The 99315-nt window shown below is 40.4% G+C and carries 89 protein-coding genes, 3 tRNA genes and 2 pseudogenes (1 of these 94 cut by a window edge); 38 read left to right on the top strand and 56 right to left on the bottom strand.

All coding sequences use genetic code 11. The features are described from left to right. The first annotated feature begins 329 nt into the window (after positions 1-329). Together FTT76_RS10995 and FTT76_RS10990 are read left to right on the top strand one after the other, a co-directional pair. Positions 330-1505, top strand: coding sequence for an SIR2 family protein (locus FTT76_RS10995; RefSeq protein ID WP_257224754.1), 1176 nt, complete (start codon positions 330-332; stop codon positions 1503-1505). Beyond that, positions 1498-3162 carry an ATP-binding protein gene (locus FTT76_RS10990; protein WP_180009580.1) on the top strand — a complete coding sequence of 555 codons (1665 nt, stop codon included), beginning with the start codon at positions 1498-1500 and terminating at the stop codon, positions 3160-3162. Before FTT76_RS10995 ends, FTT76_RS10990 begins: the two co-directional genes overlap by 8 nt. 44 nt (positions 3163-3206) lie before the next feature. On the opposite strand, the gene FTT76_RS10985 is transcribed toward FTT76_RS10990, so the two are convergent. From FTT76_RS10985 to FTT76_RS10940, 10 genes are all read right to left on the bottom strand, one after another. After that, complete coding sequence (locus FTT76_RS10985; protein WP_078191472.1) at positions 3207-3626, bottom strand: F0F1 ATP synthase subunit epsilon; 420 nt, start codon at positions 3624-3626, stop codon at positions 3207-3209. 26 nt (positions 3627-3652) lie between these two features. Then, the gene (gene atpD / locus FTT76_RS10980; protein ID WP_180009579.1) at positions 3653-5047 is read right to left on the bottom strand and encodes a F0F1 ATP synthase subunit beta; all 1395 of its coding nucleotides are present in this window, start codon (positions 5045-5047) and stop codon (positions 3653-3655) included. 29 nt (positions 5048-5076) lie between these two features. Then, positions 5077-5946: a F0F1 ATP synthase subunit gamma gene (atpG, locus tag FTT76_RS10975; protein ID WP_078191474.1), complete on the bottom strand. Its 870-nt coding sequence runs from the start codon at positions 5944-5946 to the stop codon at positions 5077-5079. An 88-nt stretch (positions 5947-6034) separates the two neighbouring features. Next, entirely contained in the window at positions 6035-7579 is a 1545-nt protein-coding gene (gene atpA / locus FTT76_RS10970) for a F0F1 ATP synthase subunit alpha (RefSeq protein ID WP_078191475.1), read from the bottom strand. A 42-nt stretch (positions 7580-7621) separates the two neighbouring features. Beyond that, positions 7622-8158 carry a F0F1 ATP synthase subunit delta gene (locus FTT76_RS10965; RefSeq protein ID WP_078191476.1) on the bottom strand — a complete coding sequence of 179 codons (537 nt, stop codon included), beginning with the start codon at positions 8156-8158 and terminating at the stop codon, positions 7622-7624. A 12-nt stretch (positions 8159-8170) separates the two neighbouring features. Further along, the gene (locus FTT76_RS10960) at positions 8171-8641 is read right to left on the bottom strand and encodes a F0F1 ATP synthase subunit B (RefSeq protein WP_078191477.1); all 471 of its coding nucleotides are present in this window, start codon (positions 8639-8641) and stop codon (positions 8171-8173) included. A 38-nt stretch (positions 8642-8679) separates the two neighbouring features. Next, the gene (atpE, locus tag FTT76_RS10955) at positions 8680-8925 is read right to left on the bottom strand and encodes a F0F1 ATP synthase subunit C (protein WP_000424060.1); all 246 of its coding nucleotides are present in this window, start codon (positions 8923-8925) and stop codon (positions 8680-8682) included. Between the two features lie 84 nt (positions 8926-9009). Beyond that, the gene (gene atpB / locus FTT76_RS10950) at positions 9010-9885 is read right to left on the bottom strand and encodes a F0F1 ATP synthase subunit A (RefSeq protein WP_078191478.1); all 876 of its coding nucleotides are present in this window, start codon (positions 9883-9885) and stop codon (positions 9010-9012) included. Between the two features lie 102 nt (positions 9886-9987). After that, a complete protein-coding gene (locus tag FTT76_RS10945) occupies positions 9988-10386 on the bottom strand; it encodes an ATP synthase subunit I (protein ID WP_078194025.1) in 399 nt (132 codons plus the stop codon). Positions 10387-10556: 170 nt separating this feature from the next. Next, positions 10557-11396: a metal ABC transporter solute-binding protein, Zn/Mn family gene (locus FTT76_RS10940; RefSeq protein WP_180009578.1), complete on the bottom strand. Its 840-nt coding sequence runs from the start codon at positions 11394-11396 to the stop codon at positions 10557-10559. A 139-nt stretch (positions 11397-11535) separates the two neighbouring features. Here FTT76_RS10940 and FTT76_RS10935 point away from each other — a divergent pair, with 139 nt between their 5' ends. From FTT76_RS10935 to znuB, 3 genes are read left to right on the top strand one after another with little or no spacing between them, the layout of a single operon-like run. Next, entirely contained in the window at positions 11536-12033 is a 498-nt protein-coding gene (locus FTT76_RS10935; RefSeq protein ID WP_078191481.1) for a transcriptional repressor, read from the top strand. Positions 12034-12035: 2 nt separating this feature from the next. Further along, on the top strand, positions 12036-12797 hold the full coding sequence (gene znuC / locus FTT76_RS10930; protein ID WP_078194027.1) for a zinc ABC transporter ATP-binding protein ZnuC: 762 nt from the start codon (positions 12036-12038) through the stop codon (positions 12795-12797). 3 nt (positions 12798-12800) lie between these two features. Beyond that, the gene (gene znuB / locus FTT76_RS10925; RefSeq protein WP_180009577.1) at positions 12801-13601 is read left to right on the top strand and encodes a zinc ABC transporter permease subunit ZnuB; all 801 of its coding nucleotides are present in this window, start codon (positions 12801-12803) and stop codon (positions 13599-13601) included. Between the two features lie 107 nt (positions 13602-13708). Here znuB and FTT76_RS10920 read toward each other — a convergent pair whose 3' ends face one another. Beyond that, positions 13709-14329 carry a LysE family transporter gene (locus tag FTT76_RS10920; RefSeq protein WP_180009576.1) on the bottom strand — a complete coding sequence of 207 codons (621 nt, stop codon included), beginning with the start codon at positions 14327-14329 and terminating at the stop codon, positions 13709-13711. A gap of 159 nt (positions 14330-14488) precedes the next feature. Here FTT76_RS10920 and FTT76_RS10915 point away from each other — a divergent pair, with 159 nt between their 5' ends. Then, on the top strand, positions 14489-15409 hold the full coding sequence (locus FTT76_RS10915) for a Dyp-type peroxidase (RefSeq protein WP_180009575.1): 921 nt from the start codon (positions 14489-14491) through the stop codon (positions 15407-15409). A 43-nt stretch (positions 15410-15452) separates the two neighbouring features. On the opposite strand, the gene FTT76_RS10910 is transcribed toward FTT76_RS10915, so the two are convergent. The 4 genes from FTT76_RS10910 to FTT76_RS10895 are packed head-to-tail and all read right to left on the bottom strand — an operon-like array spanning position 15453 to position 22306. Continuing rightward, complete coding sequence (locus FTT76_RS10910; protein ID WP_180009574.1) at positions 15453-15986, bottom strand: hypothetical protein; 534 nt, start codon at positions 15984-15986, stop codon at positions 15453-15455. Continuing rightward, positions 15986-18415 carry a hypothetical protein gene (locus FTT76_RS10905; protein WP_180163230.1) on the bottom strand — a complete coding sequence of 810 codons (2430 nt, stop codon included), beginning with the start codon at positions 18413-18415 and terminating at the stop codon, positions 15986-15988. Before FTT76_RS10905 ends, FTT76_RS10910 begins: the two co-directional genes overlap by 1 nt. Positions 18416-18420: 5 nt before the next feature. Further along, complete coding sequence (locus FTT76_RS10900; RefSeq protein ID WP_171262675.1) at positions 18421-18933, bottom strand: hypothetical protein; 513 nt, start codon at positions 18931-18933, stop codon at positions 18421-18423. A gap of 10 nt (positions 18934-18943) precedes the next feature. Further along, complete coding sequence (locus FTT76_RS10895) at positions 18944-22306, bottom strand: type VI secretion system Vgr family protein (protein ID WP_180007960.1); 3363 nt, start codon at positions 22304-22306, stop codon at positions 18944-18946. A gap of 231 nt (positions 22307-22537) precedes the next feature. Here FTT76_RS10895 and FTT76_RS10890 point away from each other — a divergent pair, with 231 nt between their 5' ends. From FTT76_RS10890 to FTT76_RS10875, 4 genes are all read left to right on the top strand, one after another. Then, positions 22538-23692 carry a methionine aminotransferase gene (locus FTT76_RS10890; RefSeq protein WP_180007961.1) on the top strand — a complete coding sequence of 385 codons (1155 nt, stop codon included), beginning with the start codon at positions 22538-22540 and terminating at the stop codon, positions 23690-23692. A 147-nt stretch (positions 23693-23839) separates the two neighbouring features. Further along, complete coding sequence (locus FTT76_RS10885) at positions 23840-25207, top strand: MATE family efflux transporter (protein WP_180007962.1); 1368 nt, start codon at positions 23840-23842, stop codon at positions 25205-25207. A gap of 253 nt (positions 25208-25460) precedes the next feature. Continuing rightward, the gene (locus FTT76_RS10880; RefSeq protein WP_180007963.1) at positions 25461-26822 is read left to right on the top strand and encodes an LLM class flavin-dependent oxidoreductase; all 1362 of its coding nucleotides are present in this window, start codon (positions 25461-25463) and stop codon (positions 26820-26822) included. Positions 26823-27120: 298 nt separating this feature from the next. Further along, the gene (locus FTT76_RS10875) at positions 27121-28488 is read left to right on the top strand and encodes an LLM class flavin-dependent oxidoreductase (protein WP_180007964.1); all 1368 of its coding nucleotides are present in this window, start codon (positions 27121-27123) and stop codon (positions 28486-28488) included. Between the two features lie 163 nt (positions 28489-28651). On the opposite strand, the gene FTT76_RS10870 is transcribed toward FTT76_RS10875, so the two are convergent. Both FTT76_RS10870 and FTT76_RS10865 read right to left on the bottom strand, forming a co-directional pair. Then, a complete protein-coding gene (locus tag FTT76_RS10870; RefSeq protein ID WP_078191493.1) occupies positions 28652-29476 on the bottom strand; it encodes an ABC transporter ATP-binding protein in 825 nt (274 codons plus the stop codon). 45 nt (positions 29477-29521) lie between these two features. Next, a complete protein-coding gene (locus FTT76_RS10865) occupies positions 29522-29737 on the bottom strand; it encodes a molybdopterin-binding protein (protein ID WP_067765474.1) in 216 nt (71 codons plus the stop codon). A gap of 230 nt (positions 29738-29967) precedes the next feature. Here FTT76_RS10865 and FTT76_RS10860 point away from each other — a divergent pair, with 230 nt between their 5' ends. Next, a complete protein-coding gene (locus FTT76_RS10860) occupies positions 29968-31062 on the top strand; it encodes a sigma-54-dependent Fis family transcriptional regulator (RefSeq protein WP_180007965.1) in 1095 nt (364 codons plus the stop codon). Between the two features lie 171 nt (positions 31063-31233). Here the strand turns inward: FTT76_RS10860 and FTT76_RS10855 are convergent, their stop codons facing one another. The 9 genes from FTT76_RS10855 to FTT76_RS10815 form a co-directional block, all read right to left on the bottom strand. Continuing rightward, a complete protein-coding gene (locus tag FTT76_RS10855; RefSeq protein WP_078194039.1) occupies positions 31234-32064 on the bottom strand; it encodes an ABC transporter permease in 831 nt (276 codons plus the stop codon). 20 nt (positions 32065-32084) lie between these two features. Next, on the bottom strand, positions 32085-32918 hold the full coding sequence (locus tag FTT76_RS10850; RefSeq protein ID WP_180007966.1) for an ABC transporter ATP-binding protein: 834 nt from the start codon (positions 32916-32918) through the stop codon (positions 32085-32087). A gap of 2 nt (positions 32919-32920) precedes the next feature. Continuing rightward, a complete protein-coding gene (locus tag FTT76_RS10845) occupies positions 32921-33976 on the bottom strand; it encodes an ABC transporter substrate-binding protein (RefSeq protein ID WP_252725830.1) in 1056 nt (351 codons plus the stop codon). A gap of 12 nt (positions 33977-33988) precedes the next feature. After that, positions 33989-34783 (bottom strand): ABC transporter permease, encoded by a 795-nt coding sequence (locus tag FTT76_RS10840; protein WP_168378820.1) that lies wholly within the window; start codon positions 34781-34783, stop codon positions 33989-33991. Beyond that, positions 34780-35628 (bottom strand): ABC transporter permease, encoded by an 849-nt coding sequence (locus FTT76_RS10835; protein ID WP_180007967.1) that lies wholly within the window; start codon positions 35626-35628, stop codon positions 34780-34782. Before FTT76_RS10835 ends, FTT76_RS10840 begins: the two co-directional genes overlap by 4 nt. Next, positions 35625-36878 (bottom strand): MFS transporter, encoded by a 1254-nt coding sequence (locus FTT76_RS10830; RefSeq protein WP_180007968.1) that lies wholly within the window; start codon positions 36876-36878, stop codon positions 35625-35627. The genes FTT76_RS10835 and FTT76_RS10830 overlap by 4 nt, the downstream gene beginning before the upstream one ends. Before the next feature lie 9 nt (positions 36879-36887). Continuing rightward, complete coding sequence (locus FTT76_RS10825; protein ID WP_180007969.1) at positions 36888-37943, bottom strand: ABC transporter substrate-binding protein; 1056 nt, start codon at positions 37941-37943, stop codon at positions 36888-36890. Positions 37944-37976: 33 nt separating this feature from the next. Beyond that, complete coding sequence (locus tag FTT76_RS10820; RefSeq protein WP_180007970.1) at positions 37977-39458, bottom strand: carbohydrate porin; 1482 nt, start codon at positions 39456-39458, stop codon at positions 37977-37979. Between the two features lie 881 nt (positions 39459-40339). After that, on the bottom strand, positions 40340-41170 hold the full coding sequence (locus tag FTT76_RS10815) for an SDR family oxidoreductase (protein WP_180007971.1): 831 nt from the start codon (positions 41168-41170) through the stop codon (positions 40340-40342). Between the two features lie 224 nt (positions 41171-41394). Here FTT76_RS10815 and FTT76_RS10810 point away from each other — a divergent pair, with 224 nt between their 5' ends. From FTT76_RS10810 to phoR, 3 genes are all read left to right on the top strand, one after another. After that, positions 41395-42078 (top strand): TetR/AcrR family transcriptional regulator, encoded by a 684-nt coding sequence (locus FTT76_RS10810; RefSeq protein WP_180007972.1) that lies wholly within the window; start codon positions 41395-41397, stop codon positions 42076-42078. Positions 42079-42306: 228 nt separating this feature from the next. Further along, the gene (phoB, locus tag FTT76_RS10805; RefSeq protein WP_078191504.1) at positions 42307-43017 is read left to right on the top strand and encodes a phosphate regulon transcriptional regulator PhoB; all 711 of its coding nucleotides are present in this window, start codon (positions 42307-42309) and stop codon (positions 43015-43017) included. Between the two features lie 23 nt (positions 43018-43040). Then, positions 43041-44399, top strand: coding sequence for a phosphate regulon sensor histidine kinase PhoR (gene phoR / locus FTT76_RS10800; RefSeq protein WP_078191505.1), 1359 nt, complete (start codon positions 43041-43043; stop codon positions 44397-44399). On the opposite strand, the gene FTT76_RS10795 is transcribed toward phoR, so the two are convergent. The 3 genes and pseudogenes from FTT76_RS10795 to FTT76_RS10785 form a co-directional block, all read right to left on the bottom strand. After that, on the bottom strand, positions 44396-45073 hold the full coding sequence (locus FTT76_RS10795) for a glutathione S-transferase family protein (RefSeq protein ID WP_180007973.1): 678 nt from the start codon (positions 45071-45073) through the stop codon (positions 44396-44398). The two genes, phoR and FTT76_RS10795, sit on opposite strands and share 4 nt — an antisense overlap. Positions 45074-45224: 151 nt before the next feature. After that, positions 45225-45624 (bottom strand): annotated as a pseudogene (locus FTT76_RS10790) (OsmC family protein). 68 nt (positions 45625-45692) lie between these two features. Continuing rightward, positions 45693-46640, bottom strand: coding sequence for a pirin family protein (locus tag FTT76_RS10785; RefSeq protein ID WP_078194052.1), 948 nt, complete (start codon positions 46638-46640; stop codon positions 45693-45695). A 392-nt stretch (positions 46641-47032) separates the two neighbouring features. Here FTT76_RS10785 and FTT76_RS10780 point away from each other — a divergent pair, with 392 nt between their 5' ends. Next, entirely contained in the window at positions 47033-48208 is a 1176-nt protein-coding gene (locus FTT76_RS10780) for a GGDEF domain-containing protein (protein WP_180190512.1), read from the top strand. Between the two features lie 145 nt (positions 48209-48353). Then, positions 48354-49688 carry a GGDEF domain-containing protein gene (locus FTT76_RS10775; protein ID WP_180008035.1) on the top strand — a complete coding sequence of 445 codons (1335 nt, stop codon included), beginning with the start codon at positions 48354-48356 and terminating at the stop codon, positions 49686-49688. 47 nt (positions 49689-49735) lie between these two features. On the opposite strand, the gene FTT76_RS10770 is transcribed toward FTT76_RS10775, so the two are convergent. The 3 genes and pseudogenes from FTT76_RS10770 to FTT76_RS10760 all read right to left on the bottom strand — a co-directional run bounded on the left by FTT76_RS10770 (position 49736) and on the right by FTT76_RS10760 (position 53131). Beyond that, positions 49736-50671: a restriction endonuclease gene (locus FTT76_RS10770; protein ID WP_180007975.1), complete on the bottom strand. Its 936-nt coding sequence runs from the start codon at positions 50669-50671 to the stop codon at positions 49736-49738. A 256-nt stretch (positions 50672-50927) separates the two neighbouring features. Further along, on the bottom strand, positions 50928-52496 hold the full coding sequence (guaA, locus tag FTT76_RS10765; protein WP_078194056.1) for a glutamine-hydrolyzing GMP synthase: 1569 nt from the start codon (positions 52494-52496) through the stop codon (positions 50928-50930). A gap of 213 nt (positions 52497-52709) precedes the next feature. Further along, positions 52710-53131, bottom strand: a pseudogene (locus FTT76_RS10760) (DoxX family protein). A gap of 194 nt (positions 53132-53325) precedes the next feature. Between FTT76_RS10760 and FTT76_RS10755 the strand changes: the two are divergent. Next, on the top strand, positions 53326-53952 hold the full coding sequence (locus FTT76_RS10755) for a DedA family protein (RefSeq protein WP_078191514.1): 627 nt from the start codon (positions 53326-53328) through the stop codon (positions 53950-53952). Positions 53953-53971: 19 nt separating this feature from the next. Here FTT76_RS10755 and FTT76_RS10750 read toward each other — a convergent pair whose 3' ends face one another. From FTT76_RS10750 to FTT76_RS10730, 5 genes are all read right to left on the bottom strand, one after another. After that, entirely contained in the window at positions 53972-54565 is a 594-nt protein-coding gene (locus tag FTT76_RS10750; protein WP_168378830.1) for a LysE family translocator, read from the bottom strand. Positions 54566-54872: 307 nt separating this feature from the next. Continuing rightward, entirely contained in the window at positions 54873-55277 is a 405-nt protein-coding gene (locus FTT76_RS10745) for a hypothetical protein (protein WP_078191516.1), read from the bottom strand. 13 nt (positions 55278-55290) lie between these two features. Next, positions 55291-56127, bottom strand: a complete 837-nt coding sequence (locus FTT76_RS10740; protein WP_180003554.1) for a ParA family protein — start codon at positions 56125-56127, stop codon at positions 55291-55293. A 63-nt stretch (positions 56128-56190) separates the two neighbouring features. After that, positions 56191-56583 (bottom strand): SirB2 family protein, encoded by a 393-nt coding sequence (locus FTT76_RS10735; protein WP_180007976.1) that lies wholly within the window; start codon positions 56581-56583, stop codon positions 56191-56193. 8 nt (positions 56584-56591) lie between these two features. After that, on the bottom strand, positions 56592-56903 hold the full coding sequence (locus tag FTT76_RS10730; protein ID WP_078191519.1) for a BolA family transcriptional regulator: 312 nt from the start codon (positions 56901-56903) through the stop codon (positions 56592-56594). 242 nt (positions 56904-57145) lie between these two features. Here FTT76_RS10730 and FTT76_RS10725 point away from each other — a divergent pair. From FTT76_RS10725 to FTT76_RS10685, 9 genes are all read left to right on the top strand, one after another. Next, positions 57146-57218, top strand: a tRNA-Gly gene (locus FTT76_RS10725). A gap of 47 nt (positions 57219-57265) precedes the next feature. Next, positions 57266-57341, top strand: a tRNA-Gly gene (locus FTT76_RS10720). A gap of 46 nt (positions 57342-57387) precedes the next feature. After that, a tRNA-Gly gene (locus FTT76_RS10715) sits at positions 57388-57463 on the top strand. A gap of 398 nt (positions 57464-57861) precedes the next feature. Beyond that, complete coding sequence (locus FTT76_RS10710) at positions 57862-59088, top strand: SfnB family sulfur acquisition oxidoreductase (protein WP_216076653.1); 1227 nt, start codon at positions 57862-57864, stop codon at positions 59086-59088. An 11-nt stretch (positions 59089-59099) separates the two neighbouring features. Then, positions 59100-60323: an SfnB family sulfur acquisition oxidoreductase gene (locus tag FTT76_RS10705; protein ID WP_180190511.1), complete on the top strand. Its 1224-nt coding sequence runs from the start codon at positions 59100-59102 to the stop codon at positions 60321-60323. Further along, a complete protein-coding gene (locus FTT76_RS10700; RefSeq protein ID WP_180190510.1) occupies positions 60323-61759 on the top strand; it encodes an LLM class flavin-dependent oxidoreductase in 1437 nt (478 codons plus the stop codon). Before FTT76_RS10705 ends, FTT76_RS10700 begins: the two co-directional genes overlap by 1 nt. Before the next feature lie 64 nt (positions 61760-61823). After that, positions 61824-62654 (top strand): MetQ/NlpA family ABC transporter substrate-binding protein, encoded by an 831-nt coding sequence (locus tag FTT76_RS10695; protein ID WP_078194065.1) that lies wholly within the window; start codon positions 61824-61826, stop codon positions 62652-62654. Between the two features lie 10 nt (positions 62655-62664). Next, positions 62665-63735, top strand: a complete 1071-nt coding sequence (locus FTT76_RS10690; protein WP_180190509.1) for a methionine ABC transporter ATP-binding protein — start codon at positions 62665-62667, stop codon at positions 63733-63735. After that, on the top strand, positions 63716-64375 hold the full coding sequence (locus tag FTT76_RS10685) for a methionine ABC transporter permease (protein ID WP_078191524.1): 660 nt from the start codon (positions 63716-63718) through the stop codon (positions 64373-64375). The genes FTT76_RS10690 and FTT76_RS10685 overlap by 20 nt, the downstream gene beginning before the upstream one ends. A gap of 139 nt (positions 64376-64514) precedes the next feature. On the opposite strand, the gene FTT76_RS10680 is transcribed toward FTT76_RS10685, so the two are convergent. After that, on the bottom strand, positions 64515-66215 hold the full coding sequence (locus FTT76_RS10680; protein ID WP_180190508.1) for an NAD-dependent malic enzyme: 1701 nt from the start codon (positions 66213-66215) through the stop codon (positions 64515-64517). A 400-nt stretch (positions 66216-66615) separates the two neighbouring features. Between FTT76_RS10680 and FTT76_RS10675 the strand changes: the two genes are divergently transcribed. Together FTT76_RS10675 and FTT76_RS10670 are read left to right on the top strand one after the other, a co-directional pair. Then, positions 66616-67827: an iron-containing alcohol dehydrogenase gene (locus FTT76_RS10675; RefSeq protein ID WP_180007983.1), complete on the top strand. Its 1212-nt coding sequence runs from the start codon at positions 66616-66618 to the stop codon at positions 67825-67827. A gap of 245 nt (positions 67828-68072) precedes the next feature. Further along, the gene (locus FTT76_RS10670; RefSeq protein ID WP_180007984.1) at positions 68073-69035 is read left to right on the top strand and encodes an alpha/beta hydrolase; all 963 of its coding nucleotides are present in this window, start codon (positions 68073-68075) and stop codon (positions 69033-69035) included. Between the two features lie 21 nt (positions 69036-69056). Here FTT76_RS10670 and FTT76_RS10665 read toward each other — a convergent pair whose 3' ends face one another. Further along, complete coding sequence (locus tag FTT76_RS10665) at positions 69057-70238, bottom strand: transcriptional regulator (protein ID WP_180007985.1); 1182 nt, start codon at positions 70236-70238, stop codon at positions 69057-69059. Positions 70239-70459: 221 nt separating this feature from the next. Between FTT76_RS10665 and FTT76_RS10660 the strand changes: the two genes are divergently transcribed. Further along, entirely contained in the window at positions 70460-71971 is a 1512-nt protein-coding gene (locus FTT76_RS10660) for an aldehyde dehydrogenase family protein (protein WP_180007986.1), read from the top strand. A 90-nt stretch (positions 71972-72061) separates the two neighbouring features. Here the strand turns inward: FTT76_RS10660 and FTT76_RS10655 are convergent, their stop codons facing one another. Next, positions 72062-72655: a 2-hydroxychromene-2-carboxylate isomerase gene (locus tag FTT76_RS10655; protein ID WP_180007987.1), complete on the bottom strand. Its 594-nt coding sequence runs from the start codon at positions 72653-72655 to the stop codon at positions 72062-72064. A 48-nt stretch (positions 72656-72703) separates the two neighbouring features. Further along, positions 72704-73453 carry an SDR family oxidoreductase gene (locus FTT76_RS10650; protein WP_180007988.1) on the bottom strand — a complete coding sequence of 250 codons (750 nt, stop codon included), beginning with the start codon at positions 73451-73453 and terminating at the stop codon, positions 72704-72706. A 131-nt stretch (positions 73454-73584) separates the two neighbouring features. Here FTT76_RS10650 and FTT76_RS10645 point away from each other — a divergent pair, with 131 nt between their 5' ends. From FTT76_RS10645 to FTT76_RS10605, 9 genes are all read left to right on the top strand, one after another. Then, complete coding sequence (locus FTT76_RS10645; protein ID WP_180007989.1) at positions 73585-74157, top strand: TetR/AcrR family transcriptional regulator; 573 nt, start codon at positions 73585-73587, stop codon at positions 74155-74157. Positions 74158-74471: 314 nt separating this feature from the next. After that, positions 74472-75593 carry a bifunctional 3,4-dihydroxy-2-butanone-4-phosphate synthase/GTP cyclohydrolase II gene (ribBA, locus tag FTT76_RS10640; RefSeq protein ID WP_078191533.1) on the top strand — a complete coding sequence of 374 codons (1122 nt, stop codon included), beginning with the start codon at positions 74472-74474 and terminating at the stop codon, positions 75591-75593. Between the two features lie 11 nt (positions 75594-75604). Next, positions 75605-76075 (top strand): 6,7-dimethyl-8-ribityllumazine synthase, encoded by a 471-nt coding sequence (gene ribE / locus FTT76_RS10635; RefSeq protein WP_180007990.1) that lies wholly within the window; start codon positions 75605-75607, stop codon positions 76073-76075. A gap of 4 nt (positions 76076-76079) precedes the next feature. Next, positions 76080-76529: a transcription antitermination factor NusB gene (gene nusB, locus FTT76_RS10630; RefSeq protein WP_078191534.1), complete on the top strand. Its 450-nt coding sequence runs from the start codon at positions 76080-76082 to the stop codon at positions 76527-76529. 20 nt (positions 76530-76549) lie between these two features. After that, positions 76550-77467 (top strand): thiamine-phosphate kinase, encoded by a 918-nt coding sequence (gene thiL, locus FTT76_RS10625; protein ID WP_180007991.1) that lies wholly within the window; start codon positions 76550-76552, stop codon positions 77465-77467. A gap of 22 nt (positions 77468-77489) precedes the next feature. Continuing rightward, positions 77490-77966, top strand: a complete 477-nt coding sequence (locus tag FTT76_RS10620) for a phosphatidylglycerophosphatase A (protein ID WP_078194116.1) — start codon at positions 77490-77492, stop codon at positions 77964-77966. Positions 77967-77987: 21 nt separating this feature from the next. Then, positions 77988-79352, top strand: coding sequence for a bifunctional UDP-N-acetylglucosamine diphosphorylase/glucosamine-1-phosphate N-acetyltransferase GlmU (glmU, locus tag FTT76_RS10615; RefSeq protein ID WP_180007992.1), 1365 nt, complete (start codon positions 77988-77990; stop codon positions 79350-79352). A 12-nt stretch (positions 79353-79364) separates the two neighbouring features. Continuing rightward, complete coding sequence (gene glmS, locus FTT76_RS10610; RefSeq protein WP_180007993.1) at positions 79365-81203, top strand: glutamine--fructose-6-phosphate transaminase (isomerizing); 1839 nt, start codon at positions 79365-79367, stop codon at positions 81201-81203. A 57-nt stretch (positions 81204-81260) separates the two neighbouring features. Further along, entirely contained in the window at positions 81261-82631 is a 1371-nt protein-coding gene (locus FTT76_RS10605) for a phosphomannomutase CpsG (RefSeq protein ID WP_180190507.1), read from the top strand. A gap of 103 nt (positions 82632-82734) precedes the next feature. Here the strand turns inward: FTT76_RS10605 and FTT76_RS10600 are convergent, their stop codons facing one another. From FTT76_RS10600 to FTT76_RS10530, 15 genes are all read right to left on the bottom strand, one after another. Beyond that, complete coding sequence (locus FTT76_RS10600; protein ID WP_180190506.1) at positions 82735-84192, bottom strand: capsule assembly Wzi family protein; 1458 nt, start codon at positions 84190-84192, stop codon at positions 82735-82737. A 183-nt stretch (positions 84193-84375) separates the two neighbouring features. Continuing rightward, positions 84376-85392, bottom strand: a complete 1017-nt coding sequence (galE, locus tag FTT76_RS10595) for a UDP-glucose 4-epimerase GalE (RefSeq protein ID WP_180190505.1) — start codon at positions 85390-85392, stop codon at positions 84376-84378. Position 85393: 1 nt separating this feature from the next. Further along, entirely contained in the window at positions 85394-87058 is a 1665-nt protein-coding gene (gene pgi, locus FTT76_RS10590) for a glucose-6-phosphate isomerase (RefSeq protein WP_180190504.1), read from the bottom strand. After that, the gene (locus FTT76_RS10585; RefSeq protein ID WP_180190503.1) at positions 87058-88311 is read right to left on the bottom strand and encodes a nucleotide sugar dehydrogenase; all 1254 of its coding nucleotides are present in this window, start codon (positions 88309-88311) and stop codon (positions 87058-87060) included. Before FTT76_RS10585 ends, pgi begins: the two co-directional genes overlap by 1 nt. 13 nt (positions 88312-88324) lie before the next feature. Then, a complete protein-coding gene (gene galU / locus FTT76_RS10580) occupies positions 88325-89200 on the bottom strand; it encodes a UTP--glucose-1-phosphate uridylyltransferase GalU (RefSeq protein ID WP_180190502.1) in 876 nt (291 codons plus the stop codon). A gap of 24 nt (positions 89201-89224) precedes the next feature. Beyond that, positions 89225-89845, bottom strand: a complete 621-nt coding sequence (locus tag FTT76_RS10575; protein ID WP_180190501.1) for a sugar transferase — start codon at positions 89843-89845, stop codon at positions 89225-89227. Positions 89846-89934: 89 nt separating this feature from the next. Further along, a complete protein-coding gene (locus FTT76_RS10570; RefSeq protein WP_180190500.1) occupies positions 89935-90711 on the bottom strand; it encodes a glycosyltransferase family 2 protein in 777 nt (258 codons plus the stop codon). Between the two features lie 16 nt (positions 90712-90727). Continuing rightward, positions 90728-91906: an O-antigen polymerase gene (locus FTT76_RS10565; protein ID WP_180190499.1), complete on the bottom strand. Its 1179-nt coding sequence runs from the start codon at positions 91904-91906 to the stop codon at positions 90728-90730. 13 nt (positions 91907-91919) lie between these two features. Next, positions 91920-93017, bottom strand: a complete 1098-nt coding sequence (locus FTT76_RS10560; RefSeq protein ID WP_180190498.1) for a glycosyltransferase — start codon at positions 93015-93017, stop codon at positions 91920-91922. Then, complete coding sequence (locus tag FTT76_RS10555) at positions 93014-93871, bottom strand: glycosyltransferase (protein ID WP_180190497.1); 858 nt, start codon at positions 93869-93871, stop codon at positions 93014-93016. Before FTT76_RS10555 ends, FTT76_RS10560 begins: the two co-directional genes overlap by 4 nt. Positions 93872-93873: 2 nt before the next feature. Further along, positions 93874-95043, bottom strand: a complete 1170-nt coding sequence (locus tag FTT76_RS10550; protein ID WP_180190496.1) for a nucleotide sugar dehydrogenase — start codon at positions 95041-95043, stop codon at positions 93874-93876. Next, positions 95040-95915, bottom strand: a complete 876-nt coding sequence (locus tag FTT76_RS10545) for an ATP-grasp fold amidoligase family protein (protein ID WP_180190495.1) — start codon at positions 95913-95915, stop codon at positions 95040-95042. Before FTT76_RS10545 ends, FTT76_RS10550 begins: the two co-directional genes overlap by 4 nt. Next, positions 95912-97180 carry an oligosaccharide flippase family protein gene (locus FTT76_RS10540; RefSeq protein ID WP_180190494.1) on the bottom strand — a complete coding sequence of 423 codons (1269 nt, stop codon included), beginning with the start codon at positions 97178-97180 and terminating at the stop codon, positions 95912-95914. The genes FTT76_RS10545 and FTT76_RS10540 overlap by 4 nt, the downstream gene beginning before the upstream one ends. Positions 97181-97332: 152 nt before the next feature. After that, on the bottom strand, positions 97333-99186 hold the full coding sequence (locus FTT76_RS10535; protein WP_257235089.1) for a nucleoside-diphosphate sugar epimerase/dehydratase: 1854 nt from the start codon (positions 99184-99186) through the stop codon (positions 97333-97335). A 61-nt stretch (positions 99187-99247) separates the two neighbouring features. Further along, on the bottom strand, positions 99248-99315 hold the final stretch of the coding sequence (locus FTT76_RS10530; protein ID WP_180190493.1) for a DegT/DnrJ/EryC1/StrS aminotransferase family protein. It continues 1102 nt past the right edge of the window; the window shows 68 of its 1170 coding nt (coding positions 1103-1170); the start codon falls outside the window, past its right edge; its stop codon occupies positions 99248-99250.

Below are 99315 nucleotides of genomic sequence, written 5' to 3'. Positions count from 1 at the left end.
ACTGAGGATCAGAAAGCTTGTTTGAATCGATGTATTTCATCCGCAGATTATGCACGAATGCTAAGAAATCCGGAGTGCAAATATTAACCAAAAAGAAGATCGTTTTTTGATTTATGAAAGAGATCTAGTATGTCGTAAAATTAGTCATGTTTAAACTTGTCGATAAGTATTCAAACAAATAAGATAGTTTAATTATTATTCAATTACTTAATTAAATGAAAAAAAATATTTTTGAGCTTTATGATCCATCAAGAAAGACTTGGGATAAATTTAGTAATGATGAAATTTTTATAGCAGAAGGTGAACTTTCACCACCCCCTCCTCCACCAATGACTGTTGCAGAAATAGAAACTGAAGCGAAAAGAGTTGACCTTCAAAAACAAACTTTAGAAAATATTTCTCAAAAGCTGAAAGCAGCGATTCAAATGCCTAACATTATGGTATTGGCAGGAAGTGGTACTTCTTTAGGTCCTATAGTTGGAGGCCCTTCAATGTGGAATTTATGGGAACGATGTACTACTAATGAAATGAAAGCACTTGCTAGTGAAACTTTTCTAGAAAATGGATACGATCTACGTTTATCCGACAAAGAATATGAAAATATAGAATTATGCCTTTCTCATTGTGAAGCCCATCTTCAAATCTCCCCTGAACATAAGTGTATTAAAACAAATGAGTTCGTTATCAAATCTAAAGATATTATCTTAAATGCCTGTAATTTTATAAAAAATGATCAAGTACAATTGGCTAACCATAAGGAATTTATTAGAAAATTATCCAAAAGAAAATCTAAAGATCCACGCATCAAACTATTCACTACAAACTATGATACCTGTTTTGAAGATGCTGCTAGCAAATTAGGTATTACTATTATTGATGGCTTTTCTTTTTCGTTCCCAAGAATTTATGATCCTAAGTTTTTTGATTTAGATATCGTTAAACGTAACCAAAATATAAACTCCAATAATATCCAATATCTTGAAGGCGTATTTCAGCTTTATAAATTGCATGGTTCTGTAAATTGGAAAAGAGATAATACATTTTCTATTCAACAAGGAAATGATGTAACTGCTCAAAATAGTTGCATGATTTTTCCTGCTAAAGGTAAATATCAACAATCTTATGTCCAGCCACACTTAGAACTCATTTCTAGATTTACACAAGGATTAAGAGAACCTAATACCTGTCTTATAATTACTGGTTTTGGTTTCAATGATGATCATCTATCAGAACCAATTTTGTCTGCAATTTATTCTAATCCACATTTAAAAGTAATTATTTCTACCCCAAGTCTAAAAGCTGATTTTGAGAAAACATCATTAAATCCATCTCCTTATTGGGATAAGTTTAAACATGTAGCAGACACCAGAAAAAATGATGAAATAATATTTATAAATTGTGACTTTGGAAAATTATCAGAGTTAATTCCAGACCTAACTGCCTTATCACCAGCAGAAAACCTTTATGAAAGCTTACGTTCAGCATTTGGAGCCACTCATGACTAAGAGCACCATTAACCCTGAACTTTTATTTGGTAAAGTTAATTCTATCAATGCAAATAGTGTGCATTTTGAATATATAAATAATCAACATGAACCGACCTATTTCAGAGGGAATCGCTATGGAAAAGGTGAAGTTGGTGAATTTATCATCATTGAAAGTCAGGTGAATTTGGTATTAGGGCGAATTATTGAAATAAAAAAAGATGATTTATCAAAATCAAATCTAGAAATTGTAGGTAAGATTCAGCTTTTAGGCTCTATCCAAATGGATAACTTAAGAGTATCTGCAGGTGTAGATTACTATCCAAGTATTAATGACCTAATTTACTCAGCACCACATGAATTTATTGCCTCAATTCCTGAAAAAATGCAAAAAGATGAAGCTAATATTGTTTTAGAAATTGGTGCGATTGATCTTGATCAAAGCTGTGGTATTTCCATTACCCCCGAAAAATTATTTGGCAGACATTTAGGAATTCTTGGAGCAACCGGTGGTGGAAAAAGTTATACAACGGCTCGCGTTTTAGAAGAGTGTTTAAAACATAATTCCAAAATTGTCCTTCTTGATCCAACAGGTGAATATAGGGACTTCACAGACTCATCAGTTACAAATGTGCATTTAGCCTCACCTATTAATACAGCTTTTGGCTCGAAGGCAATTTCCATACCTCCAGATTGTTTTGAAGAAACAGATTTTATCGCTTTATTTGAACCTGCTGGAAAATCGCAAGGTCCCAAATTTAGGGAGGCGATTAGAAGCCTGAGACTAGTAAATTTACTTCAAAAAGAATCTTTATGTCCTGAAATGATTCACAATGGTGTATTTATAAAAATTGGGCAACCCGAAGAAAATTATAAAACTGCTGTTAGAACCATTAAAGACCGCTACCTTCTCGAGCTGCCCAACTCTCCGTTCAACCCCAATAAATTATGCCAACAAATTAAAGAAGAATACGTAGTTTTAAGAGGAACTCTTTATCAAGCTGATGATTTTAATTTTAATCACTGCCTTTCTTTACTCACTCGTATTAATGGAATTATAAATTCTCATACTTTTAAATTTGTTTTCCAAGAAAGTTCTTTAACTTCTTTGGCAGATGAATTAGAAAATTTTTATAGTGATCGTTCTAAAAAATTATTCCGTATTGATATGAGTGCAATTGGTTTCGAATTCAAAGCACGAGAAGTTATTTCTAATGTCATAGGTAGATTTTTATTAAATAAGGCTCGTCAGTTAGCATTCCTTAACAAGCCAATTGTTGTCTTTTTAGATGAAGCACACAATTTTATTGGCAAAACTATAGGCAATGAAGAAACTATAGCAAAACTTGATGCTTTTGAACTTATAGCAAAAGAAGGACGTAAATTTGGTCTTAATATTTGTTTAGCTACTCAAAGACCAAGAGATATAACTGAAGGTGTGCTTAGCCAACTTGGAACTTTAATTGTTCATAGGCTTACTAATGATCGAGATCGTGAAATTGTAGAACGTGCTTGTGGTGAAATTGACAAAGCAGCTTCTGACTTCCTACCAAGCCTACAACCAGGCGAGGCTGTGATTATTGGAAATGACTTCCCTATACCACTAACTATAAATATTAAAAAACCGACAATAAAACCAAATTCGGAAGGTGCCAATTTCCAAGAAAATTGGGCATAAAAAAACCACCCTTTCGGGTGGCTCTTTCAATCTCGAACAGCGTCTTATTGAGCGCGGTTTTTGATTTTGCGGATGGTTTCCAACTGAGCAGCAGTTTCTGCAAGAGCAGCCAAAGCAGCAGCTGAGTCCAAGTCGCTCTTTTGATTTGCTAACAATTGTTCAGCTTGTTTACGAGCTTCAATAATTGCTGCTTCATCAAGGTTGTCAGCACGTACTGCAGTATCTGCAAGTACAGTAACAACGTGCGGTTGAACTTCTAGTACACCACCTGATACATAGATTAATTCTTCTGTACCATTTTCAAGCAGAACGCGGATTGCGCCCGGCTTGAGCAAAGTTACTAGTGGCGCATGGCCAGGCATAATACCCAACTCACCACCAGCACCTTTAGCAATTAGCATAGTTACAGTGCCAGAGTACAAAGACTCTTTAACACTTACAACGTCACATTGCATAGTTGACATGAGAATCTCCTAAATTAGGTAACTAATTAAAGTTTCTCAGCTTTAGCAATAACTTCGTCAATACCACCAACCATGTAGAACGCTTGTTCTGGAATGTGGTCGTATTCACCAGCTAGAAGACCTTTAAAGCCACGAATTGTTTCTTTAAGCGGTACAAGTTTACCAGGAGCACCAGTAAACACTTCAGCTACGTGGAACGGTTGAGAGAAGAAACGTTGGATCTTACGTGCACGGTATACAGTAAGTTTGTCTTCTTCTGCCAATTCGTCCATACCAAGAATTGCGATAATGTCTTTCAATTCTTTGTAACGTTGAAGAACGTTTTGAACTGAACGAGCGATTTCGTAATGCTCAGCACCCACTACAAGTGGATCTAACTGACGTGAAGTAGAGTCAAGTGGATCGATCGCTGGGTAAATACCAGAAGATGCGATGTCACGGCTCAATACAACAGTCGCGTCCAAGTGAGCGAAGGTAGTAGCAGGCGATGGATCTGTTAAGTCATCGGCAGGTACATATACCGCTTGGATTGACGTAATAGAACCAGACTTAGTAGACGTAATACGTTCTTGAAGAACACCCATCTCTTCTGCAAGAGTCGGTTGGTAACCTACTGCAGATGGCATACGACCTAGAAGTGCTGATACTTCAGTACCCGCTAGTGTATAACGATAGATGTTGTCGACGAACAATAGAACGTCACGGCCTTTACCGTTTTCGTCTTTTTCGTCACGGAAGTACTCAGCCATAGTCAAACCAGTCAACGCTACGCGTAAACGGTTACCTGGTGGCTCATTCATCTGACCGTAGACCATTGCTACTTTGTCTAGAACGTTAGAGTCTTTCATTTCGTGATAGAAGTCGTTACCTTCACGAGTACGTTCACCAACACCAGCAAACACAGATAAACCTGAGTGAGCTTTCGCGATGTTGTTGATCAACTCCATCATGTTTACAGTTTTACCAACACCGGCACCACCGAACAGACCAACTTTACCACCTTTAGCGAACGGGCAAAGTAAGTCAATGACTTTAATACCAGTTTCTAAAAGGTCAGTAGAAGCCGCTTGTTCTGCATAAGAAGGCGCTTGACGGTGAATTGGTAAACGAGCTTCAGTACCAACAGGACCAGCTTCGTCGATAGGGCGACCAAGAACGTCCATGATACGACCTAAACATGCAGTACCTACAGGTACAGAGATAGGCGCGCCAGTGTTAGTTACAGTAAGACCACGCTTAAGGCCTTCAGTAGAACCCATTGCAATAGTACGAACTACGCCATCACCAAGTTGCTGCTGAACTTCTAATGTAGTTTCAGTACCATCAACATGGAGAGCGTCATAGATCTTAGGAACGCTGTTACGTTCAAACTCGACGTCGATAACCGCGCCGATGATCTGAATGATACGACCGCTACTCATTGCTGTCTCCTCAATTCAAACTAATAATGTTAAACGGCAGCGGCACCACCAACGATCTCAGAGATTTCCTGAGTAATCGCGGCTTGACGCAGCTTGTTATAAATAAGTTGTAGGCTCTTGATCAATTCACCCGCGTTATCAGTTGCAGCTTTCATTGCAACCATACGAGCAGACTGTTCACATGCGATGTTTTCAATCACACCTTGATAAACCATAGACTCAATGTAACGAACCAATAAACCATTTAAAAGCTCTTCAGCTTCTGGTTCATAGATATAGTCCCAACCGTATTGACGGTTTAGACCTTCGCTTTCCTCAGCAGCTGCTAAAGGAACAAGCTGTTCGATTTTTTGGTTTTGAGTCATGGCGTTGACAAAGCCGTTTGACACTAGATAAATACGATCTAACTCGCCTTTATCAAACGCGTCTAACATCACCTGTACAGAACCAGTTAACTGTTCAAGACTCGGAGCATCACCTACGTTTGTAGTTGCACCAAGAACTTTACCGCCGTAGTTTTTAAAAAACGAAACCGCTTTTTGACCAATTAAAGCAAATTGAACTTCAATTGACTGCTCTTGTTGCTGTTGTACGTGTTTTACCACTTTTTTGAACAAGTTAATGTTCAAACCACCAGCAAGGCCACGATCTGAAGAAACAATGATATAGCCAACGCGCTTTACAGGACGTTCAACCATATAACGGTGTTTGTATTCAGGGTTCGCTTGTACCAAATGAGCAATTACACGGTGCATATTTTCGGCATACGGACGGCCTTGAGCCATGCGCTCTTGCGCACGACGCATCTTAGAAGCTGCTACCATCTGCATCGCGCGAGTAATTTTCTGCGTGCTTTTGATACTAGCTACTTTGGCGCGAATTTCTTTTAAATTTGCCATACGCTTAACCTAGTATTCGAAAGCCCTTTCGAGCTTCCGAAGGTTGATCCGTGAACCAAACCAAAACCAGATTCAACACAGTTGAATCTTAGTAAGTTTGAGTCGCTTTAAAGCTTTCAATACCTGCTTTGATTGCTGCTTCGATTTCTTTATCGTAAGCACCAGTCTCGTCAATTTTTTGCATTAACGCAGCATTTTCTGAACGGAAGTAAGAGATCAACGCAGCATCAAATGCAACGATTTTCTTCACTTCTACGTCAGCCATGTAGCCTTCGTTAGATGCATAAATTGAAACAGCTTGGTCAGCAATTGAGTATGGAGCATATTGTTTTTGCTTCATAAGCTCAGTTACACGTTGACCATGTTCAAGCTGTTTACGAGTTGCTTCGTCAAGGTCAGAAGCGAACTGAGCAAACGCAGCTAATTCACGGTATTGCGCAAGAGCGGTACGGATACCACCTGACAATTTTTTGATGATCTTAGTTTGAGCAGAACCACCAACACGTGATACAGAGATACCCGCGTTCACAGCAGGACGAATACCTGCGTTGAATAATGATGTTTCTAAGAAGATCTGACCGTCAGTAATCGAAATTACGTTTGTAGGTACGAATGCAGATACGTCACCGGCTTGAGTTTCAATAATCGGTAATGCAGTTAATGAACCAGTTTGGCCTTTAACTTCACCGTTAGTGAATTTCTCAACGTAGTCAGCAGATACACGTGAAGCACGTTCAAGTAAACGTGAGTGTAGATAGAATACGTCACCAGGATATGCTTCACGACCTGGTGGACGACGTAGAAGCAATGAAATTTGACGGTAAGCAACAGCTTGTTTAGACAAGTCATCATAAATGATAAGCGCGTCTTCACCGCGGTCACGGAAGTACTCACCCATTGTACAACCAGCATACGGAGCAAGATACTGCATCGCTGCAGGATCAGCTGCAGCAGCTGCTACAACAGTTGTGTACGCCATAGCGCCAGTTTCTTCTAGCTTGCGCACAACGTTAGCGATAGTCGATTGTTTTTGACCAATTGCTACGTATACACATTTAATGCCAGAATTTTTCTGAGCGATGATCGCATCGATCGCCATAGCTGTTTTACCAGTTTGACGGTCACCGATGATCAACTCACGTTGACCACGACCAACAGGGATCATTGTATCTACTGATTTATAACCAGTTTGTACAGGTTGATCCACTGATTGACGCCAAATTACGCCTGGTGCTACTTTTTCAACAGCATCAGTAAGTTTTGCGTCAATAGGGCCTTTACCATCAATTGGGTTACCCAAAGCATCTACTACACGGCCTAAAAGTTCTGGACCAACCGGAACTTCTAATACACGACCTGTGCAACGAGCTTTTTGACCTTCTTGAAGGCTTAAGTAGTTACCTAAGACAACGGCACCCACTGAATCCTGTTCTAGGTTCAGTGCCATACCAAATAAGCCGCCGTCGAATTCGATCATTTCACCGTACATTGCATCAGCAAGGCCGTGAATGCGCACAATACCGTCGGAAACCATAACAATGGTCCCTTCGTTCTTAGCGGTCGCGCTGGTGTCCAGATCGCCGATACGCTGTTTAATGAGCGCACTGATCTCGGATGGATTCAGTTGTTGCATTGCGCTATACCTCAATCTTTTTAAAGTTCAGTCTTCGAGCTGTTAAGCAAGAAGACGAGTCCGCATTTTTTCAAGCTTGTTAAGCGCAGAATCATCTATCACTTGGTCGCCTGCACGAATAACTACACCCGCGATCAACGCTGGGTTAACTTCTACAGAAACATTTACGGCAGCTTCGAATTTTTTCTCTAATGCATGCGCAAGTAATTGTTCTTGTACAGAAGTCAATGGGAATGCAGATTCAATCACTACATCCACAGTATTGTTATTCTGTGATTTGAGCTGTTCGTATTCTTCTGAAATTTCAGGAAGAAGTGCCAGACGGTCATTATCGGCAAGCAATGTCAAAAAGTTTGACACTGCTGCAGTCTGGTCTTCACCTAAAACTTTTGCGAAAACACTTACCTGCTCAGCAGGAGTAAGCTCAGGGCGATTTAGATAAGCTGAAAATGCTTCGTCTTGCACCGCAGCACTGAGCAAATTCAATGCATTTGACCAAGCGTCAGTTGCATTTTGCTCAGAAGCGTAAGCAAATGCTGCTTTAGCGTATGGGCGTGCCAACGTCAAGAGTTCAGCCATAATCCGCCTCTCTTAAAGTTTAGCAGCCAGCTGAGTCAGCATGGCATTGTGAGCTTCTGCGTCAACTTGCTGGTTCAGAATTTTTTCTGCGCCAGTAACTGCAAGAGCAGCAACTTGTTGACGTAATTCTTCGCGAGCAGCATTGATTTCAGTATCAACAGCTTCTTTCGCTTGTTGACGAATACGCTCACCTTCAGCCGCAGCTTGAGTACGCGCTTCTTCTACCAATTGCGCACCACGACGGTTCGCTTGTTCGATCAATTGAGCCGCTTGTGCTTTAGCCGCGTCTAATTCAGCTTTCACTTGTGCTTGCGCATCCGCAAGGTCAGCTTTTGCTTTTTCAGCAGCGTTTAAGCCATCAGCGATTTTACGCTGACGCTCACTAATCGCATTGATTAGTGGTGGCCATACAAACTTCATGCAGAATGCGACAAAAATCGCAAATGCAATCGCTTGGCCAATCAATGTGAGGTTGATATTCATTGCTATTCCTCAATAGTTTAATTTAGGAATTAAGCTGATTAACCTACAAATGGATTAGCGAAGATGAAGAACAAGCCAATACCAACACCGATCATAGGCACAGCATCAAGAAGACCTGCGATTAAGAACATACGAGTTTGAAGTTGTGGAGCCAATTCTGGTTGACGAGCAACAGCTTCTAAGAAACGGCCGCCTAGAAGACCAAAACCAATCGCAGTACCTAAAGCACCAAAAGCGATCAAGATAGCAGATGCAATTGCAACTAGACCTAAAGTGAGTTCCATGATAATTCCTCAGAGGTTAGGTTTATACCAAATTAAGTTAAAAAATTGTGTGCCCAACCACCCTTTGACAGTTGAGCAATACCATTAATGCTTTTCGCTAGCCATACTCATATATACGATAGTCAACATCATGAAAATGAATGCTTGTAACGTAATAACAAGAATATGGAAGATCGCCCAAGGCACAGACAACGCCCACTGGATCCAGAACGGTAGTAATGCGATCAAGATGAAGATCAACTCACCCGCATACATGTTACCGAACAGTCGAAGAGCCAATGAGATTGGACGTGCAATAAAAGTTACTAATTCAAGAATAATGTTTACTGGAATAAGTAATGCTTTTAAAACTGGGTTACTTGGGTTAAATGGGTTAAGTGCAAATTCTGCACCGAATCCGACAAGACCTTTCTCACGGATACTATAGAAAATAGTTAACGCAAATACTGATAATGCCATACCCAAGGTAATGTTAGGATCAGTAGATGGAACGATTTTGAAGTAAACGTGGTGAGGATCCATACCAAACACGTTAGCACCGATCAATTGAGCTGTATAAGGAATCCAGTCAACAGGGATCAAGTCCATCAAGTTCATGAGGAAAATCCACACGAAGATGGTCAATGCTAACGGCGCGATTAAGCGCGATTTGCCATGGAAAGTGTCACGGACACTTGAGTCAACGAACTCGATAATCATTTCGATTGCAGACTGGAACTTGGTCGGAACACCAGAGTTTGCAGCTTTCGCTACAACCCAGAACAACAAACAGAAAACAATACCAAGGCCAATAGACCAACCCATTGAATCCAAGTGAATAGCAGTGAACCCCATCTCTTGAGCTTCTTTAGCAGTCTCAGCTAACTTCCAAGTACCATCTGGCATTTTGCCATAGGTCAAGTTAGTCAAGTGATGCTGAATGTACTCGGTCGAAGTAAGGGCATGTTCTTCAGCAGCCATAAATCACACCTGGTCAATGTCAAAACTAATAGAGAAAACGAATATCGCGTGCTGCCTGATATCTCGTTACTCTCCAAAAAACTTTTCAATTTTTTGTTGTGTTTATACTCGTTTTTTTAAGCGTGTTGCCCAAAAAGGAGCGACCCACGACATACTTTGTACGAGCATAAAACCACAAAACAATGCCACCGCTGACAACGGCTTGACATTGATCAAAATCAAAATGAATCCAACAATCACGATTGCAAACTTGCCCATTAAGCCACGATACATGTTTGACAGCACCTGTTTAGAGGCACGGGCACCAGCCGCACGAAACGACTGCCATGAAAAGTAGCTACTTGCTAGCCAACATACCAACGCACCCAAAGCTGCACTATATGCTGTGATTGTGTCTTTAAGGACCCAACCAATCAGGGCTGAAACAGGAATCATTACTGCTTGTAAGATGACTAAAGCTTTCGCTAATCGTCGATCAATCATGCGACTAGTTCGACTCATTTTTGTTCACTCACAGCAATTCTGCTTGACAAGTTTAGCTGATGATTATTTTTAATCGCAGGCATTATAGAGTTACACCCCTTAACTTGCAATCTTTTCCCGACCTTAGTCGTGTTTTTTTAAATTGGCAAACTGCTTTCAAACTAATCAATAGTTGTTTATTTTTTACTTTACTTTCGTGCATTTAGTGTGCATTTCAGGGTTTCATCAGCCAACATCTTCCATGCTGTTACAAAATCCCCTGCCCCACTCATCGTTTCGTCAACCGGCTGAAAGACGATACCACCGAGCTTTTGATACTGATTTTGGCTGGCATGTGCTTCTGCAAGTAAGCATACTTTTGGCTGCGCGCGATGGTCTTTCAGGTATTTGATTTGTGCCAATGTCGGCGCGACATGTGGATCATCGGTCAACGCACCGGTAAATTTCAAATTCAGTGAGCGCTCAAGATATTGATAGGCATCGTGGTAAGACCAGTAAGGCTGAGCACGGCTCGACACATCTGTTTTTTGGGCTGTGATCAAGAGTTTCTGCGCAAATGCACGCGCATTGGCCCAATATTTTTCACGATGTTCTGGAAACTGTTGTGAACGTAAAGCAGCAATAAAAAAGCCGATTCGAACCGCATTGTTTGGTTCAAGCCAGACATGTGTATCGATTGTGCCTTTTAATGCATTGCCACGAACATCCCGCAAAGGCAACGCACTGATAATGCCTGAGTCTAAAATAGCGATACTTTTGCCACTTTCATCCAACATTTTTGCTAAAGGTGCTTCGTGTGCATGGCCTAACCATAAAACCAAGTTGGCATCTTGCACGGTTTTACGGTGTGCAGGCGTCAAGCTCACATCATGTCCAGATTGATGGTCAAGCAGTAGTTTGGGCTGCTCTACGCCCTTAAGTACATCCTTCGCGATTAAATAAATCGGTTGTGTAGAAACAACGAGACCTTGCGCCCAGCTCATCACACTGAATAAAGCCAAACTACAAAAAAGAAATACACGGGACATGGGGAGAGAGCACCATAAAATGAATAGTGTTATAATATAACAAAATCGTAAAAAAACCTACGTCTGTTCGTAAGTCCTTACGCTTCATGTTAAGATTTAAAGTCTTTTTCTTTATACAGTTTCGTACTCGAGGTTGGCTATGAGCGCATGTTCACACGAACATCATAATGCTTTGCATGGTGTACACGATCATCATAATGTCGAACAGCGCCTTGCTGAAGCTGAGAGTCTCTGTAGTGCGACGGGTGCTCGACTTACGCCCTTGCGTAAAGAAGTATTGGAACTGATCTTAAATGCAACGGGGCCAATGGGCGCTTATGACCTTTTGGCTAAAATCAAAAGTGAGTCTGACCGACCTGCAGCGCCACCGACGGTATACCGTACGCTGGATTTTCTGCTTGAAAAAGGTTTGATTCACCGTCTAACGTCGATTAATGCTTACATCCCGTGTTGTCATCCGCGCGAAGGACATCAAGCCGCATTCCTGATTTGCACCGATTGTAAAATAGTCAAAGAAGCATCTGCTCAAGGCTTGATGGCGCAACTCGATGAATTGTCTGCATCCGATGGCTTTACTGCACATCACAGTATTATTGAAATTTCAGGGATCTGTCAGCAGTGCCGCAGCAAACACTAAATATGAAGCCCATTGTGGCTTTAGAGCATGTTCATGTCCGAATCGATGAACGTGACATTTTAAAGAATGTAGATTTCGCCTTACACGAAAAAGAAATTGTCACCTTGATTGGTCCCAATGGTGCAGGCAAATCCACACTCATCAAAGTGTTGTTGGGTATTGTAAAACCTGTCTCCGGCAAAGTGATCAGCACACAAAAATTAAAATTCTCATATGTGCCACAAAAATTTAATCCATCACACAGCTTACCGCTACGTGTGTGTGATTTATTGGCCCTAGAAAAATGTGATGCCAATATCAAGCAAGAAATAATTCGTGATACAGGCATTGCCAAGTTGCAACAATCTAAAGTTCAGCAATTGTCGGGCGGCGAACGTCAACGTGTATTGATTGCACGGGCTTTATTGCGTCAACCGAATGTATTGGTTCTGGATGAACCTATGCAAGGTCTGGATATCCAGTCTGAAGCAGAACTGTATGACTACGTGCGTAGCTTGCCAGAAAAATATGGCTGTGCAGTTTTGATGGTTTCTCATGATTTACAGTGGGTAATGCAAGGAACACATCGTGTGGTTTGCCTCAATAAGCATATTTGTTGTAGTGGCTTGCCTGAAAATGTCCAGCAACATCCTGAATATCAAGCGATCTTTGGGACAAACCGTGTGTTCTATCAACACCACCATGATCACTGTGCACATGGCGATAGTGCAACGCCTTGCCAGCATGACTCTCGTCCCCATATTCACCCTGAACCGGAAGCATAATCCATGATGGAATGGCTACAACTCCTTTTGCCAGCATGGATCATGGGCACTTTGCTGGTGTTCCTGACTGCGCCGCTTGGCTGTTTAATGTTATGGCGTCGCATGTCATTTTTTGCGGACACCATGGCACATGGCACTTTACTCGGTGTCGCCATTGCCGGTGCGATGAGTCTACCGCTTTGGACAGGCGTTACATTGATTGCGCTCTTATTGGTTGCAATCTTATGGGTGTTACACGACCCTCGCTTGCCCAATGACGCCTTGCTCGCGCTTTGTTCTGCAACACTCCTGTGCTCAGGCTTACTGTTCATACAACATTTGCCAAGCTTAAGACCTGAATTACTCAGCTATTTATTTGGTGATTTACTCACTATTTCTTGGTCAGATTTGCCTGTCTTTGCAATGGTGATCATTGTGGCACTGACCGTGCTGTATAAAAGTTGGCAATCGCAGATTCAGATTGCCATTGACCCCGATATTGCGGTCAGTGAAGGTGTCAGCGCCAAATGGCAACGTCTGATTTTTATGTTGTTACTGGCCTTATTTACCGTATTGGCTTTACGTGCTGTCGGCTCATTGCTGATGGGTGCACTGTTAGTGATTCCTGCATTAACCGCTCGTTTATTGGCAAATTCTCCGAAGCAAATGGTACTGTGGTCTTTCATCATTGCCCAAGTCGGTGTAACTGTAGGTTTATGGTCAAGTGCTGGTTTAAACACCTCTACAGGACTGACCATTGTATTAACTATGGCGCTGCTCTTTGCCCTAATTTTTATTATGCAAAAATTTAAGAAAGTGGCTTAAGTAGCAACGTTCATTGTTCAATTCGCGACATATCAAAAAAAAAAGCCATGCAGTTGCATGGCTTTTTTTGCACGTCAAATACGATACTCAGAATCATCTCACTGGATTTATTGATGCACCAAACTCAATAAACTCGCAGCACAAGCAAATAATACCGCAAAGGTTCGATTCAAATATTTTTGTTGTTTGGGTGATTTTAATAATCGCAGTACTTTTGCAGCAAGACCGGTATACCCCGCCATGACAATCAGATCGATGCTAATCATCGTTGCAGCCATAATGACATATTGAATCCATTGGGGTTTGGATAAATCTAAAAACTGCGGCAAAACCGCCAACAAAAATACAATCGCTTTAGGGTTGCTCATATTGACCAAAAAGCCATGTAAAATTAATTTTGAAGGTGATTTATTTGGTAAATCTTGTTGGATTTCAATTGACTCTGTTGGCGCTGTCCACTGTAAATAAGCCAAATACAATAAATAGCCCACACCAAACCATTTCACGATCAGAAAAGCCCATGGTGTCGTCGCAAATAAGAACCCTGCCCCAGCTGCAACAATGACTATCTGAACCAAAAGTGCCAATTGCAGGCCGATTGCATTCCAATACCCATGCTTAAACCCATAATTCAAACCACTCGACATAGACGCAATTGCACCTGCACCTGGGGAAACACTAATTACCCAACATGCCAACATGTATGCAATCCAGATTTGATAGGACATCATTAGCTCAAGTTTGAAATGGGTCTGTATTATATGACATTTACTCTATTTTCATGAGAATAATGCACGCTAAAAGGCCAAATGAAGGCTACACTCTCAGCGCTGCTTAAGGCACAATATACACAGCCACTCAGAAATTATAATTTTTAGGAGCCATGAATGTCTGCTCAATCTGTAATTTTGCCATTACCCTCAGATCATGCTCGTTTTATTGTTTTACGTTTAAAAGATTTAACGATTAGCGAATTAAAAGAACAACTTGAAGACTTATTTAGCACTCGTGATCGTCTAATTACCCAACATCCTAATGCACAGATTAAAACAGCTGTAGCTTTTGGACCTGAACTTTGGGCACAACTTTATATTCAATCTCCAGCAGGCTTTAAACAACTTGATCCAATTCAAGGTTCATTTAACATGCCTGTAGCCCCAGCAGATGTACTGATTCACATTGCAGCACAGCGTACAGATATTTGCTTTGCTTTAAGCCAAGCTTTCTTTGATGGCATTCAAGATAAAGTGGAGGTTTTAGATGAGCGTGTTTGCTTCCGCAATTTCGATGGCCGTGACTTAACTGGCTTTATTGATGGTACTGAAAACCCTCAATTTCCAGATGACCGCGCTGAAACAGCTTTACTTTCTGAAGAAGCAGGCATTTTTGCTGATGGTTCTTTTGTCTTTGCACAGCGTTATGCGCATAATTTGGATAAATGGAAAAAGTTAAAGGTAGATGCTCAGGAACATGTCATTGGGCGCACCAAACTTGAATCGATTGAGTTGAACGAAGACGAACAACCTGAAAACTCACATGTATCACGTACCGTTGTTGAAGATGATGAAGGTGAAGAACTCGCAATTTTGCGTCATTCATTGCCTTATGGCGATGGCCGCGGTGACCAAGGTTTGTTTTTTATTGCTTATACCCATGACCTCAGCATTATCGACAGCATGCTAGTACGTATGTTTGGCACCAGTGGTGACGGCATTCACGACCGCTTACTTCACTTTGTTACGCCAATGGACGGAGCGTATTACTTTGCACCGAGTGAAGAGTTGCTGGAAGAAGTTTTGGAAGGTTAAATAAATAAAGCCGACGAGAGTCGGCTTTATTTTTTAAAAATGCTTAAGCACAACCTTCCATTAAAGTTAGGTTAGTATCACCTACTTTTATACCTATAATTTTTTTGCTTTCGATATCATACCGTGTACCCTTTGTTTTATCATGATTCCAAATAATAATTGAATAATCATTTTGAGATTCACCATATGGATTTATTTTTTTATCAATCACTGAATTCTTATATTTTTCATAAATTTTACTTTCTTCATCCCCTACTTTAATTCCTAGATTCGTAGAAACTCCGAGTTGATTTGAAGAAATTACAGAAATTTTATTATTAAAAACTTGAAAATCCACATCGGATTTTATTTTTCTATTTTTAGCAAAAAAACAATTATCTACTCTACTATTTTCAATTTCAATAAATTCATCGTTAATTCTTTGATTTACTTCAACTCCACCAAAACCATTTTCTGTAAATATAGCATTTACATTATCATTTCGTATAACTTCAACTTCACTCTTTGATTGTTCTGTGCATGCTATTAATAAAAAGTATATTAAAAAACTAATAGTAAAAACTGATTTCTTTTTCATTATAAATCTTCCACTTTTGGAGAAAAGTTATGTAGATGAATATGATGATTATGATCTTTCCATGACTGCGAATGAGGCAATAATGCATTTTTTTTAATTTTCACTGGATGTGAGCCAAACAATTTATAGCCAAATTTAAATAACTCTTCAACAAAAGCGACATTTTTATTCCAATCAAAATGATCATGAGAAGTATATGTTACTTCTGTCATATGTCTATTATTAATAGCTATATATCTAAAATCACCATTTATACCATTCAAATGACTTACACTTTCACCTGGGGAACCATCCCTACAACTAAATCCAGATCCAATATATTCGGCATAACCCAAATTACACATAGCACCAAGAACTGCAGACATTGATAATCCTGATAAATAATACCGACCATCACCACTAATAATATTCCACTTATAACCTAAAGATCCACTTTTGTAATATTTATGTTTACGTTGATCAATCAAATATGTATTACCACCTGCCTTAACACCTTTTGATTGCCATTTATCAGCCACTACAAATTGAGACTTACCTAAATTATAAAATCTTCCCGCCGAATCATAGTAAATAAATTCTGCATAACCAGTAGCAGCCTTATTTTCACGCTTAATCTTACCATCATGGTAAATATGATAACGTGTTGTATCACTTGTAGGTGGAGATTGATTACTAACAGTTGTTAGTGGCTCACCGCCATTTTCCGTGTATGTATTATCTTGAATAGGCTGATTTTTTTCAGCCTCTGATTTTGCTCTTTCTGCCTGTTCTTTTGCTTCTTTTTCCTGAGCTTCTAGTTGCTTTTTTCGCTGCATTTGGTCAGATTTTTTCTTGAGTTCATCTGCTTCCTTACGCTTTTGATCGGCAATTTCATATAGCTTTGAAGCTTTTACAAATCCCTCATTAACTTTAAAATGCCTAATTGGTATTCCTTTCAGAACACGGACCTTCTCCAGCTCTTTATTTTTTATTCCAAAGCCAAAAACAAAACCCAATAGCATTTTAACACTAATATCTCCATTACTATCTGTTCTTTTCGCAATTTGCTTATTTCTATAAAAAATACTTACTAGAGTATTTGTTACATTTTCATTATTTTCTTTAACATTAATTTTAAAAAAACATACAGGTAATTTAATTTTAACAGTCTGATTAGATAAAGACTGTTCAACTTTAAAATGATGTATCTTTTGACGTTGTCCAGCTCCAGATACTGAAACCTCGATATCTTCGCCTACTTCAGCCACTACACCTTTTTTAGTCCCTGATGAATCTGCTGTATGCTTTTTTATATTCCCTTTATAAGTTAAGTAAAAACCCATATTAGAAATAGCTTTCTTTGTATCCTCTTCTATAATTTGAATATTAAAACTCACATCTTTTATATTACCAGTAACTACTTCTTTTTTTTCTTCAGATGTATTCTGTTCATTTCTTACTTCTTGAGGTGTTTTATTAGACTGAGGCTTTGATTGAGGCGTATTATTTTCTTCTAAATTCGCTTGAAATATTGAAACATCAAAATCTTTTAAGGTTGCAATTTGTTTTTGATCAGCTTTTTGAATAATAGGATTAGATTCTTTACCATCAGCTACAATTTTAATCTCAGTTGATGGGTGTCTAACAATGACAGGGAGACTGCCATTTTCATCACTTTTAACCCGAACCTTCGTCTCTGCAGAAAAGGATTTTCCTGAATATATTGAAACAACTGTAACTTCTTTATTTATTAATGCCTTTTCATTTTTATCTTTTAGATTTATATATATTTTTCGATTACAACACTGCTCTAAATCAAATCCACCAAAGTCTTGAATATATTTTTTAATATGTGTTCCATTACCATCTGTTTGTTTATGACTAGAAAATTTTGAAACACCTAGAAAAGCCCCCAAACCTCCTATACCAACCAAATGCATGCCAGCGATAACGCCAGACTCATTAATCTCTACACCTTGAATCACCCGACCAAAATGCTCATTTAAATTATTATTTCTAATCTGCTTACATAAATAATTAATCCATTCTTTTATTACTTCATATTGAATTTGAGGATTATTCAAAAATTCAAATTTCGAATTTATATTTTTTTTACCTGACCAATGTCCTGACCAATTATTAGAGTCAAATTGATTCTTCCAATTTTCATGCAAAGCAGATCCTTTCTTTGCCTTTTTAATATCTTCATAAGAGATCCCTTTATCACCTAAATAATATCCTAACTCATAAAGTGCAGACTCCCCCCATTGAAATAAACCCAAATATCCAGCATCATTAATTTTTTTTGCACACCATAGATTTATTGGATGATTTAATGACAAAGATAAATCTGATGAGGATTCTTTAAAGCTAACCGCTTCAATAAAACCCGATAAATTAGTTTCAAAATTTCTAGTAGTACCATCCTTAAAAGTGATTGTTTTTTTCATTATTATTACTCTTTGTACCAATCATTAGCTTTATATTTTTCCATACTTACAGATGTATTATTTTTTAAATAGCTGTTAAGTATAAATTTTAATTCTTGATCCTTACCAACCTGATTGCAACTTAAAACTACTGACTGATCTTTACTATTTATTTTTCTAAAATATGCAAAAGCATTTTTTTCATCATAAATTAACCAAACATTGTGCCCATATTCTTTGTATTCGGCATTATAAATATTATATATTTTTTTATTATATGATATTTTTTGACACTGTCCTGTTGATAACCATTGTGATTTATTTGTTTTTAAATTCAAATCATTAATTACTTGCAAGCGATTTAAGCTACTTTTATCTCTACCAAAATTCCAAATATGTTCACATTCAACTTCCTCAAGCACCTGTATCTTTTTAATTGGCTGATTCCAATAACTCATACAGTCTTTCGAACTTTCTGCATATAACGTTGAGCTATTTAAAAATACAACTATAGCTATTATTTCTTTTAATTTTTTCATAAACTCACCCTTAAATTCCAAAACTCTTAAAATCATCTTCTAAATTATTATCGTCATCAATTTCCTCAGCATCGTGATTATGATCATCTTCATGACTGCCACAGCATGCTTCACCTAAATTATCCTGAGAAACATCTTCCTCCATAAGAAATAATTTATCCGAATCAATCTCAGATTTGCCTAACAGTCTTATTTCTACATTGTCAGGATTATCACTAAAGATTCTTTGAGTACGTGCATCTTTGTCAAGCAGGCCTATAAATTCCGTATTTTTATTTTTATTTATAACTTTATATTTAAATCCATCTTCCAATAATTCTTTAGAAATTAGATCTTTAAATTCAAATCTCCGACTAAAAACCCCACTTTCAGGCAGCTTAGGCAATTGTGCATTTACAGTCGCTCCTCCCACAAAACTATGCTGCCCCGCCTTACTCTCAAACTTGCCGCCTGTCGTGGTAAATATTCCGCTGCCATTAATTTTCAGTTGCGAGCCCCCTGCGGTCAGCACGATTTCTTTAGGACTTGTAATTTCAATTTTATCTTCCGTTGAAATGAGCTTAATCACCTTTCGTGCAATTGCTTCAATAGCATCATCTTGGGCTTGTAATTCAACTTTCCCTTTTGCGGCATAAGCACTCAGGCCCTTTTGAGCCGCAAACAAACTGATTTTGTCTTGTGCATGACTGACAATATTCTTTTGAGCACTGAAATTAATCGAACCTTGCGCACTTTCTGCAATATCCTGCGAGGCTTGTAAAACAATATCTTCCGGTGTAGTGAGTGCAATACCATTAGGTGATGCAAGCAACATCAACGCTTGGCGGAATAATTTGCCTTGTTCTTGTTTTGCCGCTGTATTGGATTTTTCTAAACCTTGCGCATAGCCTTCCATAAAGCCTTGTACTTTTTCTAATGCTTTTATGGGTGTCATCGCTGGTGGCAAACCAAAACCACCATTATTCAACAAATCATCAGGGTTAAATTTGATGTCTTCGATCAATTTACCCACATCTTTTAATACTTTTAATGGATCTTCTTTTAGGTTACTTTTCAGACTTGCAACCCGCCCTTGAATCACATCCTTACCATTTTCTTCAATATGATCTATGACAGACTTTAAGTTATCAAAGGCATCTTCGGCATCATTAAAAAATGCTTTAAATTCTTTTACTGTACTTTTGACATCATGTGCGATTGAGCCCATTTCTTTGACAAAACTTTTGCAGTTTTTTAACGCTGCCAATGGGTCTCGACTTAGCTCCTCCTTGAACAAATTTAAAGTCGCTTTGACACCTTCAGTAGTACTTTTGATTTCTAAAGAGTTTATTAACTTCGGCAAACGATTAATCACATTTAATGCATCGGTCTGTTGCTTTACGGCTAAACCGCTCAGCATATTCATGCTCTGATGCCCTTGATTTAAAAGAGACTGAGCTTCAGCAGCAGCAAGATGATCGGCAACTGCTTTATCCTGCGCATAGGTACTAATGAGTAAACCTTTACCTGCACGCATTGCTCCCCAAGCATCCGTTCGCAGCTCAAAACCCTCACCACGGCCATGGCTACTGTCTTGTTCTTTAGGATGGCTGAGATTACCTAAATTCAGCTGTGTCGCTGCATGACTACTTTGTAATTGGGTACTGATCTGCCCCGTCGTGTCATCAAAGCGCAGTTGGTTAAAGCCTGCTCCCGCAACTTCTTGCGAGCGGATACCACTGAGTTTTTTGGTTTCAGGAAGCTGACCTTTGAGGTCAAACATGGTCTGAGATCGTTCAGCTTCATGTATTCGTCCTACTACAAAGGGTCGATCCACATCGCCCTCAAAAAAGTCGATGACCACAATCTCGCCAATACGAGGATGAAAACGTGCGCCATAACCTTCTCCCGCCCATGGGGTCAGTACATCGACCCAAGCCGAGTCACTGTCATTATCATTACTCCCTGCTCCACCATCATGACTGTGGTCATCACTGCGGGTGAACGTAAACCGAACTTTGATACGCCCCCAAGCATCGACATAAATACTTTCACCTTCTGGACCGACCACTTTAGCCCGCTGTGGAAACGCAGGTGGCCGGTGTAATAAAGGATCATATTCAGGCACCACGGAAATTTGCCGACGGACCACATATAGGTCATTGGCCTGCCGTTCATCCCCTAAAGATAGCCAACGGCTCGCCGCAAGTAACTTTTCTAATTGAACCAAAATATCTTTGGGTAAATTATTCTGGTTATAAAATGCTTTGCCCAATATGAGAAATTCACGATCTGTCGTTTGATGTTGATCGATTTCAGGATGATTTTCTAATTCAAACCAATACCCAACTTGTGCATCCCTTACGCTACTGCTGGCGGTAAAATATTTGGCTTGTAATTCCTGATATTGATTGAGTTGCCGATTCAACTGATCCAATTGCTGTGTATTTGAAGTGGTCGCCTGATCTGCACCTTTAAGATCAGCTGTCCAAGCCGAACTTACGGTCCAAGCCTGCTCTAAACTTAAGGTTTCATTGTGCTGTTGCTCACTCTGTGCATGGGCGCTTAAGAGCGGATTACTTTGGTCTTGTGCCAAATGTTGAGCTTGCCAACGCTGCGTTTGAATTGTGGTCGATTGTAAAAAGCGTTCTGCCACAAAACTGGTGATTGTGTCCAAACGTTCCGTGGCATGACTACGATGAAAGCGAATCTTTTTCCGTTCCAAAGCACTATAAGCCTGATTCGTATCAATTAAACGCAGCTGCTGTGCTTGCATCGGTGCAGCCGAAAATGCGACAAATAACTCCGCTTCATCAATTAACCAATTGATCCCTTCACTGCGCCAAAGGCGGGTCAAAAATGCATAATCACTTTCATTCGCCTGCATGGTGAATGGACGCACATCATAGGTACGTGCCAGCCCCTCTAAGTTCAAGCTTAAACTGGCAGCAAACAGCGCACTTTTTTTCTGCCATTCACTAAAAATAATCTCGGTCATCTCCCGTACCGATTTATTCATAAAGACACGGCTGTTACGACGCTTATGCCAGAGTGCTGTGGCATCCTCAATCACCAGCTTATAAACGGTCAATGCACCATCACTTTGACCTTGGCTTGCACCTGTAATCACACCAGTCAGGCGACTGAGTTGTCCCAAATCTGTCACTTGATCGACAGCCACTCGGCCGCCTATAAACTGCTTTAAAGCCAAATGAGCATTGGTCGAGAGACAAATAATTTCCGCACGAAAGCCTTGATTAATACGGTGTTGACCTTCAATCCGTTGAATAAAAACTTCAGAATTTAGATGTTCATTTGAGAAATGAATGTGTAGCGCACGTTTCTGTACGCTAAAGCCAAAGTTTTCCACCATGGCGTGAATATTTTTAAGCATTGTTATTATGTATTTAATTTTTTTTAATGACGGCATTTTAGGAAATGTTTATTTTTTCGTCTACCCTATTTTGCAAATAATTTGTTGAATTCTTCTTTTTGGCTTTTATATCACTTTAGGATTCAAGTGAATAGGAACGTCAATACTGGATCAATTTTGCTGATCTAACTTTTCGCAGCCGCTGAGATGCTGCTACACTCAAAATGCAACCTATTAAAAATTTTAAGCTCCATGATCACAATTGAATCCAAACTGCCTGCACAAGGTGTGACTATTTTTAGCGTCATGAGCGCAATGGCGCAGCGTCTAAATGCACTGAATTTATCTCAAGGTTTTCCTGATTTCCCTGCACCTCCTGCACTGTTAAATGCGCTAAGTGATGCGACGCAACAAGGTTTTAACCAATATGCACCCGGCGATGGACTGATACATTTGCGTGAGCAATTGGTCCAACTGTTTGCCCATCGAGACCAATTAAATATTGACCCTCACACCGAAGTGACCATTACCCCGGGTGCAACCATTGGTATTTTTAGTGCCATTCAAGCCGTGGTTCATGCGGATGATGAAGTGATTATTTTTGATCCGAGCTATGACAGTTATGCGCCCAGTGTAAAATTGGTTGGGGCTCATCCCATTCACATTGCCTTAGAGACGCCACATTTTACTGTGGATTGGAATCGTGTTGCCGCTGCGATTAACGATAAAACCCGGATGATTATTGTCAATACACCGCATAATCCAACAGGTGCTGTTTGGCGGCGTGAGGACTGGCTCAACTTGATCGAACTGATTCGAGATAAAAATATTATTGTGCTGTCGGATGAGGTCTATGAGCATTTAATTTTTGATGGTCGTCAGCATCTATCTGCTTTGTCATTTCCTGAGCTGCGTGAACGTAGTTTTGTCGTGGGTTCATTTGGTAAAACTTTTCACGTCACAGGTTGGAAAACCGGTTATTGCATTGCAGCGCCAGCCTTGATGCAAGTGTTTCGCCAAATCTATCAATTTGCCAATTTCTGCGGTGTTACGCCCGTACAAATGGCACTGGCTAACTTTATGGCAGAACATCCTGAGCATATTGCTGAATTGGCCGATTTTTACCAAGCCAAACGTGACCGTTTCAATGCCGGCTTAAGCCACTCTAGATTTGAGTTGATTCCATCGGCAGGTACCTATTTCCAAAACCTTGATTACAGTGCCATACGCCCAGATTTAAGCGATGTGGAGATGTGTCAGTTGTTGGCAGAGCAACATAAAATCGTAGCGATTCCAGTCTCGGTGTTCTATCAAAAACCGCCTGAAAATTTACGATTATTACGCTTCTGTTTTGCCAAACAAGATGCCACCTTAGATCGAGCTGCAGAGATTCTCTCCGCAGTTTAAAGCAGTATCTGCCCAAACGTTTTTTTAAAACAGACATGTAGGAATAATGAAGCCTTGGTTACTCAAAAACTAAGGCTTTTTTGAATGCAAACATGATAGTGTTATCAGTAACTTAAAATCATAAAAAGCAGCGTCTAGGACCTGAGCATGTCAAAACAACAGTCCCTCGTTACTCAGCAAAATTTATGGAAAACGTTTTTAGTTTTTCTGGTGCCTTTGATCGCCACCAATATTTTGCAGAATTTATCTGGGACCATTAATACCGTTTTTGTCGGTCAGATGCTTGGGGTGCATGCCATTGCAGCGGTTGCGGTATTTTTCCCGATCTTGTTCTGTTTAATGGCTTTTGTGATTGGACTCTCGGCAGGCGCAACCGTGTTGGTAGGTCAAGCTTGGGGCGCACAAAACCTTGAAAAAGTTCGTACTGTGGTGGGTTCCACCCTTTTTATGACCTTGATTGGTGGCAGCATCATTGCCTTTTTAGGGGTGATATTTGCCAAGCCCATTTTATTGGCCTTAGGCACAGCCCCTGACGTGATGCATTTATCTTTGCCTTATGTGCAATGGATGCTTGCGGGTAGTCCACTACTCTTTATTTATATTATTTACACCTCGATTTTGCGTGGGGTCGGTGACAGTACAACACCGCTGATTGCATCGGGTATGACCATTGGTTCAGGGCTGATCATTACACCAGTACTGATTGCAGGAAAATTTGGATTTCCAAGTTTAGGTATTATTGCCCCTGCCATTGCCAGTCATATCGGCTTTTTAATTGCCTTGGTATTTTTATATTTCTACTTAAAAAAGAAAGATCACCCGCTCAAACTCGACTTCGAGTTGATTCGTCATATTCGCCATCAACATGATCTCAGCAAAATTATCTTAAGACTGGGAATTCCAACGGGTATTCAGATGGTCACGACCTCTGTGGCTGGTCTCGTGATTGTCGGTTTAGTTAACCGCCATGGTGCTGATGCCACTGCTGCATATGGCGCGGTCAATCAGGTTTTGAATTATATCCAATTCCCTGCCTTGTCTATCGCGATTGCAGCTTCTATTTTTGCCGCGCAAGCCATCGGTTCGGGTCAATCTGAATTAATTAATCGCGTGAAACGTACGGCCATCGGGATGAATTTCATAATTACTGGTATCTTGGTGGCATTGGGCTATTTATTCTCTAAACATTTAATGGCGCTGTTTATTACAGATCCTGAAGTTGTGGTTCTCGGTCAAGAATTGCTGTTCATTGTGCTTTGGTCGATTTTATTTTTTGGTGCCAGTGCGATTTTTGCTTCCATTATGCGGGCCAGTGGAACGGTGACCGTGCCGATGATTATTAATATTATGGCGATTATTTGCATTGAAGTGCCGTGTGCCTACCTATTTAGTGAATGGTGGGGCTTAAAAGGCATTTGGTATGCCTATGCTTTGGCTTTTGTCAGCTTATGTATTTTACAAGGGCTGTATTACCAACTGGTATGGAGACGAAAAGCCATCAAAGTATTGCTATAAAGTTTGCTAATAGCGTTCAATGCCAATACACGCTTTAAGTTTACATATGGAAAATCTTGTACTGATCCATGCATAAAGTTTGCCGTTAAACTGCTGTTTATTTTTCAACATTTGGTTTTATATCCTGTTGATTTATCTACACCTAGAACCAATTAAAATTAAAAATTGCATATTTTCAAACAATTACGGTTTGGCATAGATTTTGTTCTTATCCCTTTTATCTTTTAAGAATAATTGGGATGAGAAATTTTTTATGTCTAAACGTCAAATAAAGCTTGGGGCTTTTATTCCAACTACCTCACAGCATGTCGCGGGTTGGCGTCATCCTGAATCTCGCCCACAAGATCATCTCAATATTGATTATGCAATTGAACTGGCAAAAACCGCAGAACGTGGTCTATTCGATGCCTACTTTCTTGCCGATGGTCTGTCTGTCCGCTGGAGTTCTGCTGTCGAAGGTGAAAAAGGTTTGGGCGATAAAGGCGTCGGCTTTGAACCCGTCACATTGTTTGCAGCCTTGTCTGCTGTGACGCAAAATATTGGCTTTATTGCCACGGCGTCCACGACTTATGAAGACCCTTATATTTTGGCGCGTAAATTTGCTTCTTTAGATCATATTTCTAAAGGTCGTGCTGCGTGGAATGTAGTAACGACAGCCTCTGCCGATGCCGCAAAAAACTTTAACATTCAGCAGCACCCTGAACCCAAAGAGCGTTACGAACGTGCCGATGAATTTATTGAGGTGACTCAAAAACTTTGGGACTCATGGGAGGATGATACCTTCCATTACAACAAAGAAACTGGGCAATTTTTTGATGCCCGAAAACAACATCAGCCCAATCATCAGGGCCAATACTATCAGGTACTGGGTGCTCTCAACGTCTCTCGCCCACCGCAAGGCTATCCGGTGATTGTTCAAGCTGGGCAATCTGAAGATGGTCGTGAACTAGCCGGTAAATATGCCGAAGTGATTTTTACAGCACAGCAGAACTTAGCAGATGCGCAAGCCTTTTATCGTGATGTCAAAAACCGCTTAGTGAAATATGGCCGCCATGCAGATGATCTCAAAATTATGCCCGGGGTTTCGATTTTTGTTGCCAACACAGAGCAAGAAGCCCAAGAAAAATATGACTTTTTAAATAGTTTAATTCACCCAGAAGTGGGTTTAAGTTTATTGTCTGCTTTGGCAGGTGGCATTAATCTGGCCAAATTTGATCTAGATGCCCCTTTCCCGAAAATAGAAGATGCAGACATTAATTTCTCCAGTCGTCAGCAGATGATGATTGATATTGCCCGGAAGCACAATTTTAGTATTCGTCAGCTCTATCAATATATCGCTTCAGCCCGTGGACATTGGACCTTGATCGGCACGCCGGAACAAGTCGTAGACCAACTGCAGGAATGGTTTGAGAATGACGCTGCCGATGGTTTTAATGTCCTACCGCCAACAACACCTGCGGGGTTAAATGACTTTGTCGATCTCATCGTTCCTGAACTGCAACGTCGTGACCTATATCGAACAGCCTACGAAGGCACGACTTTACGTGAAAATCTCGGTCTAAAACGCCCTGAAAATCAATATGTACTGAAGAATCAACAGGTGCAGGCCTCTTAGTTATTTTTCAATGAGTGATTTTATTAACCCATCTCTAAAATGCCTCATCCGAGGCATTTTTTCTATCTGAGTTAGGCCATCTGCATAAAATCCCTTAATTTTATTATGTGTTTATATATAAACAGATAAGTTCTGCAAGATTTTGGATGATGCATCCACAACAAGCGATTGATTTCTCTGTTGATTTTTAGACATTTAAAATTCAACAATACAATAAATGCATGTTTTATAATAATATTTTAATTGGCATAAACATTGTAATACTCCTAGTGAACAATAACATTTACAGAGTTCATTTATGTCAAAACGTCAAATTCGCTTAGGGGCTTTCGTACCAGGGACTTCACAACATGTGGCAGGCTGGCGCCATCCGCAAGCTCGCCCACAGGATAGTCACAATTTAAAATACTTTATTGAACTGGCAAAGACCGCTGAGCGTGGTTTATTCGACGCCTATTTCCTTGCGGATGTTCCCGTTACCGTCGATCCTGATACAACACCTGATTTGGGGCTGAATGGCACCTTCTCTGCCGGACTCGAACCGGTATCCCTATTTTCTGCACTTGCAGCGGTAACCGAACATATAGGCTTTATTGCCACAGCGTCGACCACCTATGAGGCACCTTATAATTTAGCACGTAAATTTGCCTCTTTAGATCATCTGTCTGAAGGTCGGGCGGCATGGAATGTGGTGACCACTTCTGGCAGTGTGGTTTCAAAAAACTATGGCATCAATGATGCACTGCTCCCCAAAGAACGCTATGAACGTGCAGATGAGTTTATTGAAGTGGCACAAAAGCTTTGGGACTCTTGGGAAGATGATGCCTTTGAATACAATAAACAGACTGGGCAATTTTTTACGGGCGATAAACTGCATCCACCTCGCTTTAAGGGTAAACATCTTGCGGTACATGGTGCATTAAATATTGCTCGTCCACCACAGGGCTATCCCGTGATTGTACAAGCGGGACAGTCTGAAGATGGTCGTGAACTGGCAGCCAAATATGCCGAAGTTATTTTCACCGCACAGCAAAAATTAGAAGATGCTCAAGCCTTTTATCGTGATGTAAAGTCGCGTCTTATCAAATACGGTCGCCATGCCGATGACTTAAAAATCATGCCGGGTGTCTCGATCTTTGTTGCACAAACTGAAGCCAAAGCTCGGGCAAAATACGATGAATTAAATGCTTATATTCATCCGACTTTGGGACTGAACTTACTCAAACAATTGGGTGGTTTTACTGAAGACCTGTCGCAATTTGACCTCGACCAAGCGCTACCAGAACATTTAACACAGGCGCAAAATGGCGCAAGCCGTCAACAACTGATTTTAGAGATTGCGCGTAAAAATAATTTTACCATTCGACAACTTTACCAATGGGTTGCGAGCGCACGTGGGCATTGGACACTGATTGGAACGCCCGAACAAATAGTCGATCAACTACAAGCGTGGTTTGAAAATGAAGCGGCGGATGGTTTCAATATTTTGCCACCAACCACACCTGCGAGCTTAGATGATTTTGTGGATTTGGTTGTCCCTGAACTGCAACGTCGTGGTCTATTCCGCACGGCTTATGAAGGCAAGACCTTACGTGAAAACTTAGGTTTAAAACGACCTGTAAACCAATATGTTTTAGAAAAAAGACATACCTCCCAAGCCTCATAAACCAACGTTTAATAAAACTGAAAAACAAATGCCCCAACAGGGGCATTTTTATGGACTGATATTAATCCAACTTAAGCGATGATCATACTGACCTATATTTGATAAGCCTAAAAAAGCCCTGAATTCAGGGCTTTTAAAAGTTTAGGTGATGGTCAATTCAGACTTACCATGCAAATTTATAATCGGCAAATCGGTGAGATAAAGGTTCAAGCAACTGATCTTTTACTGGATCACTAAAGTCAGTCAAAATGTCATTTTTAATATTGGTCAAACGGACATCTTCGCGTTTACGCGGATGGGCTAAATGAATATCTACAATACGTTTAATTCGTCCCGGATGTGGCTGCATGACCACAACCCGATCACCCAAAAATACCGCCTCTTCGACATCATGAGTGACAATAATCATGGTGATTTTTTCACTTTGCCAGATTCGCTGTAATTCATCCTGTAAATTTTGCCGCGTCAACGCATCGAGTGCGCCAAAGGGCTCATCGAGCAGTAAAATCTGTGGTCGATTCACCAAACTCCGGGCAATCGCCACACGTTGATTCATCCCACCAGACAACTGCGAAGGATAAGCATCTTTAAATTGGGTTAATTTGACCAACTCTAAATGTTCATCAATCAATACATCTTCTTCTGCACGGCTAAACTGACTTTTATGCAAGGCAATCCGTACATTTTCCCGTACCGTCAACCATGGAAACAGGCGATGATCTTGAAACACGATGCCGCGTTCCAAACTCGTGCCCTGTATAGGCTGACCATCAACCAAAATCTGGCCCTGAAACTGACGCTCTAGACCAACCAATAACCGTAATAGTGTGGATTTTCCGCAGCCACTACTCCCCACTATACTGATGAACTCACCCGGCTGAATATTCAGGTTAATGTCCTCAAGTACGGTTAAGTCTTCTTGCTTTTGTGTGGGATAATGTTTCGTTAGCTGCTGAATAGAAACCGAACCAGCTTGTTCTACGCTCATATCATTATTCTCTATTTGTGCTGACAAACTTTGCTGGACTAAACCTTAGAGTTTAGCCAGTGACACTTCCGTCGATTTAATTAACACCACCACCTCTGAACCTACTTTTAAATCTAAATCCTTCACCGAACGCGTCGTGATTACGGACGTAAAAAAGCCCGCTTTGGTTTCCACATCAATTTCTGAAACCACAGGACCCTCTACGATTTCATTAATCACGCCTTTGAATTGGTTTCGCACATTTACTGAAGTAATCGCCATTTTAATTATGCCTTTTGTTATTTAGAGAGCTTTACTATAAAACAGTTCAATCACTTGCTATATCTTGATTTATCCTTTAGTTATCCCGATTTTATTTATCTTAAAATCAGATAAATAATCCACGCATGAATTTATCGGTGAAACTGATATTTAAATATCGAATTATTATTTATCTTTTATTTTTAAATCTTTCATCATGATCTGCATTTTCAACAACTATAAGAAACGATATGTCTATTTTGACCCACCCTGCAGTGCCCTCTGCACTGAAACATAAACGGGCAACAGCGACGGTCTTTGCAGACCCGTTATCGCAAGCGTTGTTGTCTCGAATTGAACAAATTGCACCAAGTGAGGCCAATGCACTCATCATTGGTGATACAGGCACAGGTAAAGAATTGGTTGCACGCCAAATCCACCAATTGAGCCATCGTGCCAGAGGTCCATTTATCGCAGTGAACTGTGGTGCCTTTACCGAATCATTAGTCGAAAGCGAATTATTTGGACATGAAAAAGGAGCCTTTACAGGGGCAATTAATAGCCGTGTCGGTTGGTTTGAAGCAGCCCATAATGGCACCTTATTTTTAGATGAAATTGGTGATCTGTCCTTGCCTATGCAAGTCAAATTACTCCGTGTTTTACAAGAAAGAGAGATCGTTCGAGTCGGCTCACTCAAATCCATTCCAATTAATGTCCGAATCATAGCCGCAACCAATGTCGATTTAGAGCATGCCGTACAGGATGGGCGTTTCAGGGAAGATTTATTCTACCGCTTACATGTGGCGTTGCTACGCATTCCACGTCTCTCAGAGCGTCGTGGTGACATTTTGCCTTTGGTTAAACACTTCATTCAGGTCTATCAAACCAACCCACATGACACACCATTACGCCTCAGCCCATTGGCGCTCAAGAAACTCCATTTACATAGCTGGCCGGGAAATATTCGCGAATTAGAAAATACCATTCAACATGCGATTTTAGTCAGTGAAAAAGGTGTGATTGAACCAGAAGATATTAGTTTTTCGAGTATTCAAAGTGCATCGTCGTTTTCGCGTGCAGAACCTTTTAACTTACAAAATGCCACCTCTGCTGTAGCCAACATCAAAGATATTCAAGATGCTGGACAGTTACTTGAGCAGACCTTTTTACAAATTTTTCAAGCCGCAAATCAACTTAAGCATGACAATATTAATGATCTGATTGAAGAAAAGTTTATCCGAAGTGCGTATCAGCACTGTCAATACAATCAAGTGCATACGGCTCGTTTGCTTGGAGTGACAAGGAACGTGATTCGCACTCGCCTAATTAAATATGGCTTATTATAAATAAGTCATATTTTTATTTACTCCACATTAAAATAATAATCCCAAAAACTGATACATAAATATTCATCTACATTATTCTTTATTCATTGCATTATTTTAAGTATAAAAAATCAGTAATAAAAAACCTCGGTATATCCCGAGGTTTTTATTTATTTTTCCATTTTGTCTAGATTATTCCACGGGGTTTCGTTTCCACGCTGTAAAGTATTTTTCTAGTCCAATCAAGAAGTAGTTGAAGGATAAACCCACGAGGGTAATGACTAATATGCCTACAAACATTTGTGGAATTTCAAAGCTAAATTGCGAATAAATAATCAGATATCCCAGACCTGCTTTGGCACCAAACATTTCTACTGCCACTAAGGCCAAAATCGAAATCGCCCCTGCCAGACGGATACCGACAAAAATCGTGGGTACGGATGCAGGTAGAATCACTTTTCTGAACAATTGATAGGGTTTTAGGCCCATGGTTCGTGCCGATTTAATCAGTAAAGGATCGACCGTTTGTACGCCTGTAATGGTGTTCAATAAAATCGGCCATGTGCATGCATACACCAACAGACTGATTTTTGAGGTTTCACCAATGCCTAAAAATAAGATGAACAGCGGCATTAACGCCAGTGCTGTGGTATTTCGAAACAGTTCTAACAATGGATTTAAGGTTTCAGCCACGAGCTTGTACCAACCGATGATGAGACCCAAAGGAATAGCGATCGCTAGGGCCAAAATGAAACCAATAATGGAACGCTTTATACTGGCCAAGAAATGGATGCCTAATTGACCGCTTTGATATAGCTGCCATGTAGTTTCCAATACCACAGATAACGGCGGTAAAAAAGCCGGATTGACCACACCACTCCGCGGCAGAATCTCCCACAGCAAGAAAAAAGCCACAATGGCAATGGTGCGTTTAAAGACCGTGTTTAACCAAGTGAATTGTAGTCTGGGTTTAATGTCGTTATACGATTGCGTATAACTGATGGCTTGTTTAGTCGATGACATAAATAAATCCTCTGAATATTTTAGTTATGTGCAAGCTGTTTATGTTTTTCGAGGGCTTGCGCTTTAATCACTTCTTCACTGAGCAATGACCAAATTTTATGGCGAATTCGGCCATATTCAGGCAATGAACGGACATCTTCACTGGAGCTGCGCAGGCTTTGAGGAATTTCAATCACGTCCTTAATTCGCCCCGGTCTTGAGGTCATAATCGCCACGCGCTGACTCAGATAAATCGCTTCATCAATACTGTGAGTAATAAAAACGATGGTTTTTTTCGAGCTTTTCCAGATATTGATCAACTCGGCCTGTAAGGTTTCTCTGGTTTGCGCATCCAAGGCAGCAAAGGGCTCATCCATCAATAAAATTTCTGGTTCATAAGCCAAACTTCGGGCAATCGCAACCCGCTGCTTCATCCCACCTGAAAGCTCATTTGGATAATGCTTTTCAAAGCCACTTAAGCCTACAAGCTGCAAATAGTATTCGGCTTTTTCACGGCGTTCTTTTTTTGCTACGCCTTTGGCTTCTAGGCCAAATTCGATATTTTCCAGTGCGGTTAACCATGGATAGAGCGCATATTGCTGAAACACAATGCCACGGTCTAAACCCGGTTGAGTAATCTGCTTGCCACTCAGTAAAATCTGCCCGGCCGACGGTTTGGTTAAACCTGCAATTAAGTCTAATAATGTAGATTTTCCGCAGCCACTTGGCCCTACGATTGAAACAAATTCACCCGGTTGAATATCCAAAGTGACATTTTCTACAGCAACAAATTCAGGCTTATAGTTTTTACTGCCGACATGGTTTTGTGCAGGAAATACCTTACGTACGTGATCTAAATGTAATGCACTGGTCATTGTTATATTCCTTTTGATTTTTGGTCTTTCGCATAGGGATTAAATTCATTGCTATAGATGCGACTGACCTCAATTTGATTCGGTTTTAATTTGTGTTCTTTTTCTAAGGCACTCACCCATGGGGCAAAGTCTTGATCTTTTTGCACGCCACCGACTTCGTGGACACCTGTGCCTGTGTAATATGGAATAAGTGCTGTATTTTCATTGCGTTGACGTTTTTCAATAATGCTTTCCATACGGGCAATGATTTGCTCTTTCGGCGTGTTGTGTAGCCATTCCTGAGCTTTGGCCACGCCACTGACAAAAGTACGAGCCAACTCAGGATGCGCTTGAATAAACTCTCCACGCATCGAAAAACTGCCTGCGGTAAAGGGCCCGTATAAATCAATATCTTTAAAGATGCTACGTACACCACCATGTTTTAAGGCCCGTTTTTCCAAAATGCCTGAGAACACCGCAATATCAATTTGACCATTCCGTAGAGCTTGTTCTGAGCTCACTGGTGGCAACATAATCAGCTCAACTTGTCGGATTTCATCGTCAGTTAAGCCATGACGAGCCAAATAGTCTTTCACCACAAAGTCATAATGTGCCCCGTAGGCATTCACTGCGACTTTCTTGCCAATAAAGTCTCGTGGGCCACGTATAGGACTATTTTCTAGCACGTAGAAACCCACGTTTTGTTCAGCATCACTGCCATAAGATGCGACGACTGGGACCACATCTAGACCCGCGGCAATAACTTTCACCACAGCGCCATTAAAGGCTCCAGCGAAATCAACATCTCCTGCCACCAAGGTGAGTAAATCTTGTGGCCCACCTTGTACTGTGCCGACATAACTGAGTTTAATGTCGCCTAAATAGCCCAAGTCTTGTGCCAACTCAGGCAAAGACACCAGTCCCGGATAGCTTTGATAGCGTAGTTCTTTTAAAGCCATTTGCTGAGGTTCATCCACTTGCTGCGTGCTGCAACCAACCAAGGCTGTGCCACCGACCAAGGCAGCTAAAAATAGGCTACGCCAGAGTTGAGGAATGTTATGGATTGTCATTTTTTTCATTGTTATGTTCTCCTATCCAACCTGCTGCCAAGCTAAAACTTTACGTTCAACCCAAGTCAGTACCGTATTGAGCAACACGCCCACAGCACCAATCAGCAACATGCCAAAAATAATCAGTTCGACATCAAAAGCCTGACGCCCTTGAATCACGATATTGCCCAGACCATTGCCATAGTTCGCCAATAAAAATTCAGAGCCAATAGTGGCAAGCCATGCGAAAATCAGCCCAAGTTGTAAACCGACAAAAATCTGCGCCGAAGCACCGGGTAATATCAATTTACGAAACGCGTATGTCTTGGGAAATTGGTAGACTTCGGCCACTTCACGATATTTATGCGAAATACTGCTCACACCTTCAAAGGTGTGTAGCGCCACGGGATAAAACACCGATAAGGTAATAAACAGCACTTTGGCGCCATGTCCCGCACCTAAAAAGGTCGAAATGAGTGGCAACCATGCAAACAGCGAAATTTGACGCAATACATGAAAGCTCGGTGCAAATAACCAATTCGAAAGGCGTGAACTCGCGATTAAGATGCCAAATAACACACCCGCTATCGCACCTATGCCATAGCCGATAAAATTTCGCGCCAAACTTTCGCCAAAGCCTGTCAAAAAGCTCGGTTGTTGGAGCACGGTTACTGCTTTTTGCAGCACGAGCCATGGACTAGGAATCAGCTTTGGATCGACCCAGTTTTGCTGTGAAGCCAAAGCCCACAGTGCGATAAATGCCACAGGTAAAACGAGCGCTTTTACTGCTTTAACTAAGACTTGGCGCGCTGCCCCGTTTAATGAAAGGATGCTCATGAGTTGCCTCCTACTCGGGTTGCGTGAAAGCGTGCCGTTTTTTCTAACCAAGCCAGCAAGGTATCTAAGACATAGCCCGTAATACCAATCATGATGATCGCCATGAAGATCAAGTCCATCTGCATTAGCTGACGTCCCCACACCATGAGATAACCAATTCCTTCACTACTCGCTAATAATTCGACAAAAACCAATGCCAACCACGCCTGCATAATGCCTTGACGTAAACCACTGATCACACTGGGTAGTGCAGCTGGGAAAATCACTTCTTTGAGTTTCTGCCAATTGCTGTATTGGTAAACCTCTGCCACTTCCATCAAACTATTCGGCACATGAGTAATGCCCTTATAGGTTGCAATCAACAGCGGTGGTAACACAGCCAATGAAATAGCGGCAATCTTCAAAGCCTCATCGATGCCTAAGAAAATCATCAATAATGGAATCCAGCCAACAATCGGAAATTGCGCAACAAGATTCACCGTCGGAAAAATAAAGTCCCGACTACGCTTTGCTAATCCCAACACAGTACCAAGCAAAATCCCGACACTGGCACCAAGCAAGACACTCCATAAAATACGTTTGGCACTGATGGCAAAATGAAAACTCAATTCACCGCTTTGCCATAATTCGACTGTGCTTTGCCACACCAGACTCGGTGCAGGTAAAATCTGCTCAGGCAACCACTGTTTAAGTGTTGCCACATACCATAGACCGAACAACAAAACTGGCATCAGGAGTCCACACGCCACTTGCAAAGTTAGTTTTAAATAGGTCTTAAAAAAATCCAACGCACTTCGGTCACTTTGCAAGGGAACCGAATGTGCAGATACATCCGTAAGGCTCATAATTCTTGTCCTTTTACGCTCTGTTCTGAGACATCAGGTTTTAAAAATTGAATAAATTCCTGATCTTTGCTGATCAAAATAATCAGACCAATAAACACCAGCCCGATCGGTAAAAATAAATTTTGTAGTCCAACCTGTGCGCCAAATACGGCGCCTATCAAGCCACCCAACAGTCCACCCGAAGGTCCGACGAGGGCTAAAATTGGAGAAATCTTAGCCATCGCGGTTTGCTCACCGACTCGGGCGAAAGACATAAAATTGGCGATATGCAACATACCGAGTCCAAGTCCAAACATGACCGAAGCAGGCCACATCAACAGCGTGATTTTGGTTAAGGCTAAAATCAGTAATGCCGTTGCCATCAGGCTTAGGCCAATCAAATAAAACTTTTGATAACCCATCAGCTCAGCCAAACCGCCCATGCTAAATAGCGAACCCACAAAGACAATGCCTTGTACGGTCAGCAGCATCACTGCCATAGGCTCTGAAAGTGCAAAACTTTGGATAGCAATCACCACAATGAAAAAGCCAAAGTAGTTATTTGCCACGCTGCTCAAAAATTCCAATATGCAGACAATCCGCAGTGAGGCATGGGTTTTGATGAGTGCCAAAGGCGCCACAATATCTCGCCATTGAAAATGCGGGCGATTCGTCGCTTGTGGAGTGCTACGTTGAAAGCACCACGGAGCCAACAGCAAGGTGCCTAAAAAAAGCAAAGACACCACATAAAAACTTCCGCCATAGCCGAAATGCTCGATCAACAACACGCTCAATGCAGGCGCAATCAGGAAATATCCCATCATGTGCGAACCGCGAAACCAACCCGCACGGGCTGGACCTAAACGCTTTAAGTTGCTCAAAAAAACGGTATTGATCGAAACAAAACGCATGGGTAAGACAAAACTCACCAAGGCTGTCACCGCAAAGAGATACCATGCACCGGCTTTGAGTGGCGTTAAGCTATAGATCACAGCGCCCAACACACTGCCGATGCAGAATATTTTCAAAGACCCAAAGCGCTGTACCAACACGCCAATCGGCAATGCCATGATCAAAATGCCAAAATTTTGCGCTGCTGAAATTAACCCCAATTGCAATTCGGTGGCTTCTAAATGCACGGCATACAAGGAAATTAATACCCGTGCTACACCCACACCCAGTCCAGCCAAAATCGTAAGCAGCACAAAACTGCTCATAAATTTGGTGGTTAATGGACTGGCAATCACATTGCTTTCAATCGGACGACTCATGGCTGCGACTTACTTCGGTTGACCTTGAGCATTAAATTGGCGCCAGTAACCCTCTAACTTCAGCTCTTTCAAGGCATTATTCAGATACTTCGGCTCATACCATGTTTTGGTATCCACATCACGACGGATTAAACGAGCGTCTTTGGCAATTTTTAAAGCACTGTCAATTTGTGAACGGTGGAACTCGTCTAATAGCGGTGTAGTACGGTCTTTTAAATTCCAGCCATCCCACGTTTTTTGATAATCCACCAACGGAATGCCACTTTGTGCCCAAAGTTTATATTGCGCACTACGATTAGCTTCTTGAGAACTCCACTGCGCTTGTTTAATCAGTGTCGTCACGACACGTTGCACCACCTCTGGATATTGTTTTTCAAAACTTTCTGTCACCCAAAAGTGCGCAATCGGTGCAACTTTGGGATCTTTAATTTCAACTAAAGTTTTCGCCACTCCACGCGCTTGCAAACTAAACGGTGAAGTAATCGTGGCATCAATATCACCTGTCGCTAACGCAGTACGCGCCGAATAGGCATCTTGCGAAATCACTCGTAAATCGCGCTCAGTTAAATTGTATTTTGCTAATACACGGTTAAAGACGATCTGACCATTGGTGCCTTTAAAGACGGAGAATTTTTTGCCTTTTAGATCTGCAAAGGATTTAGCATTTGATCCGGCAGGCACCACCACATAGGTAGGACCAAAACGCCCTGTTGAAAACAAGACTTTGGTTTTTAATCCCGTTGAACGTCCAACCAATGAGGGCAAATCGCCATGCAATGCAAAGTCCACTTTGCCATTGGCTAAAGCTTCGTTGGTTGCAGGGCCTGCTCCTGGGAAAAAGAGCCAATTCACCTTAATGCCATCTTTTTTAAATTCTTGTTCCAACACCCCACGCGCTTGGGCTGTTGCTAAAAAGCCTCCACCTACACGTGGTTTCCCCCCCTCACCCGCGCCTGATACAGAAATACGAATTTCTTTGGGATTGGCAGCATGCAATTGAACGCTTAAACCAAGTGCTGAAAGTGCCAAGAATGTGGCTGCGATTTTTTTAGAGATAATTTTCATTTTAAATGTTCCTTAATGGTTTAAATATTTGAATTAAAAGGTGTACTGAACCTGAGCTTGCAGCTCATTGGTGTCTTTTTGATTTGCCGTTTCGACATCAAACAGATAGTGATTCAGCTGTAATTGGAATTTTGTGGTTTGCGCAAAAAATAGGTTTAAACCCAAAGAGTGAATGTCATATTCACCAATACGACCGCTCGCGGTATCGAGATAGCTTGCGTTGTTTTTATTCGGGTTATAGCGGTCAAAACGGTAATAGCCTTGGACTGACTTTGGCCAGAAATCATCAAATTTGGCGTTGGATTTAATACTGTTGTAGAACTGATCGCCCAAGGTGTAAAAAGCGGTAAAAGTATGCCCTTCCGCTTTGGCTTCTTTGATGTCTTGGGCTACGGTGTCGACATAATCGGTCTTGCCTTGCAGATATTCATAGGTCACACCAAATGGGGCGTGGTTATAATAAATATCGAAACCCAAACGATCACGTTTCGCAGCATTATCAGTGATTCCGCCGGCTGAAATTTTCGATTCGCCTTTGATATAAGAGGCACCAAACTTCAACTCACGGAAAATGCTGGCGTAGTCCACTGGCAAGGTAAAAGCCACACGACCGATATAATCTTTGCCGTTGTTGTCATCTGCCTTATTACTGGCGTTCCCATTGGTCAACCCTAAGGCATACTCAAATAGCGGCGCACGGTAGTTCGATGCAAAGTCGACAAAAGGTTTGGCATCTCCACGGACGATAAATCCATTTTGACGGTTAAACAGTCCTAGAAAGGTCGAAGCTGCAGCGGTATTAATGGTCGGACGCAAATCTTCAGGAGACTGCACATCTAGACCAAAGGGCAATAACTGCTGACCGAGCGTAAAGTTGAGTTTGGCAGTTTCAGGGCCCGCATTGGTGGCAAAAGCGTTATAGCGAACAAAGGCATCTAGTAAGTTAAAGTTACTGTTATTGGTGCCATCATTGCGTTTGCCATAACCAAAGGACAATTGATAGTCGAGGTTTTTGCCTTCGTTATAATCACGGAATAAATTCCCGCGTACACCGATCAGCGCAGTCCCAATATCAAATGTCGATTTGGTTGAACCCAACACACCCGTTTCATCGAGCGCACTGGCACGTAGTTGAACTGTGCCATACAGGGTTGTATCACGAGTCGATTTGGTGGTTTGACGTTCATATTGACGTGAATGATCGTACTTATAGTTTTCAATATCTGCACGTAAGCCGTCGATATCTTCGGATGTTGCTGCGGTCACTTCTGAAACCTGCGTTTCACCTTCAACATCAGCGGCGTTGCTCGTATCTTCTGTCGTCACAGTGGCCGTTTCGACGACTTGGCTTTTCGTCGTACCAGATTCCACTGCATTTAAGCGTTTTTGCAAACTCTCAATTTGTTGTTTTAAGCTGCTCAGTTCTTGCTGAAGTGCTTCATCCGAAGCAAAACTCAGCTGACTGGTTGCGGATAAAATCAGTCCGACCGCAACGGTTAATGTGGTTTTTTTCATGATTTGGTTTCACTAACATTTTTCCCAAAGCGCAAAATCCCCCAACCCCCATGCAAGGTGCATGAAGTGAATGTACTGCGTGGGTTTTTTAAAAATTAATCTGAGTGGTCGTAGGTTTTATTCAACTTATGCACGACCGAAACTCGAAGACAGCTTTTAGAATTTAAGCGCGCATCATCGCGAGTGTCATAGCACAACAACATGCCTGTTGTAGGACACGAAAAGCAGAAAGATATCGATGCGTAAAAGTACTCATAAATGTTCCATACAGTGGTGAGTTTTGTTCACTCTAATATGGCAACAACTGTGCCAACATTTTAAGTATTTATTTTTTAAAGTTTTATTATTTAAATCTGATAAATTCTGTTGGTTTTAACGCCAAAAAACTGTTGATTATTCAACAGTTGCTTATTTCAAATCATCAGTTATTTCCATTTTTATATCTCATTTTATGAAATAAGAAATACGCTTTGGGCTTTTAATAACTGATGTTACGCCTGTAAAAGTAATTTCGGATTTTTAAAATGATTTTTAAATCTATTCGATGGAGTCTTACATCTAGGGATTGAATAACGGGATTAGTCTTCGGCTGGAGGTACTCTTACGAAACGTTGTTTCTCATTCGACAAAATGAGAAGCGTGCTTCGCAAGGAAACCATCTTGCGGTGCAATACACCTCACCGACAAAACTCGTTCAATACCATCAAATGATTCAAAGGATCGTAAAAATATTTTTGATTAAAAATCGTCTTGTCTCAAACAATTGCGGATGACACTACCGCGTATCGTTCTTTTATTTGGATCAAATTGCGCTTCTGATATTACTAGAGCATAAAAAAACCCACTGACGTGGGTTCTTTTCAATTGATTTTAATTACCGCTTATTGACCAAATTTAGTCGCCATGGCAGTTAATTTTTGATAACCCGTCGGTAGCAAACGTTGAATTAAATCAATCGCTTTTGCATCATTACCAATCAATAAACGACGCTTATCTTTTTGTACTGCTTCAATGATTTGACGAGCCGCTTCTTCAGGTGGACAGCGCAAGAATTTATTAAAGGACTGTGCCGATTTTTGCGGGTTCATGCCTAAACTTTTCAGGCTATCATTCATTTTTGCGGCATTGGCAATATTGGTACGAATCCCGCCCGGATGTACACATAGCGCACTCACGCCACAGTTTTCAATATCCAATTCTTGGCGTAAAGATTCGGTAAAGCCACGTACTGCAAATTTAGTGGCATTATATGCCGACTGTGTTGGCTGTGCCGTTAAGCCAAACAAGCTGGAAATATTGATGATATGACCTTCACCACTTTGCTTAATATACGGTAAAAACTCCTTGGTGCCATAAACCACACCCCAGAAGTTAATATTAACAATCCACTCCAGCTCTTCGTAGCTTGCCCCTTCAACGGTCGTGCCCAATGCCACACCCGCATTGTTAAAAATCATATTCACCGAACCATGATCTTTAACGGTCTGTGCTGCCCATGCTTTCATTGCCGCAAGGTCTGACACATCGAGTTTTTGCGTGGTTACACGTACATTGCTGGCTTTCACTAAGTCTACGGTTGCCGCTAGACCCTGTTCATTCACATCACTTAAAGACAGATGGCAGCCTTGTTTAGCCAAAAGCACAGCCAATTGCTGACCAATACCTGAACCTGCACCTGTAATGGCAGCCACTTTATTTTTGAAGTTTTTCATTGTGATTCCTTATTCCTTTATGCTGCCGCTTGGCTTTATCACAGCGTGATCTCATTTGCCAATGTGTGCAGTTCGTCAACTTAATATAGTTTTGACAATACATATTGTCAATGTCATCTTAGGACGTGCTAAGCTGTTGAAATCGCCAATGCTTAAACATAGGTTTAAACTGAAATTATTGCTAAAATAAGACAAAATTCTGCTTTAGTTCAGCGTATATTTTCATGACAGATGCAACAAATCACACAGAACAACAACAGGCAAAAAATGTGAAGGAACGTCAATTTAAAGGGCTTTCTCTCAGTGAACGTAAGCAAGCGCGACGTGAAAAACTGATTGAAGCCGGTATAGAAGCCTATGGAACACATGGCTTTTTTTCAGTGACTGTGAAAGATATTTGTTTGGAAGCCAAGCTGACCGAACGCTATTTTTATGAATCATTTAAGAAAAGTGAGCAACTGTTCCAGACCATCTTTTTAAAATTAATCGATGAACTGCAACAAAATGTGATGCAAGCCATCATGCAAGCATCTACCGATTCTAAAAAAATGATTGAAGCGGGTTTAACCGCCCTATTGTTAACTTTAAAAAATAATCCCCGTATGGCGCGCATCATTTACATCGATGCCATGTTGGTACAAGAGCTACATAACCAAGCCACAATTCATGAAACCATGATGCGCTTTGACCGTATGATTCATGCCTTTGTCATGCTCATGATGCCGAATATTGATCGTTCAGAACGCGAAATTTCAATGGTCGCAACAGGTCTCAATGGTTATGTCACCCAAATCGCGATTCGCTGGGTCATGAGTGATTATAAACAACCGATGGACGAAGTTTTATCGTCATGTAGCGTGGTCTTTTTGGCCTTGTTGGATGCTTTTTCTGAAAAACCCAGGAAATAAATTCTGAGCTCAACACTGATCTTTACAATTTTTTGAATGATTTTTTGTGACAACAGCATGATGCACAGCCCATGTTGTTGAATATTTCAGGATTTAAATTGTCACAATTTCTTTCTAAACCCCAATGAAAGATCATTTTTGCAATGATACTGTCATAATTAATCTTTGTAATAAGCCTGTCATAAATATAAAACGGTCTACCGTTTACATAAAATAGGGTATTGCGCTGTGAAAGATGACTATATTTTAATCGTCGACGACGAACTCCCGATTCGGGAAATGATCCATACTTCACTGGATATGGCTGGTTTTCAATGTCAGCAAGCTGAAGATGCCAAACAAGCGCACCAAATGATTGTAGATCAGCGTCCTGCACTGGTTTTATTGGATTGGATGATGCCTGGTGGCGTGAGTGGTGTAGACCTTTGTCGTCGTTTAAAACGCGATGAAAATTTGTCAGAAATTCCAGTCATCATGCTCACTGCACGCGGTGAAGAAGACCATAAAGTCCAAGGTCTAGACGCGGGTGCAGATGACTACATGACCAAACCTTTTTCCACCCGTGAATTGGTGTCACGCATCAAAGCGGTGCTGCGTCGCTCAAATGCATTGGGTGGAGAAAAAACCATTGATGCCAATGGCTTAATCCTCGATCCAGTCAGCCAACGTGTCAGCTTTGGCAACACCATTTTAGATATGGGACCGACTGAATATCGTCTACTGGCCTTTTTCATGACTCATCCTGAACGTGCCTACACTCGTGCTCAATTATTAGATCAGGTTTGGGGTGGAAACGTGTATATTGAGGACCGTACCATTGACGTTCATATTCGTCGTTTGCGTAAAGTTCTTGAACCTTTCCAAGCCGATCGTTATGTGCAAACTGTTCGTGGTACAGGTTACCGTTTCTCTACCCGTGCAGACGCTGTGATGGGTTAGTCATTTTAGGTCTTTAATTTTCTATGTACGAACCGTATCCCGTCCCTGAACTTGCCAGTGAACATAAAAAATTCCGTTACAGCAGTTTATGGACTTTTGCCAAGCAGGATTTAAGACTTTTGGCATTTTTCCTGCTCATTGCTGCACTCATCGGCTTTGGTATCGGGTACTTATGGATCTGCATCTTAATTGCCTTTGCAGTGTTCTTTGCATTGCAAATGCGTTCGCTGTACTTGGTCAACGAATGGATTTCAAACCGTCCCTATGATGTCCCGCCGAATTTAGATGGCATTTGGGGGGCTTTGCTCTTTAATGTTTACCGTGCGCAGCGCCAAGAACGCATTGTACAAGCTGAAATGGTCGGCCTGATTGACCGCGCCCAATCTTCCTTAGTGGCACTTGCTGAAGCTGTGGTATTGATTGATGAATTACACCAAATCGAATGGTGGAACCCTGCTGCAGAAAAGCTTTTGGGGATTCAACAGCTCGATCAAGGGCGCAATATTTTAAGTATTTTAAGACAGCCCAGTTTTATCGAATACTTTACCAATATCGATTTAGCCCCCGATGGTTTGAAAATGAAATCATCGGTGCTTGAAGACCATTATGTGCAAGTGAAATTGACCCGTTTTGGTCGCGAAAGTCGTTTACTGGTGGCCTATGACGTCACACGCATGCATAACCTTGAGCAGATGCGTAAAGACTTTGTCGATAATATTTCACATGAGTTACGCACACCGCTCACAGTTTTAAGTGGTTATATCGAAACCTTTACCGATCAGGAAGATTTAAATCCACGCTGGAAACGTGCATTCGATCAAATGCAATCTCAAACCCGCCGTATGAATGCTTTGGTCAATGACTTGTTATTATTATCTCGTCTGGAAAATGATAAAAAAGTCGCTAAAAATCAAATCATTGAAATGCCAAGTTTAATGAACCAACTGTATGACGATGCACATGCTTACAATGTGGATTATGGACATACACTGAATCTTGAAATTGATAGTCACTGTGACCTGATCGGATCAGATATGGAATTGGCGAGTGCCTTTAGTAACCTCATCACCAATGCAATTAAATACACCCCGAAAGGCGGTACTGTGACCATTGGTTGGCATGATGATGGTACGCATGGTTATTTTACCGTTGAAGATACGGGTATCGGGATTGACCCGAAACACTTACCCCGTTTAACGGAACGGTTTTACCGTGTGGACAGCGCACGTAGTCGCCAAACGGGAGGAACAGGTTTAGGTCTTGCCATCGTGAAACACGTTTTGATGCAACATCAGGCACACCTTGAAATTGAGTCCAAAGAAAACCGTGGTTCGCTGTTTAAAGTCGTCTTCCCTAAAGAACGCTTGTATCATGTGAGCTAAGCAGAATCATCCTGCCGGTCTTGCTGTGCTTCCAACTGTTGTTCTTGTTGTTTGGCACGGCGATATGCAGGACGCTGTTGCATCCGTTGTAAGAAAGCCTGAATTTGTGGATATCGCCCTTGAGTTCTGGTCATGACGGCTTCTAATGGAAATGTCATCTGAATATCCGCAAAGCTAAACGGTCCCACAAAATATTCATTTTCCGCTAAATGGTTTTCTAAAAACTCGATATTTTCTTTTAAGCGAGGTCGTACAAAACCTTTTTTGACCCCATCACAAATGCGATTAGCGACGGGTTTGATGACCCAAGGTACATGGCGTGGCACATTGCTCATGACCAACTGCATCACCAACAACGGCATTAGAGAACCTTCGGCATAATGCATCCAAAAGCGATATTGTTGTTTTGAATGTTCCGCCTTGGCTGCAAAAAAATCATGCCGATCATACTTCTCTTGTAAATACTCCAAGATCGCTGCAGATTCTACCAAGACCAGTCCATCATCCTGCAATATGGGCGACTTCCCTAAAGGATGGATGGCTTTAAGCTCAGGGGGAGCAGACAAATTTGGCTGGCGCAGATAAAACTGAACCTGATAATCCAGTCCTAATTCCTGCATTGCCCATAAAATACGAAATGAACGAGATTTTTCTAGATGATGTAGCACCCGCATGGGTTCATCTCCTATATGAAGTCTAAAATTTTCTTATTTCTGGCAAGCCATTATTATTTTGAAGTACTTAAATCATAAAAAGTGTCAGATCACTGCTTAGGGCTATATCAAAACTAAATTTTGCACAGTACAGCAGCGACCTGCTTTTAAATTAAACTAGAGTGGTTTTAATGTCTACACTGCGCAATAAAGTTTTTTGTCACTGGAGTTTTTTCACAAATGGACAAGATCTTTTGCTCTAATTCTGCATCCAAGGATGTTTGAAAATGCAGGCGTCGCTCAACCCATTCAGCACCTTCACGGTTCGCACAAAAGTCTGCCTCGACACTAAACTCCCCCAATTGGATTTGTTTATGTGCTGCATACATGCGCAAGGTAATCATGGTGCATGAAATTAAAGAGGCGCACAGTAAATCATACGGTGCTAAACCTAAATCCCCACCGCCAAATGATTCGGGCTTATCGGTAATAAGTTGATGTTTTCCAATCTGAATTTCACCTGACCACGGTGCTTGTAAGGTGTTTACTGTTGCCGTTGCGACGATACCCATAATGACTCCCTCATGGTTATGCCGCACCATTTTCACCACAGGTACGGCTGTTCATTTTTATTTTTAAGTTAACGTGATGGACGCATTTTATCAGGGAAAGCCGGTGCTTCTAGTCGTGGACCATCATAGTCTGGAATAGAGCCAAAGCGTTCGTCCTGATTAATCCACTGCTCACGGGCAATATTCAATTCTTCTTGTGTGCGCCCCACAAAATTCCACCACAGCAAAATCGGTGATTCAAAAGGTTCACCTCCTAATAATAAAACACGGCCACCTGCATGTAGGTCAATTTTGACTTGGGTTAAGCCCGGCTCAAGTACCACCATATTGTCTTCATTGAGCTCGTGACCATTGATACTGGCAGTCCCTTCGAGGGCCATAAAGCCATATTCAAATTTTGGATTGAGCGGCAGGACGGTACTTTGACTTTCCGAACTACGCAGATCGACACCCAATAATTCACTATGCACTTTTACCGGCGATTTAGTCTGTAAAAATTCACCCACCAATACCGTCAATTCAATCCCGTCTTGCGTCACCACAGGCAATTCTGGGTAATGGTCAAATTGGGGCGCCATATTGATTTTGTCATCTGGCAATGCAATCCAAAGCTGCGCAGCATGCATTTGTGTTTCAGACTCTGGAGCAACCTCAGTATGCGAAATACCATAACCCGCTGTCATGAGATTGACTTGTTTGGGCTGAATTAACTGATGTGTGCCCAAACTGTCGGTATGCATCATGGTACCATCAATCATCCAGGTAAAGGTTTGCAAACCAATATGTGGATGTGGACCGACATCTAAGCCATCACCTTGAGGGAAATGCACTGGACCGGCATGGTCAAGGAAACACCATGCACCAATCATCCGTTTATGCCGACTCGGTAAAGCACGTTTTATCACTGTGCCTTGACCAATTTCAGCACGGCGCAGTGGAAATTCTTGAATGAACTGATTGACGTATTTTTCACAATCGTCGGAATGAGATATTTCTGTGTAATTAGTATTGGTCATATTCTTACCCTAAATTTGGCTAAGCCGATGCAAGGACTATCGGCTAGAGCTATGCATTTTTTCCATTATATCTGCATTAACTCAATCTTCTTCAGCTGTCATTAATACGCTGAATCACAGAGATAGGACAATCGTTTTTTTGTTGCCTAATATGACATACAGCATAACAGTTATTGATGCTTATTTAGACAATACCCAATGCTAAATTACTTACTCAAATCACGTGAAATGTGAATTTAAGTAACACAAATTAACACTCACTTTTGACCAAACAATACCAAATAATTCACAAATCATTGAAATAACGTGTTTAATTTTAAATAAAAATGATATAGATTATTTAAGTTACATAAACTTACATACAAACCATGCTCACCCGTCGGTAATCTTGCATGATTAATGAGTATAAGAAAGAATCACGTGCACTGATCCAAAAAGCCTTGAAAGGAACCTTTGTTCGTGTTCCTGCTCAATTTCGTCAAGAATTTTTCCACTACCATCGTCGTCAACTTTTTAAATTCTTTTTCCAAGTCAACATCGTTGCACAATTGGCCTATCTCTCTTATGCCATAGCGGATTGGTTTATGTTGCCCGATGTGGGTTTGCTCGCGATAAGCTTAAAAACAGCCTATACCTTACTGATGATGGGCATCACATGGGGCATTTATACATATAGTAAGAGCATTTTACTCTTTGACTTGATGCTTCCCCTATCGATCGTTGGTGCTTCTGCGCTGTGGTTTAGCCTACTCAATTTATCCAATAGCCCCGATGTGCCGATCTATTTATATGCATCTTTGGTTTTTATTGTGTTAGCCAATTTATGTGTGCAAATCCGCTTTAAGGCTGCTGTGCTCATTTCTCTATGTATCAGTCTTATTTTACTGATTGGGGTGTATTTCGCCATTTCTGGCAATATCCATCAACTGCAACTGTTTATATTGATCTATTCGCCCGTGTTGTTATTTAGTTTGTATATCAGTTGGAATTCAACGCAAAAATCCAGAATTGTATTTTTACACAGTAAACTCGATCAGTTGAACCGTGAAGCGCTCAATATTATGGCGCATACCGACGTGCTGACCGGCTTAAACAATCGCCGTCAATTTATTCAACTTGCCAATTATCATATTCATCATCAGTCCAAACCGTTACAGCCACTTTCATTACTGATTTTTGATGTCGACAAATTTAAAAATATTAATGATCAGTTTGGGCACTATATTGGTGATCATGTTTTACAACATATTGCCGAAACATGCCGACATACTTTACGTAGCCAAGACATCATTGCCCGCTTCGGCGGTGAAGAGTTTATAATTCTTTTACCGCAGACACACCTGCGTCAGGCTCAAGACATTGCCGAACGTCTGCGACGGGCAATAGCCGATGATTATTTAGAACTTGATACACTACAAAAACTTAAATTTACCGTTTCAATTGGTGTTACCGAATTTGGTCAAAAAAACCGAGATTTACAAAGTGTAATTCGCATGGCCGATCAGGCACTTTACCAAGCAAAATCTGCAGGACGCAATCAAATTTCAACTTATAAAACAGCAAGTTAATAATATATTTTGTAACATTCATCAGACAATTTTTTATCATTCATTCGAAAAATCCCAAGTTTCAGGTAGATATTTTTGTGTGTTTTTTGTTCATAATTTATCCTAAGCCATTTTATGGAGAAGGGACATGTCTGTTGATGTACGAATGAGTTCTCGGACTAATTCGTCTGCTCAGGAAGTTCGTAAAAATCATACTCATACTTTGAAACTTTCTGAGTGTGATCTTGCCAATCGTGCCGAGATTGAACAAGCCATTGCAGATCCTTTTGCACGTATTCCTACGCAGTTTAGAAATTATTTTCTACAACATCAGTATGCCCATCAGTTACCTTATTTGCGTCAAGTAAACTACATGGCGCAGATTACGTTTCTTCTTTATTTTTTTGCTGACATTTTTATTATCCCTGACATGTTCTTTTGGTCAGGTCTTTCTCGAGTGGCCATGATTATTGCTGCCCTATTGGTCAGCTTCTATCTGTTTAAATACAAAAAAGATATTCGTGTGCTCGACATGATCTTACCGATTGGTACGGTCTGTAGCACCGCGATTTGGATTGGCTTATTACTGGCTTCAAATAGCCCAATGGTCTCGTCCTATATCTATGGTGCGGCGATCTTTATTTTAATTGCCAATGTCTGCGTACAAACACAATTTAAGCCTGCCTTGTATTGTTCGGGTCTCATTTCGCTATTGGTATATTTTGCGGTGAGTCAGCTTTTATCATGGCAAGAAGCGCTGATTTTTGTGGTCGTGTCTATTCCCGTTTGGATGATCAGCCTGCATATGAGCTGGAACAATACGCTCAATGCACGACGTCATTTTTTACGCACCCTGCTTGACGATTGGAATATGCATACGCTGAAAAATCTAGCGCATACAGATGAGCTCACCCAGTTATATAACCGTCGTCAGTTTGTTCAACTGGCTGAACATCGCATCCATGAATGGCCAACACCCGCAAGCACCTGCTTACTGATGTTTGATGTCGATCATTTTAAACATATTAATGATAATTACGGGCATGATGTTGGTGATCAGGTGCTGCAATGTATCGCTGAAACCACCCGCAAAGAAATGCGCCAAAAAGATGTTTTGGCTCGCTTTGGTGGCGAAGAATTTATTGTGCTGCTGTCTGAAACGCAAATACAGGATGCAATGTTGATCGCGGAACGTATTCGTTTAACGCTTCAAAATCAATCTTTGCTGAATGTCGCAAATCACCCGATCCAATTTACCGTTTCCATTGGTGTTTCACAGCTTAAATCACATAAACAAAATTTAACTGAACTGATTAAGCAAGCGGATATTGCGCTGTATCAGGCAAAAGAAAATGGCCGTAACCGTGTCGAACGCTATGACCCAAGCATGAAGCCCGAACGTAAATCGACGAAGTCTTGGCAAAGCTTTACCCATAAAGCGAAGTCCAAAGCTGAACCGAATAATGAGAGCGATCGTAGTTGGTCAATTGTTTATAAATAGAATGTTGAGATATAAAAAAAGGACGCTGAAGCGTCCTTTAAGTTTATTTAAAAACTATCTTCATCAAAACGGTCTTGATCTATTTTATAAATATGGAAACTTCTTTCAATTTGAATACCCAAGCCAAATTCAATCATGAGAGATGTAAGCTTGTCACCATCAATTAAAACAATGCCTGATTTCTTTGCTGACTCAATTGCTTCTTTACTAAAACAAGAAGTAGTAATAAATACGCCCTTTTTCGCCACTTGATCAGCCAAAGCTCCCTTAAACTGTTGAATGTCAGGGCGCCCCACCGTATTTTCCCAACGTTTAGCTTGAATATATATTTTATCTAAACCTAAACGATCTTCACTGATAATACCGTCAATGCCACCATCACTGGTTTTACCTATTGCTTGGGCTGCGTCTTGATGTGAACCGCCATAACCCATTATTACCAACAAATCGACAACTAATTGCTCAAAGAATTTGGGTGAATTACTTTTAATTTTATTTAATAGCTCATCTTTAATTGTTTGATTAAGCTCCTTTGATGATTGTTCGATTATTTCTGCAGGCGTCAAATATTCTGTTTGAATAGATGTAGCATGCTCTTCTATTAGAACTAGATTTTGAATATTTTTATTATGGTTAGAACCAATTTTATAATCAGAAAACCCTTCAAACTGCATCAAATACTGATTAGTTATATTGGATAAGCTGGACAACTCAATAGACCAACCTAACGTACTTAATTCGCAAAGACCACGTGATGGTTGTTGTATCAAACCTGCTTTAACCAAATATGTTTTCGCCCAGCCAACACGATCATAAAATACTGTTTTTGTACCACTAGATAGCCTTAAATTTAAATCAGCTTCAGATAACCCAGATCTTTCAGCTAAAATTTTTGTGGCAGAACTTAATTTTATTGCCTCTTTTTGTTCTGCTAAAAGTTTCATTAATGGAAGCATCAACTGATCGTATGTAGGCAATGACATTTAACTTGCTCTTTTTAAAATAGTATTTTTCATAATTATAAACAAAAAAAAGGACGCTGAAGCGTCCTTTTTTTATTGGATATATCTTAAATGAGATACTGCCACAGGCATCTTGCACAAAATTTAAAGCAGTGCTTTAAATCTTGTTCATGGCGTAAAACTGGCACGAAGCAGTGCTTCATGAAACCCCAGTCTGGCGCAGGCATAGCCTTTGCCGTAATTTAGGCAAGAAACGTTGTTTCTTGAAATCCCTAAATTACTCCCACTCAATCGTAGCAGGTGGTTTAGACGATACGTCATAAACAACACGAGAAACTTCAGCAATCTCGTTCATGATACGTGTAGAAATCTTGTCTACTAAGTCGTATGGAAGATGTGCAAAACGTGCAGTCATAAAGTCCACAGTTTCTACAGCACGAAGCGCGATCACCCATGCATAACGGCGGCCATCACCCACCACACCAACCGATTTCACGGGTTGGAATACAGCAAATGCTTGCGCAGTTTTGTCATACCAGCCGCTTGCGCGAAGTTCTTGCATGAAGATGTCATCTGCTAGACGAAGGATATCTGCATATTCTTTTTTCACTTCACCAAGAATACGTACACCTAGACCTGGGCCTGGGAATGGATGACGGTAAAGCATTTCAAATGGAAGACCTAAAGTTGTACCTAAACGGCGTACTTCGTCTTTGAATAAATCACGGATTGGCTCAACCAATTCGAATGCTAAATCTTCAGGTAAACCACCCACGTTGTGGTGTGATTTAATCACGTGTGCTTTACCTTGTTTGCTTGCTGCAGATTCAATTACGTCTGGGTAAATGGTACCTTGAGCAAGGAAGTTCACACCGTCAAGCTTACGTGCTTCTTCAGCAAACACTTCAATGAATTCACGACCGATGATTTTACGTTTTTTCTCTGGATCAACTTCACCAGCAAGCGCTGTTAAGAAGCGATTTTCAGCGTCGGCACGAATCACGCGAATACCCATGTTTTTCGCAAACATGTCCATCACTTGCTCGCCTTCGTTCAAACGAAGTAAACCGTTATCTACGAATACACAAGTCAATTGGTCGCCAATCGCACGGTGTAAAAGTGCAGCTACAACAGATGAATCGACACCGCCTGAAAGACCCAAGAGAACTTTTTGATCACCAATTTGCTCACGAAGTTGTTCTACGCGAAGATCGATGATGTTTTCTGAGTTCCACAAGTTACGGCAACCACATACGCCATGTACGAAGTTAGACAATAACTCAGCACCTTTCGCAGTGTGTGTCACTTCTGGGTGGAATTGGATACCATAGAAACGACGTTTTTCATCAGAAACCATCGCCACTGGGCAGCTTGGTGTGCTGGCAGTGATTTGGAAACCTTCAGGAATTTGAGTCACTTTATCGCCATGACTCATCCATACTTTTAATTGGTCTTTGGTATCTTCAAGATCACCAATTAAAGCATCACGGACTTTAATATCAACTTCTGCATAACCGAATTCATGTACAGTACCTGGCTCAACTTTACCGCCAAGCTGCTCTGACATGGTTTGTAGACCATAGCAAATACCTAAAACAGGTACACCAAGTTCAAATACAACTTGTGGTGCGCGCGGACTACCTTCTTCATGAACACTTTCTGGACCACCTGAAAGAATGATCCCGTTTGGGTTAAATGCACGAATGTCTTCTTCAGACATATCAAATGCGTACATTTCTGAATAAACACCAGCTTCACGTACACGACGTGCAATAAGCTGGCTATATTGAGAACCGAAATCCAAAATCAGGATACGGTCTTCAGTAATTTGGGTATTGGTAGTCATGGCAAACAACTATGCAGGCAACGAAATATAAGCGCCGTATTCTAACATTTTTCTTGGACTTTCGCACACTATTCGGACAGGGGCAAAAACCACAAGCCAAACGATGTTTTTTACAACACATTTCAGGGCTTTATTGATTTACTTTAAATCAGCGATAGACATGAAAAAAGCGGCAGAACGCCGCTTTGATGGATGCTCGGACTCATGACCGCTTTATTTTGATTTTTCGATCCAATGATCAAAACTGAATTTACCTGCACCATGTAACATGAGAAATAATAAGCCGCCTGACATCGCCAAATTTTTCATAAAGTTAATGCCATCTTCTGCACCACCATGGAATAAAAATGCAGTGATTAAACTAAATACGGTTAGACCCAGTGCCGCAAAACGCGCTTGAAAACCAAACAATAAAGCTAAGCCACCACCCAACTCGACTAAAATGTGATCGGAAGTAGCCCTGCCGGTACACCCATTGACTCCATATAACCTGCGGTTGCAGTGTAAGCGGTAATTTTACCCCAACCTGCCACAATAAAAATATAAGCCATCAAAATACGTGCAACGAGACTGACTACCGCATTGATTTGCGGCTGTTGACTCAGATTTTTCACCACTAGATTTGGATTAAACATACTGAAACCTATTTTTAATACTGTTCAAAAGATGTGCTTAGATTAGGTCGTTTCTTATTCTCTTTAAATATGCTTTTATAATATTCATCATTCCATATATAGAACGATTTTACTGATAATTAATTACGTTTTAATACTGACTTTGCTGCCCCAGACTGATAGCATCAGACCACTATTTTACGCATATAAGCCCCATGGAACTGATTGATTTTATACTACATGTTGATGACCATTTACTCGAGTTCATTACCAATTATGGCGTATGGATTTATGCAATTCTGTTCCTGATTATTTTTGTTGAAACCGGTTTAGTGGTCATGCCCTTTTTACCGGGTGATAGTCTTCTGTTTGCAGCAGGCGCGCTCGCTGCGTCAACAGGTGCCATGGATCCATGGGTTTTGGTGATTTTGCTGTTTATCGCTGCGGTCTTGGGCGACACGCTGAATTACCATATTGGTAAATATATTGGCCCACGTGTCTTTGAAATTGAATCACGCTTCATTAACCGTCAACATTTGGTCAATACGCAAAAATTCTTTGAAAAACACGGTGGTAAAACCATTATTTTTGCCCGCTTTATTCCTTTTGCACGAACCTTCGCGCCTTTTGTCGCAGGTGCAGGCAGCATGAACTATAAGTACTTCCTGACTTTTAACATGATTGGTGCGATTTGTTGGGTTGGCTCATTTATCACTTTGGGTTATTTATTTGGCAATATGCCCATCGTGAAAGATAACTTCACCCATCTGATCTTCGGCATCATTATTATTAGTGTTTTACCGGGCGTGATTGGTTTTATTCGAGCAAAATTAAAGAAATAAACCGATGTGGTGAACGCCTTTAAGCAAAAAAGCGCAAAACCACAGGGAACATACATAAAATCAGCATCAAGGCCGATCCTTTATATAGAAGATCGGCCTTAATTTTTTGAGTCTTACCCGCCAAAATCGTCCGTCCAAATGACATCCAAAACAACGCAACAGGCAGCAAAACCACACTAAATACAGCAAAAACCAAAATAAAATTTAATGGGCTTGCCCAAGTTTCTATCGGGAAAATACCTGCAGCAAAAAGCAAGGCTTTCGGATTTTTTAACGAGGAAATGAATAATTCACGTGGTTGAATTGAAGGATGTTTTTGATTGTACTGATGTAAATGCGTCGATTTCCACAAATGAAAAGCCAACCATAAAACATAGGCAATACTGAGAAAATGTAGCAAGTGAATTAAATTCGGCCACACTGGAGCGCTTAAATGAATAATCAACGCCCACAAATTAATGGCATAGAAATAGCCCAATAATTCTGCAGGAATCAGCATGCACGTCTTTGCAATGCCTTGTTGATGTGCAGAGCTTGCCATTAGTGCATTGCTAGGTCCCGGCGTCATCATCACCGCAATCATTGCCAATACAAAAAGCCAACTCTCAATCATAAATACCCAGACAATGTTTCAAAGCGCACACCTTAGCCGAAATGAATTTAAAAAAACAAGTACGCGCTAGGTCAGTTTTATCCTTGTACAAGTCAATGCACTCACGCTGAATGTTCAAGACCAGAAGGAGGTATTGAAATCCACAAATAATATTTAATTTAATTTTTTCATATATTTAAATATTTTATTGGCTCTAAATAGTGCAGTTTATTTGGCTCAAAAAAAATGCCAGTAGACGCCTCACCTACTGACAAATTTTATTACACTTTTCTCATAGCACAGGCCTAAGCCTCTGCTCATGATCCGTTTATGATTTTGCTGCGGTAGCCGAATTTGCGCGAACGATAATCGGACAACCCTTAAATTTTGCTGCCTGTACAATCGCTTCTTGCTCACCTAGAACGCGTGAAAGTTCGGTACGTTTGGTATTTGAAGATTGTCCCATATTGACCGAAATACTCGGACCAATGCCCCAACCTCCACGGCTGCCCCAGCCACCACCGAGGCCAACACCCACACCGACACCTGTGCGCTTCGGTGTTTCTACACCATTTTGAATATAGTCGTGGATTCGGTTGTATTCGCTTTGCAATTGTTGGCAACTCAAAGACTGATACTGTGTAGGTGAAACATAGCTTGGTTTAGGCGTACTTGCACATGCACCCAATACAACAGCAGTGAAAGCAACTAGACCACATTTAAGTGCATTCATACTTTTCTCGATACTACTTTTGCTCAATTTCATTGAACAATGATTGATAGGCTTGCGTCAATTTATGATCTGCAGCCAAATGGATTAAAGGTTGATTTTTATGATGAGATTCTTTCATCAGCACTGAAGGCGGTAACATGCTGTCCAATACAGGCAGACCTTCATCTTTGAGTTGTTGTACAACTTCGCGCGGCAACTTCGCCTGTGCCTGAAATTGATTGACCACAATGCCTTCAATTTCTAAATGATCATTATGATCATCCTGCGTTTCCAACACATTTTCGATCAGGGTCTGTAAGGCACGTTTTGAAAACACATCGCAGTCAAATGGAATCAGCACGCGATCTGCCGCAATCAACGCAGATAAGGTAAAAAAGTTAAAGGCCGGCGGTGTATCAATAAACACTCGATCATATTGACCGCTCATCTGCTGCAAAGCATCGCGGAGTTTGTAAATTTTATGCTTAGATTCTAAGGCATGTGCCAACGCGCCTAAATTTGGACTGGCAGGAATCACATCTAAGCGTGGATAAGGTGATGCATGCACATAGCTTTCCAAACCTTTGGCACGACCTTTCAAAATCGAACCGATGGCATTTCCCAACAAGCCTTTACTTTGTTGTGTCCCCAAGACTTCTTCAAAATAATTTTCAATATTGGGTTCAAGTGCAGGCTTATCTGCCGAATACGTCGCATCATCCCCCAACAAATATTGACTTGAATTGGCTTGAGGGTCGAGGTCAATCACCAAAGTTTTTAAACCTTGGTGCGCGCTTATCGCCGCTAAATTGACCGTAATACTCGATTTCCCCACACCACCTTTTTGGTTAAATACCACACGCGTACGCATTCAAAACCCTCTAATCTTTGTTTTTCTACTCAAGCCTTGAAATCGGCCATGTGGATAAGCCATTTATCCAAAAACTGGTTTGATTATAACCAATGTAATGATGAAAATAAGTGCAATAGCTGCAATAAATAAGCCCGCATGGCGCTGAACCAATAAAATACTGTCATCTTTTTTATACGCTTTAGATAAAGAAGACAGCAGCACCAAAAACAGCACAACTTTGGCATAGAACCATGGCTGCACATCAAAGTTCTTCATAAACAATAAGATAATTCCAGTCACGGCAATTAATGTCATTGAGCCATGTTGCAAAGCAACAAAAAACTTCCGCCCTGCCGGATTGGGTAAATTGCCCTGCGTCCCTTTAAACAACGTAAAAGCACGAATGAAAATGGCAGCACAGCCTAAAGCCACACCACACATATGAATGATTTTAATGATTAATTGCGTTTCCATGGCTCACCTTAAGATGACTTAGGTGCATGCGCACATTCAGGGCTAGTGGTGTCTTGACCTTTCCATTCTTCGGGTAAAAACGCATGAATGGCCAAGGCATGAATTTGCCCCGGACTAAGTAAATCACCGGCTGCGGCATAGACTTTTTGATGACGTTGCACCAAACGCAAACCTGCAAATGCCTCACTCACGATCACTGCTTTAAAATGCGACTCTTTACCTGGGAAATAACCTCCATGACCTGCGGACTCATTCACCACTTCAAGATGTGTAGGCGCTAATGTCTGTAGACGCTCAATTAATTGCTGTTCTAAACTCAAAACGGCTCTCCCAAATTCAAAAAAAGGTTCAACTGGTCTTAGTATAGCCTGTATTTGTTGAAGTTCTTGTGTCGCAAAGTTGCTGAAACCATCTGAATTGCATGATTTCATCAAAATGGAAGCCTTCGACCTGCAAAAATCTTTCAATTTTCAAACAAATTGTTTTTATTTTATGCAAACGATGCACAGTTTTTCATAAAGTTATTGACCTGAAAAATCCTTAATGTATTATACGTGGCTATGCGGGAATAGCTCAGTTGGTAGAGCATAACCTTGCCAAGGTTGGGGTCGGGAGTTCGAGTCTCCTTTCCCGCTCAAAATTTTTTCATTCGGTTTTTTATTTAAAAAATTGGATAGACTCCGCGGGAATAGCTCAGTTGGTAGAGCATAACCTTGCCAAGGTTGGGGTCGGGAGTTCGAGTCTCCTTTCCCGCTCCAAATTTTTTTCGATTCAGTTTTTTAGTAAAAAAACAGGATAGACTCCGCGGGAATAGCTCAGTTGGTAGAGCATAACCTTGCCAAGGTTGGGGTCGGGAGTTCGAGTCTCCTTTCCCGCTCCAAATTCAAAAAGCCCTCATCGAAAGATGGGGGCTTTTTTATTGCAGATTGAAAAACATTTGAATCAATTTATAACCCTTTTTTTAATCTTTGCATAGCTCTATGATATTGAGCATCTATTGGAGTTCAAGCTGATTGACCACCATTAATAAAAAGTATTAAAAAAACAGCTAAGCCCCTGTCTTAGATATATTATTTTTAAGGTTGAATATCTGCAAAGTTGCTAATACCTTATTTTCTAATAAATTCATTTGTTGTTATTTCTACATCTATTGTTTTAAATCAAACACTTATTTTATCTAATTTGCATAATTTTTATGCAGATTAAATGCTAAAAAGACATTCTGCTAAGTTAAGAATAATCCATCATTTAAAGAATCACGCATTTACGAGTAGCGTTTTGATATCTATTAAAGGTGTCATTATGTCTCATTTAATCTCTGAAAATATTCATGTTATTGAAAATGACTTAGAAGCAATTCATGCAGCGTATCACGTTGCAGATTTTGCTTTGGAAGGTCGAAATGAACGTGATCAGAACCGCCTACTGCCTTTTGCAGAAATCGACTTATTCAGTCAGAAAGGTTTAGGCGGCATTCGTATTCCCAAAAAATTTGGCGGTGCCTACGTGTCCAACAAGACACTGGCGCAGGTTTTTCGCATTATCAATAAAGCAGATTCTAGCGTGGGTCAAATTCCACAAAACCAAATTGCCTTGCTGTATATGATTGACCTCATGGGAACGGATGAACAAAAAGCCTTTATTTTTAATGAAATTTTACAGGGAAAACGTTTAGCCAATGGTGGCCCAGAGCGCAATACCAAAGACACCAAAACCTTAAATACAACGCTGCGCATTGAAAATGGAACGTATGTGGTCGATGGTGAAAAGTTCTATTCGACCGGCAGTAGTTTTGCGGATTGGTTAGCGATTAAAGCCGTTCACCCTGAAGGTCATGTTGTCCTGACCATCATTGATCGACACGCTACAGGCGTAGAAGTGATTGATAACTGGAATGGTTTTGGCCAACGCACAACGTCTAGTGGCACTGTCAAACTGAATCATGTGGCAGTAGATCCCCTATTAATTTTTGATGAACGTAAGCTTTCTGCAGGGCCAACGTATCGCGGTGCCTTTTCACAATTGATGCAAGTTGCGATCGATGTTGGGATTGCGGAAGCTGCCTTTGCAGACACCCTTTCTGCAGTACAAAAAGCCCGTCCGATTGTGGATGCACAAGTTGAGAAAGCCAGTTTTGAGCCCTACACCCTACAAGAGGTGGGTAAATCTGCCGTTTTATTGGATGCTGCGATTCTACTTTTAGATGAAGCCGCAGATTACCTCGATGAATTAGATCAGCTTGATCAGGTGAGCGAACAACAAGCTGCTCTAGCTTCGATTCGTGTCGCTGAAGCCAAAATCTATGCCAATGATGCAGCCTTACAGATCTCTGAAAAACTCCTTGAATTAGGCGGCAGCCGTGCAAGTTTGAGTGCCCATAACCTTGATCAACACTGGCGCAATGCCCGAGTACACACCTTACATGATCCTGTGCGATGGAAGCTGCATACCTTAGGCGACTATTACTTAAATCATAAATTACCTGCACGCCATGCGTGGATTTAAGGAGAATTCTGATGACCTCATTTCCAAATATTAATTCGCTACAGGCCGCATCAACAACACCTGCGCATATTATTCAGTCCGATGCAGAAGCGATTGAAATTGCAAAACAATTGGCCGAACAATTTAGAAAAAATGCCGTGCAACGTGATGCCGAACGCATACTCCCTTTTGATGAAATCGAGGCCTATAGCCAATCTGGACTCTGGGCAATCACGGTTCCCGAAGCTTTTGGCGGTGCCGAAGTTTCAAGTGATACCGTGGCGCAAGTGATTGCGCTTATGAGTGGTGTTGATGGTTCAATTGGACAAATTCCACAAAACCATTTTTATGCATTGGAAGTATTACGAAACACCGGCACAACTGAACAAAAGCAAAAGCTTTATGCCGAAGTGCTTGCTGGCGCTCGTTTTGGCAATGCCTTAGCCGAGTTTAAAACCAAAACCGCTGCGCAAAAACAAACGTCGATTCGTCCTCATGACGATGGTTTTGTGGTGAATGGTGAAAAGTTTTATTGCACCGGCAGTTTATTTGCGCATCGCATTCCTACATTGGTCAAAGACCCTGATGGTCGTGAATATTTAGCCTTTATTGCACGTGAAAGTGCAGGTCTAGAGCTGATCGATGATTGGACAGGGTTTGGACAACGCACCACGGGCAGCGGTTCTGTTAAATTTCATCAAGTTGCGGTTCCTGCCACAGATGTTATTCCCTTTGATCGTGCATTTACGGAACCAACATTGGTTGGGCCATTTGCGCAAATTATGCATGCTGCGATTGAAGTCGGTATAGCCCGCGCAGCCTTTGAAGAAAGTTTGAGCCGCGTACACCAAGCTCGACCATGGATTGATTCAGGTCTTGATCTTGCAAGCGAAGATCCTTTAACCAAATACGAACTCGGTCGCATTGCCGCAGATGTTCGCGCCAGTGAGGTCTTGCTGAAACAAGCTGCTCGCTCCATCGATGCTGCTCGCCCACAGCCCAATGCCGAAAACATCGCAAAAGCCTCATTAGATGTAGCGAAAGTGCGTGCGCATAGTACTGAAACTGCACTGAAAGCGGCATCAAAATTGATTGAGCTTGCAGGCAGCCGTGGCAGTCAGCGTGAAGATGGCTTAGATCGATTTTGGCGTAATGCACGTGTCCACACCTTGCATGATGCAGGGCGTTGGAAATATTTCTTCATTGCCAATTACCTCCTAAATGGCGTATTGCCCCCACGTCGAGGGACCTTGTAATGAGCGAAATCACCACAGCAGATACCCAATCACATCCAGCCAAGAAAATTTTACTGAATGCCTTCGACATGAACTGTGTCGGCCATATCAATCATGGCTTATGGACCCATCCACGCGATGAGTCACACCGCTTTAATGAACTGAGCTATTGGACGGGTCTTGCCAAAACCTTGGAGAAAGGGCTGTTTGATGGGCTATTTATAGCGGATATCACAGGGGTCTATGATGTTTATGAAGGCAATATCGATCTCACACTTAAAGAATCGATCCAACTGCCGAGCCATGACCCCAGCACCCTGATTTCTGCAATGGCTGCGGTCACTGAAAACTTAGGTTTTGGTGTAACAGTCAATTTGAGCTATGAAACGCCTTATCAATTTGCACGTCGATTCGCCAGCCTAGACCATCTGACCCAAGGTCGAATCGGCTGGAATATCGTGACTGGATATTTAGACAGTGCAGAACGCCTCATTGGGCAAAAAGGCTTGAAAGATCATGATCTACGCTATGAACAAGCCGAAGAATTTTTGCAACTTTGCTATAAGTTTTGGGAAGGCTCTTGGGAAAATGATGCGGTTCAAAAAGATAAAGTACATCGAATCTTTAGTGACCCAAAAAAAGTACATGCCATTCAACACCAAGGCAAGTTCTATCAAAGCCAAGGGGTATTTCAAGTTTCCCCGTCGATACAGCGCACCCCTGTGTTGTATCAGGCCGGTGCTTCACCACGTGGCTTAGCTTTTGCGACGCAACATGCGGAAGGCATGTTTATCGGTGCAGACAGCGCTGAAAAAGTTAAAAATCAGGTACAAAAAATTCGCAGCCAAACCGCAGCGCAAGGTCGTGACCCACAAGCTGTGAAACTCTTTGTTGGCATTACGGTGGTGACCGCAGAGACCGATGAACTCGCCCAAGAGAAATTGGCTGAATACATTCGCTATGCCAACCCTGAAGCGGGACTAGCACACTGTTCCAGCTCGATTGGGATGAACCTCGCCAACTTTGCAGAAGATGAAGCCATTCCATATCAGCAGACCAATAGCATCGCATCGGTCAATCAAAAATTTAAAGAGCAAAAAATCACTCGCCAAGATTTGCGTGCTCAGCACGTTCTAGGTGGGCGTTATCCGCTCTTTGTTGGGAGTGGTGCCAACGTTGCAGAACAGTTGATTGACTATTTGGATGAAACTGGCATCGATGGATTTAATCTGACTCGCACCGTCGCACCCGAGTCACATCAAGATTTTATCCGTTTGGTCATTCCAGAATTACAGCAACGTGGACGCTATAAAACTGCATATGACACCGGTAGTCTACGGCAAAAACTGTTTCAACAAGGTGACCATTTAGCAATGACACATCCTGCTTATCGCTACCGATGTCCCACTTCCGAAACATCTTGTCAGGCAACCCTTAAAAACGTTGAAACAGCATAAGCTGCATTTATAAAACAACATGTTAGACAAAAAATTTAATTATTTGGAAATATAGAGGTGTGCCATGGCACAAACAGCAAAATCTAAATTCACACTGATTGGTGTAATCGTGGCCATCTTGGTGATTGGCTTAGTTATTTGGAATCAACAAAAGAAAAGCCATCAAAGTGAATTGGTGATTGGGATTAGCCCATCTTTTGCTAAACCCTTACAAGTCGCTGCAGATGAAGCCAAGCAGCAAGGGCTGAACGTGAAATTGGTGGAATTTTCGGACTGGAATACCCCGAATATCACCCTAAACCACGGCGATATTGATGCGAACTTTTTCCAACATCAGCCGTTTCTAGACAATGCAAAAAAAGAAACGGATTTTAAAATCAAAGCCTTTGATGTCGGTGCTGCTACCCATGTCGGACTGTATTCAAAAAAGTATAAAAACTTTGCTGATTTACCCCATAAAGCCAAAGTGGTGATTCCGAATGATCCGGTCAATCAGGGCCGTGCCTTACAACTGTTACAGCAAGCCAAGCTCATTGAGCTGAAACAGCCAGATAACTTTTTATCGACTTTAAATGACATTGCTGCGAATCCTAAACAGCTTCAATTTATTGAGGTTGAAGGCCCTCAAACGGCACGTGCAATTGATGATGTCGATCTGGCTTTTGGCTATCCACATTATTTACGTCTAGCAAAAACTGCCGATCCTGAAAATGCCTTACTGTTTGACTCCAATACTGACAAGCGTTTTGCCATCTTATTTGCCGTACGTGATGACTATGTAGATCATGATGATAAACTGCGTAAATTTGTCGATATTTATCAAAACTCACCTAAAGTTAAACAAGCATTGGACGCAGATTTTGGTGCAAAACTGTGGTTCCCCGGTTGGAAATAAGGAGTCGCTCATGGTGAGTTTCGGTTCATCGGTTGAATTTGCCGTCCCCCATATCCAAATCAAAAATTTAAATAAATTTTATGATGTGCAAGGACAGCAGGTTCATGCCTTAAAAGATATCAATCTGAATATTCCACAAGGCAAAATATTCGGCATTATTGGGAAAAGCGGCGCGGGTAAATCTTCGCTGATTCGAACGCTGAATGGCTTAGAACAAATCAGTGATGGCAGTATTCACATCCATCAACAGGAATTATCAAGCTTAAATCACGCGGAATTGATTGCCCTGCGTCAACGCATTGGGATGATTTTTCAGCATTTTAATTTGATGTCTGCCAAAACCGTGTATGACAATATTGCGCTACCCCTTAAAATCGCCAATTTCAGTCAAGCTGATATTTCTCAGCGAGTGAATGAAGTGCTGAAGCTGGTGGGTCTTGAAAATAAAGCAGCGCACTACCCGTCTCAACTTTCCGGTGGGCAAAAACAACGTGTTGGGATTGCACGAGCGTTAGTTCATCATCCGGAAATTTTACTCTGTGATGAAGCGACTTCTGCACTCGATCCAGAAAGTACCTCTGTTGTGCTGTCTTTGCTTAAAGAAATTAATCAAAAGCTTGGTATCACCATTGTGTTGATTACCCATGAAATGCAGGTCATTCGCGAGATTTGCGATCAGGTTGTGGTGATCGATCAAGGCGAAATTGTAGAAGCAGGACAGGTTTGGAAAGTGTTTTCTACGCCTCAACAGCAGATCACACAAGAGTTACTCAACCTTGAACAACTTGATTTACCAAGCGACATTCAGCCACAACCGTCAGATTCAAATGATCAAATCATTTTAAAATTACGATATGAATCGACACTACAACAGTCGCCGGACTTAAAGTTTATTTTTGATCAATTTCAGGCGCCAGTACATCTGTATCAAAGTCATATCGATAGTATTCAAGGGCATTTAATCGGTTCGTTGATTGTCGCTGTGGACAGCAGCCATTTAGAGATCAACGCCTTATCTGAACAACTTAAACACCATATCGCACAGATTGAGGTACTCGGCTATGCACGACCAACTCATTGATTTACTGATTAGTGGAACCATTGATACCTTACTGATGGTCGGCGTTTCAGCTTTTGTGGCCTTTCTGATCGGCCTGCCTTTAGCAGTCGTCTTGGTGTGTAGTGCTGAACACGGGATTTATCCTTCAAAAAGCCTAAACCATACGCTAGGTTGGCTGGTCAATATCACCCGTTCGGTGCCTTTTCTGATTTTAATGGTGGCGCTCATTCCGCTCACGCGCTTTATCGTGGGCACCAGTTATGGCGTTTGGGCTGCCGTCGTGCCTTTAACCCTTGCGGCCACGCCTTTTTTTGCACGTATAGCTGAAGTAAGCTTACGTGAAGTCGATCAAGGTCTGATTGAGGCCGCTCAAGCCATCGGCTGTAATCGCAAACAAATCATTTGGCATGTGCTGCTCCCTGAAGCGCTTCCTGGCATCGTCGCGGGCTTTACTGTGACTTTGGTGACCATGATTAATTCTTCTGCCATTGCAGGAGCTATCGGTGCAGGTGGTTTGGGGGATATTGCTTACCGTTACGGTTATCAACGCTTTGATATGCAAATCATGCTGGCAGTGATAGTGGTCTTGGTCGCGATCGTGATGCTGGTTCAAGCCTGTGGAGATCACATTTCCAACCAATTGGATAAACGCAAAATTTAAAACGACCCTCACGATTATTTTTCGTATTTCTTAGAAAAAAACCGTGTCGCTACACATAAAAAAATACCCTAATCTGGATTAGGGTATTTTTCGATCCGATGCAAAATCGATTCTGTTCAAACAGAATCTTTAGACCAAATTAATAGGTCACACGGACATAATCACGATATTCAGGTTTCCAGAAATTCGCTTCAATCGCATGTTCTAGTACTTCAACGCTGACATTTGGTGCAACACCATCAGCAATCGCTGCCAATGCGACTTTCAATGCGATTTTCTTCGAAATATCCTGTAAATAATCCAAACTTGGCAATAAATCGGCATTTGGATCTGCCAATTTCGGTGAACAGTCTGCCAATGCCGTACTAGATGCCATCAGCATATTTTCCGTCACACGTTTCGCCCCAGATGCAATCACACCGAGACCAATCCCCGGGAAAATATAGGAGTTATTGCACTGTGAAATATGATGAATCTTGCCGTGATAATTCACTGGTGCAAATGGGCTGCCGGTCGCAATCAGAGCCTTACCTTTGGTCCACTCAATAATATCTGCAGGCACCGCTTCGACACGCGATGTCGGATTAGACAGTGGCAACACAATAGGCTGTTCACAATTTGCAGCCATCGTTTCAATGACCTCTTGGCTAAACAGTCCCGGTTGTCCCGAAACCCCAATCAATACAGTCGGTTTGGCATGTGTAACTACATCCAAGAGTGAAACAACCGAATCTGCATTTGCCCAATGAGCAACGTTATCTGGTGCTTGTGCAAGTTTGCGTTGGAAATCTAAAAGATTCGGCTGATTTTCAGTAATTAAACCAAAGCGATCGACCATAAACACCCGCGCACGCGCTTGAGCATCGGTTAAACCTTCCGCCACCATTTGCTTGATGATCTGTTCTGCAATCCCACAACCTGCTGAACCCGCCCCTAAGAAGGTGACGATTTGATCTTTGAGCTGCTTGCCTGCTGCACGTGATGCTGCTATTAAACTTCCGACAGACACTGCTGCTGTCCCTTGAATATCGTCATTGAAGCAGCAAATTTTATCGCGATATTTTTCCAATAAAGGCATCGCATTTTTTTGTGCAAAGTCTTCAAATTGAATCAGCGCTTTTGGCCAACGTTGTTGAATGGCTTTAATCACGTCATCGACAAATTGATAATATTCTTCACCGCTGATACGAGGCTGACTCCAACCCATATAAATCGGGTCATTCAACAGCTGTTGGTTATTGGTTCCGACATCTAAAGTAATCGGCAATGTATAGGCTGGACTGATCCCACCACACGCGGTGTACAGTGACAACTTACCAATCGGAATCCCCATCCCCCCAATGCCTTGGTCACCAAGTCCAAGAATACGTTCACCGTCCGTAATAACGATCACTTTCACGTTCTTTTTATTCACGTTATGAATAATTTGGTCGATATGATCACGATCAGGATATGAAATAAAAATCCCACGATGACGACGGTAAATATCTGAAAAGCACTGACAAGCCTCACCCACTGTTGGTGTATAGATGATCGGCATCATCTCACTGAGGTGGTTTTCAATTAAGTGATAGAACAATGTTTCATTGGTATCTTGAATATTGCGCAGGTAAATATGCTTATTGATATCACTATTAAATGCACAATATTGTTGATAAGAACGCTGACTTTGTTCTTCAATGCTTTCTGTTACGTGTGGAATCAAACCGTGTAAATTAAAGCTCTTACGTTCATCTTCATTAAACGCAGAACCTTTATTTAAAAGTGGGAGTTCTAAAAGTGTATTTCCGGCATAAGGAATATATAAAGGACGTTTCGTTTTCAAATTTTCACTGGGCATTATTTAACTCGTTTAATTAATCTTTTGTTTCGCACTGCAAAAAGCGAAATGCACAAAAGTGACTATCTCGTTATTTGTTATAGCCTATCCTGATTCGAGTGCTTTGGGGCATTTAGTAAATTGATAGTAGTTTTAGTTAGATTTTATAATCTGATAACTCGATCATGCATCCAATCATCGCAACGCCTATTTGGGCTTAAACGTATACGACTTTTAGCGAATCTCAGAAAATAGCAAAAATAATTAATGATTAAATTTCAATCAATTAAATAAGTTCAATACAAAGCCCTAAATTTGGTAGGTCTTTGGTAGGTGTGAATTTAAAACATCCCTCGCAATACTCAGTTTAGGTGAGTATCACCCATAACAAATGACAATGAATGGTAGAAGGAATCGCACCATGGCTTTTAAAAATATTGCAGATCAAACAAACGGTTTTTACATCCCTTGTGTTTCACTTTTTGGCCCCGGCTGTGCTAAAGAAATTGGTGCAAAGGCGCAAAATCTTGGCGCAAAGAAAGCGCTTATCGTGACCGATGCCGGTCTATACAAATTTGGTGTGGCAGACACCATTGCCGCATATTTAACTGAAGCTGGCGTAGAAAGTCATATATTCCCGGGCGCAGAACCCAACCCAACTGACACCAACGTACATAGCGGTGTAGATGCCTACAATGACAATGGCTGTGACTTTATTGTCTCTCTCGGCGGCGGCTCTTCTCATGACTGTGCCAAAGGCATTGGCTTAGTGACTGCGGGTGGTGGCCATATTCGTGACTATGAAGGCATCGATAAAAGTACAGTCCCAATGACTCCACTCATTGCGATTAATACCACCGCAGGTACGGCATCAGAAATGACCCGTTTCTGTATTATTACCAATACCGACACCCACGTTAAAATGGCGATTGTCGATTGGCGTTGTACCCCTCTTATCGCCATTGATGACCCGAAGCTGATGATTGCGAAACCTGCGGCGCTCACTGCAGCAACCGGTATGGATGCGTTAACGCATGCGGTCGAAGCTTATGTTTCTACAGCAGCCAATCCTATTACCGATGCTTGTGCAGAAAAAGCCATCAGCATGATCAGTGAATGGCTCAGCCCTGCCGTAGCCAATGGCGAAAACTTAGAAGCGCGTGATGCGATGAGCTATGCACAGTACTTAGCAGGGATGGCATTTAACAATGCATCTTTAGGTTATGTCCACGCGATGGCGCACCAACTCGGCGGCTTCTACAATTTGCCGCATGGCGTATGTAATGCCGTGCTGTTACCGCACGTTTGTGAATTCAACTTGATCGCTTGCCCTGACCGCTATGCACGTATTGCACAGTTGATGGGTGTTCCAACTGACGGTCTTACTGTGACTGAAGCTGCCTATGCAGCAATTGCAGCAATTCGTGAACTTTCAGCGTCCATTGGTATTCCATCAAGTCTGTCTGAACTCGGTGTGAAAGAGCAAGACTTAAGTGTAATGTCTGAAAATGCACAAAAAGATGCCTGCATGCTGACCAACCCACGTAAAGCGACTCATGCTCAAGTGGTCGATATCTTTAAAGCAGCATTAAAACCAAGTGCATCTGTTGTTGACTTCAAAGCAGCTATTTAAGTTCTATATTTCTTGCTTCATGCTAGCAACCTGAGTGCCTGCAAAATCTCAGCTTTTGCAGACTCAACTGAGTATCCATTTCACATTCATTCAGGAAAGGCTGACCAAGGACGGGTCACTTTCATGCTCAGGTTGTTCTTTTTCTCTTTCTAAATTATTCCACCTACCTTCATTATTTAATTTGACAAAATGCCATGTCTCATCAAGGATAAAGTATAAATTCAAGAACATGGAACACTATAAAAATGACGCATTCAGCAGTGCACTATCAACCCGACATTTTAGGCACGGGCTATGAACAAACCACACTTCATTTTCCGGATGATTACGAAGGTGCTGTTGTTGCCACATTAGTTCGAAAAAAAGCAGCAAAGTCCACATCTAAAGCCGTTCTGTATATTCATGGCTTTATTGATTATTTTTTCCAAACCGAAATGGCGGGACGCTTCAATCAGCACGGTTTCGACTTTTACGCACTAGATTTAAGAAAATATGGTCGCTCAATCCGCCCGCATCAAAAATATTATAATGTGCATGCACTGTCTGAATACGATGCTGAAATAGATCAGGCCCTAACGATCATTGCTGATGAAGGTCATGATGCCTTGCTGCTCTGTGGTCATTCTACCGGTGGCTTAACCACCACTTTGTATGCAGCCCATCATCCAAATCATCCTTTAATTCAAGCCCTTTGGGTCAATAGCCCATTTTATGATTTCAACATGAATCCAGTGAAACGCGCACTGGGTATTCCACAGCTGAGTAAATTGGCAAAAACCTTTCCCAATTTAAAATTCCCAAGTGAACTGAATAAGTGGTACACCGCCAGCTTACACCGCGAACTCAAGGGTGAATGGGACTTCAATTTAGACTGGAAAAAGACCCGCTATCCAATGGTGTATTTAAGTTTCGTGCGGACAATTTATGAGGCTCAAAAAGAGATTCATCGAGGTATCAGCCTAGATGTACCGGTCTTGGTCATGCACTCGCATCAAACTAAAAATCCCAAAAAATGGGGTAAAGCAGCGCAGACCAGTGATGTGATTTTAGGTGTAAAAGATATCCAAAAATATGCCAAGAAAATTCAGGGCGATGTCACCATTCAAAGCATACACAATGGCTTGCATGATTTAGTGCTTTCGGAAAAAACCGCGCGTGAACAAGTCTATACCCAGCTCTTTGAATGGCTGGCCAATAAAGGTTTTTAACAGCCCGAATGACATTGCAACTTACTGTTTTAATTTCAACAAGGTCTGATGTACGGGATGCGATCTCGGCATCAGCTCGATCAGGCGTTCAACCGCATCAATAGCTTCAGGAAAACGCGCGACATGCTTGAGCAGAACATCTGTTTCTTTGGCATTAAAAATCGCTTGGCTCAATCGTGACTCAAGACAATCACGCCATGCCCCTAAAAAAGGACTTTCGGTTTTGGCCAAGAAAACCCCTGAACACAGTTTTAACGCCGAATCGAGATAACCTGCATCTAAGGCTTGCTCGGCTTGCAAAAAATCGGCTTCGACTTGCGCCAATAAACGATAGGGTCTTGAGCCTAACATGCCGCCCAAAATATCGCGTAGCTGCGACATTTCCGCTTTTAAAGTCCCAACACTCACCTTGCGTTCACCATATAAGGCTTGATGCAATGTATCTAAGGTCATGCCTTGTGGACATAGCGCCAAGATGGTCAAAATTTCAATTTGCCGTGGGGTCAGCACCATCACTTTGCCATTAAATAACACTTGCGGCACTGCAAAGGCCCGAATGTACAAATGCTGTTTTTGAAAATCGAGCAAAGCCGATTGAATAATCGAAGCGCAACGTTCAGCCGCAAGTAGCCCTAAACTATTGTGGTTTTTCCACACGGTGGATAAATCAACCACACCTAAAATTTGCTGTGTGTGTGGATCGATAATCGGTGCTGCATAGCAGACCCATTCATGTACAGACGGCATATAATGTTCATTTGAAAACACACAACTCGACTGTTGGGTTTTTAGAGACAACGCTAAAGCATTGGTTCCGACCAATTCTTCGCGCCATTGCCCACCTGCAATAAAATGCACACTTTCCGCAGCACTTTGCATTTGCCGACTCGACGCACTCCAAATAATCGTGCTACCTATATCGCCCACGGCAAGTACCATCGACGACTGTTCGGCAATGTGTTTTAAATCTTCGGCACAATGTTGCAACGCATGATGCAATGCCGACTGTTGTTGACTTTGAGGGCTTAAATTTACCAAAGGCGCAGCACTCCGATTTTCCGGAATTTCTGCCTGCGCCGATCGCTGCCAAGAACTCGCAATGCTCTCATTCAATTGCGAGGTTTGCTGCTTTGACAGACTCATGCCCTGCCTTAACCGTTCGACATTCTGTCGTTTTTCAGATAAATCCTGCTGTATCATCATTCATTATTCTCACAACAATTCATGACTAAAAATCCGTTTCCCGGCTTTTGTTTTTAAGACTGAAAAAAAATATTGTAAACCTTCTTGTCTCCAACCTTTTTCCAACCTTATACAGGCTATGCTAATCAAATAATGTACAAAAGTACCTTATACCAAAGCTGTAGATTGCCACAGATGGGCAGCCCAACAAGATCATAATAAACAAGCAAAGGAAAATTCATATGCGTTATGTCGATCCTAATCAACCCGGTTCAAAAGTTCAGTTTAAAGCTCAGTATGAAAACCTGATTGGTGGCCAATGGGTCGCGCCAGTGAAAGGTGAATACTTTGAAAATATCTCCCCTGTAGACGGTAAAGTTTTTACCAAAGTGCCACGTTCTTCTGCTGAAGATATCGAATTGGCTTTGGATGCAGCGCATAAAGCCAAAGCCCAATGGAACGCCTCTTCCCCAACCACACGCTCAAATATTTTATTAAAAATTGCCGATCGACTTGAAGAAAACCTAGAGCTCCTTGCTGTCGCAGAAACATGGGACAACGGTAAACCGATTCGTGAAACCTTAGCCGCTGATATTCCACTCTGTATCGATCACTTCCGTTATTTTGCCGGCTGTATCCGTGCGCAAGAAGGCGGCATTTCTGAAATTGATGAAAATACCATTGCTTACCATTTCCATGAGCCACTTGGTGTGGTCGGACAAATTATTCCGTGGAATTTCCCAATCTTGATGGCGGCTTGGAAACTTGCTCCAGCATTGGCTGCGGGAAACTGCATCGTATTGAAACCTGCGGAGCAAACGCCTGTCAGCATCTTGGTCTTGGCTGAAATCATTCAAGACCTACTCCCACCGGGCGTGCTGAATATTGTGAATGGTTATGGTGTTGAAGTGGGTCGTCCATTGGCGACCAATCCACGCATCTCAAAAATCGCCTTCACCGGTTCAACCGCTGTGGGTCAAATGATCATGCAATATGCGACTGAAAATATCATTCCTGTGACTTTAGAACTTGGTGGAAAATCACCAAATATCTTCTTTGAAGACATCATGGACAAAGATGATGAGTTCTTAGATAAAACACTCGAAGGTTTTGCCATGTTTGCGCTCAACCAAGGTGAAATTTGCACATGTCCTTCACGTGCATTGGTACAAGAAAGCATTGCAGATCGATTCTTGGAAATGGCTGTCGAACGTGTCAAACGTATTAAGACGGGTCATCCACTCGATACCGATACCATGATTGGTGCACAGGCATCGCAAGAGCAGCAAGACAAAATCTTGGGCTGTATTGCGACAGGTAAAAATGAAGGTGCACAGCTCATTACTGGTGGTGATCCACGCAATGAAGTCGGTACAGGTTTCTATATTGAACCAACCATTTTCAAAGGCACCAATGACATGAAGATCTTCCAAGAAGAAATCTTCGGCCCTGTGCTTTCAGTAGCAACCTTTAAAGACTTTGATGATGCCATTAAAATTGCCAATGACACGATTTATGGTCTAGGTGCAGGGGTTTGGTCGCGTTCAGCACATACTTCATATCGTGCGGGTCGTGCCATTCAGGCGGGCCGTGTATGGACCAACTGTTATCACATCTATCCTGCACACGCTGCATTCGGCGGCTACAAAAAATCAGGGATCGGCCGTGAAAATCACAAAATGATGTTGGATCATTATCAACAAACCAAAAACCTCTTGGTGAGCTATGACACCAAGCCGATGGGCTTCTTCTAAGTCTTGATTTGAGTCAGATCATAAAAAAGCGAACTGAGGTTCGCTTTTTTATTTCAATTTTTAATGGATCCATCCGTGTATCACCAAGCGTTACTGCCCTTGTAAAGCATCCTCTACAAAATGTAGATGATCTACACCCCAATACAGTTCATCATTCACAAACCAACTTGGCGCCCCAAACACACCCCGTTCAATAGCTTCTTCGGTCACCACTTTCAGCTCAGATTTGACTTTTTCATCATCCAACCACTGTTTCACTTGTTCTGCACCTAGCCCCAGTTCTTGCATGAGTTGCATGAAGGTGGTGAGATCATTTAAATTGCGTGGCTGACCAAACATCGCGTTAAAAATACCCGTCAATACTTTCAGAAACTCTTCAGACTGAAATAACTGGACTGCGGTTATCAAACGCATCAGCTGCAAAGTATTGATCGGAAAATACGGATTCATCTGTACAGGTATCTGCCATAGCTTTGCCCAACGTTGAAGATCAATCATGGAATAACGTGCCTTGGCAGGCACAGCCATCGGGCTACTATTGCCTGTGGCTTTAAACACACCACCCAATAACATCGGTTTCCAGATAATTTCTGCCTGATATTGCTCAGCAATGTGCTGAATACGGTGAAATCCAATGTAGCTATATGGACTGCCGACATCAAAATAAAATTCAATGACTTTCATTTTTTTCGTCCTTTTTTGCTTATTTTCCTAATATTTTTAAATCAGTGCTTACCAGCGTTCCATCCACGGTCGCAGATCTAATTCATGCGTCCATGCATCTCGTGGTTGCTGTGAGAGATGCCAATAATTTTCCGCAATATGTACTGGATTTAAAATACCATCTTGCGCTTTTTTTGCGTACAAATCGGGAAAAGTCTCTTTAATAAAGTCGGTATCAATCGCCCCATCAACCACCACATGCGCCACATGAATATTACGTGGACCTAGTTCCCGTGCCATGCTTTGTGCCAAGGCACGAAGCGCATGTTTTGCGCCAGCAAAAGCGGCAAAGCCTGCGGCACCACGAACCCCAGCCGTCGCACCCGTAAAAATAATTGTGCCAGATTCACGGCTCACCATGCGCTTCGCCACTTCCCGACCCGTTAAAAATGCCGAGAAACATGCCATTTCCCAAATCTTGAAATATTTACGTGCGGTTTCTTCCAAAATACTACATGGCACATTGGCACCAATATTAAAGACCATGACCTCAATCGGGCCAATGTTTGATTCAATGTGCTCGATGAGTTCAATCACTTGCTCTTCTTTTCGAGCATCCGAACCAAAGCCAAAAGCAGTCCCTCCCTGTGCTTGAATTTCAGCAATTAAGGGCTGTAATTTGTCGACATTACGCCGCGTCATACATGCGGTATAACCACCACAAGCAAAGCGTTTGGCAATTTCACCACCGGTGGCATCTCCTGCACCAATGATCAATGCCACACCTTTGACAGGCTTAGATATATGATTATTTTCCATGACGATCTCCTCGTGCTGGATAGTTTTTATATTCCATGTGCGATCAATTTTATTGAATAACGATCGTTACCATAACGAATACTATGTTATGATTAATTTATCGTCAATCATAATTTTTTAGGGTCATGCACATGCGCTATAAACCCGAATACAAACAACAAAAACGACAAGAATTGCTCAACATTACGGGGCAAATTGCGAAAAAAAATGGCTTTGCTGCAACAGGTGTTGACGGCTTAATGAAAGCTGCAGGTGTAACTAGTGGCGCATTCTATTCACATTTTTCGTCAAAACAGGATTTACTCAAAGCATTGGTTGAATATGAATTGCAGCAAAGCTTTAACATGTGGCAAAGCAACCCGCATCACAATGCAGCCGACTGGATTAATTTTGAATTAGACCGTTACTTAACCCCTTCCCACCTTGAACATCCTGAACAAGGCTGTGTTTTGCCGACACTTGCGACCGAAGTAGCTCGTGCAGATGACACGATTAAACAGGCCTATGAAAAGGAATTACTGCGCGGTCATGCTTTATTTAGCGCACATTTGGCGAGTGAAGAAAAAGCTTGGGCCATAATGTCCCAATTGGTCGGTGCGGTTTTAATTGCACGAGCAATGCATGATCCCGAATTACAAAAAAGCATTTTGCAGGCCAATAAAATGATCATTCAAGATTATTTAGCTGCTCACTCAGCTGCATAAGTGACGATTATTTTATGTGATCCTTCATGTAGTTATGCGATTAAACGCTTCCGACAAACTGTCAGCTTCCTTTGGCTTAATTATTCAATATCCGTATAAGGTTGCCAATTTTTATGCTTTTCAATCGCTTAAAGATTGGGCATAAATGGCACAATTCAAATAAAGTCCTCTTTTCAAGGTTCTGACGACTGTGTATAACAATGAGCCACTAAAGGAAAATGATAAGCATAGGCAAAGAACGCAAAAAAACGTTAGACTATGCAACAATCAATGCAAGTAAATGTCATTCGAGACAAACAAAAAGGTGAAGATTGATGCCGCTCAATACTGTTGAAGAGCTCGTAGCTGATATTCGTGCAGGAAAAATGGTCATCCTGATGGATGATGAAGATCGTGAAAATGAAGGCGACCTTGTTATCGCTGCGACCCACGTACGCCCTGAAGATATCAACTTCATGATTACGCATGCGCGTGGTCTTGTGTGCTTAACGCTCAGCAAAGAGCGTTGCCAACAGTTAAATCTACCACTCATGGTAGATGCCAATGGTGCACAGCACGGCACCAACTTTACCTTGTCGATTGAAGCAGCAAATGGCATTTCAACAGGCATCTCACCTGCTGAACGTGCGCACACCATTCAAACGGCGGTGGCAGCACATGCTAAACCGGCTGACATCGTACAGCCAGGCCATATTTTCCCGCTGATGGCACAGCCTGGTGGTGTCCTACACCGTGCAGGCCACACTGAAGCCGGTTGTGATTTATCGCGTTTAGCAGGTCTTGAACCAGCTTCGGTGATTTGTGAAATCATCAATGAAGACGGCACCATGGCACGTCGCCCTGATCTTGAAGTCTTTGCTGAAAAGCATGGCTTAAAAATGGGGACGATTGCGGACTTAATTCACTACCGCATGACCAATGAGCAAACCGTTGAGCGCATTGATCAACAAACTTTAGATACTGAATACGGTACTTTTGAATTGTTCCGTTACCGTGAAATTGGTAACCCAGACATTCATTTGGCACTGGTTAAAGGCGAACCGAAACAAGGCGTAACCACAGTCCGTGTACATGGTTTCAGCCCGGTTCGTGACTTATTAAAACTCAATAAACAAGATGGTGCTCCGGCGTGGAATCTCGATAAAGCACTCAAAGAAATCGCATCCAGCGATCGTGGTGTTTTAGTATGGATTGGTCAGCGTCATTTACAGGACTTAGGCCCTGCTTTAGAAAATTTAACTGCACCGAAAAATGTTAAATCCAATGCGGCACTGTCTCAGCAGTATCAAACCATTGGTGTGGGTGCACAAATTTTACGTGATTTAGGCGTGGAAAAAATGAAGCTACTCAGCTCTCCACTACGCTTTAATGCACTATCAGGTTTTAACTTAGAAGTGGTGGAATACATCACCGCAAATCAAACATCAGAGAAATAATCGAGGTTGCTATGGCAGTTCGCCGTATTGAAGGTATGTTACATCTCGCGAACGAAGACCGTTATGCGATTTTAGTTGGTCGTTTTAATAGCTTTGTTGTTGAACATTTGCTAGAAGGTGCCGTTGATACATTGAAACGTCATGGCGTATCAGAGGATAATATCACTGTTGTTCATGCACCGGGTGCTTGGGAACTTCCTGTGGTTGCAAAAAAACTTGCAGCTTCAGATCGTTTCGATGCCATCATCGCGCTTGGCGCAGTGATTCGTGGTAGCACGCCTCACTTCGATTTTGTTGCTGGCGAATGTGCCAAAGGTTTAGGCGTAGTTGGTCTAGACGCTGGCCTTCCAGTCATCAACGGTGTATTGACTACGGATAGTATTGAACAAGCGATTGAACGCTCAGGTACAAAAGCAGGCAATAAAGGTAGTGAAGCTGCCTTGACTGCTATTGAAATGGTTAACTTGTTAAAGGCTATTTAACGCTATGTCGCAAACACTTCAAGCAACTTATGCAGCAAAACGTAAAGCACGTCGCTTTGCTGTACAAGGAATTTATGAATGGCAAATGAGCCGCAATCCTGTGCATGAGATTGAAGCACGTACACGTGTGGATAATGCCATGCACAAGGTCGACCTCGGCTATTACCACGAGTTATTGACCGAGGTTGTTGCCAATCATGAAGCATTGGATGCGCTTTTAATCCCTGTACTCGATCGTGAAGTAGACGCTTTAGATGGTGTTGAACTTGCAACACTTCGTCTTGGTGCATATGAACTCAAAGAACATCTTGAGATTCCATATCGCGTCGTGCTCGATGAAGCGATCGAGTTAGCTAAACATTTTGGCGGTGCAGACAGCCATAAATACATCAATGGTGTATTGGATCGTTTAGCGACTACATTGCGTGCAGCAGAAAAACAACAAGCTAATTAATTTTTTAAGTAGTACGTTGTATGGCTGAGTTCTCTATCATTGACACCTATTTTAATCGTCACAGCAGCAGTGCTGTCGATTTAGGGGTCGGTGATGACTCAGCCTTGCTCACCCCTCCTCCACAGCAACAATTGGTCATCTGTGCCGATACTCTCGTTGCTGGACGTCATTTTCCTCTCGACACCAACCCACATGCCATTGGTTGGAAATCTGTAGCCGTCAACCTTTCTGACATTGCTGCAATGGGCGCCAAACCGCATAGTATTTTACTGGCATTAAGCCTACCCCAAATTGATCATAAATGGCTCAAAGGCTTTAGTCAGGGTTTATATGATTGTTGCGATCAATTTGGTGTGAGTTTAATCGGTGGGGATACCACTCAAAATCCACATCTGACGATTTCAGTCACAGCCCTCGGCTGGGTTGAATCGGGACAAGCCGTCCCGCGTTCAGGTGCCCAAATCGGTGATTATATCTGCGTCAGCGGACAAGTCGGTGACGCAGCATTTGGCTTAAACCATTTAGGTCATCGCTTACAGCACCGTTTAGATTATCCCACACCCCGTTGCTTACTGGGCCAACAGCTCAAAGGCTTAGCCAACAGTATGATTGATGTCTCTGATGGGCTCGCACAAGATTTAGGACATATCCTCGCCGCTTCAAACGTCGGTGCAGAAATTGAATTAGATCAACTTCCTATCGATCACGATGTAAAACAATTACAACAAGAAAAGCAGTGGCAATACGCCCTCGCGGGTGGAGATGACTACGAGTTATGCTTTACAATAAGTCCGCAGAATTATAAAAAACTTCTGCAACTAAAATTAGATGTAAACATTAGTAAAATCGGTCAAATCACCCCTAATTTGGGAATCCGTTATAACAACCACGGTGTTGACCAAGTGATAAAATTTAAGGGATACCAGCATTTTGCATAAGCCAGCCATTAACTTTAAATCCATGTCTTGGTTTAACCGAGTCATCGCCTTTTGTGGCGTGGGATTTGGTTCGGGTCTTGCACCCAAAGCACCGGGCACCTTTGGCTCTGCTTTTGCTTTGTTGTTTATTCCAGGTTGGCTTGCAATCGGCTTTTTCAACTCCATTATAGTCATGATCATCATGTCGATTATTGGGATCTATATTTGTGGTCAAACCGCCAAAGTCATGGGTGTTCATGACGATGGCCGCATCGTATGGGATGAATTTGCCGGTCAGTCCATTACCTTCCTCCCGATTTTATATCTTGGGCAAATGAGCTGGACTTGGGCATTGATTGGTTTTGCTTTATTCCGTTTATTTGATGTCTGGAAACCGTGGCCAATTCGTGTCATTGACCGTCAAGTCGGTGGTGGCTTTGGCATCATGTTCGACGACATCATTGCAGGCCTTTGGGCCGCGCTTTGCATCTGTATTTATTTTTATATTTTGTCTATGTAATAGAAACACCTAGGATTAAACATGTCTACTAGCGTTATTATTCTTGCTGCAGGTAAAGGAACACGTATGCGTTCACGTTTACCCAAAGTTTTACAACCCCTCGCAGGACAACCGCTGCTCGGTCATGTCATCAACACGGCGAAAAAACTAAATGCAGAAGAAATAATTACCATCTATGGGCATGGCGGTGAATTGGTTCAAAACGCGTTTGCACATGAAAATGTCAAATGGGTTGAACAAGCAGAACAATTGGGTACAGGCCATGCAGTCAAAGTGACTCTGCCTGTCCTAGCAAAAACTGGGATTTCTTTGATTCTCTCAGGTGATGTGCCTTGTATCACTGAAGCAACATTACAAAAACTATTAGATGCATCTGCTCAAACAGGTATTGGCTTAGTAACCCTAACGGTTAATGATGCGACAGGTTATGGTCGTATTGTACGTGAAAATGGCAAAATTCAAGCCATTGTTGAACACAAAGATGCCTCTGAAGAACAACGTAAAATCAAAGAATTTAATACCGGTATTTATGCCGTAAGTAATGCCAAATTACATGAATGGTTGCCAAAATTAAGCAACAACAATGCGCAAGGTGAATATTACCTGACCGATATCGTTGCCATGGCAATTGCTGACGGTCTCGAAGTGGCATCTGTTGAGCCAGAACGCGCTTTCGAAGTGGAAGGTGTCAATGACCGTGTACAGTTAGCTGCACTTGAACGTGAATTTCAAGCATTCCAAGCTAAACAACTGATGCAACAAGGCATTCACCTGATTGATCCTGCACGTTTCGACTTACGTGGTACATTGACTGTTGGTCAAGATGTCCGTATCGATATTAACGTGATTATTGAAGGTGATGTTGAACTCGGTGATAACGTAGAAATTGGTGCAGGTTGTATCATTAAAAACACCAAGATTGCGGCAGGTACTAAAGTTCAACCATATAGCGTTTTTGACAGCGCCATTGTTGGTGAAGACGCTCAAATCGGTCCATTTGCACGTTTACGCCCAGGCGCAAACTTGGCCAATGAAGTGCATATTGGTAACTTTGTTGAAGTTAAAAATACCACTGTCGGCTTAGGCTCTAAAGCCAACCACTTTACCTATTTAGGTGACGCGGAAGTCGGTGCAGGTTCAAACATTGGCGCAGGCACCATTACCTGCAACTATGATGGCGCAAACAAATTTAAAACCATTATCGGTGACTCAGCTTTCATCGGCTCAAATAGCTCATTAGTCGCTCCTGTCACCATTGGTCATGGTGCAACAGTGGGTGCTGGCTCAACCATTACACGTGACGTGGCAGACAATAGCCTTGCGGTAGAACGTTCGAAGCAATTTGCCAAAGAAAACTATCAACGTCCCCAAAAATTGAAGAAATAAGAGGATTAAACTATGTGCGGTATTGTCGGTGGCGTTGCAGAACGTAGTATTACCAATATTTTAATTGAAGGCTTAAAGCGTCTTGAATATCGTGGCTATGACTCTGCGGGTTTAGCGCTGATTAATAAAGGCCATGTTCTACGTGAACGTCGCGTAGGTAAAGTTGCAAATCTTGAACAAGCCGTTGAAGAAGCAGATATCGCAGGTTCGGTCGGTATTGCACATACGCGCTGGGCAACCCATGGTAAACCGACTGAAAATAATGCCCATCCGCATATTTCAGGTAATGTAGCTGTAGTTCATAACGGCATTATTGAAAACTATCAAGAGCTTAAAGATGATCTTGAAGCGCTTGGTTATGTCTTTACCTCACAAACAGATACAGAAGTTGTCGCGCATTTAGTCAATGACGCTTTAAAAACCACCCCGAGTCTTTTAGAAGCAGTTAAAAGTGTCGTGCCTCAACTCAAAGGTGCTTATGCACTGGGTATCGTACATACCGACCATCCTGATGAATTAATCACAGTACGTGAAGGTTCACCACTTGTGATTGGTGTAGGTATTGGTGAAAACTTTATTAGCTCAGACCAATTGGCCCTTCTTCCGATTACCAATCGTTTTATTTACCTTGAAGAAGGTGATATTGCGCGTTTAACCCGTAATACCATTGAAGTATTTGTTGATGGTCAACTCGTGCACCGCCCAATTAAAGAGCTAGATGCAACGGTAAGTAACGCATCGAAAGGTGAATACAAGCATTACATGCTCAAAGAAATTTATGAGCAACCTGAAGCGATTAAGCAAACGATCTCTCAGGCATTAAATGGCAATGCACTACGTGATGATTTCTTAATCAATGCGACTGATGCTTTTACTAAAATTCAGCAAGTGCAAATCATTGCCTGCGGCACCAGTTACCATGCTGGTATGATTGCCAAATATTGGTTTGAGCAACTCATTGACGTACCTTGCCAAGTTGAAATTGCCAGTGAGTTCCGTTACCGCTCACCAGTGATTGTCAATAACACCCTGTATGTATGTATTTCTCAATCAGGTGAAACTGCCGATACTTTAGCTGCACTGCGTGATACACAAAAGCGTGCTGGCGCTAAGGGTTTAGATATTACCACCATGACCATTTGTAACGTTGCGACGTCTTCAATGGTCCGTGAAACCAACTACAGTTTGTTGACGCTCGCAGGCCCTGAAATTGGTGTTGCTTCGACCAAAGCATTTACCACACAGCTTGCGGCATTGATGCTATTGGTATTGAAAATTGGTCAAATTAAGCAAAGCATTTCAACTGACCGTGTCTCTGAAATTATTGCTGCGCTATGGCATACACCGAAAGTGATTTTAGATACTTTACAAAATAATGCTGAGATTCTACGTCTATCAGAATTATTTGTTGAAAAAAATCACTGCCTATTCTTGGGTCGTGGAACTGAGTTCCCTATCGCCCTTGAAGGTGCTTTGAAACTTAAAGAGATTTCATACATCCATGCTGAAGGTTATGCGGCTGGTGAGTTAAAACATGGTCCATTGGCACTGGTTGATAATGATATGCCTGTAGTGATTCTTGCTCCACAAGATGACATGTTGGATAAACTCAAATCGAATATGGAAGAAGTGCAAGCGCGTGGTGGTGAATTGTTTGTTTTTGCAGATGAAAACAGCGGCATCAAAGCGAAAGATCGTCAACACGTGGTTTATGTGCCAAGTGTGAATGAAATCTTGTCACCAATCGTATACAGCGTACCCGTGCAATTACTCTCATACCATGTTGCAGTGCTGCGTGGAACAGATGTCGATCAGCCACGTAACCTGGCGAAGTCAGTGACGGTGGAATAATAATTTTTGATCAAGGGCTGGAATTTCCAGCCCTTTTTTCTATAGTTGGAAATAAACATGACAATGCTAACTTGTTTTAAAGCCTATGACATCCGCGGCAAACTCGGTACAGAACTGAACGAAGAAATTGCTTATAAAATCGGTCGTGCTTATGGGCAAATTTATCAACCTAAAAAAATTGTGGTTGGCTGCGACATCCGCCTAAGCAGTGAAGCTTTAAAGCAAGCCACCATCAAAGGTCTGAATGATGCGGGTGTTGATGTTTTAGATTTAGGTATGACTGGGACTGAAGAAGTCTATTTCGGCGCTTTCCATCTTGATGTACAAGGTGGCATCGAAATTACCGCAAGTCATAATCCAATGGACTACAACGGCATGAAATTAGTGCGCGAAAATGCACGCCCCATTGGAGCAGATTCAGGTCTAAAAGAAATTCGCTTACTGGCTGAATCAGGCAACTTTAATGCAGTTTCAGCCAAAGGTAAAACTGAAAAATACAATATTCTGCCTGAATATATTGATCATTTAATGTCTTATATTAATCCTGCTAAAATTCGCCCACTCAAATTGGTGATGAATGCAGGTAACGGTGCTGCGGGCCATGTGGTTGATGCCATTGAAGCAAAATTTAAACAGCTCAATATGCCTGTTGAATTTGTCAAAATTTACAATGATGCTGATGGTACTTTCCCGAATGGTATTCCCAACCCTATTCTTGTTGAAAACCGTGACAGTACCCGTAATGCGGTGATTGAACATCATGCAGATATGGGTATCGCTTGGGATGGCGACTTTGACCGCTGCTTCTTATTTGATGAGAAAGGCCAATTCATTGAAGGCTATTATATTGTCGGTCTATTGGCACAAGCATTCTTACTGAAACAATCTGGTGAGAAAATTGTGCATGACCCTCGTCTGGTTTGGAATACCTTTGATGTCATTGAACAGTACCAAGGTGAAGCGATTCAGTCTAAATCAGGGCATTCATACATTAAAGAAAAAATGCGTGAGCACAATGCAGTGTATGGCGGTGAAATGTCAGCACATCATTACTTCCGTGATTTTGCTTACTGTGACAGTGGTATGATTCCTTGGTTATTGGCAATTTCTGTACTCTCAGAAACCCAGCAAACATTGTCTTCACTGGTTGAAGGTATGATTGAAAAGTTCCCTTGTTCGGGTGAAATCAATTTTAAAGTTGCGGATACTCAAGCCACCATTCAAAAGATTTTTGATCACTTTGCCAATCAAAATCCTGCAATTGATGAAACGGATGGTGTCAGTCTGAATTTTGGTGCATGGCGTCTCAATGTTCGAGCATCGAATACTGAACCACTTTTACGCTTAAATATTGAAAGCCGAAAAGACCAAAATCCAAAACCAATGCAAGATTATGTCGATGAATTAACGCAGTTGATTCAAGGGTAAATTTTTCTGCATGCTAATAAAAAACCATTCAACTTATTCATTAAGTTGAATGGTTTTTTTCTTAGCTCAACTAGAAAGAAATTCTATTTAAGCTGACAACTGATTAAAATAATGAACGATCCAATGGAATTTCGACTCCGATAGACACCCCCGCATCTTGACCATAGACATCAGAATCACTCACCCATCCATTCAGTTTCAATGGCGCATTTGGTTTTAAGTAATGTGTCCAAGTAAGATCTAAAGCTTTAATTTCATCTTTTTGCGCAAATGCATGATTATTTATTGAATTTGACTGATTCACTTTGGCCATCATTACTCGACCATTTAAGCGATTCATAACATCAAAGCGAATATCTCCACCAAGACTTAGCATTTGACCATCCCCGCCCATGACATGCCCTAACGGGAAGCCGTGTTGATAATAGCCATCTGTATATATATGATGATCGTAAGAAATACCAAGCGCATCACCATTGGTTCGTGTATCTGCCCACTCTGCATAAATTTGATAAGGCATGCTATTCAGTTGAGAGGAATAATCAACTCCAGCCAAATACATTTTCTTAGAAGGTAGAAGTCCTGCCTCATCCTCACCCACATATTGAGCATACATACTCATGGGGATGTCTGTAAAATGATTCAGATTCAAGCGCGCATCAAAACCTGCTATTTGATTCGATGCATTGTCTTCACCAACACATACACCATCATTACATCCATTATCTTTCCCAACAAAAGCATTCCAATATGCTTTTAAGCTACCTGGTTGCCCTTGACCATCAATTTGAAAAGTTCTTGAGGCACCGAGCTCAAGATAAGGCAATGGCTGTGCAGTTAAGCGTAGGCCTAATAAATTCGTATCAGGAACGGCTTTATAATCATCTAATCGGCCAGCAAAAGCTTGATATTGCCAAGGTCCAATCCATGACAGCCACTTTGTTTCAAAGGCCTGTTGTTCAGCACGCTGCATGGTCAAACCATAAACAGGGCGACTCGCATCACCACGGATTAGGCTTCCTTCATGTCCAGGTCCCCAATAGGTTGGGATTTGTCCCGCAATCAACCATTGATTCCACAATTTTCCTGCAATATAAGAACCTTCTAAATTGACATCATGTCCATGGTCAATGATCGGATCTTTTTCAGCATTTACTCGCAATTTTGCATCCCATTGGGCACCACCTGCATTCAATTCAAGCGCTGCTTGATATTGAGACTTTTGCTCATCTGCAAATTTTTGCGGGATGTTCTGTGGATCTGTTTCAGCAAATAAAGCGAGCTTAATAGAGGTATTTTCTGCTTCTAAATTTGCCATGACCGAATTGACAACTTTCTGCTGAGCATTATTTTCAATTTTGGCAGTAGATAATGCACGCTGAATTTCTTCACCACTCAATGGCCAAGTCGAAGTGCTGATTTGAATCACACCTTGTTGGTTCAGCCAATTTAGATCTGTACGTAGACCATCATTATTCAAAATGATCCCTTGAGCGTAAACCGGCAGAGCTAGAGAAGAAAAAATGGCAAATGATAAAACCCTAAGAGATTGATATTTCATATATTATTTCAGTCAATTTATCTTTCACATATGATAACGATTTTTTTCAAACAAAAGATAAGATCTATCATCATTTTTGCACAATCAATACACGACTCACGACTTAAGTTAAGTAGTGAGAAGTATGGCAAATACAAAATTTGCCATACTGTATTTAATGAATTTACACACTAAATTTAAATCTTAGTTGTATCCATTTGGATTTTGCTTTTGCCAGTTCCAGCTATCCTTCAACATATCTTCTAAACCATATTGAGGCTGCCAATCTAACTCTGCGACAGCACGGGCATTATCAGCAAATGAAGTTGCAACATCACCTTCTCGACGAGGTACATATTCAAAAGGTATCTCAACACCATTCACTTTTTCAAAAGTATCTCGAATTTGTTTTACTGAAATTCCATTGCCTGTACCAATATTCCAAGCGCGGCAGCCTTGCGTTTTTAAACGATGATTCAATGCGCATAAATGTGCATTGGCCAAATCAACCACATGAATATAATCACGCACACCTGTACCGTCTACCGTGTCATAATCATTGCCAAAAATTGACAACTTATCACGACGGCCGACTGCCACCTGTGTGACATAAGGCATCAAATTATTGGGTATCCCCTGTGGGTCTTCACCCATTTGACCACTTTGATGTGCCCCTACCGGATTAAAATAACGCAGCAATGCAATTGACCAGCGCTCATCTGCAGCCGATAATTTCTCTAGTAATTGCTCGACAATCAGTTTGGTATAGCCATAGTTATTACTTGGCATACCTGTAGGCATGGTTTCATTCAAGGGTGAAATATTGGCTTCATCATAGACTGTTGCTGATGAACTAAAGACCAACTTAAAGACTTGAGCACGCTCCATCGCTTTAACTAAGCTAATAGAACCCGAGATATTATTTTCAATATATTTTAGTGGCTCTTTTTGGCTTTCACCCACAGCTTTTAAACCTGCAAAGTGAATCACTGCATCAATGGAATGATGCTGAAAAATTTGATCTAAAATTTGCTGATCGAGAATATCACCTTCAACAAAATCTAATTTTTTAGCTGCCAACGCTTGAACACGTGCTAAAGATTCGACAGAACTGTTGGACAAATTATCCAGTACAACAACGTCATGCCCTGCGCTCAAAAGTTGAATACAAGTATGTGAACCAATATAACCTGCACCACCTGTCACTAAAACCTTAGACATTTTATTTTCCCATTAATATCTGGATTAAACCTTGTGTCGACGCATCGAGTGCGGATAAATCTGTCTGTTTCCCATTTAAAATCGGCAACAATTGATTGGCAATCTCTTTGCCTTTTTCAACACCCCACTGATCAAATGGGTTGATATTCCAAAGCACAGATTGTACAAAGACTTTGTGCTCATACATCGCAATCAGCATGCCCAAACTATAAGGATTTAGCTCTTGCAATAAAATGGTTGAACTTGGTTGATTGCCTTCATATTGTTTATATTCCGGCAAATCTTGTACTTCTTGTTGATCCAAAGCCTGATTACCAAATGCCAGTAAGCGCGATTGAGCCAAACAATTGGATAAGGCCAAATGATGCTGTTCCACCAGCGCCTCTGCATTATCGACATAGGTAAATTGTTGGGCCTGATAGCGCTGCACGGGCGCAATGAAATCACAACTCACTGCTTGACTGCCTTGATGTAGCAATTGGTAGAAAGCATGCTGTGCATTCGGTCCCACTTCCCCCCATATAATCGGGCAAGTATCCCAATCCACTTTTTGACCATTACGCTGAATCGATTTACCATTCGACTCCATTTCCAACTGCTGCAAATAAGAGGCAAAATATTTCAAACGCCCATCATAGGGCAGTACTGCATGGGTCTGAATATCAAGGAAATTATTATTCCACGCACCCAATAAGCCCATTAATACAGGAATATTTTGTTCGAAAGGTGCCGTCTGAAAATGCTGGTCTACCGCATATGCGCCAGCTAACAGTTGTTTAAAGCCATCAACTCCAATTGTCAGTGCGATCGGTAAACCAATACATGACCAAAGTGAATAGCGACCGCCGACCCAATCCCAGAGCAAAAATTGGTTTTCGGCTGCTATGCCCCATTCCGTCATTTTATCTGCTTTGGTAGATACGCCAATAAAATGATGCTTTAAAATTTGTGATTCTTGCCCAAGTGCTTTTTCAAGCCATAAACGAACTGTTTGCGCATTGGATAAGGTATCAATGGTCCCGAACGATTTTGAAGAAATAATAAATAGCGTGGTTTCGGGCCGAAGTTGATGCAATAAATCTGAAAGTTGACTACCATCAATAGTCGAAACAAAATGTACATTGAGTGGCTTATATGTGGATTTTTTGAAATCAGATAAGGCATGGCTCACCATCAGTGGTCCTAAATCTGACCCTCCGACACCAATATTCACCACATCTTGAATGACTTCACCAGTTGCGCCGCGGCACTGGCCAGCATGAATTTTTTCTACCAAAGCATACATACGCTCAAGTTGTGTATGCACTTGTTTTGCTAATTCAGTATGAGACTGATCATCTTTAGGTAACCGCAGTGCCCAATGCATGGCTGCACGCTGTTCGGTATAGTTAATTTCTTCAGTAGAAAATAAACGCTTTATCCACGAGGTTAAATCTTGTGTCTGTGCCCACTGGACTAGGTTTTTGACAACAGACTGATTGATTCTATGTTTACTAAAATCAAAAACCACCGGCTCTAAAGGCACAGAGTATTTTTCAAATCGTTGCGGGTCTTCAGCAAAGAGTTGTGTTAAATGCTTATTTTCAAATTCAGTTTTCAAACTATGAAGACTGCCTAAAACTGAATCTAAACTTTGTACAGCATAAGGTTGAGTTTTAACAGCCATTAACGTCCTACCCCCATATATGCAAAACCTTGAGACTTCACATATGTTGGATCATAAATATTGCGCCCATCCAAAATAAGCGGATGCTGCATGGTTTTAAGCAATTCGGTATAATTTGGACTCCAATATTGTTTCCATGCAGTCAATAAACACAAAGCATGTGCATCTTGCACTGCCTCATATTGCTCTGTGCAATATATAAGATCAGGTCGCTCACCATATATTTTTTTAATTTCTTCCAAGGCTTGAGGGTCGTGTAATTTAACTTTTACACCTTGAGCCCATAGTGCTGCCAACATGGCATGAATAGGAGATTGTCGCGTACTGGAGGTTTTTTCTTTAAATGCAGCACCCCATATCGCAACAGTTTTCCCTTTTAAATCACCATGATAATAATTCCATAATTTGCGGAATAAAACTTCTTTTTGCTGCTCATTAATTTCCCAAACTTGAGCTAGTAATTGGCTATTTGCACCAACACCTGACACCGTATGCGTTAGGGTCTGAATATCATGTGAAAAATTTTCTCCACCAAAGCCTGCACCCGGATAGAGATAAGATCCACCAATACGATTATCCGCAGCCATCCCCTGACGAACTGACTCAATATCAATGCCTAATTTCTCAGCAACCATTGCCAAGTCATTGATATAACTAATTCGTGTCGCCAACATGCCAGAGATACTCAACTTAGTAAATTCAGCATCTAAAATGGGCATAAAAAGATACTGCTGCTGACGTGGGAATAAAGGGCGTAAGAGTTCCTTAATTTTAATTTGAGCAACATCCGATGCAGCCCCAACAATCAACTGCTTGGCTTGGGCAAAGCTTTGTAACGCGTTTCCTTCCTGAATCATGTCGGGTAAATAGACCCACTCATCTTCATGCAAAATTTTTACAAATTTTTCTGTACCATGCAGTCCTAAAGTAGACGCATTGATCATCAATTTAGGGTGAATAATGGGACGTTGTTTGATGTTTTGAAGAATTTCAATACATTGCTTTTCTTCGGCAGGGTTAAAACTGAAGAAATAAGCATCTGCATCTAATGGAATATTATTAAAGTCGCAGTATTTTAAAAAATTACTTTGTTGTTTGTTGAGTAGATTTTTTACAGCTTCATCTTGCATATACACATGTTCGCTTTCATACGTTTTCAGTGGTTCATACCAAAAAACGTGATGACCGCATTCTGCTAGCAAAGCAGCGAACACGCCCGAAAAAAGCGTTTGACCAAAGACTGCAACTTTCATCAAAATTCCTCAATTACAATTTGAGTTCTTGAATAAGAGTTTTAAACTCTTCACCCAATTTGGGATGATCTACACCATAATGAAGTACAGCTTTTAAATAACCCAACTTGCTACCACAGTCAAAAGTTTGACCTTTCATACGATACGCTTCAACTGTATCGGTTTGTTGTAGCATGGCAATGGCATCGGTCAGTTGGATTTCATTGCCCGCACCTTTAGGCGTTTGCTCTAAAAGTTGCATAATTTTGGCTGGTAAAATATAGCGACCCACTACCGATAAATTTGACGGTGCTGAACCGACTGCTGGCTTTTCTACAATCCCTTGCATTTGGATGCTATGCCCTTCGGCAGGTATAGAAGCAACATCGACAATACCATATTGGTCCACTAGATGATCAGGTACAGCTTCCACCATAATTTGTGATGCTTGTGTTTCATCAAAACGTTGAATCATTAAACTCAAATCATTGGTTTCTGAGGAATCTTTTACAAGAACATCTGGTAATAGCACCGCAAAATCATCATCACCTACTACAGCTTTGGCACACAGTACAGCATGACCTAAACCCAGTGGCTGAGGTTGACGTACACTGATTACACTCACATGTGGCGGTAAAATTTCGGTAATCTCTTTGAGTAAATCAAATTTCTTTTTATTTTCTAGGGTGGTTTCTAGCTCAAAATTTCGATCAAAGTAATTTTCAATCGAAGCTTTTGAAGAGTGGGTGACAAGAATAATCTGTTCAATCCCAGCTGCAACTGCTTCTTTGACCACATATTCAATCGCAGGGCGGTCAACGACAGTGACCATTTCTTTGGGAATAGATTTACTGGCAGGTAAAAAACGTGTACCTAAACCTGCGACAGGGAGAATGGCTTTTTTGATCATATGACTCATTGTGATAAAAATAAATTACTTACGAATTGATTCAGACTGAGAATTATTTTGGCTTGAAAAACGGACTGCTCCAACCTCTTGGTCTGGAGCATTAATGCCTTCTTTCTTTAACATGACTTCAACTGTTTTAAACATAATTTTAAAATCAAGCCATATGGTATGAGTATCGACATATTGTACATCTAACTCAAATTTTTCTTCCCATGAGAGATTATTACGTCCACTGACTTGAGCGAGTCCTGTCATACCGGGCTTCACTTCATGGCGACGCATTTGCTCAGGAGTATAGTGTTCTAGAAAATCTTTCATTTGTGGACGTGGCCCTACAATACTCATGTCACCCTTCAACACATTAATAAGCTGCGGCATTTCATCTAAACTTGTGGAACGCAATTTATGTCCAAAAGGTGTAATACGTAGTGCATCTGGGAGAGGATTACCATTTTTATCAACAGCATCCAACATTGACCTAAACTTGATCATCTTAAAAATTTTTGTGTCTTTACCTGGACGTTCTTGATAAAAAAATACAGGTGAACCTAGATTTTTGCGTACTTTCAAACAAACAATCATAAAAATTGGGGAAAGTATAATCAATGCAAATAGAGCTATTACAATGTCAATCAGCCTTTTCATACTATATCCACACCCCCAAAATACTTATCATAATAGATCTCATCATTGATTCTTACACCTCTAGTAAAAACTTAGGATAAGATTATCCGTTATAGATTTAAGAGTTTTGATAACCTTTTAAATTTGTTTCGTAGTATACCTCTAATTGCATACTGGGAAAAATAGTAAATACTTTGCATTAAAGATAATTGTTCAATATGGCGATATAAATGCCAATTGTATTGTGCAGCCTTAAACTTATTAGCAGAAATTGAATCAGATCTAACGGTATAGGAAGCTAAATCTTCAGGCACACAATAAGCATACGGTTCCATTTTAAGAATCTTCAGCCAAAGCCCAAAATCTTGTCGCTTACGAATAAGTGGGAAATAAACTTTACCTAATTTATGCGTGTCATACATCGCAGTGAGACAACCTATCACACATGTTTTTAGCAAACTATAGTAGTCTGTCCGATCAGGAAAATGTAGTTCACCTATCTTTTCACCATGCTCATTGACTTGATGATATTGAGTATAAGTAAAAGCATAATTATGCTCTAACATAAAATTTAATTGTTTTTCTAATTTCTTAGGATACCAGGTGTCATCACTGTCTAAAAAAGCAATAAATCTGCCAGAAGCATTTTTTATGCCTGTATTTCGAGCTACAGCCGCACCAGAGTTTTGCTCTAGACAGATCATTTTAATCCGTGAGTCTTTATTTACATAAGATTGAATAACTTCACGAGATTTATCTATTGAACAGTCATCAATAATTAATAACTCCCAATTTTTATACGTCTGATTCTGAATCGATTGAATCGTATGCTCAATAAATTGAGATGAGTTATATGAGGGAGTAATTACAGTAACTAAAAAAGACATAAATTTGCTCACAAAATCAATTTTTTTTTGGTCTAAAGAATAAATAATTAAGCAGTGGAAATAAAATTAAAATACTAATTGTCCCATAAGAGAACAAAGTGGATTGAAATAAGCTAAAATACAAAGTTAGAGCGATATAAGCAATATATTTTGTACGGAGACCATTATCTAAGATAATTTTAGAATACATTAAAAAAAATATAATTATTATGAAAGAAAATAAGGGTGAAAGATAACCAAAATCTATATAAATATAAGGGAAAAATGTTGCAAATGCATTATAATATGAATCTGAATATACTGAGTATAAGGTAGATGAGTCAAATATACGAGAATATTTTCCTTGAGGTAAATCCTTAAAAGTAATTTCAAAGAAATATAATACAGGTGCAAAAAAACCCTCAATAATCACCCTAAATGGATAACCATCATAAATTAACTCATTATGATCCATTTTTTGTGCTAAAAAAAATGGTTGAAGTATATGATACTCTAATAATCTCAACATATCAGAAGACTCGTTAGCTAAGCCTTGGCGATTATTCCTGAGAGCAACAACTAAAGTTGATACCGTAAAAAGACTTAAAATTAATATAATATTTTTCCGTAAAAAATCCAAAATAGATCTACCCTCAATAAGATTTTTTAGGTATAAAATAAGTAGAGCAAAATAAATATAAAAACGACCTGCATATGATAAATTAAAAGCAATTAAAGAAAATAAAATAAAATAAAAAGTAAAGGTGGTTTTTTTATTATTACAACCCATAAGATAAATAATATAAAACCACAATACAGGAACAACATAAAATTGAGTAAAAATTGCTAAAGTCATATTACCAAAAGCATGTGCTCTAATAATATCACTAGAGAAAAAATTCTGCCTAACATAATCAAAGCCATACTCCATACCCATACTAAACATAATAAAGGTTGGCTTTAACACCAAAACTATTGTTATTATTAAAAATAATAATTCAATGTATTTATTTCTTTTATCATTTTGTTCAATTTTTTTAGATTTATTATTAAATAAACAGTAAGCAATGACAGCAAAAATAGAAAATATATACATAATCGTGATAAATATTTGATTTTTATCACTAGGAATATATGAAAATCCATTATAGATATAAAAGGCTGTAACTTGCAATAAAGCTAACAACAAAAATGGCAAAAAAAATTTCAAATACATTGCATTATCCCAATTACATCTTTATATTTTCAAAAAGATTTTCCCATTGTTTTACAATTACAGAAATATTAAATTTATTACTTACACTTTCTACAACTTCTTTGGGATTAAAATTTAAAAAATCAAATTTTTTCAATATTTCAACAAACTGCTTTTCATCTTGATTCTGGACTAAAAAACCATTAACACCATTTTGAATAATATCTCTAGGACCATTTGGACAATCATACGATATACAAGGTATACCATAACTCATTGCTTCTATCAGCACCATACCAAAACCCTCATACTGAGATGTCATAATCAAACAGCAAGCGTCACCATAAATACGGTTTAAATCTCTTTCATTAGTAAAAATACTTACATAATTTTCTAAACCTAATTCCAATATTTTAGACCTCAAAATATGTTCTTGAGGTCCATACCCCAAAAAATTTAATTTATAATTATTTTTATATAAATCACTTTTATAATATATAGATAATGCATCAAGTGGATTTTTTTCTTCACACAACCTACCAACAAAAATAAAATTTTTTGATTTTTTTCTCTCTAAAAAATTACTAGAAAACTTCATGCCATTGTAAATAACTGTTGATTTAATACCATTTTCCAGATAAAAATCATTGTCTTTTTTATTCAAACTAATAACAGAATCAGCTCTTTTCATTAGCTTTAAAAGAAACTTATTAACCAATTTATTACGCTTAATATTCAAAGGAGATGTATGTTCACAAAATATTTTTCTATGACCCTTCATTCTCAATAAACTAAATAATACTATTAATGGGGGTGATGTTAGAATCCAAAACGCAGGCTTTTTATTGCTAAGAAATTCTAGCATTTTTAAATATGCAAAAATTAACCACAATAGTTTAAATATACTTTTATATTTCTTTGTAGAAAACTTTTCCATTTCTAAAGAATGGAGTGAAACTTGATCTGAAACAGGAAATGAAGTCTTTTCCATTTTAGAGAAACTCAAAATATTTACATCATATTCATGATTTTTACTTAACTCATTAACAATTTGTGAAACAACGCGATTAACTCCACCTCTAGATTTTTCAGAAAAAGAATCCAAAACAAAATATACTGTCTTTCTATTCATTTGATAATAGCCTTTAATTTTTTTATCAAACTAAAAAAATTACCTAATGATGGAAAGTTTATAAATTTTCTAACATAAGTACTATAACTTAACTTAATATCTGAATAATTTGTCATATGAGTTTCTAGATCTTTCATCTCAATTTCATTTAAGGAATGCTTTTTACAGAAATACTGATAGGTCTGTAATACTTTCTTTCCTTTCTTATTCGTTATTCTTTCATGTGGGTGACTTATATCAACCACATAAAGATCTTTTTTAATTCTCTTAGCTTTGCCTTGATCAGACAATAAGCGATACCAGCATTCTAAGTCCTGCCAAACTTGCATTTCGGGATCAAAGCCTTGAATTTGTCTTAAATATATAGTCTTTGTAAACACCTGATTACCAATATGATTTGCTTTAAGTAAATCACACTGTACCACTTCATCCTTCATAGAATAGCGATAATTCGTTCTGACACTATTATTTGCTCTTTTAATCAATAAGTTTGAAAAAAGACATTTATATTTTTCATTCCATTCTGTAACAAAGCAAGCGATCCTATTTTCTAGGAAATAATCATCATCATCTAGACCAGTAATAAAATCACCATTAGCTTTCTCAATGGCAATATTACGGCTTACACATGCTCCACTATTGTTTTCTTTTAGAAAGTAGCGGATACGTGAATCCTGTTTTGCTACATCAGCTAAAAACTCTTCCGTTCCATCTGTAGAGCAATCATCTACTATAATAATTTCAATATTATTATATGTTTGCTTACGTACTGACTCTACAGCTCGCTTCAATAGGTCTACCCTATTATAAGTAGGTATATAAATTGTTACTAAGGGCTGTCCACTTATAGTCATCCTTAGTTATCTCCGAATAAATCGCGTGTATAAACTTTATTTTTAACAATTTCTAAATCTTCATGTATTCGATTTGCTAATATTATATCTGTATTACTTAAAAACTCATTTAAATTATTACATAAATTATAATTCTCAAATGTTTCAGTATTTAGAGTTGGTTCATAGATAATAATATTAATATTATATTCCATTAATTCATGCATAATATCCTGAATTGCAGAATCACGGAAATTATCTGAACCTGCTTTCATTATCAAACGATAGATACCAACAGATGTAGGTCGCTTTTTAACAATCTCTTTTACAATAAATTGTTTACGTGTTTTATTTGAATGAATAATCGCTTGAATTAAGTTTTGTGGAATATCTTTATAGTTTGCTAACAATTGTTTTGTATCTTTTGGCAAGCAATAACCACCATAACCAAATGAAGGATTATTATAGTGATTACCAATACGCGGATCTAAGCTCACACCACTAACAATATCATAAGTATTTAAATTATTTTTAGCACAGTAAGTATCTAATTCATTAAAATAAGCAACACGCATTGCTAAATAAGTATTCGAAAACAACTTAACAGCTTCTGCCTCTGTTGAATCCATACATAATTTTTTAGCTTTCTTTTCTACTGTGGCATTTAAATAAAGTTGTGCTATTTCTTCTGCTCTTTCTGATTTTTCACCAATAATAATACGAGACGGATATAAATTATCATATAGAGCCTTGCCTTCACGCAGGAATTCAGGGCTAAAAACGATCTGCTCTGTATTAAATTTCCTTTTAACTTGACATGTGTAACCTACAGGAATCGTAGATTTAATAATAATTGTAGCTTTATTATTAATTGGTAAAATCTGATTAATTACACTTTCAATAGAAGATGTATCAAAATAATTGGTTTCTGAATCATAATTTGTTGGCGTAGCAATAATAATATAGTCTGCTTCAGAATAAGCAATATTTTTATCCAATGTTGCTGTTAAATTCAAGGATACATCACCTAATGCTCTCTCAATATATTCATCTACAATTGGAGAAATTCTTTGATTAATCAAATTCACACGTTTTGGATCAATATCTAAACTAATTACTTCATGCTGAGAAGCAAACAATACTGCATTTGATAAGCCTACATATCCTGTACCAACAACTGTAATTTTTTTCATTCTGCTATCCACAATTTACCCATTTCTAAACCAAAATTACCCGCAAAGCTTTTACTTCGACCAGCCCCCGGAGTCAAAGTTATTTCTCCAAAATAAATATTTTCCGTTGTAATATACCAATCTAAACGTACATAGTTAATTTCAGGGATTAGTTTAAGATTTAAATTGCATATTTTAGCTATGCACTCCTTTTCAAGGTCACTTAATGTTAGTTGATAACCGAAAGGTGAATGCAAAATACAATCTAAATTATTTAGATCAAAGAATACTGTTTCATATCCCTTTACTGATCTTTCAGCTACTACTTGCAGAATTTGTTTGTAGCTTCCATCTTTTTGCTTGAATCTATGAAACTTATAATCTCTTAGATCTTCATTTAACTCAGTAATTTTTTCTTCAACCAAGATATATGGTTTAATATGCGCATAATGCCATTCTCCAGCCAAAATAGAATAATTTAATTTTAACCAATTGTTAGCAAGCTTAATTACTTGTTCTTTGTCTCGCCTAGATGGATCATGATCAAAAATTTTGACCATTCCTGCTCCATGATTAGGTTTAATCACTGTCTTAGACCAATCTGATAATTGCATCAAATTTTCAGGTGTATCTGTCATAAACAATAAAGGAACTAAAAATTCTTCACCCAATATTTTACCAATTAATGTTCTTACTTCATACTTATCAGCTAAGAGAGGATATATCATATTTCTATCATATAATATACGATTTAAAACTTTCTCATTAAATGTTAGTGGCTGGTTTAAATTTGGCCATTCTCGAAAATTTAAATAATAACCAAGTTGAGCCTTAAGCTTATTAGGAAATTTTCTATAAATCGATTTAATAATTTTTTTTATTACCAAATTCATTTAACAACCCCGAAAATAGCTTTTAATAAATTAAAATGCATCTTCATAATCAAACCATCTCTAAAAAAGTAATTTGCCACCGTTAATGAAATAAGCTCCAAAAGTATTAAACATTTCATTGCACCCAATATACCGTAATATTTTATAAAATAATATGATAAAGGCATACTCAATAAGCTTACCACCAACATTTTAATAGATAAATACCTATAGCCACTATATTTAATAATATATCTATAACTTATAGTACCTAGTGCTGATAACATTGTTGCCACTACTGCGTAAGGAACAATATTTAATGATAGCAAATATTGTTCACCATAAAGATTACGTATTATAAAATCCCCATATATATATAAAAAAACATAAACAAACACTGAAACAGATATAATAATATAGTGTAAAATAGTTAGATATTTTTTTTCTATTTCACTATTGTTTTTGGAGTATATTCTTGAAAAGAAACTGGTGATCAAAGATAAATTTACAAATGCCCAGGCCCCACCTATAGTAACTGCAATATTATATACACCAAGATCACTGTATGAAGTGTATTTAGCTAGTAAAATATTAGAAATCTGCGTATACAAAGTAATTGATAGTGTTGATAAAACTAAACTGCCGCCCGTAAAAATCAAATATTTATTATATTTAAAACTATTAGAGACAATAATTTTATTTTCTTTTTTTAAAAAATAAATTTTTTTTATAAAATAAGGGACCATTGCAATGACAATAACAGGAATTGCCATATAATTTATATTAAACTCAAACTTAACTAAAACATATCTTAATATTAAAGCAAGACTCAAACCTACCACATTTGAAATTACATTAACAAAAGAATTTAATTGACTATTATTATATATCGTATATACATCACTAACTATAAAATAAGTTGCAATACAATTACAAACAGCAAAAACAAACACAATATAATCAGCAGACATATATAAATATGACAAAGCAACTATAGATGCGACTAAATATAATACTCTCCTCATTATTTGTGATGCAAAAGCTAATTTTAGACCTGAATCAGACTTCATGCTTAAACGCTTAAATAAAATATTTTGGGTGCCAAAAAGAGAAAAAGTTTGAACAAACAGAAAAATTGAAGTTGTAAAAACTAATTTACCAAAATTCTCTGGTCCTACGTATTTTGCCATATATGAATTAACAAAAATCAATCCTAAAATGCTAATTAATTTTTCCAATATCATCCATAGAGAATTAGATAAGATTTTATTTGCAAAAATATTCATACAAGAAATTTGTTACTATGGCGATAGATTATTAAAGAAGATAAATTAAAGATTAATTTAAAAATAATTCTCTTCAACATTAGGTGTTAATACATCAAATTATACTAATTTTACACATATGTGTCTTTTATTTTCTATAAAAATTAATCTATCTACACATCCTTTGTGGTCAATTGATGAAAGCCATCCACATTTTTTTCCAATATTTTGAATAGTAAATCAATATCAGTTGTTTCTTCCAAATCTATATAAATTTGAAAAATATAACAAAAATTATAAAATTTTTCAAAAGACCTTAAAATCCGCTCATGCCCTGTTTCTTCTACATTATCCGCATCAATCAACAACTCTTCATACAACTTTTCACCAGGACGTAACCCCGTAAACTGAATCTCAATGTCGCCAATTCCATTTTCATCAACAGGACGGAAACCACTAAGACGAATCATTTGTTTAGCTAAGTCTATTATTTTAACTGGCTCGCCCATATCAAGCAGAAATACATCACCACCTGTCCCCATCGCACCTGCCTGAATCACCAACTGTGCTGCCTCAGGAATGGTCATAAAGTAACGCGTAACCTCTGGATGCGTTACTGTAACAGGCCCGCCTTTAGCAATCTGCTTTTTAAACAAAGGAACGACAGAACCTGACGAACCCAATACATTACCAAAGCGAACAATACTGATTTGGGTGTTTGGATGTGTCGATGCCAAACCCTGACAGTAGAGTTCTGCCATACGTTTGGATGCACCCATTACATTGGTTGGGCGCACGGCTTTATCTGTAGAAATCAAAACAAATGTTTCTACACCTTGCTTCACAGCAGCTTCAACACTACGCGCAGTACCAATTGAAGTATTGTAAATACCTTCAAAAGGGTTGGCTTCTACCAACGGCACATGTTTATATGCAGCTGCATGGTAAACCGTCTGCACGCCATATTGTTGCAATATGCGTTCCAGTTTCGGCTGATTGGTGACTGAACCTAATACCGGTACAATTTCTACGCCTTTGGCCTGCATTTCACGGTCAATGGAATACAGTGCAAACTCGGTCATTTCAAACAGTACAAGCACTTTCGGCTGATGTTTCACGATCTGACGACATAACTCAGAACCAATTGAGCCGCCCGCCCCTGTCACCATGACCACTTTATTTTTAATATTTTTTTCTAACAGTTCAGGTTTCGGCGGCACAGGGTCACGGCCCAATAGATCAATAATATCCACTTCGCGAATATCAGAGACTTGGACTTGACCATCGACCAATTGTGTTACACCCGGCAACTCCATAATTTTGACATCTGCTGAATCAAAAGATTCTATGATCTCTTTTTTACGGGTTCGACCTACAGAAGGCATTGCCAATAAAACTTCCTCAATACCGAATTTCCCAAGTTTCGCTTGCGCTTTTTTCGGTGAGTAAATCTTTAAACCACTCAGTGACTGTCCATGTAAAGAGCGTTTGTCATCAATAAAACAAACCGGTAAATAGTCATCTGAACGGTTTAAAGCGGCAGCAATTTGCTGACCTGCTAAGCCTGCGCCATAAATTGCAACACGTTTACGGCTTTGTTTTTTGGCAAAGGTTTTTAATGTTGCATAGCGAATGACGGCACGGCTCCACCACATGTATGAAAACAGCATAAAGCCATACATGAGCGGAATACTCATGGGAATAAATGCAACATTCAATTTTTTGATCGTGTATAAGGCCACGATTTGAATAAATGTTCCGATTAAAATTCGCAGCAAATAGTCTTCATTAAATGAACGCACAATTGCACGGTAAATACCAAGCAAAGCAAAAATCAGAATGCCAACCACACCGACATACATGTACCAAGCATCCAGTCCTTGCATGACCTGTACATTCGGGCGTGCCAAACGTATGGCATAAGCCAGCCACATCATTAACGGTAAAACACAAATATCCATCAGCACCAAAACGATTTGTTTTTGGCGACGCGGTAATGATGCTATAGAACGGATAAAGTCTTTCACAAGATGCTCAAATAGGGTCAGTAAAGCGAATGAGAGCGCATATTATACGCTCTTTTCAGGTTTAGATTTTTGCGATCACCGCTTGGATCGCATCCACGGTTTTCTGCAGGCTGTGCTCAGACAATGTTG

The organism is Acinetobacter sp. YH01009, assembly GCF_013420765.1.
In the GTDB taxonomy this organism is placed as follows: domain Bacteria; phylum Pseudomonadota; class Gammaproteobacteria; order Pseudomonadales; family Moraxellaceae; genus Acinetobacter; species Acinetobacter amyesii.
This window is presented reverse-complemented; position numbering and strand designations above follow the sequence as displayed.

Coding starts and splice junctions, on each gene's coding strand:
- FTT76_RS10995 (WP_257224754.1), top strand. CDS start 330: ATGACTGTTGCAGAAATAGAAACTGAAGCGAAAAGAGTTGACCTTCAA.
- FTT76_RS10990 (WP_180009580.1), top strand. CDS start 1,498: ATGACTAAGAGCACCATTAACCCTGAACTTTTATTTGGTAAAGTTAAT.
- FTT76_RS10985 (WP_078191472.1), bottom strand. CDS start 3,626: ATGTCAACTATGCAATGTGACGTTGTAAGTGTTAAAGAGTCTTTGTAC.
- atpD (WP_180009579.1), bottom strand. CDS start 5,047: ATGAGTAGCGGTCGTATCATTCAGATCATCGGCGCGGTTATCGACGTC.
- atpG (WP_078191474.1), bottom strand. CDS start 5,946: ATGGCAAATTTAAAAGAAATTCGCGCCAAAGTAGCTAGTATCAAAAGC.
- atpA (WP_078191475.1), bottom strand. CDS start 7,579: ATGCAACAACTGAATCCATCCGAGATCAGTGCGCTCATTAAACAGCGT.
- FTT76_RS10965 (WP_078191476.1), bottom strand. CDS start 8,158: ATGGCTGAACTCTTGACGTTGGCACGCCCATACGCTAAAGCAGCATTT.
- FTT76_RS10960 (WP_078191477.1), bottom strand. CDS start 8,641: ATGAATATCAACCTCACATTGATTGGCCAAGCGATTGCATTTGCGATT.
- atpE (WP_000424060.1), bottom strand. CDS start 8,925: ATGGAACTCACTTTAGGTCTAGTTGCAATTGCATCTGCTATCTTGATC.
- atpB (WP_078191478.1), bottom strand. CDS start 9,885: ATGGCTGCTGAAGAACATGCCCTTACTTCGACCGAGTACATTCAGCAT.
- FTT76_RS10945 (WP_078194025.1), bottom strand. CDS start 10,386: ATGAGTCGAACTAGTCGCATGATTGATCGACGATTAGCGAAAGCTTTA.
- FTT76_RS10940 (WP_180009578.1), bottom strand. CDS start 11,396: ATGTCCCGTGTATTTCTTTTTTGTAGTTTGGCTTTATTCAGTGTGATG.
- FTT76_RS10935 (WP_078191481.1), top strand. CDS start 11,536: ATGAGCGCATGTTCACACGAACATCATAATGCTTTGCATGGTGTACAC.
- znuC (WP_078194027.1), top strand. CDS start 12,036: ATGAAGCCCATTGTGGCTTTAGAGCATGTTCATGTCCGAATCGATGAA.
- znuB (WP_180009577.1), top strand. CDS start 12,801: ATGATGGAATGGCTACAACTCCTTTTGCCAGCATGGATCATGGGCACT.
- FTT76_RS10920 (WP_180009576.1), bottom strand. CDS start 14,329: ATGTCCTATCAAATCTGGATTGCATACATGTTGGCATGTTGGGTAATT.
- FTT76_RS10915 (WP_180009575.1), top strand. CDS start 14,489: ATGTCTGCTCAATCTGTAATTTTGCCATTACCCTCAGATCATGCTCGT.
- FTT76_RS10910 (WP_180009574.1), bottom strand. CDS start 15,986: ATGAAAAAGAAATCAGTTTTTACTATTAGTTTTTTAATATACTTTTTA.
- FTT76_RS10905 (WP_180163230.1), bottom strand. CDS start 18,415: ATGAAAAAAACAATCACTTTTAAGGATGGTACTACTAGAAATTTTGAA.
- FTT76_RS10900 (WP_171262675.1), bottom strand. CDS start 18,933: ATGAAAAAATTAAAAGAAATAATAGCTATAGTTGTATTTTTAAATAGC.
- FTT76_RS10895 (WP_180007960.1), bottom strand. CDS start 22,306: ATGCTTAAAAATATTCACGCCATGGTGGAAAACTTTGGCTTTAGCGTA.
- FTT76_RS10890 (WP_180007961.1), top strand. CDS start 22,538: ATGATCACAATTGAATCCAAACTGCCTGCACAAGGTGTGACTATTTTT.
- FTT76_RS10885 (WP_180007962.1), top strand. CDS start 23,840: ATGTCAAAACAACAGTCCCTCGTTACTCAGCAAAATTTATGGAAAACG.
- FTT76_RS10880 (WP_180007963.1), top strand. CDS start 25,461: ATGTCTAAACGTCAAATAAAGCTTGGGGCTTTTATTCCAACTACCTCA.
- FTT76_RS10875 (WP_180007964.1), top strand. CDS start 27,121: ATGTCAAAACGTCAAATTCGCTTAGGGGCTTTCGTACCAGGGACTTCA.
- FTT76_RS10870 (WP_078191493.1), bottom strand. CDS start 29,476: ATGAGCGTAGAACAAGCTGGTTCGGTTTCTATTCAGCAGCTAACGAAA.
- FTT76_RS10865 (WP_067765474.1), bottom strand. CDS start 29,737: ATGGCGATTACTTCAGTAAATGTGCGAAACCAATTCAAAGGCGTGATT.
- FTT76_RS10860 (WP_180007965.1), top strand. CDS start 29,968: ATGTCTATTTTGACCCACCCTGCAGTGCCCTCTGCACTGAAACATAAA.
- FTT76_RS10855 (WP_078194039.1), bottom strand. CDS start 32,064: ATGTCATCGACTAAACAAGCCATCAGTTATACGCAATCGTATAACGAC.
- FTT76_RS10850 (WP_180007966.1), bottom strand. CDS start 32,918: ATGACCAGTGCATTACATTTAGATCACGTACGTAAGGTATTTCCTGCA.
- FTT76_RS10845 (WP_252725830.1), bottom strand. CDS start 33,976: ATGAAAAAAATGACAATCCATAACATTCCTCAACTCTGGCGTAGCCTA.
- FTT76_RS10840 (WP_168378820.1), bottom strand. CDS start 34,783: ATGAGCATCCTTTCATTAAACGGGGCAGCGCGCCAAGTCTTAGTTAAA.
- FTT76_RS10835 (WP_180007967.1), bottom strand. CDS start 35,628: ATGAGCCTTACGGATGTATCTGCACATTCGGTTCCCTTGCAAAGTGAC.
- FTT76_RS10830 (WP_180007968.1), bottom strand. CDS start 36,878: ATGAGTCGTCCGATTGAAAGCAATGTGATTGCCAGTCCATTAACCACC.
- FTT76_RS10825 (WP_180007969.1), bottom strand. CDS start 37,943: ATGAAAATTATCTCTAAAAAAATCGCAGCCACATTCTTGGCACTTTCA.
- FTT76_RS10820 (WP_180007970.1), bottom strand. CDS start 39,458: ATGAAAAAAACCACATTAACCGTTGCGGTCGGACTGATTTTATCCGCA.
- FTT76_RS10815 (WP_180007971.1), bottom strand. CDS start 41,170: ATGAAAAACTTCAAAAATAAAGTGGCTGCCATTACAGGTGCAGGTTCA.
- FTT76_RS10810 (WP_180007972.1), top strand. CDS start 41,395: ATGACAGATGCAACAAATCACACAGAACAACAACAGGCAAAAAATGTG.
- phoR (WP_078191505.1), top strand. CDS start 43,041: ATGTACGAACCGTATCCCGTCCCTGAACTTGCCAGTGAACATAAAAAA.
- FTT76_RS10795 (WP_180007973.1), bottom strand. CDS start 45,073: ATGCGGGTGCTACATCATCTAGAAAAATCTCGTTCATTTCGTATTTTA.
- FTT76_RS10785 (WP_078194052.1), bottom strand. CDS start 46,640: ATGACCAATACTAATTACACAGAAATATCTCATTCCGACGATTGTGAA.
- FTT76_RS10780 (WP_180190512.1), top strand. CDS start 47,033: ATGATTAATGAGTATAAGAAAGAATCACGTGCACTGATCCAAAAAGCC.
- FTT76_RS10775 (WP_180008035.1), top strand. CDS start 48,354: ATGAGTTCTCGGACTAATTCGTCTGCTCAGGAAGTTCGTAAAAATCAT.
- FTT76_RS10770 (WP_180007975.1), bottom strand. CDS start 50,671: ATGTCATTGCCTACATACGATCAGTTGATGCTTCCATTAATGAAACTT.
- guaA (WP_078194056.1), bottom strand. CDS start 52,496: ATGACTACCAATACCCAAATTACTGAAGACCGTATCCTGATTTTGGAT.
- FTT76_RS10755 (WP_078191514.1), top strand. CDS start 53,326: ATGGAACTGATTGATTTTATACTACATGTTGATGACCATTTACTCGAG.
- FTT76_RS10750 (WP_168378830.1), bottom strand. CDS start 54,565: ATGATTGAGAGTTGGCTTTTTGTATTGGCAATGATTGCGGTGATGATG.
- FTT76_RS10745 (WP_078191516.1), bottom strand. CDS start 55,277: ATGAATGCACTTAAATGTGGTCTAGTTGCTTTCACTGCTGTTGTATTG.
- FTT76_RS10740 (WP_180003554.1), bottom strand. CDS start 56,127: ATGCGTACGCGTGTGGTATTTAACCAAAAAGGTGGTGTGGGGAAATCG.
- FTT76_RS10735 (WP_180007976.1), bottom strand. CDS start 56,583: ATGGAAACGCAATTAATCATTAAAATCATTCATATGTGTGGTGTGGCT.
- FTT76_RS10705 (WP_180190511.1), top strand. CDS start 59,100: ATGACCTCATTTCCAAATATTAATTCGCTACAGGCCGCATCAACAACA.
- FTT76_RS10700 (WP_180190510.1), top strand. CDS start 60,323: ATGAGCGAAATCACCACAGCAGATACCCAATCACATCCAGCCAAGAAA.
- FTT76_RS10695 (WP_078194065.1), top strand. CDS start 61,824: ATGGCACAAACAGCAAAATCTAAATTCACACTGATTGGTGTAATCGTG.
- FTT76_RS10690 (WP_180190509.1), top strand. CDS start 62,665: ATGGTGAGTTTCGGTTCATCGGTTGAATTTGCCGTCCCCCATATCCAA.
- FTT76_RS10685 (WP_078191524.1), top strand. CDS start 63,716: ATGCACGACCAACTCATTGATTTACTGATTAGTGGAACCATTGATACC.
- FTT76_RS10680 (WP_180190508.1), bottom strand. CDS start 66,215: ATGCCCAGTGAAAATTTGAAAACGAAACGTCCTTTATATATTCCTTAT.
- FTT76_RS10675 (WP_180007983.1), top strand. CDS start 66,616: ATGGCTTTTAAAAATATTGCAGATCAAACAAACGGTTTTTACATCCCT.
- FTT76_RS10670 (WP_180007984.1), top strand. CDS start 68,073: ATGACGCATTCAGCAGTGCACTATCAACCCGACATTTTAGGCACGGGC.
- FTT76_RS10665 (WP_180007985.1), bottom strand. CDS start 70,238: ATGATGATACAGCAGGATTTATCTGAAAAACGACAGAATGTCGAACGG.
- FTT76_RS10660 (WP_180007986.1), top strand. CDS start 70,460: ATGCGTTATGTCGATCCTAATCAACCCGGTTCAAAAGTTCAGTTTAAA.
- FTT76_RS10655 (WP_180007987.1), bottom strand. CDS start 72,655: ATGAAAGTCATTGAATTTTATTTTGATGTCGGCAGTCCATATAGCTAC.
- FTT76_RS10650 (WP_180007988.1), bottom strand. CDS start 73,453: ATGGAAAATAATCATATATCTAAGCCTGTCAAAGGTGTGGCATTGATC.
- FTT76_RS10645 (WP_180007989.1), top strand. CDS start 73,585: ATGCGCTATAAACCCGAATACAAACAACAAAAACGACAAGAATTGCTC.
- ribBA (WP_078191533.1), top strand. CDS start 74,472: ATGCCGCTCAATACTGTTGAAGAGCTCGTAGCTGATATTCGTGCAGGA.
- ribE (WP_180007990.1), top strand. CDS start 75,605: ATGGCAGTTCGCCGTATTGAAGGTATGTTACATCTCGCGAACGAAGAC.
- nusB (WP_078191534.1), top strand. CDS start 76,080: ATGTCGCAAACACTTCAAGCAACTTATGCAGCAAAACGTAAAGCACGT.
- thiL (WP_180007991.1), top strand. CDS start 76,550: ATGGCTGAGTTCTCTATCATTGACACCTATTTTAATCGTCACAGCAGC.
- FTT76_RS10620 (WP_078194116.1), top strand. CDS start 77,490: ATGTCTTGGTTTAACCGAGTCATCGCCTTTTGTGGCGTGGGATTTGGT.
- glmU (WP_180007992.1), top strand. CDS start 77,988: ATGTCTACTAGCGTTATTATTCTTGCTGCAGGTAAAGGAACACGTATG.
- glmS (WP_180007993.1), top strand. CDS start 79,365: ATGTGCGGTATTGTCGGTGGCGTTGCAGAACGTAGTATTACCAATATT.
- FTT76_RS10605 (WP_180190507.1), top strand. CDS start 81,261: ATGACAATGCTAACTTGTTTTAAAGCCTATGACATCCGCGGCAAACTC.
- FTT76_RS10600 (WP_180190506.1), bottom strand. CDS start 84,192: ATGAAATATCAATCTCTTAGGGTTTTATCATTTGCCATTTTTTCTTCT.
- galE (WP_180190505.1), bottom strand. CDS start 85,392: ATGTCTAAGGTTTTAGTGACAGGTGGTGCAGGTTATATTGGTTCACAT.
- pgi (WP_180190504.1), bottom strand. CDS start 87,058: ATGGCTGTTAAAACTCAACCTTATGCTGTACAAAGTTTAGATTCAGTT.
- FTT76_RS10585 (WP_180190503.1), bottom strand. CDS start 88,311: ATGAAAGTTGCAGTCTTTGGTCAAACGCTTTTTTCGGGCGTGTTCGCT.
- galU (WP_180190502.1), bottom strand. CDS start 89,200: ATGATCAAAAAAGCCATTCTCCCTGTCGCAGGTTTAGGTACACGTTTT.
- FTT76_RS10575 (WP_180190501.1), bottom strand. CDS start 89,845: ATGAAAAGGCTGATTGACATTGTAATAGCTCTATTTGCATTGATTATA.
- FTT76_RS10570 (WP_180190500.1), bottom strand. CDS start 90,711: ATGTCTTTTTTAGTTACTGTAATTACTCCCTCATATAACTCATCTCAA.
- FTT76_RS10565 (WP_180190499.1), bottom strand. CDS start 91,906: ATGTATTTGAAATTTTTTTTGCCATTTTTGTTGTTAGCTTTATTGCAA.
- FTT76_RS10560 (WP_180190498.1), bottom strand. CDS start 93,017: ATGAATAGAAAGACAGTATATTTTGTTTTGGATTCTTTTTCTGAAAAA.
- FTT76_RS10555 (WP_180190497.1), bottom strand. CDS start 93,871: ATGACTATAAGTGGACAGCCCTTAGTAACAATTTATATACCTACTTAT.
- FTT76_RS10550 (WP_180190496.1), bottom strand. CDS start 95,043: ATGAAAAAAATTACAGTTGTTGGTACAGGATATGTAGGCTTATCAAAT.
- FTT76_RS10545 (WP_180190495.1), bottom strand. CDS start 95,915: ATGAATTTGGTAATAAAAAAAATTATTAAATCGATTTATAGAAAATTT.
- FTT76_RS10540 (WP_180190494.1), bottom strand. CDS start 97,180: ATGAATATTTTTGCAAATAAAATCTTATCTAATTCTCTATGGATGATA.